Origin of the sequence: Arcticibacter pallidicorallinus (assembly GCF_003002875.1) — a bacterium.
Classification (GTDB): Bacteria; Bacteroidota; Bacteroidia; order Sphingobacteriales; family Sphingobacteriaceae; genus Arcticibacter; species Arcticibacter pallidicorallinus.
On record NZ_PVTH01000007.1, the window covers coordinates 115,344 to 212,331 of the forward strand.

The window sequence follows — 96,988 nt, forward strand, 5'->3', positions numbered from 1 at the left end:
ATACTATTATTGGCTAAATCTTTCGACCTTTGAAATCAGTGTTCAATGATATTCGAATAAAAAATCTATTTTAGGTCCATAGTTTTCTATATGCCAGGAGATAGACCTCAAGAAAGTAAGTTTCATCATTTAAAAACCTGGCTCTTTAGTAGTTGGCCGGGAGTTATTGCTATCATTCTCACAGTACTTGGTTCAGTGTTTGGTGCTGGATTTTGGGCTGGATCTTATATTACGAAAGCTGAAGACAACAACACCATCATGAATTTGAGGCTAGATCATCAAACTGAGCTTTTTGAGCAGAAAGAAAAGGCCAAAAACGAAGCTTTGGACGAGCTACGAAAGGAGCAAGAAAAGATGGAAATTATGTACAAGATGATTGAAAAAAGCAGCGGGAAATGAAAAATAAAATAATTGACGTTGTATCATTTATCCTTGTTGCAGCTCTAGTAGCTTTTGCAGCCTATACCTATCATGAAAAAGAACAACTGACTTTAATAATATCAAAGCAGAACGACCTCATTAAAAAGACTACTGGAAAAGACTCCGAGTTTATAGACAAAGCGAATGACCTAAAAGACTCTATTAAGACTTACACCGAGAAGATCACCTTTATTACGGGGGGCAAAGAAATTTCATCCTCACAATTCATCGACTTGTATAATAAGTTGGAATCTAAAAATGATAGCCTCGACGATAAGTTATGGAGACTAGAAGAAAGGTATAGATTCGCTGAACGTCATTACAAATTTAAAGTAAAAGACGAACTAAAGGGAACGACCCTTTATTTAACTACTGAACCATCAACCGCCGATTCGGCAAGAGCGGCACTTCTCTTGGTTAGGGACCGGCTTAAAATAAATAAGAAAGATGAGTGGTATCTTCAAACTCCAAAACCAGACCCTAAGGTCGTGGCTCTTGGGAAGCGGGCAAAAGAAATCATTGATTCCGCAAAATTAAAAGACACTAACAAAGTCAAGTAAAGAAGATATTATTTACATCTCCTCTACTTAAAACCTTCGTCCTTTATTAAATTCAGTGTTCTGCACGTTTATACCTAGGTCTCGCATATAGATCATTGTTGTTGCCAAATCCTTATGCCTAAATAGCTTCATTATTTTGTAAAGGTCTTCCCCGTCTTCGCCCAGATGGACGGCTCGGGTGTGCTTGTAATTATATATCCCATCACGTTCTGACAGATTAAGCATCTCCTTATATTTTCGAAAATGACGGGCAAAATAATCTTGACCAACTGGAAGAGGACCACCGATCACAAACTTCTGCCTGCTCTCTTTGCCAAAGATGTAGTAATCCCCAGGGATTTCAGGAACTTTCAACTCCAGCAGCAGCTCCATGAAATCCGGATAAATCGGAATATATTCCGTTTTCCTGTTTTTAGCGGTTCCGGAATTGATCTTAAGTGTTTTTGCAGTAAAGTTGAAATCACCCGCTTTGAGATAGTTCCCCTCAGCTTCGTTCCTAAGTGCTGCGTAGTAAATAAAGCTGCAAAAAGTATAGAGCATCTGGTCGTTATTGTCGAGCATCAGATCCTTTAGCTTCTTAAATTGCCAGTCATTAAACGCCGTGTTGCCTGGTCTCTCAATTGGAGCTCGCTTCAAACTCAATGTAGGCACCTTCTCAATATAATCATCGTAATTGTGGTGAAAATAGTTGAAGAAGGTTGTGATATCATTCAAGTAATGATTGTACGTCTTACCTTTCCACTTCCTAGCATTCTTCTGTACATTAAGGAAATTAAGTACGGTGGCTTTCTTTACTTCATCTAACTCAAGGTTATACAGCCTGTTCGATATCAGGTAGTTTTTAAAAGAATTCAGCTCGATCTTATACTTCTTGTAGGTGCTGGATCTGATATTTCCCTTCACCTCCTCCAAGTACTGGTCTATCAGGCTTACAACATTTTTATTAGTGTGAACGGCAAAAACATCATATTCATTATAGGGAGACCATCCTTCAGCAAGAAGATCTTCTAGAACAATCTTCAGAGCTTTGCCATGTTCGCGGCGCTCCTGCTTCGTATTATACTGCTTGAAACCTACATTGTAGCGGAATCGCTCAAGTTTTCCAGTTACTGGGTGCTGGTATTTTATCCATACTAACCAATCTTTATCTAGGTCTCCGTTTGGTGGCTCATAAATAAAGGGTCCTTCCCACTTGGTTTTCACTAATTCTTTTCGGTTTTGGTCAGCTGGGTTGTCAGCCAGTTTTCGTAACCGACTGACAAACAGCTGTGTTTGGTGTGGAGCCGGAGGGATTCGAACCCTCGTCCAAACATGGAACAAATTATGCTTTCTACATGCTTATCTGCCATTTAATTGTAGGGAAAGGGAAGGTTGGCCGATTACCTATACCGTATTCCTTAGATGCTTTATCTCGCCTGATCATCACACCTCTAATCAAGCCAGTTCTGTTGATCGATGCCCCGTGTACTGGTTAAACAGAACAGAATACCAGCGGGACAAAAGCTGAGCTAATTCTAAATTAGGCAGCTAAGGCGTAGTTATTTTCGCCAATTGTGGTTTGAGAGTTCAGATTTAAGCGCTAGTCTCACAACGCGCTGCATGCTTACATACCTGCCGCCATCCTGTCAATTCCGGTCGGCCCCAATATGTACTTGTTAATGGATGCTCACTATTTCCGAGGGAGCACCTTTTAGTTTTCTGCCGGGATAAGCGAGTAAACCTTTTTCCAGACAGATCATGGCTTTCGCCAAGTCTTCTCTATTCAAAACGTATGCCAATCTTATTTCGTCTACGCCGTCGCCTAAAGTGCTGTAAAAACCGGCTGCAGGTGCCATCATGACTGTCTGATTGTCATAATCAAACTCTTCAAGCATCCATTGGCAGAACTTTTCGGCATCATCCACAGGGAATCGGGCCACTACGTAGAAAGCGCCTTTAGGGTTCGGACAAAACACTCCCTCCATCCTATTTAAGGATGAAACAAGCTGATCGCGCCTGGAGGTATATTCCTTGTTGATGATCTCGAAATAGGAATCAGGTGTTTCAACCCCTGCTTCTGCAGCGATCTGATCAACCATTCCGGGACTTAAACGAGATTGCGCAAATTTTAGTGCTGTAGCCAGTACCTTTTTATTTTTAGTTACGAAGCAGCCGATACGAGCGCCACATGCACTATACCTTTTGGAGATGCTGTCGAACACGATGACGTTCTCTTCGATGCCCTCCAAATGCATAGGGGAGTGGAACTTATTGCCATCATAGCAGAACTCGCGGTACGCCTCATCGACAAAAAAGTACAGATCGTATTTCAGACAAAGCTTTTTCAGCTCTTCCAGTTCCTCATAAGAATACAGATATCCGGTCGGATTATTGGGATTGCAAATGAAAAGTGCTTTGGTCTTATCGGTAATTAACTTTTCAAACTCGGATACGGGAGGCAATGCGAAAGCATTTTCTATGAGTGATAATACCGGTTTGATGACGGCGTTGCTCATCCATGCAAAAGCATTGTAGTTTGCGTAGAATGGCTCAGGAATGATAATTTCATCTCCAGGATCTAAGCACGTTTGCATGGCAATCGTAATCGCTTCGGACGCGCCGCTGGTGACCAGGATATCTTCTGCGGTGATATTATATCCCGCACGGTTATAGTATTCTGCTAATTTTGCCCGGTATGATGGTGTTCCTTCAGATTGGGTATACGCCAACACTTTAAAATCGGCCCTGCGGATAGCGTTCATCATCACTTCCGGGGTTTCAATATCTGGTTGGCCAATATTCAGATGGTAAACTGTCTTTCCCTGCTGTTTTGCCTGCTCTGCAAATGGTGTCAGTTTGCGTATAGGTGAAGCTGGCATTTCCTTCCCCTTATTTGAAATAGTTGGCATAATACACAAACATAAAAAAAACCTCTCTGCTAACAGAGAGGTTTTTCTAAAATCTTTTACCTTATATTACTGGGCAGCAACGCTTCCCTTAATGTAAATGTATTTTACAGGAGTTTTTGCGTTTGACTTAATGGTCAAAGCTTTATTAAAAGCGCCTGGAGCAGCTGCGTTAAATGTAACGGTAATGGTACCTGTTTCGCCCTTTTTTATTGGTGTGCTGGTGTATTTCGGTACAGTACATCCGCAAGTGGACTCCACATTGCTGATGATTAACGGCTGTTCGCCGACGTTAGTGAATTTAAAATCATAGCTAACTGGTTTGCCCTGAGGGATCTTCCCAAAGTCGTTTGTCTCTTTTTCAAACTTGAAATCAGGTTGAGGATCAGCCTTCATGGCTATCACGGTAACAAAACCCAGTAATACGATACAAAATGTAAGAATCTTTTTCATGTACGTTCAGGTATTAATTAAGTAAAGATAGTTCAAGTAATTAAGTATTCAAAAACTATACCAGTAGGTAACAAAAAATTTAAGGTTCGGTATGCTGTACATTTTTATGTTATTTTTGAAGAATTGACCCTCGTACATATGTCAGAAAATCAAATTCAATCAAGTGGTCAGCTGAGCTCGTCTGAACTGACCTTTGAAGACTTTAAGAACATAGTGATTAATGATTACCGCATCTGCTTCGAAAGCCGTCAGGCTAGTTTGATCGGCAGGCGGGAAGTGTTAACCGGAAAAGCCAAGTTTGGTATTTTTGGCGATGGAAAGGAGGTTGCACAGATTGCCATGGCCAAGGCCTTTAGAAAAGGCGACTGGAGATCCGGCTATTACCGTGACCAGACTTTTATGTTTGCCACGGGAATGGCGACTATAACGGAGTTCTTTTCGCAGCTCTACGCCAATACGGATGTAGAGGCTGAGCCATTCTCTGGTGGCAGGCAAATGAATTGCCATTTCTCAACCCGCGTTTTAAACGAAGATGGCAGCTGGAAGAATCAGCTTTTGATGAAGAACACTTCCGCCGATATTTCTACAACGGGAGGTCAGATGGCCAGGTTGGTAGGTTTGGCTCAGGCATCTAAACTGTATAGAAATAATCCTGATCTTAGTTACCTGACTCATTTTTCTGCAGGAGGAAACGAAGTTGCCTTTGGGACGATCGGAAACGGGTCGACATCTGAAGGAGTCTTCTTTGAGAGTATAAATGCCGCGGGAGTCTTGCAGATTCCGATGGCCGTTTCAATCTGGGATGATGGATTTGCTATTTCTGTTCCTTCGGAACTGCAGACTACCAAACAGGATATTTCAGAGGTACTAAAGGGTTTTCAGCGGGACGAGAAGGGGGAGGGCTTTGAGATTTTCAAAGTGAAGGGCTGGGATTATCCGGGCTTGTGTGAAACCTACGAGAAGGCAATTGCGATATGTCGTGAAAAGCATATTCCGGTAATGATTCATGTTTATGAGCTTACTCAACCCCAGGGGCATTCTTCCTCAGGGTCGCATGAACGCTATAAGTCAAAGGAGCGTTTGGAATGGGAGATGCAGTTCGATTGTCTGTTGAAGATGAGGAACTGGATGCTGGATTCTGCCATCGTAACAGAAGAAGAGTTGGCTGAACTTGAAACGAAGGCAAAGGAGTTTGTCAGGGTTTGCCGTAAAAATGCATGGGATGCTGTTCAAAAGGTATTGCGACAGGAGGCTGCAGAAGCAGAATCATTGTTGAAGGCGTTTGGCATTCCGGCGTTTGATGAGATGTCCAGATCGATCCACGCTTCAGTCGAAGTTTCAAGGAGAGAAATCCTGGAGCATGTACGTAAGGCGTTACGCATGCTTGCCGGGAAGGATTCCCAAGAAAAACACAGCTTGCTTGCCTGGTTTAATACGCAAATGGTGGCTAATAGCGAAAGATATAATTCCAGATTATTCACCGATTCTTTCGATTCGCATACACATATACCGGTTGTTCCGGCAGAATACGACGAAGATTCCAAATGGATAGATGGGCGGGAGATTCTGAACAGCTGTTTTGACGAGAATTTTACACGTGATTCGCGAATTATAGCTTTTGGTGAGGATGTTGGCAGCATAGGTGATGTGAACCAGGGCTTTGCGGGTCTTCAGAATAAGTTTGGGACCTTGCGGGTAGCTGATACAGGTATCCGGGAGAGTACGATTATTGGACAAGGCATTGGTCTTGGTCTTCGCGGTTTGAAGCCTATCGCTGAAATACAATACCTGGATTACATATTGTACGCCATTAACGTAATTAGTGATGATCTTGCAAGCTTAAGCTACCGGACAAAAGGCGGGCAAAAAGCTCCCGTAATTATTCGGACCCGAGGGCATAGGCTTGAGGGAGTCTGGCACTCCGGTTCACCAATGGCGGCGCTTCTGGGAATTATGCGGGGCGTTCATATTTGTGTACCACGTGATATGACGCAGGCAGCTGGTATGTATAACACCTTGTTGCGCGCTGATGAACCAGCCTTAGTAATCGAGTGTCTTAATGGTTATCGTCTTAAAGAGCGTCTTCCACGTAATGTTGGCGATTTTACTGTCCCCTTGGGTAAGGCAGAGATTTTGCATGAGGGCACTGATATTACCATTGTCTCTTATGGCTCAACTTTGCGGGTTGTGCAGGAGTCGGCTAAGGAACTGCTCGAAATGGGTATTTCGATTGAGATCGTTGATGTTCAGACCTTGCATCCTTTCGATCTGGACGAGCTATGCGTAAAATCTCTGAGGAAGACAAATAAGCTGCTAGTTGCTGATGAGGACGTACCCGGCGGAGCGTCGGCATTTATCTTACAACAGATAGTAGAAAAGCAAAAGGGGTATTATTTTCTAGACAGTGCTCCGAAAACTATCTCGGCGAAGGAGCACAGGCCACCTTACGGAACAGATGGGGATTACTTCAGTAAACCATCTGTTGATGATATCATAGAGGTTGTTTATGAAATGATGAGTGAGGGTAATCCGGCAAAATATCCGCCTATATTTTAATGTGGTATTGAATAATAAAGGGGGTTATCCACACGCGTTGTAGATAACCCCCTTTATTATTCAATTTCGTCAAGGCATCGCTTAATGCTGATAAGCAGCTTGTCTCAAATAATGATCTGCTATAACCAACGCAGCCATCGCCTCAACAATGGCCACAGCTCTTGGAACCACGCAGGGGTCATGTCTACCCTTACCTTTAATCTCAGCAGCATTCCCTTCTTTATCAATCGTTTGCTGGTTATGCATGATGGTGGCCACAGGTTTGAACGCTACGCGGAATGTGATGTCCATACCATTGGATATTCCTCCCTGGATTCCCCCGGAGAAATTGGTGCTCGTACTGACTCCTGATCCTGCTTCTGATGGACGAAAGATATCGTTATGTTCTGATCCACGCATTTCGGAGCCGGAAAAACCTGAGCCATATTCGAAGCCGTGAACAGCATTGATGCTAAGCATGGCCTTGCCCAGATCGGCGTGCAGTTTGTCAAATACAGGCTCACCCAAGCCTACAGGGCAGTTTCTGATGATGCAGGAAACTTTACCACCGATGGTGTCACCGTCTTTACGTACGCTATCGATAAGCTCAATCATTTCATTGGCTGTAGCCGGATCCGCACATCGCACAATATTGCTCTCGCGTATCTCCAGTAACTTCGATAAGTCTTCAGAAGGAAGATTAGGAGCATCTACCTTTCCCGCTGATGAAACGTGAGCAAAGATCTCTATTCCTTTTTGTTTCAGGAAAAGCTTAGCTACAGCTCCTGCAGCCACGCGCGCTGCGGTCTCTCTTGCCGATGAACGTCCGCCACCCCGGTAGTCACGTATGCCGTATTTCTCCTGATACGTATAGTCCGCATGTGAGGGGCGGAAGATATCTTTATTGTGGTCGTAGTCTTTAGATCGCTGATCCTCATTTGGGATAAGGAGCGCCAGAGAGGTTCCGGTGCTTTTTCCTTCAAATACCCCCGACAGGACACTTGCCGTATCGCTTTCTTTCCTCTGGGTGGTGATCTTAGACTGTCCCGGGCGTCGTTTATCAAGCTCAGCCTGGATAAATTCCAGATCAATATCAACGTTTGAAGGGCAGCCGTCTATGATTACGCCGATGGCTTTTCCGTGAGATTCCCCAAAGGTGCTTATACGGAAAAGGTGTCCGAATGTATTTCCTGCCATAATTTAAGAATTGATTGTAAAGCCAGCTTTTTGAAGGTCATCCCAGAAAGTTGGATATGATTTAACCACTACGGCAGGCTCTTCGATTTCGAGTTGTTGAATTTTTAAAGCCAGCGGCGCAAATGCCATAGCCATCCGGTGATCCTCATAGGTTTCTATGATAACATGCTCCGGAAAGTGAAGGTCAGAACACTCAAGGTGGTACTGTTCGCCATCTTCCCTTAGCACAACTCCGAGCTTTGCTAATTCATTTTGAAGCGCTTTTATACGGTCTGTTTCTTTGATTTTTAAAGTCTCCAATCCCGTAAAAGTCGCATTGTGTCCCAGAGCTGCACTGACGACGATGACTGTTTGTGCCAGATCCGGACAATCCTTCAAGTCGAAGAAGGCGCCCCTGGGAGCATCGCCGGTTTTAACTATTTCTAAGCCTTCATCTGTAAATGATGATTGAACACCGAAATGCTCCATGATTTGTGTTATGCGGCTGTCGCCCTGCAAGCTTTTGGCTTTAAGATAGGGAAGAATGATTTTGGAATCCTTGGAGAGAGCTGCGATAGCATACCAGTATGAAGCAGCGCTCCAGTCTGGTTCTATCGTAATCTGCGAATCTTTGAAATCCTGGTTGTCAATCGAAATGACTGAACCCTGCCAGTTGTAACAGATACCCGCTTCTTCCATCATCGCTAAAGTCATTTCCACATAGGGTCTTGAAGTTAGTTCGCCTTCAATATGAAGCTCTAGGCCTTTCTCGAGGAATGGAGCCACCAACAGTAGGGCAGTGATGTATTGAGAACTTACATTCCCGCGAATGTTGACCTTATTCGTGACTTGCTTAAACTCCTTGCTGAATCTCAGGGGAGGAAAGCCCTCCTGTCCCGCATACTGAATTTTTGCTCCTAGCTGGCCCAGGGCATCAGTCAGTATTCCTATAGGTCGCTGCTTCATTCTTTCTGTGCCGGTAAGCACAGCAGCCGTTCCGGTTACAGAAAGGTACGCTGTTAGAAAACGCATCGCAGTGCCCGCAGGACCGATATTGGCGGTAAGCTCGCCGTCTGACTGCGTAAGACTTCCGCTTCCAAAAGTGGCGTCATCTTTTCCTGCTTCCAGATTACGAAGCACACCGTTCAGAATAACCGTATCATCAGCTGAAGAAAGGTTGTTTACTACAACCTTCCCCTTGCTAAGTGCATTCAATATCAGCGCTCTGTTGCTTTCGCTCTTTGATCCGGTAAGCTGGATCGTACAAAAGGTGTCGGCGTTTGACTTTGAAAGAATTAAAGAATTGTCAGACATTTTATTCTACTACTTTTGTCACGTTCATGATTTCTGTCTGCTTCTTGATAGACTCAGCATGGATCAATTCCAACAGTTTAGTAGTGAACTCCGCATCCAGCTTCAATGCTTTAGCAAAATCAGCGCGTTTATTAATAATCTCATCCCAGCGATTCAGCTGAAGGATCGTCATATCGTTATCCCTCTTATGCTCACCAATTTTTTCGACGATGCTCATTCTTTCAGCAATCTTCTGAATAACAAGGTCATCGATCTTGTCGATCTGCTTACGTAGCTCTGCTAGTTTATCAGATACACCTTGGTCTTTAGGCTCAGGCTGACGAACAGTAAGGTTATCGATCAGATCAGACAAGGCTGCCGGTGTAAGCTGTTGCTTAGCGTCAGTCCATGCTACAGAAGGGTCGATATGCGACTCGATCATCACACCATTCATTTCCAGGTCAAGTGCTTTCTGAGAAATGTAAGGAATAAGCTCACGGTTTCCGCAGATATGACTTGGATCGCAAATGATAGGCAATTCCGGACAAAGCGTTTTCAGTTGAATAGAAAGCTCCCACATAGGTTCGTTACGGAAAGCAGACTTTTCGTAAGAAGAAAAACCACGAGAAATTGCAGCCAGCTTGGTAATACCTGCCTGGTTGATACGCTCAAGTGCTCCGATCCATAAAGAAAGATCAGGGTTAACCGGATTTTTGATCATTACAGGAATGTCTACTCCTCGTAGTGCATCAGCAATTTCCTGAACAGTAAAAGGATTAGCAGTAGAACGCGCGCCGATCCATAAAATATCAACTCCTGCAGCAAGTGCTTCTTCAACGTGCTTTGCGTTTGCAACTTCTACTGTAATCGGTAAACCGGTTTCTCTTTTAGCGCGATTTAACCACTCCAGACCTATGCTTCCGATACCTTCAAACTCACCCGGACGAGTACGAGGCTTCCAGATACCCGCACGAAGTGCAGTGATTTTCCCTGTTTTAGCCAGCAAATGAGCTGTAGCAACAAGTTGATCTTCAGTTTCAGCGCTGCAGGGACCTGCAATCACAAGCGGCTGGTGTTTGACGGGTAACCAGTTTTCTAACGGTTCTATGTTAAAGTTAAGTTTCATCGGATTGTTATTTGATATGTTGTTGATTTAAATATTAAACGTGGTCATTTTTAAGATATTCGCCCAACAGTGTAAAGTTGATGGTGTATCTCAGCGCTTTGCTAATGGCTTCGGTGTATTGGGCGTGGTTATCCCATTCAATATCGACGTAGAAATTATACTCATGGCGTTTGCCCAGAACCGGCATTGATTGAATCTTGCTCATGTTCACGTTATGCTCAGCGAAGATGTTTAGTACTTTAGCCAGCGAGCCAACCTCGTCGTTCGTTTCAAAAGATAATGAAGCCTTATTTGCGTTCGGCACATCTCCTTCTTTATGCTCAGTCAGAATCAGAAAGCGGGTATAGTTCTTCTTGTTGGATTCTATTCTGCGTTCCAGGATTTCTAATCCGTATAGTTTGGCAGCAAGTTGATTGGCAATCGCTACGGTATCCGTCAATTGCTCATCGCGTATCCGCTTGGCGCAGGCTGCAGTATCCGAACTCTCCTTCACGTTCAGGTGCGGATATTCGTCAATAAAATCAATGCACTGACGAATAGCGATCGGATGGGATTCCACATTTTTAACCTGCTCAAATTTAACGCCCGGCAAAGCCAGCAGATGCAGCTGGATGGGAAGATACACTTCGCCAATGATGCAAAGATGATAGTCGCGCAGAAGGGTGTAATTCGGAAGCAGACTCCCTGCAATAGAATTCTCAATGGCCATCACCACGTAGTCAGCCTCTTTGTTTTTTAGCGCTTCACAGGTCTTCTTGAATGAGCTGCATTCCACTGTTTCTATATCTTCTCCGAAGAATTTAAAAGCGGCCTCTTCGTGAAATGAAGCTTTTATACCCTGTATCGCTACTCTTTTCTTTTTCATTAAAACATAATTTCTTAATGTCAATGAAGCTATCCTGAACATGGCTACTGCTGTGTTTGAGCAGCATGCTTATGATGGTTTCATGTCAAAAAAAAAGTCCCGGCGTTCGGCCGGGACTTTATATAGTTCTTTATTTCAAAACATATTCGTCCCGTCTCTTACTGATAATAGTAAAAGTAACCGAACAGATATGTGTTGTTGTTTTGCATTTTTGCTTTGTTATTTCAAATATACAGTTATAATTCAAAAGGTCAAGAGCTAAATGAAAAAATTAGCGACCCAATTCTGCATAATAATTCAGACTCTCAATTATTTGCTCCTTTGTGAGATAGATATTGAAGTCACATTTCCCAATTTCGGATGGTAGAGCAAAACCAATCTGGCCATTAACATTCTTCTTGTCGTTTTGCATAAACTCCAGGATGTCGCTATATGAATCTGGTTTTAGATGATAGTCTGGGAACACAGAACGAATATATTCAGTGATCTCGACCAATTCTTCAGAGGAAAGACCGTTATGACGCGAAGCAAGAAAAGCTTCACATATCATTCCAACGGCAATGGCTTCACCATGCAGCAATGCCCGATTGTCATTCTTGAGCGAATAGGTCTCGACAGCATGTCCAATAGTATGGCCAAAGTTCAATGTCTTGCGTATGCTTTTCTCAAAAGGATCGGTCGTAACGACGAAATTCTTAATCTCTACGGAATGATAGATGGTCTCCTTATCTGTTTTTAAAGGGTCGATATCTTTCAGCTTGTTGAAATAGTCTCTGTCAGCAATTATTCCATGTTTCACGATTTCCGCAAAGCCGGATATAATCTGTCGGTGCTCAAGTGTTTCCAGAAATTTAGACGATATAAAGACGGCCTTTGGTTGAGTGAACGTACCAATAATGTTTTTGATATTACCCAGATCGATACCCGTCTTTCCACCAACGGAAGCGTCTACCTGTGCCAAAAGCGTAGTGGGCACTTGCACGAAATCTATACCCCGTTTAAATGTCGAAGCTGCAAATCCTCCCATGTCAGTAATAACACCTCCGCCCAGGTTGATAAGTAAGCTGTTGCGGTCGGCACCAAAATCAAGAAGCATTTGCCAAACACCTATGCAGTAATCAATATTTTTATTCTCTTCGCCCGGGTCAACCTCAATAATATCATAGTGATCAAGGGAAGGGAACAGTTGGCTGATCAAAGGCATGCAATGCTCAGATGTATTCAGATCGGTGAGGAAGAAAACTTTAGAATAATCAGAGTTGTCGAGGAAATCTTTCAGGTCTTTCAGCTCATCATCAAAGAAAACCTCGTACCCGTTACTTTGTATAGGAGTCATATTTATTTCACTAAAATAGTATTGCCGTTAAATTCTACAGTATCACCCCGCTTTACTTTTAAGCGCTTTCTGTAGTCTACAACACCGTTATATTTCACTAGTCCATCTAAGACAACTATTTGTGCCTCTCCACCTGTCTGGACTACATTGGTTGCTTTGAGTAATTGAATGAGGGGTATAAACTCACCCTCAAGTTCGAATTCTATCATATAACAAAGTTAAAAAGATTCTTTTCCCAGTTCCGTTAATAAGCATTAATTTTGATGCCATGATCACTCCGTCTGATAATTCTTTCAAGACAAACAACGAAATTCCCGACTTTAGCAATACCCAAATAGCTTTTCAAGGCAAATCAAACAACTTCCTGAACAAATCATACTGGTTGTTTAAAGCGATGAGCAGTCCGGCTTTAACGAAGGTGGGTATGCGCGTATTGACCTCATTATTGAGTGCGGGTTTGCCGATAATTCCCCTGATCAGGAAGACCATATTCGCGCAGTTTTGCGGGGGCGAAACCGTCGCAGAATGCGAAGCAACCATCAATAGCCTTGCAAAAAACGGAGTGGGTACTATACTCGATTACTCCGTTGAGGGAGAGCAGCAGGAGAGAAGTTTCATCGAAACGACCGAGGAAATTCTTAGTGTAATCCGCAAGTCAAAAGACGACAAAAGAATTCCTCTGGCAGTTTTCAAGCCCACGGGCCTTGGAAGATTCGATCTGTATGCAAAGGTGACGGCAAGGCAGACGCTGACTGTTGCTGAACAGGCCGAGTACTTCAAAGTGAAAGCCCGGTTTAATCAAATCTGTAAGCTCGCTCATGACATGGAGATGCCGGTCATGATTGATGCAGAAGAATCCTGGATTCAGGGGGCGATCGACGATATAGCGCTCGATATGATGCGCATGTATAACCGCGATAAAACCGTTATATACAATACCTACCAGCTTTACCGTTCAGATAAGCTGGCCTCACTGAAGGCCGATATATATCTGGCAGCAACGGATGAGTTCAACCTGGGTGCTAAGCTGGTGAGAGGTGCATATATGGAGAAAGAGCGTGAAAGGGCAATCGCCAAAGGTTATCCGTCACCAATCCATAAAGACAAAGCCTCAACCGATGCAGATTTCGATGAAGCTATCCACTTCTGTATGGAGCACGTTACTAACGTATCGTTTGTTTTAGGAACCCACAATGAACAAAGTTGTGCTTTGCTATGCAGCTTGATGCAAAGTTCGAATATGCAAAGAAATACATCTTCTGTGTATTTCGCGCAACTTCTTGGTATGAGTGACCATCTGAGCAACAACCTCGCTCATGGCGGATATAACGTCACCAAATACGTTCCTTATGGTCCTGTAAAAGCAGTTCTGCCCTACCTGTTTCGCAGGGCAGAAGAGAATACCTCAATAGCTGGTCAGACAGGACGGGAGCTCAGCCTGATCAGGGCAGAAAAAAAGCGCCGCAAAGTGTCTTAACCGGGCGTGTTTAATTTCTTTAACAGCTCCTCCGAAAGGTCATCCGAGTAAACGCCATAGCCGTTTACAAACACGCCCTTCACATGGTATTTTTCAGATTCAATTCCATAAACGATGGAATTGTCAGCCGGGTCAGTAGGGCCTTCAAAGCGATGGAATTCAGAAATGCTGAAATCATCGGGACTTAAAGTTATATTATGTTCGCTATTGTGGAGCACGCCGTTTGCAAGGTTAAAGTCCAGGGTGAAACCTCGTTTTTTCAAGTCGTTGAGCGCATCGACCATAGTTTGATAGTTTTCCATAGTCGTTTAACATTCACGAATTGCGTTTTGTTTAAGGTTTTAAGAGCCCTGACCGGTAAAGGAATTTCTCCAGTGAATCGTCGGCTGTCATCAGGTGGGTGTTAAGACCTAGTTCTTTGGCTGTCCTGAGGTGCTGCGGACTATCATCAATGAATAGCGTCTCCTCAATTTTAAGGTCGTTTTCATCTAAAACCAGCTGAAAGATCTCTTTATTAGGTTTTCTGATTTTAACGAGGTGAGAGTAGTAGATCTTCTCAAAAAACTGATCGTTAGAGTCTAACTGATACTCCTTATTCAAATATTTATGAATAAAGTCCAGATGAATTTCATTGATATTGCTTAGCAGGAAAGTACGATATTGACTTTTCGCTTTTAAAAGAAGCTCATGGTTAACAGGGGGGACGCCGATTAGCAGGCTGGTCCAGGCCTTGTCGATTTGCTCATCCGAAAGATTCGGTTGACCGGTGATATCTCTGATCCCATTTCTGAATTCGGCTGCTGAAATACTGCCGGTTTCGAACTGGTCAAATAACGAATGATGCCCTGCATGCGCGAAGAATGTCTCCACATTATGGATACCCAATTCAGTAAATGAGTTTTGTGTTTTCAGGAAGTCAATGAGAAAGATGACGTTACCATAATCGAAGATAATATTTTTGATGTTTTGCATGTCTATACTTGAGATTTTAAATGCAAAAATGTACATTTGCCATCGCAAACAGAAAAGTTTGTTAACCGCGCCTATAGCTCAGTCGGTTAGAGTAGAAGACTCATAATCTTTTGGTCCCTGGTTCGAGCCCAGGTGGGCGCACAGCTTAAAAGCTTCCTTTTCTGGAAGCTTTTTTTGCTTCTATCCCTTAACGAACTTCTCATGATCGATCATCGTCTCCAGGTGCAGAGCTTTGTATTGTTCGATAAGGTCATTGATGTCCATGATAGTCCGAAGGATTAGCATTATTCGGTGCAACTAAACTCAGCCCTTCCACAGCGTTTACAGGTCATTTTGCGAGTTGTCTCCGATATGGTGACCAATATTATCTATAGGCAGACCTACAGTTGTCTGACCTATATGGTGTGTTGAACGAAGAAAAAATAACCACCTGCCAGCCGCGAATCAGCAGCGTACCGGGTTCGGCTTTTTGTCGTGTTTTATCGAAGCAGGTACGACGTTGGTACGTATTTGGTTCGACTCTGACAGGGAGCAGAATAGACTTGGTAAAACCTGATAAGTACTTTGGGGTACAGGTTGCTGCTCTATCCCAATCAATAGCCTCCTGCCGTCATCCTACTTAAATAAAGAAATCATTTTTTAAGTATATTGTACTACCAATCCATAATAGTAGGTCGTTCAATGGAATTAATTATCAATTAAGCACATGAACAACCTAGAACATTAGGTTGGTTAATGTTTTGGTATCAAGCCTCCTAAAATGAGTGGTAATTCAACCTATAACGCAGATTTACTTAGAAACACTATTGACAGCTCTTTAGACATGATTCAAGTGTTTGAAGCTGTGCGAAATGAACAGGATGAAATCATTGACTTCATATGGATCCTCAATAATAAAGCTTCTGAGAAAGTATATGGCGACGTCATTGGTAAAAGCCTTTTAACCTTAAACCCGGGCGTAGTAGAGGAAGGCATTTTCGATACGTTTAAAAACGTAGTTGAGACTGGGGAGCCTGATCAGAGCATCAGGCATTATGTTCATGAACAATTTGACGGATGGTTCCAGCAATCTGCGGTGAAGCTGGAAGATGGCGTGGCAACCACGACGAGGAACATCACTGAACAGAAAATGGCAGAACAGAGGATCAGCGAACAGGCCCATTTTGTCCGGTCCTTGACAGACACTGTGCCAGCCGTTGTGATGCTTACCGAACATCCTTCCAACGAGATTGCTTTCGCCACCCGCAATATAAGGGAAGTGCTGGATTTTGATGCAGACGATGGGATGGAAATGGGGCACTCAGGAAGATTGAAATTGGTTCACCCGGACGATACCGCGAAAGTAAACGCTTATTACAGTCGGTTTGATCAGATCTCTGATCTGGAAGAAAACCGAGGGAGCTTCAGGATAAAAAAGAAGCATGGAGATTGGGTCTGGGTCGATGTTCGCGGACGGGTTTTCAAACGGGATGAAGACGGGAAAGTGATTCAAACTCTTCACGTGGTCTTCGACGATTCCGAAAATCAAAAGGCTGCCGAAGAATTAGAGCAAAGCAAAGAACTTTTACAGCGTGTAATCGACGCTCCCAATATTGGTGTCGCCGTTTGCAAGGCAGTTCGCGACGAAGAGGGACGTATTTATGATTTTGTCCACGAGTTTATCAATCGGATTACAAGGGAGACTTCGGGTGAGGATTTTACCGGAGAGTTACTGAGCCGTCGTGGAGAGGCCGGAATGTCGCAAATAGGGAAATTCATCGAAACCATTGAATCCGGACAGCAGAACGACTACGTTATTCATGGTGAGTTTAACGGCAAGCTGAACTGGGTTTCCTTCTCCAATACTTCATTGGGCGACGACCGACTGGTGCATACCTGGCAAGATATTACGCAGCTCAAGCAGGCCGAACAGGAAAGCATTGAAAGCAGAAGCTTGCTTCAGACTGTGTTCGACGTAACGCTTAATCCTATTGCCTATCACAAAGCCGTTCGTGATGAACAGGGGAAGATAATTGACTTTACTTTCCAATTGGAGAATCGAGAAGCGCGGAAGTACGCTATGGAAGACCGGGCCGGCCAGCTGTATTCCGAAGCACACCCTGGCATCAAAGAAACGCATGTTTTTAAATTGTACTGCGAGGTAGCCGATTCAGGAGAGCCACTCAATACGGAGGTTCAATTGAGTTTACAAGGTAGCGAGCGCTGGTTTCATATCATGGCCGCTAAATTGGAAGATGGACTTGTAGCTACCGCTGTTGACATTACTGAACGCAAAAAGTCAGAGCAGGAAATTATTCGGTTGAATGCCGAAATCGCCAAAAAGGCGACAGAGGAATACCGGCTGTTTCGCGATGCTACTAGTGAACGACAAAGCTTTTTGCTCGGCTTAAGTGACGCACTACGTCCGCTGTCTGATCCTGTACATATTGAAAGTGAAGCCACACGCCTACTACGCGAGAAATTAAATGCAGGGTGGTGCTACTATAACCAATTTGGAGATGACCAAGTCACATCAACCGGTTTGCGCGATGCTACAAGAGAGGGTCTTCCCCCCTTGACGGGTGTTCATGATCTTAGCGACGTTCCGCTGTTCCTTAATCACATGAAGGAAGGAAGGGTGATGAATGAGCCTGATCTTAATCAATGCAACTTGTTAAATCCTTGTTTTGTTGAGGCCTGCTTTAAACTGGGGATGCTGTCGGCATTGGCAGTGCCCATCGTAAACGCCGGGCGACTGTTTGGCGTATTCCTTGTCGCAGATACGCATAAACGCTATTGGACGGATGAAGAGGTTACACTGGTGAAAGAAGTGGCCGAACGTACCAGGGTGGCAGTCGAAAGGGCGAAGGCAGAAGATGCGTTGCGGAGAAGTGAAGAGAAATTCCGCAAGATCTTTGAGAATATTGATCAGGGCTTCTCCATACATGAGCTTGTTATCGATGAAAGCGGCAATGTTACTGATGTGATTTTACAGGAAGTAAATGAGGCGTTTGCACAATATACCGGAATACAGGATGCGCAGGGTAAAAAGGTAAGTGAAATTGTCCCTAATCTTGAACCTGTTTGGCTGAATGCGATGACCCGTGCTTATAAATATGGCGAAACGCAATTTTTTGAAGGATACAATTCCGATACAGATCGCTGGCTTACTTCGCAATATTCCCGTATTGGAGGAGATGGAAGCCGGCTTTTATCTACTGTTTTTAGCGACATCACTGAGCGCAAAAAAGGGAACAACAACAGGAGTTCCTGCTGAAATTGAGTGAGGTACTGCGAATGGAACTCACCGATACCGCGGCTCTCCAAACATCGGCGTTGAGATTATTGGCCGAACACTTTAAAGTGATGCGGGCTATATACTACGAGGCAGATTCGGACAACGATACGTTTACACTTACCGCACAGTTCGAAACGGAAACAACGGCGATTCCCCTTCAATATCGTTTATCCGACTTTTCACCCACTGTAGCAGAGGAATATCGAACAGGTCGCACACAGATGGTTACAGACACTGAAAACGAACCATACGCTGAGAATTATCGCAAATTAGGTATTCGGTCCTGGCTTGCTACGCCTTTTGTGGATAGCGGCAACGTTGTTACCGTGATAGGATTGCATTGCCGGACCCCTCGCTATTGGTGTTCCGAGGATGTTCGATTACTTGAGTATTTTGCCGAACGTCTTTATGCCGCCGTCAAACGGACCCGGGCTGAAGAAGCGTTGCGCGAAAGCGAATCGCGCCTTGCACAAGATCTTGCCGATGCGAAACTGTTGCAACAGTTCAGCAATGACGTCATTCATCTGGATGAGCTGGATGAAATTTACGAACTGCTTCTTCATACGGCAGCGGATCTGATGCAAAGTGATTTTGCCAGCGTTCAGCTGTATTCAGAACCAACAGAAACACTTAGCCTCGTTGCACACAAAAACTTTCATCCGGAATCAGTAACATTTTGGACGTTTGTTTCCGTAGCATCAGGTTCTGTTTGCGGTGAAGCCTTACGACGCCAGTTCCGCATCCTGGTGGAAGATGTAGAAACAGAAGAATTTGCTACAAATGAGCTGAAGATATTTCGCTTATCCGGCATAAGGGCGGTGCAGTCAACACCGATAATGTCAAGCAGAGGAAAGCTTATTGGTATGCTGAATACACAATGGAAACAGCCGAAGAGTTTTTCAGAGGATCAATTTCGATTCTTTGACGTTCTTGTACGGCAGGCCGCAGAAGTCATCGATAGAAAACATGCCGAATGCCTCTTGCGACAATCGGAAGAAAAATATCGGGACTTATTCGATTCGATGGATGAAGGCTACTGCATTATCCAAATCTTATTTAATGAAGAAAACGAACCCTACGACTGGATATTTTTAGAAGTAAATCCAGCCTTCGAGAAAAATAACGGCCTGACAAACGCTGTTGGCAAGACCATTCTCGAATTGACGCCCAACATTGAACCGAAGTGGTTTGAGATTTACGGCCGCGTAGTAACCACCGGCGAACCTAATCGTTTCGAGGAGGATTCTCCCGCCTTCAACCGCTGGTTTAGTTTATTTGCGTTCCGGGTAGGTTCACCTGGAGAACACACAGTAGCTGTACTTTTTAACGATATTACCCGGCGCAAAAAAGCCGAAGCAGATTTAAGAAAATCAGAAGAACAGTTTCGGCAGGCCATTCAGGATGCGCCGATTCCAATAATTATGCATGCGGAAGACGGCGAAGTGCTGCAACTGAGCCGCACCTGGACCGAACTTACCGGCTTTACTTTGGCCGATATCAGTAATTTTGACTTATGGCTTTCGACCGCCTACGGACAAGGCGCGGATGAAGTAAGGAGCCATATGAGAAGCTTATTCGATGGGACACAGCGTACCATCACTGTCGATTTTCCGATGAGCACCTTAAGCGGCGAGATACGGCATTGGAGTTTCAGCGCTTCATCACCCGGCACACTTAAAGATGGTCGTCGTTTTATAGTAGGTATGGCGGTTGATATTACCGACCGTAAAAATCATGAGGAGCACCTCGAGAATTTTAGCCTGTTATTGGAACAGCAGATCAAAGAACGTACGCTGGAGCTACAAGAAAGCCGTGACAGGCTTCAATCTATTTTCGACACGACTTTAGTGGGCATGTCTCTGTTTGCGCCGGTACGCGATGCAAGCGGCGAAATCACTGATTTCAGGATCGTAAGCGTGAACAAAAAAATTGAAGATGGATCAGGCCGTACTGATTTAGTCGGAAAATTATATGGCGAGTTGTTTCCCGGTATCAAACAGATGGGCTTATTCGACCTTATGGTTAAAACTCTGGAGACTGGGAATCCGGGCAAGATGGACTATTACTATCCGTACGAAGGCATTGAGCGATGGTACTCCACTATGTTTGTTAAAGGGGATGATATCCTGGTTAGCACGAATATGGATATCACCGAGCGCATACAGGCAGAGGAAAAGATCAAGAAGATGGAACGGGATCTGCAACTGGAAATTTTCAGGACATCCCTCAGCACCCTCGAGGAGGAGCGATACCGCATTTCCGAAAGTCTGCATAACGGGATTGCTCAGATCCTCTATGGCATTAAGATCAATATGAGCGGCCTGACTTTTGATATGCCCCAACAAGAATTTGATGAAGCTAAAGCGTATTCCAGCAAACTGTTAACCGAGGCGATAAACGAAAATCGGCGCATCTCCCACGAATTGATGCCCTTAACTCTGGAACAGTTTGGGCTGAAAAGTGCGATTGACGATGCTTGTCGGCAATTAACCGGTGCCACAAAATTTCACTGCCGTGTTAACGGTCTGTATCAGCGGATGGAAAAGTACCTGGAACTGGCCGTGTACCGAACGGCACAGGAACTGATGACCAACGTGGTCAAGCATGCGAACGCCAGCGATTGTTATGTTACCATCGTCATCCGCCCGAAAGAGATCAGCATAATTGTCAGCGATAATGGTCAGGGTATGGTTGCTGTGAAAAAACGTAAGCCGGGTATCGGCCTGGCTTCCATACGAAGCAAAATCAAATTACTTAACGGAGATGTACGCATCGATACCGGGCCGGGAAAGGGAACTACGGTTAAGGTGCTTATTCCAAAACCTGAACAAGATAATGCAGATTGAATACGATGACCGCGTTAATGAAGTCGAAAGCTATGAAATTGCGAGACGGGGTCTGGTAATATATACTGCAAAGTCCTTAAAAACAAAGCGGCTGGCTGTGAGGATATCGCTTCCTCGCAGCCAGCCGCTTCAAATATATTTCCTAATAGATCTTTTTCCCGTTAACAACCACATTCTTCAACTTGAAGTTTTCGATAATCGAAGTATCAATCTCCAGATGCTTTTTTGCCGTTACCCTGATGTTTTCAAACTTAAAGTTAGACAGTTTAGCTTTATAGCCCTGGCCATCACCCTTGTCCGTAGATACCCCAACATTGAAAAAGTTCTCACAGTCTATGTTTATGTTGCGCATAGTGATGTTTCTTCCATAAGAAACACCTGATACTTCCTGCCCTTTCATGTCAAAGAACTGAGTCCAGGGACGGATAAATATAAAGTTGCCAATATTGCTGCCCTCAATATCTTCTACCAGAACATGTTCATAATTTTGAGGGGTGTCAGGACGCATCTTCAACCAAAGCAAACGCTCTGCATGATTGACCTTTACCCTTCGTAGAATGATGTTACGGTCATGTACCGACTCACTGCCAAAGGTCAATGCACCATGGCAATATCCATAAGTACAATCCTCGATGATGATATTATGATTGGCTCCGTTATCCGGATCTTTGTCGGCATTCGGGCCTTTACCACCTTTTAGCGCTACAGCGTCGTCATTTACAGACATATAGCAGTTTTTGATTAGCACGTTCTTGCAGGCGTCAATATCCACCGCGTCGCTGCTTGGAGCCTTCACCGGCTTTTCCGGAGAATAAATATAAAGGTCTAAAAGCTTAACATTTTCGCATTTATACAGGTGAGTTGTCCAAAAAGGCGAGTTGATGAGTCTGACGCCCGAAAGCTGCACATTCTTGCTGTTTGATATATACACCAATCGTGGTCTCATCTCGTCCATGTTGGTACACTTCGGATTAAACTGACGCCTTAGCCAAAACGCCTTCCAGTACCGCAGGCCGTTACCATCAATGGTTCCTTTTCCGGAGATCGTGAATCCGTCGAGCCCATCAGCGTTTACCAGGGCGGCAAAATACTTAAGCGATTGTCCCTCCATACGGGTCATCACCAGGGGAAAGTTGCTGATGTCATCACTTCCTTTCAGCCTTCCTCCTTCTTCCAGATGAAGGTGCGTACCCTTCTTAAAAAATAGGGAGCCGCTTAGGAAAGTTCCTTTTGGAATGATCACCACACCGCCACCGTTTTCATGGGCTTTGTCGATCACGTCCTGAATGAGCTTTGTCTGAATTACCGTACTATCCTGGATGAGGTTGTAATCGGTAATGCGATAATGTTTTCCCAGTTTGTTTATATCGGTGGGTTTGTTCTGCCTGAACCATTCCGGTATAGGTGTTCCGTCGGGAAATACCTCTTTAGTAGCTGCAGTAGCGAGATTCAATGTTAAAGTAAGCGTGAACAGAAAAACAAGACGGAGCTTTTGTGTAATCATGGAGTACATTTTTGGTTAAATTGGTCCTGCTCACCCGAAGGCTGCAAGGGATTTATAATTTGTGATGCAAATCTACAAAATACTGCCACTTTAAACCCTCGTGGATGACTTCCTTGTTTACCAATTTTGTTACTTAATGTTATCGAAAATACTTCAGATTATCCATATTTTCATCTTTACTAACATTTGAAGACCAAAATATGCCGGAAATCTTGTTGCTCGTAAACAGCGCAGCAAACGACCACTTATAATCATAACCTGAAATACTCTGAAATGACTTCAAGACGCGAATTTATCAGGCAGGCGGCGGTGGCTGCTGCTGGCAGCTATTTAAGTACTTTACCATTTACCGCAAAGAGCTACAGCCGGATCATTGGGGCAAACGACCGCGTAAGAGTAGGAGTAGTGGGATTTTCTGACCGGTTCCTGAACTCCCTGTTCCCGGCATTTACGGGCCATCATAAAAAACTCAACTTTGATATCGTGGGCGTGTCTGATATCTGGAAGCTACGCCGTGAGGAAGGTCAAGCCTTTCTTGAGCAAAAACTCGGACATAAAGTAAAGGCATGCGTCAACAACGAGGAGCTTTACCGGATGAAGGACCTTGATGCCGTTATCATCAGTACGGCCGATTTTCAGCATGCTCTTCATACTATCGAAGCTGTTCAGGCAGGTTGCGACGCCTACGTAGAGAAGCCTTTTGCAGAGACCATGGAAGACAACAGAGCAGCGCTTAAAGCTGTCAGGGCGACCAACAAAATTGTTCAGATTGGTTCTCAGAGGCGAAGCGGAGCTAATTACCATGCTGCCGAAAATTTTATCAAACAGGGGAAGTTCGGAGACATTACCATGGTGGAACTAACCTGGAATGTGAATCAGCCTGGACGCTGGCGAAGACCTGCTTTGCTGGCTAAACTCAAAGAAGAAGATACAGATTGGAAGCGCTTCCTGATGAATCGCCCTTTTGAGCCCTGGGATCCCCGTATATATCTGGAGTATCGATTGTTCTGGCCCTATTCTTCGGGGATGCCGGGACAGTGGATGAGTCATCAGATCGATACGGTCCACTGGTTTACGGGTCTCAAACATCCGCGGAGTGTGGTAGCAAACGGGGGTATCTATATGTGGAAAGATGGAAGACGAAACTGGGATACGACCACTGCCGTATTTGACTATGGCGAAGGAAATACAGGAAACGGATTTCAGGTAACATTCAGTTCGAGAATGCATAATGGCACAGAAAGACCTGCGGAGATATACTATTCTAATGGCGGTGAGCTCAATTTGAACACTAATCAGATTTCTCCAAACGGGGGGCTTGAGCAAAGGCACGCGGTGGCAATGGGAATGAAAGCAAATTTGCTTCCCAACATGAATCTGACCGATACCTACAGTCAGGTTGTTGCCAGTGCGAATACGGGAGGGGATCAGCTGACAACCAATCATATGTTAAACTGGATGGAGTGCATCAGAAGCCGGAAGGAGCCGAACGCTCCGGTAGAGGCCGGCTATTATCACTCCATCGCCAATGTCATGACGACTGCGGCTGCTCATTCGGGTGCGAAAGCAACCTTCGATGAGCAGAAACAGGAAGTAATGGTTGGCGATAAGATCTTTACCTACTAGATGAAGTCGGTCCTCAGAACGATATTTGTAATCACCGCTTTTTTTTGTGTGACACAGTCTTCAGCTGTTATCAAAAAGCCATTGCAAAACTTCAAAATAAGCGGTTATGCGCAGGGAACAACATACCACGTAAGCTATTTCGCGCAGGATAGTCTGGTCTCTGCCCAAGATTTAGACCTTGTTCTTGCAGGTATAGATAGTTCCCTTTCCCTTTATAAGCCCTATTCCATTATCAACAAATTCAACAATTCTCAGGCAGGTACGGAGATTGACGGCCATTTCAGAAAAGTATATATCAAATCCGAAGAAGTTACCAGACGTACAGATGGCTTGTTTGATATCACCGTACAGCCATTGGTTCAGGCATGGGGATTTGGGGCTGAGAAGGCTTCGTCATTACCCGACTCCGCCACCGTGAGATCTATACTAAAATGCGTAGGTGCAGAGAAAGTAAAGCTCAGCAATAACGCGCTTCTTAAAACGCTGCCTTGTGTAAAAGTTGATATGGATGGCATCGCTCAAGGCTATTCTGTTGATATACTGGCAGATTTCCTCAAGTCACGTAAAATCAGGAACTTTATGGTGGAGTTGGGAGGTGAAATACGGGTGGAAGGTCGGAAGCCCTCAGGCGCTTTTTTCAGCATTGGTATAGAGACGCCAGGCAGCGATGAAACTCCGGGCCAGCCACTTCAAAAGATTTTAAATGTACAGGGTGGAGCAATCACAACTTCCGGAAATTATAGAAATTATCATACATCAGGCGCAAGACGCATTTCTCATATCATCAATCCTAGAACCGGGTTTCCTGAAGAAAGCGAATTGATCAGCGTAACGGTGCATGCGCAGGATGCCATCACCGCAGATGCTTACGACAATGCGTTGATGTTAATGGGTCTGAAGAAAGCACTTGCATTTGTGGAAAACACGGATGACCTGGCGGCCTACTTCATTTATCGCAGGCAGGATGGTAGTGTAGCGGATACGGCTTGCAGAAAATTTAAGAAAATACTAAATCAGAAATAAACGATAGAAGATGTTAAGGCGCGACTTTTTAATGCAAGCAGGTTTACTCACAGGTTCAATGTTATTACATAATGAGATGGCACAGGCGTTTTCCCATGTAGGGGGTAAACGTATTAACGTGGGCGTGATAGGCACAGGAGATCGGGGGAAGGGCCTGATCGATACTATGAAGGAGTTGCCCAACTCGTTTAAAGTCACCGCAATATGCGATGTGATGGATTTTCGTCTACGTGAGGCACAGGAGATCTCAGGCTTGAGCAATCTGAAGCAGCTTACAGATTACCGCAAACTCCTGAAGGATAAATCTATCGATGCTGTTTTTATCGCCACCCCCTTGCATCTTCACTACCCCATTACAGTTGCGGCACTGGAAGCCGGCAAGCATGTATATCTGGAGAAAACAATGACCTACAACATCGATGAAGCTAAAAGCTTGGTTAGCCTGTCGAAAAAATATCCGAAACTTACACTTCAGGTGGGCCACCAGTATCGCTATACTCCACTTTATTACCGGGTCAAGGATATGATCCAGAAGGGATATCTGGGGAAAGTGACGCAGATAGAAAGTAGGTGGGACCGGAACTGGAATTGGAGAAGACCTGTTCCAGATCCATCACTCGAGCGACAGATCAACTGGCGCATGTACCAGGAGTATTCGGGTGGGCTAATTGCCGAACTTCTATCTCACCAGATGGATTTTGTTAACTGGGCCTTCGATACGCATCCTGATGAAATTTTCGGAACGGGTGGGGTAGATATTTATAAAGACGGCCGGGAAACTTTGGACAATGTACAAGTGATGCTTCGATATGCCAAAGACAACATGATCGGCAATTTTGGGGCTACATGTGGCAATGCGAAGGATGGTTATCTCTTCAGGCTGAAGGGTACCAAGGGAACCATTTCGCTGCTCATGGACGACGCGATTTTTTACCCGGAGAAGCAAACGGCAGCAGAGTTGGAAACAGTGGATGGGGTTACCGGTGCGACAAAAATAGCCTGGAATTCGGACGGCGGAATCCCGATACTTAAGGAAAAGCTTAAAGACGGCACCTGGTATGCCCTAGAAGATTTTCACAAGTCAGTCAATACCGGACAGCTTCCCGCATCAAACGTTGCTACTGGCGCAACGACGGCTGTTTGTGTACATCTGGCAAATCAGTCAATAGTCCAACACGAAATAAAATCATGGAAACCAGAATACAACTTTTAATATTATGACTATGCTAAAACGAACGTATCTGCTCGTCCTAGGAGTTTTGCTCCAGGCGGGTGTATCTTCCGCCTCAAATAACGATGGGGGTTGGACGAATCTGTTTGATGGAAAAACGCTGCGTGGCTGGAAAGTTCTGGGCGGTCAGGCAGACTATAAAATAGAGGATGGGGTTATCGTTGGTACAACCGCTCTGAACACTCCAAATAGCTTTCTCGTAACCGAAAAGGAGTATGGCGATTTCGTGCTGGAGGTCGACATCAAACTGGGTGCTGCGATCAACTCGGGTGTCCAGACCCGTAGCCATTTCAATCCGAAATTGAACAATGGAAGAGGTGCGGTATATGGCAGACAGGTTGAGATTGACCCCAGCGACCGCAGATGGAGCGGCGGTATTTATGATGAGAGCAGACGCCAATGGATTTATCCGCTTTCATTAAATGAAGATGCACAAAGCCTGTATAAAGCCGGTGAGTACAACCGCATAAAAGTGGAGTGTATCGGTAATGAAACCAAAACCTGGCTTAACGGGAAGCCCGTGGCTTATGTAATTGACACGCTTGATCAAAGCGGTTTTATAGGTCTGCAGGTTCATAGTGTCAGTAAACCAAGTGATGCCGGCCAGAAGATCTACTTTAAGAATGTTCGCATCAAGACAGGCAATTTGCGTCCAGAGCCTTTTCCATCGAATATCTTCGTCGTGAATATGCAGCCAAACTATCTGAGTGATCACGAAAAGCAGGGCGGATGGAAGCTCCTGTTTGACGGGAAAACCACTGATGGATGGGTAGGTGCATATAAGAATAAATTTCCCGAAAAGGGCTGGGTGGTGAAAGACGGAACGTTAACGGTACTGTCTTCAGACGGCGGTGAATCTACTAACGGTGGCGATATCGTCAGCCGTGACACTTATGGAGCCTTTGACCTTACTTTTGATTTTAAGCTTAGTCCGGGTGCCAATAGCGGGGTTAAATATTTTGTTACCCAAAAAGAGAATAACCAGGGTTCGGCAATAGGCCTGGAATATCAGATTGTTGATGATAAACTGCATCCGGATGCGAAATTGGGACGTGAGGGGAATCGTAGCCTGGCTTCCTTGTATGATCTGATCACAGCAAATAAACCGTCTCGCTTTCTTCATCCTACCGGAGAATGGAATAGCGGTAGGGTAGTGGTCTATCCGGATAACCGTGTCGAGCATTACCTGAATGGGGCGAAGGTTCTGGAGTATGTTCGTGGTTCAAAAGACTTTAAAGATCTTGTCGCTATCAGTAAATATAAACAATGGCCGAACTTTGGCGAGGCACCTCAGGGGCACATCTTATTACAGGATCATGGCAACGAAGTGAGCTTCCGAAGTGTAAAGATTAAAAAGCTCCGTTAACGGAGACCTGGCCTGAAAGATCGGCCTATATTTTATCCTAATCTAAAAGGCTAATAGAACGCATTGGAGTATGCATACGTTCTATTAGCCTTTTTCCGTCAAAAGTTCACCCGTCACCAGCGACCGCACTCCTTCAGCAACACGATAGCCATTCCTCTCATGAGGCAGGTTCCTAGCGCGGTTCTTTGCCCGTGTAGTGTTCAAACTCTTTCTTGGTCAGACGAGCCAGAATAATTAGACAAAAAGGTGACCGAGGTCATTTTTTTTCGCAGAGATAAATCTCTCTTTTGCATAGAAGATAAATTTGTCTTCTATTGAATCATTAACGAAAACATTCTTACATACTGCTTATGAAACGGAACAAAAATCTGGTAGAACTATCCAAAGACCACCATCATGGTTTATTGCTTGGATGGAAAATAAAACAAGGCTTAAAGCTGGGAGTAAGCTTAGAGGAAATGATCAATTACATCAGGCACTTTGCAGCAGAAGCACTCTTTCCTCATTTTGATGAAGAGGAGAACCAGTTGCTCCCATTTATTGACGCAGAAGATCCTTTTCGTACACGGACCCTTGAGGAGCATCAGCAATTGAAAGAACTCATTGCGTCACTGTCTGATTCAAGCACCGAAGAAACGTTGCTCGACCTTGCTGCACAGCTTGAGGCGCACATCCGTTTTGAGGAACGTGAACTGTTTCCCTACATGGAAACGCTGCTCAGCGAAGAACAGCTGGAGGAAATAGGAAAGTTAATCACTGACATTCACCAGCCATATATAGAAAATTATCCCAACGAGTTCTGGAAACGCTAGTGCGTCCCATTTTTCAAACAAGATGAACGTGATCAACAGCATAAATTTTGAACGCTGGACTGTCGTTAGTTTTATTATCCTGGCGTTATTTGGAGCTATTTTGAGGTACATGTTGTGCTTTCCACTGCCGGGAATTAGCTATATGAACATCCTTCATGCCCATTCCCATTATGCGTTTGGTGGTTGGGTATTTCTTGCATTGGTGATCCTCATTGGCAAACATCTTTCGCTGCCATCCTCTCCAGGATTTAAGTGGCTGATGCTTATAGCACTGTTGAGCTCTATAGGGATGTTAGTCAGTTTCTCTATTCAGGGTTACAAGGCAATTCCGATTGCGTTTTCCACTTTGTTCCTGCTCGTGACCTATTGGTTTGCCGTGCTGGTCTATCCAAAGCTAAATCTTATAGAAGATACCAACTCCCGTCTCTTCGTTAAAGCCGGAATTTGGTGCCTGGTGCTTTCCTCCATCGGACCGCTGGCTCTTGGGGCGCTGAAAGCCACGGGAAATACCGGGGCGATTTATCAAAATGCCATTTACTTCTACCTGCACTTCCAGATGAACGGTTGGATGCTGTTAACCGCCCTGGGGCTCATATTTAAGAATTACGTCCGGTTCTATAAATCTGCCAGTATATCTATCCAGCCATGGATATATGGATTTATCATCTCATCTTTTCCGCTGTTTTTCATCTTCACACTTTGGTCTAAACCATCATCCTGGATAGGCGAAATCGCTTTTCTTGCAGCATTGATTAATGCGGTCAGTTGGTTCGGCATCGTACAGAAAACCTTTTGCATTATAAAGAAAGCGCCCCTGATGATTCAGGTTGCCCTGTTTGCGGTATCGCTTAAGGTGTTGTTTCAGATTCTGGTGTGCGTACCACAGGTCGGAGAGTGGACTTTTTCCAACCGCAACCTGATTATCGGTTATGTACATCTTCTCACCCTGGGCTGTGTCACGCCGGTACTTCTGCATCTGTTTACCCGTCATTTGAATTTAAGATACATAGAACGATCCTATATTGCGCTGGTCGTCGTGTACCTCACTCTTCTTTTTGTTCAGCCTGTCTTAAGCCTTTATCGCATCGCAATTCCTAATTACCAGCACTTACTGCTTTGCATCTCGCTTTTGTTTTGCTTATCCGGCCTTTGCTATTACCAAAAACTTTTCCCTCTTACTAAACGGAAAAATACATCTAAAAATCAAGTTCAAATAACCTTAACCCGACTATTTTAATCATGAAAGCTACAACCAGATTGTGGATCGCCTTTGGGCTCGTCGTGGGTTTATCCTTTGCGGTACTCCTCTATTATGGATTCGAAATCTATCAAAAAGCGCCGCCAATACCGGCTAAAGTATTGACGACCGATAATCAGGAGCTGTTTACCGGTCAGGATATTAAAGACGGACAGAACGTTTGGCAAAGCATGGGTGGGCAAGAAGTAGGGTCAATTTGGGGCCATGGCGCGTACGTAGCTCCCGACTGGACTGCAGACTGGCTCCACCGGGAAGCCCTCTTTATTCTGAACCACTGGTCAAAGCAGGACCTTGGAAAGAACTACGACCAGATCACACAGGAGCAGCAGGCCGGACTGCAGATCCGCCTTCAGAAGGAGGTGCGCACCAATACTTACAATCCCGAAACAAATGTTTTAACAGTATCACCTGTCAGAGCTCTGGCCTTCGAGCACCTGCGTCAATACTACTCGGCGCTGTTTACAGACGATCCGGCATTCGACCAGTTAAGGGATGATTATGCGATCGCGAAAAATTCTATCAAAGACCCGGGAAGACTCAGACAAATGAATACGTTCTTCTTTTGGGCAAGTTGGGCCTGTGTGACTAACCGTCCGGGCGAATCGGTATCCTATACTCATAACTGGCCGCCTGATAAGCTGATCGGCAATGTAGCTACCGGCGACCTCATTATGTGGACGGGTTTCAGCGTGATCATGCTCCTGCTCGGCATTGGTATTCTTGCATTCTATAACGCAAAGACTAACGAAGCTGAACACGAGGAAGAGGTTCCGGAAACCGACCCGATGATGAACAGTACATCTACGCCTTCCATGCGCGCTACGTTGAAATATTTCTGGATCGTATCGGCGCTGATGCTGGTCCAGGTGCTATTGGGAGTTGTAACAGCACACTTCGGTGTGGAGGGAGGAGGCTTTTATGGCATTCCTCTCGACGAGATTATGCCTTATTCCCTTAGCCGTACATGGCATGTGCAGCTGGGCATCCTCTGGATCGCAACTTCCTGGCTGGCTACCGGTCTGTACATTGCGCCGGCAGTATCCGATTATGAACCTAAGTTTCAGAAACTCGGTGTAGACGTGCTCTTTTTTGCCCTGATCTTCATTGTAGTAGGTTCGATGGTAGGTCAGTGGTACGGCGTTATGCAGCGCCTCGGACTGGCAGAGAACTTCTGGCTGGGTCACCAGGGATATGAATATGTAGACCTTGGTCGCCTGTGGCAGATCCTCCTGCTTATAGGACTCTTCTTATGGTTGTTTTTAATGGTGCGTGCCTTGCTGCCTGCGCTTCGCAGGAAAACCGGAAGTCGGCATCTTCTAATCATGTTTGTCATTGCCTCTGCCGCTATTGCGCTCTTCTACGGAGCAGGTTTAATGTGGGGCCGCCAAACGAATCTGGCAATTGCAGAGTATTGGCGCTGGTGGGTTGTCCACCTGTGGGTTGAAGGATTCTTCGAAGTATTCGCCACTGTTGTCGCCGCCTTCTTATTCGTTCGCATGAAGTTGCTCAACGAGAAATCGGCTACCTTGAATGTGCTTTTCGCAACCATTATCTTCCTTTCGGGGGGTATCCTTGGGACTTTTCACCACCTCTATTTTACCGGAACTCCAAAAGCGATTATGGCATTGGGATCTAGCTTCAGTGCGCTGGAAGTAGTGCCATTGGTGCTCATTGGCTACGAAGCATATCATAACTATCGCCTGAGCGGTAAAAAAGGATGGGTGAGTGGCTACAAATGGCCAATATATTGCCTGATAGCCGTAGCATTCTGGAACTTCCTCGGTGCGGGTATATTCGGTTTTATTATTAATCCGCCTATCGCACTGTATTACATGCAGGGCCTTAACACTACGCCTTTGCACGGACATACCGCTCTGTTCGGTGTATACGGAATTCTAGGAATTGGCCTGATGCTGTTTGTACTAAAGGGATTGTATCGCCAGAATGTCTGGAAAGATGGTCTTATCGGCTTCGCCTTCTGGTCAATCAATATCGGACTGATGCTGATGGCGCTTTTAAGTCTGCTTCCAATGGGAATGCTTCAGACCATAGCCAGTGTGAACGAAGGAATGTGGTATGCACGTTCAGCTGAATTCATGCAACAACCGGTTATGGAGACATTGCGCTGGTTAAGGGCGATCGGAGATACCATTTTCGCCATAGGAACGGTAGCACTCGCACTATTTGTCGTGGGACTGAAGTTCGGCTGGAGCTACAAGAAAGGTGAGTTTGATATAAAAAAGGGAGGTGTAAAAACCAAAGAATAGTACAAGTATCGTCGCTGCTCTTACCGGAGTAACGAATATGCCCCACCTTATTCTGAAGATTATCAGCTGAGTCAGCGAAAAAGGGGTGCTGCAGTCAAATTAATGACCGCAGCATCCCTTTTTACTTTTGATATCCGCATTTAATAGCCGGGATTCTGATCTGCTTCTGACAAAGCATCATTTCTGTCGATCGCCGACTGAGGAATAGGACGGTAACGCTTGGCCACATCTCCTGGGAGAACAGCCTCCACCCCACCATTGTCAACCCGAATGTCATAGTTGTATTTTCCAACAAATTCCTTCAGCTTCTTCGTTCTTCGGAGTTCTGGCCAACGCAGAAATTCGCCAGCAAACTCTTTAGCACTCTCGATCAAATAGCTATCGAGAGCTACGCTTTGATTAGCTGCATTTGCGATATTCGCGACTGGCACAAGAGGATTGCCGTCTTTTGAATTTCCAGGGCGGCGTGTAACTCTCTCCAGATAGGTTTGAGCTTCCGCAAACTGATTCAAACCGATACATGCCTCAGCATATAAGAAATAAGTTTCCGCACGGCGGGCAAGAACGATATCTCTTGCACTTGCACGGGTTGACCATGTCGCTTTAGTTATCGGACTGTCGAACTTCTTGATGACCGGACCGTAGAAATCTTGCGACCACGCCCATCTGTAAGCAGTTTCACTGGATTTGAAAGGACGAAGTTTGAACAGAAGTGCTCCTGCAGCAGTCTTCTTCAGGCGACTTGCATTCTTTGTTACAAACGCAATAGAGTCAGCAGAATTGAAATCACGACCTTCAGCACGAGGATAATAAGCGTAAATCGCTTTGGTCGCTGTGTCCGCCGGAGTATAGTAGTCGTAATAGTTATTGTAAATGGTCGTCATGAAAGTTCCCTCATATCGCTTATCATTATAAGGATAAAAATTCTGTAAATTCCATGAAGGATAGACAGTCGTTGTCTGGTACTTTCCTAAGCCTGTTTCAGTTCCTCCAAGGTATGACCCAAACAAGCTTTGCTGAGAGTTACCCTGAGTAACCGATGGCAACGATGTTACATCATATTGAATAGAAAACAAGAACTCTGAGTTATTTTCGTTGGAAGGACTCCACAAAGTCTCGAAAGGAATAGTGATGGTTTTACCATTGATTGCCTTTGTCGCATTTTCTTTCGCTTTGTTAAAAGAGGTCTGATCGTTAAGATCCCAACCTCTCGTCAGATACATCTTCGACAGGAAGTGGAAGCCTGCTTCTTTTCCAAGACGTTTATTGTTATCTGTAAGGTTGTTAACCTGAGATTCCATTTCAGATATCACAAAGTCATAAGATTCCTGGAGTGAACTGCGCGGGATGTTAATCACTGCAGATTGCGTAGCTTCCTTATTGATTACAATACCCCCAAACTGTTCGATTAACCAGAAATGGAGGATAGCGCGGAAGCAAGTTAATTCAGCCTTGTATTGAGCTTTAGCCGCTGCGCTGATATCCGCTCCCTCTACGTACTTCAGACCCATATTGACATTCTGAATATTTGCATACACCGCGGTATAGTAATTCGTTACCCTGGCATCCGTGGGGAACAACCCATTGTACGTCAGGATTCCTCGATCAGCATTTGAATTCCTGGTCGCTTCAAAGATGTCCGTTCCCGCAAAGTAGACATAAGGCGCATTATCGCCGTCACGGCCGAAAATGTCCCTTAATCCACTGTAAGACGCTGTCATCAAAGACTCGAATCCTGCCGCCGTTTTGTAAAACGCGTCGTTGGTAATTCCGGCTTTGTTATCTTCTTCAAGAAAGTCAGAACATCCCGAAAGGATGAAACAACTTAATATAATTGCACTAAATAGCTTTTTCATCGTAGTTAAAATTTAACGTTCACACCCATCTGATATATGATATTACTAGGACCGTTTCCGTTTACCAAGCTTGTCGTAGCATACTCAGGATCCCATCCTTTGTACTTGGTAAATGTGAAAGGGTTCAAGACGTTTGCATAGATGCGAAGGTCGCCCAGCTTTATCTTATCCATTACTTTCTTGCCGAATGTATAGCCCAGGGTAATGTTACGTATTTTAATAAAATCTGCCTGTGTATAACGGCCATTACTTCCCCAGAAATTACCAGCGTTACGGAATACGGGAAGTGCAGCATGTTCATTTCCTGCTCCAGTATTGCCCCATGTTACAGCTGGAAATCCGCCTGATGTGTCAAAATTGTTCCAGTCGATAGTAGGCACATTTGCGGGAACGAAGTAATCTACAGCAATTTTTGGCCTTCCACGGTCATTGTTGGCTGCAGTGCTGTATTCGGCAAGGAAATTATCACTAACGAAAGTTCCCCATCTGCCATAGAGGTTTATACCCAGATCCCAATTTTTGTAAGCCAGAGAAGAGGTAAAGCTGCCAGTCCATTTCGGGTCAACCTGACCAAGAACGGTACGGTCATCAGCATTGAACTTCCCATCTCCGTTTACATCAACCGGAATAGCCTGTCCTGGTTGCTGACCGCGTGCTTTTGCTTCTTCAGCCTGATCGGTTCTCCAAATTCCGGCGATGCGGTAATCGTAGATGACGTTTATAGGCTGACCCACAAACCATGCGTTACTTACATCAGACGTTGATCCGGATGATAAAGATTCAATCCTGTTCTCGTTGTAGGCGAAGTTCACAGAGGTTGTCCAATTCCAGTTCGTTGAACGCACATTCACAGTCGTGAAGGATGCTTCAATACCCTTATTGGATACCGAACCGATATTGTCGGTCATGGAAGTTACTCCTGATTCAATCGCCAGGTTTCTTGACATTAGCAAGCCATCAGAAACTTTGTTGTACAGGTCAACTGAACCAAATATTCGCTGATTGAACAATCCAAAGTCTAAACCATAATTCAACTCTTTAGTCTTCTCCCAGGTGATGAATGGATTTACAGGAACTCCCGTAACTGCACCTGTTACTAACTTGCCGTCTCCATAATCATAAAAGTTCTGGCTGGTAAGGTTTGGAGTCTGCATGGATCCAAAAGGTGAAATACCGCTGTTACTTCCTGAATAACCGAAGCTAAATCTTGCTTTCAGGTCAGATAACCAGTCTTTTTTCAAGAAATCCTCCTCATTAGCTCTCCATGCGAATGCTACTGAAGGGAACGAAGTCCATTTGTCACTTAGCTTAGAACTACCATCGAAACGAATCGTACCAGTTAACAGGTATTTGTTTTTGTAATCATAATTAATACGACCCGCATAAGATGTTAGACCCGATTCGGTGTAATATGATCCGGTTCCGGATTGAACTATCTGCCCCATACCCAGATTGTACCACTGTGAATCGTACGGCAAATTGTTAGCGGTAATTCTTGCTCTCTCGTAGCGGGTGCTGTAAAAACTATTGATGAGTGTTGCGTTTATGCTGTGATCAGTTCCTATACGCTTATTGTACGTGATCTGATTATCCCAGGTCCACTCGAAATTATCATCGTTATTCTGATAACCTACGCTTTGGGTACGGTCTGGAGTAACACCGTAATAGTATCCATCACGTGTACGATTCTGACGAGGCATAAAGGTAGACTTGATTTCCAGTCCCTCAATAGGAGTAACTGCAACGAATGCACTACCCAGGATATCGAACCGGCGTTCTTCACGATTTCCGCTTTCAATCTCTATTAACGGGTTTCCAGAACTGGTGAAGTTAGCGGAGCCTTCGATTGCAGCCGCAACACCGGGTTGCGGGATAAGGTTACCCTCGCTATCGTAGGGGCTTAATATAGGTGCGGCTCTGAAGAGGTCCTGATAGCCATTCTGACTTCCGTTATTACGGATGTTTTGCGATAGATTGACCGAAGCTCCTAACGTAACGATTTTGGATGGCTTACTGTTAACCGCTAATTTTAGCGTGTATTTTTCAAGATTTTCATTCGTGAAGTTTCCTACTTCTCCCTGATATCCCAATCCCACGTTGTAAGTAGTCGTACCGGTAATACCGTTCACGTTGACAAAATGATTCTGCTGCGATCCTTGTTTAGTTCCTAATTCCAGCCAATCGGTATAATTCTGATCGTACAAGCGTTGTTGTACCAACTTGCTCGACTGGAGGATGGAATTTTGGTTCGCAGGTGTCAGTTCATACAGGCCTTTTCCTGCATTGAATGTATAAAAGTTTGATGTTCTAAAATCCGTCCAGTCTCTTCCATCCAGAAATTCAGGAATACGCGCGAGATCCCTCACTCCATAAAATCCGTCGTAGCTGACGCTGGTCTTATTGATGCTGGCTACGGCATTTCCTTTGGTGGTAACAAGGACTACACCGCTTGATCCTCGGGAACCGTAGATTGCTGTCGAAGACGCGTCTTTTAACACATCAATTTTACTGATATCCGAGGGGTTGAGCCAGTCGATATTGTCCATCACTATTCCGTCAACCACATATAATGGTCTAGAGCCACTTGCATTTAGCGAGTTTTGACCACGGATCTGTATATTGAAAGAAGCGCCTGGCCTGCCTGATGCGGTGCTGATGTTTACGCCTGCAACAGAGCCCTGCAACGCACCCATTACGGATGTGGTTCCCCTCGCTGTAATGGTTTCTGAGCTGACAGAACCGACAGATCCGGTGAGATCCCGTTTCTTCACGGTACCGTAACCCACTACGACAACTTCTTCTAATGCACTCGAAGATGGTTGCAAAACGATTTTTAATTGAGTTTGGCCTTTGATAGGCAATTCCAGTGTTTCGTAACCTATATAGGTGAAAACGAGAGTCGTATTTTCATTGGCAGATAATCGGAAGTTGCCGTTTACATCTGTGGAAACACCCTGATTGGTACCCTTAATTTTTACTGATACACCAATGAGTGCTTCCCCCGTTCCGTCCTGGACTTTCCCCGTTACCACAATATCAGCAGCAACTCGAGTGTCAATGCTGACATTTAGAGATGATGGACTTGCTAATGACGTTAATGTTCCAGTAAGTAGACAGGACATTAATAAGGCTGTCTTACTGGTCTGAATTAGTTTTTTGACAGTTCGATTCTTTACTATCTGATAAAAACATTTCATAAATTATTTGGCTAATTTTTAATATTTAGAGAGCGTTAACCCCCTGGCTGAATTCGTTACCTGAGGTAACAATACTATTGCAAATCCTATCCTGGAAAAGATCTGCCAAGTCTTTCTTGCGTTTTTCTTGATTTCCCATACCCCTGTTGGAAATCTTGTCGGTTAGTTTAAAAGGTCAATTAGTTTGTTAAAGGTAAATAGTAATGGATTCTGTTCTCTTTTAGTTGATTATTAAGATGGATATTTAGGAATATTTGCTTGCACAATTTTACACCTAAAACCAACGAGTTCCAAGGAGACTACCCTATAAGTTATGCAATCGTTCCCGGGGTTGCATCTCATTAACATTTGTATGGTCTTTTCTTCTCGAAACAGTCTCCTGTGCCTGTTCGGTAGTCAACCGAAGCCATGCATCTCGGGTAGATCGCAGCGGAACGCAAAATAAAAAGCGGACAGAGGCTGATAAACCTCTGTCCGCTTTCTAACTTACCTGGTTCGCCGACATTAAATATTTTCGTAATCAATGCTGGTGCCGTCTCTTTGCTTATTCCATGCCTCCATGCCGCCCTCCAGGTAATGGATGTTGTCAAACCCGTGTCTCTCATTCAGCAAGGTCGCCAGTTTTTGGGCTTCTTCTCCGTTTTCGGATATCAGCACAACGATGATATCCTGATGGATTCGTTCCAGGTCAGATAGCAATGTCTCTTCCGGTATGTGCAGGTAGTTCCATGACTCATCTACAGGTTCCGGAGGATTTTGTCTGAGGTCAATAAGCTGTAAAGGTTCTTTGTATTTGATTTTGATATCCAGTAGTTTGGGACTGATTGAACGAATTCTCGATGGTTTAGAGAGATTATCCGTTGGCGTCGGGGCATAGTCAGACAGTAAAGTCGTCAGAGCCTGGTTGGCAGAAACAGGTTCCAGTCTGATCGATGTCAGCTGATTGCTAAAGACATTAAAGCTGAGTAGCTTGTTGCTCGCAATATTACCGATTTCGCTGACAATTTTTATCGCTTCGTTAGCCATCATACAGCTTATCAGGGCAGGAAGCGTAGCAAGACCGACCTTTTGCGGCTGCCGTATCAGGATGCCTGCGTCCTGGTTTTGTAGTAAACATCTCAGTGTAGCACCCCCCTTATAATTCAGTACGCTAAAATGTCCCGAAGGAAAGTCCAGAGAACCGTATATCATCGGCTTACCGGATATAACGCAGGCATCATTGATCAGAAGAGACATCCCCGGAATGTTCGTGGTGTCGATAACCAGGTCATAGCCAGCGATCAAGCTTAGGACATTATCACGGTTTAAGCCCTGTTCATGCAGGTTGACTTTTACTTCAGGGTTGGTCTCTCTGAGGCGTGATGCGAGTATCTGGCTTTTTAGCTTTCCTTCCTGACCACTGCCGAAGACAGGCTGTGAGGGCAGGTCGCTCTTTCGTATCTTCTCGTCTGACACGATACCGAGTGATCCCACCCCCATCGATGTCAGGTAAGACAACATGGGCGAGGCAAGAGCACCGGCTCCAATGACAAGCATCCTGGATCTCGTCAGCGCTTCCTGACCGGGAACGCCGAAGCCTGTAGTTTGTACATGATCCTCGTACTGGTTAAGGAATGTTTCAGTGTCTTTCATAGTTATAAGATAGGTCGTGATGGATCTGCCGGATCTCACCGACAGGATTTTTAAAAAACAAAACCATATAGGTCTTGTTTAAAAAATGTTATAAGCGATAGGACCTAAGACCAAAACAGGGAACCTGAGAAAGATTTAAACCAATCAGTTCATTAATACTATGACGGTATGTTTTCATTAAATAAACAAGCTTTTATAAATGCAACCGTAGTCTCCATTATTACAATAGCACTCGTTTTCTATGGTTCCCGGGAGCTACAAAACTTTGACCCCGCGCTGATCGCCTACCTGTTCGGAACAGTGTTTGCCTTCTTCGGAGTCGTCTACCGCTACTCCGTTTGGTTACAAAGACCCCCTACACGTATGTATTACAAACGCACATGGGAGCTGATCTGGAACCGCCAGTTCTTCTCGCATCTTTGGTTTTTTATCAAAGAGTTTGTTCAAAATATAGGATTTCAGAAATTCATCTATCCGCGAGGACGAAGCCGGTGGATAGGGCATTTCCTGATGGCTGCCGGCTGTACTCTCGCCTTTGCAATCACTTTCCCGTTAACATTCGGCTGGATCCACTTTACGTTGAATCCGGAGTCGGGCCTGGATCCCGGTACGGTCAAGCTCTACGAAGCCCATTTTTTTGGCTTCAAGATGATGGAGTTTGAAGTGGGATCTTTTATGGCTTTTATGATCTTCCACGCCCTTAACTGGTCGTCGTGGATGGTGATCATAGGTGTCCTGATCTTCATGCGTCGGCGTCTTACACAGCCGGGACTTATTTCTACCCAGTCATTCGAAGGAGACTTGCTGCCGCTGGTATTGTTGCTGGCTATATCCGTAACTGGTCTGGGACTTACGTATAGCTACCAGTTCATGAAGGGCTTCGCCTATGATTTCATGGCTGTTACGCATGCTATAACCGTCATCATGTTCCTGATCTGGATCCCCTTCGGGAAGTTCTTCCACATCATTCAACGTCCCGCTCAGCTCGGTGCGCATATTTATAAACGCGAAGGTATGCGCCGCGGAATGGCGGTTTGTCTGCATACCGGAAAAGAGTTTGCTACTCAGATGCACATCGATGATCTGAAGGACGTAACAAAAGAATTAGGCTTCGATTTTACCCTCGAAGATGGCACTTCCCACCTCGATCTGAGCCCTGAAGGTAAGCGTTCACGTCTGGCTATGGCGCATTTGAAAGCACGCCAGGAGAACGGCGGAAAGTTATTTGGTTAACCTGTTATTAAACTACAATTATGGCGAGACTGCCTGTTTCAGCAGAAAAACTTATTGAAGAATTTGGTCCTCACTTGAATTATCCTCCAAAGGAAGGTTATGCCGGAAGGGATGAACCCGATAAAGAAGTAAAAACGCATTGCTGCTTCTGTGGTATGCAGTGCGGGATGAAGCTCCTGGTGAAGGACAATAAAGTGGTAGGCTTCGAACCCTGGATGGAATTTCCCTATAATCAGGGGCGCCTATGTCCTAAAGGCGTTGAACGCTATCTACAGAATAATCATCCCGACAGGCTTATTCACCCGCTCCAAAGGGAAGAAGGCAAGGGTTTTAAAAATGTCTCCTGGAATTCTGCGATGGAAAAGACGGTATCCGAAATCAAACGCATACAGCAACAGTATGGCAATGATGCCTTCGCGATGCTTTCGGGCGTTTCACTGAGTAATGAGAAGAGCTATCTGGTAGGGAAGTTCGCCAGGGTGGCGCTTAAAACCGCCAATCTTGATTACAACGGCCGCCTCTGCATGGTCAGTGCAGGGGCAGGAAATAAGAAGGCCTTTGGTCTCGACCGGATCTCCAATAGTTTTGAAGATCTCGAGCGAGCAGAAGTCATCATCGTTACGGGAGCCAACGTGAGCGAAACGTTTCCCACGCTGACGCACTGGATCTGGAGAGCCCGTGATTACGGTGCCAAGCTGATCGTTGTCGATCCGCGTATGATTCCGCTGGCGCGTACAGCGGATCTTCATCTTCCGGTAAGGCCAGGAACGGATTCTGCCTTGTATGGAGCCATGCTCAAGTATCTGGCCGATCATGATATGCTCGATCATGACTTTATCGATAATCATACAAGCGGTTTTCAGGAAGCGCTAGACGCCGTACAAGGCTATACGCTCGAATGGGCTGAGCAAGTTACCGGTATTGAAAAAGCGAAGATCGAGCTTGCTGCACAGTGGTGGGGGAAAGCGAGCACCAGCTTCCTGCTGCACGCCAGAGGTATTGAACATCATACCAAGGGCGTAGATAATGTTTTGGGCTGTATCAACCTGGTACTGGCTACGGGAAGAATAGGCAAACCTTATTGCGGATATGGTACGATAACCGGACAAGGTAACGGTCAGGGTGGCCGCGAGCACGGACATAAATGTGATCAGCTACCAGGAAACCGGGACATTACGAATCCGGAGCATCGCAAAATAGTGTCAGACATCTGGGGAATAAATGAGAAGGATCTGCCGGGCAAGGGTCTAACCGCTTATGAGCTCATTGAAGCGATCCACAGGGGGGAAGTAAAGGGTCTCATATCGATTTGCTTTAACCCAATCGTTTCCCTGCCCAATAACAACTTCGTGCGGGAAGCGTTCGAGAAACTCGAATTTTACGCCTGCATTGACTTCTTCATGAATGAGACGTCCAGACACGCCGATATCATCTTCCCGGGTTCTCTTCAGGAAGAGGAAGAAGGCACCGTGACCTCTGCCGAAGGCCGCGTTATCCGCGTGAGAAAGGTTGTCGACTGTCCGGGAGAAGCCAGACCCGACACGTCCATTATCCTCGAGTTAGCCGACAGGCTTGGCGCAGGCGATAAGTTTAAGTTTGAAACCAGCGAGGATATCTTCAATGAGCTGCGCGTGGCTTCAAGAGGAAGTACAGCCGACTATTACGGTATCACCTATAAGAAGATAGAAGATAACATGGGCATTTTCTGGCCCTGTCCAACACTTGATCACCCCGGAACCAAGAGGTTATGGGAAGATAAGAAGTTTTGCACACCCGATCAAAAGGCACATTTCAACCCGGTTAAATACCGTGAGCCCGGAGAAGTAACAGATGAAGAGTATCCGGTGGTTATGACTACGGGTCGCGTCGTTTCACAATATCTCAGTGGTACGCAGACGCGCCGGATTGGCAAATTAGTAGACAATTTTCCTGAGCCAAAAGTGGAGATACATCCTCAGCTGGCCAAGAAATACAACATCCGGCAAGACGAAATAATACGGGTTGTAACCCGCCGCGGATCGGCTGAATTCCCAGCGAATATTGTTGAAACGATACGTACCGATACGATCTTTCTTCCATATCACTGGCCTGGAAGGAAGTCAGCTAACCAGTTTACTACCGGAAATCTGGACCCTATATCTAAAATACCCGAATTCAAGGTATGTGCATGTCGCGTAGAAGGCACCGGAGTTTTTGCAGGTCCGTCAACCGACTCCAAGGCTTACGCCAGTACCTAAAAGCTATTAAACATCACCAAAAATGGAACACATATGCCTGTAACGAATTATAGTACCAACCAGGAGTTTTTTGTAGATATGCAGCGCTGTATCGGCTGTAAAGCCTGCGAAATGGCTTGCGCCGAATGCGAGACAAACGGGCATGAGTCCATGATCCACGTAAATTATGTCGACAGGGCAGTCACCATTCAAACGACCGTGCAGGTTTGTATGCATTGTGATGATCCTGCCTGCGCAAATGTATGTCCTGCCGACGCCATCTCCAAAGACGAGTTTGGTGTGGTCCACACAGCCAATACATCGAGATGTATCGGTTGTTCAAACTGTGTTATGGCATGTCCTTTCGGAGTTCCGAAGAAAAACGAAGCCTATGACCTGATGATGAAGTGCAATATGTGTTATGATCGCACCAGCGCCGGTAAAAAACCCATGTGTGCCACAGTTTGCCCTACCCAGGCACTATTTTACGGTACGCGGGCTGAAATGGCGATGATGAGACCCAACAGCACACCGGTAAATAACTTCATCTTTGGAAATGAGAACGTAAGTACCAAGGTTAATATCATGATGCCTAAAGGCTCAACAGTTTTACGTGTAGATTAAATAGTATGGCAACAGATAATAAGGATAATCACTGGAAGGAAGATTTTCCGATACAGCAACTCGAAGCACGACAGGTAACGAGAAGGGATTTTGCCAAATTCTTATGTCTGGTATCGGGTGGATTGGCAACCGGCAGCGGCTATGTCGCTGCCAAGGCGCATCTTTTCCCTGGCGAAGAGGTGCAGGGTGAACATTTCGTCTGCAAACTCGATGAGCTGCCTGTGGGCGGCACCAAATCATTTGTCATCCCGGGAAGCATGATCCCTTACGTGCTTATTCATGTAGAGGACGGCGAGTTGCGGGCTTATGAACAGAAATGCACCCATTTGTCATGTGCAGTTTTTTATAAGCCGGGAACAGGGAAAATCGAATGCCCCTGTCATAACGGATGGTTTGACGCTTACACAGGAGAGGTGCTTGCCGGACCGCCGCCACGAGCCCTTCCCCGTCTGGATGTTGTCCTGAAAGGAGATGACATCTTCGTCACCGCTTATGACGGAACCAGTGAACAAGTTCAATCTTAATCCAGAATATTATGAGTACTTTCAGAGAAGGGCAGAATCAGGCGCACCCTAATAAAAGCAATACCCTTATACTTGCGCTGATTCTTATACTAATAATGAATGTCAGCATCCAGATCTGGCTGTTGTATACCGCGCTGAATAATGCGCTCGCACAGAATAAAGATATTGCCATTCCGGCATTTCTTGCGTCCCTATTCCTATTTCTTATCGGCTTTTTCTGGTTATATTACCTTCCAACCGGAGCTAAGAAAAGAAAGGTGAAGCAAAACGTTAATTTTTCAGATACCTATCACTAAGCCCCTACTTGTCGGGCAGGTGTTCAAACTTATCCTGAAGGTCAGGTGATCGCCTGGCCATCATTTTTGTTATTACCAGGTGCATCCAGACGATACAGACCATAGAGAGGATCCATACAAACATCCATGAGCTGGTCCACAAACCTGTTCCGGTGAGCAGGTAGCCAAACAGGATAGGTCCTACGAAACCACCCAGGCCACCCATCAGGCCGACCATTCCTCCCACAAGACCAATCTGCGTAGGGAAATACTCGGGAATATGCTTAAATACCGCTGCTGTACCGATTCCCCACGTAACGCCCACTAGCATAACCAGCACGATAAACACCCACATGTTCGCCTGAAAGTAAATTCGTGTGGTACCCTGAGCGATCAGTTGCTTTTTGGTAATTTGATCTCCTGGCTTAACGAGAACTTCATGCCAGGTCTCCTTGTTCGGAAAAATCATCACGGTGTTTCGGGTATGTTCAAAAACGCGATTCTTAGGATGGATGGCATAAGCCTTGCCGTCAACAGAAATGGAATTTGCAGTTACCGCTGTGACGGTACCTGCTTTTGTCGCCATGATACCCGCCCCGGGCGAAGCAATCTCCATTCTGGGTATGATCAATAAGAAGCTCAGTACCACAGAGGCGCCTAATACTCCATACATTACCTTCCGGGCACCGTATTTATCAGACAAAAATCCCCCCACCGCGCGGAAGAGTCCTGCCGGAAGGCTGAAACATGAAGCGAACAGTCCCGCCAAAACGAGGTTAGTTTGATAAACATTTACAAAATAAGGAACCAGCCATTGTGAAAAAGCAACAAAACAGCCGAACACAAGGAAGTAATACAACCCGAATCGCCATACACGAACCTCACTGAGAGGCGATAGCAGTTTCATCAGGGTCTTACCGCTGGCTACAGGTTTTCTGTTTTCCGCAAAGAAAAAGAACAGTAAGCCAACTACGAGCAAACAGGAAGCATAAATGACGGGCATTTGTCTCCAACCTTCGGGATTGGCCCCGTTATCGGTAAGCATATTCAGGAGAGAGGGTCCAACCAGAGTTGTCACCGAAGCACCGGCCGCGCCTGTGCCGAATATACCGATGGCCCGTCCCTGCCAGTTCTGCGGATACCATACGGAAGTATACCCTACGCCTACGGCAAAACTCGTTCCTGAGATTCCGAAAAAGAAGCTCAATATCAAAAAAGAGGTGTAGCTGTTCGCAAACGAAAGCAGGAAAAGCGGGATTGCGCAAAATACCAACAGCGTGCCAAATACCCATTTGCCACCGAATTTATCTGTAAGAATTCCGACTGGAAGTCGCAGAAGGGAGCCTGTAAGCACGGGCACTCCCAAAAGCCATCCTATTTCCACCATGGTCCATTCAAAGATTCCATTATCGGTAAGGTAAGTAACCAATACGCCGTTTATCATCCATGCAGCAAAGCTGACAAGAAAACCGAGCGTGTTAAGGAATAATATTTTATGTGATTTAAGTCCAACTTGAATCTCTGTTGTCATGGTTGATTTTTTAGAGGTCCTATAGAATACAGTAAAGCCGGCTGGAATGTTTGATAAAAGGGGATATATGCTCCCTGTACAGCTTAAGAAATAATCTACTGAAAGGGTTGTTAGAGTGATCTAACTTCGTAACTTTGACTACCAAAACTAATAAATTAGGTTATATGAAATTATTCACTGTGTTTCTATCTGCTGCTTCGATCCTGGGTTCTCTTGTTGCGAGTGCTCAATCAGGTACTATAATGGGAAAAGTAACAGATTCCTACGGACATCCTGTTGAATTAGCCGCTATTTCCTTACCTCAATTGAAGATGGGAATGTCCGCAGATAGTCTCGGATATTACCGCATCACTGGAGTGCCAAACGGACATTGGAAAATCCAGTCGACTTCTATGGGATACAAGTCCTGGTTGGGTCATGTGGACGTTTCAGACTCAGTGGTGGTGATACACGATATTGTTCTGGAAGCGTCAAAGGCGTCTCTCAACGAAGTAGTAGTATCGGGAACGATGAAAGAGGTATCCAAACTGGACAGTCCCGTTCCTGTGGAAGTTTACACATCTAAATTCTTCAGAGCCAATCCGACGCCTTCTGTTTTCGATGCCCTGCAAAATATTAATGGGGTTCGGCCTCAGTTAAACTGTAATGTATGCAGTACGGGGGACATCCATATTAACGGACTTGAAGGTCCTTATACCATGATTTTGATCGATGGGATGCCGATCGTTAGCGGATTGTCTACAGTCTACGGACTCAGCGGTATACCGCAGTCGCTCATTGAAAGGGTAGAGATCGTGAAAGGTCCGGCCTCAACGCTTTACGGCAGTGAGGCTGTAGGCGGATTGATCAATATCATTACCAAGAATCCTTCGACCGCACCGGTTCTTTCAGCCGACGTTTTTAGTACGAGCTGGGCTGAAGTGAACGCCGACCTTGCAGCTAAATTCAAGGTTGGTGAAAAAGCACATTCTCTCGTCGGTGTTAATTACTTCAACTATCAGAATCCGGTAGATAATGATAACGATGGGTTTACCGATATCACCCTTCAAAACAGAATCTCCGTATTTAATAAGTGGAGTTTCCAACGCAAGGAAAACCGGGTGCTGTCTATGGCAGCCAGGTACGTTTACGAAGATCGTTGGGGTGGACAAATGAACTGGAATAGGAGTTACAGGGGAGGAGATGAAGTATACGGTGAAAGTATTTATACCAAGAGGTGGGAATATTTTGGCACGTATCAGCTCCCGTTTAAAGAGAATATCACGTTCATGTTCAGTGCGAACGGGCACGATCAGAACAGCGTTTATGGCACTACTTTGTACAATGCCAATCAATACGTCGGCTTTGGTCAGCTTTCCTGGAATAAGCAGATCAAGCGCCACGATCTTCTGGCTGGTCTAGCTTATCGTTACACTTATTATGATGACAATACTCCGGCGACGCGATCCTTCGAAGAACCGGGGAGGAACAAGGTATCGCATACCAATCTGCCGGGTGTGTTTGTGCAGGATGAAATCACTCTCAACGAGAACAACAAAGTTCTGTTGGGCTTGAGGTATGACTATAATTCGCTTCATGGTAGCATTCTCACACCGAGGATAAACTATAAGTGGAACTCCCCGGATAAGAACAATGTTTTGCGTCTGAGCATTGGTAATGGGTACCGGGTTGCGAACGTATTTACAGAGGATCATGCGGCCCTAACGGGATCGAGGGATGTGGTATTCGTTACTGAGCTTAAGCCGGAAACATCCTGGAACGGGAACGTTAACTTTGTGAAGAAAATTTTTATGTCCAATGGTGGGATGGTCGGCCTGGATGCGACCGGATTCTATACGTATTTTGATAATAAAATCATTGCCGATTACGATACTGACGCGAATAAGATCATATATGATAATTTGTCCGGCCATGCTGTTTCTAAAGGTATTTCGCTGAATGTTGACATTGCTTTGCCTAATGGACTGAAGTTCTTGCTAGGCGGTACGGCAATGGATGTTTACAGTAAACAGGGGGGCACGAAGATCAGACAGCTTTTTACTGAACAATTTACAGGAGTATGGAATGTGGGCTATGCATTCAGAAGTTTGGGCCTGACCGTCGATTATACCGGGAATCTTTACGGCCCAATGCGTCTTCCCCTTTTAAGTGATGCGGACCCACGTCGTGAGAATTCGCCATGGTGGAGCATCCAGAATATTCAGCTTACGAAGTCAGCAGGCAAGGGTCTTGAAATCTTCGGCGGAGTGAAGAATCTTTTGAACTGGACGCCTAATAAGGGCAATCCGTTTATTATTGCCCGGGCGCATGATCCGTTTGATAAAAACGTTGTTTTTGACAATAACGGACAGGCAGTTGTTACAGCAGAGAACCCTTACGGACTGACATTTGATCCATCTTACGTCTTTGGTCCGAACCAGGGCATAAGAGGTTTCCTGGGAATACGTTATAACCTGTATAAGTAACAGATGATGGGCGTAAGGGCGAATTTAACCAGGTTGTACATACCAATGTATATCTTTTTCGGATGGGTACTGATCAGCTCGTCCGGCGTAAAAGCACAGACCCGCCCGCTTGATTTTAAGAACTTACAGGATAGCATGACTGTCCAGCCTAAGCCCGTTTTACTGCTGCTCTCGACAGATTGGTGTGTCTATTGCAAGATGCAAAAGTTTCAAATTCGCCGGAATAAGAAGTTTCAGAAAAATAGCGCTCATTTCTATTATGCAGAGATAAATGCAGAGGCAAAGGAGCCGCTCAAGTTTAAAGGGAGGACCTACCGTTTTCTGCCGAACGGCAAATCTTCTGGTGTTCATGAACTCGCTGTAGCGCTTGGGAAGCACAACGGCACTTTGGCTTACCCCACATGGGTGATTATGGATAAGGATCTTAATATTCTTTACCGCCATAGCGGGGTGCTGGCTAAGCAGGATTTACAGCTGCTGACAGAGTCGCTAATGAAATTGAATAAATAAAGATGTGGGTGCCTTTGGTGACCGAAGTCACCGTTCTGTTTTAATAAATATCTGATCTTTGTGAAATAATACTTTCAATCGGCAAACATAAAGATGTTCATATATGATAGAATTACTTAAACAACCCTGGCCCTGGTATCTATCAGGTGCTGCCATCGCCCTTATTATGACGCTGTTGATCTATTTCGGTAAGTTCTTTGGCGTGTCATCAAACTTGAGAACGATATGTACTATAGCAGGCGCTGGTAGAAAAGTAAAATTCTTCGACTTTGACTGGAGAGCACAAAAGTGGAATCTGCTGTTCATTTTTGGTGCAGTGATAGGTGGTTTCATTTCCTCTACCTTGCTGAATAATGATCAACCCATTCAGCTTTCCAGTGCCACAATTGCTGATCTTGAAAGTATGGGAATTGCGTTTGATGGAAATTTAAATCCTTCGCAATTATTCGGACTGGATGCTGTCTTTTCTTTCAAAGGCTTTTTAATTCTATTGGTGGGAGGTTTACTTGTCGGATTTGGTACAAGGTATGCAGGGGGCTGTACTTCCGGACACGCTATATCCGGACTGACGAATATGCAGATGCCCTCTTTAATAGCCGTCATCGGGTTCTTTATCGGTGGGCTCGCAATGACGTATTTGATCTTGCCATACCTGTTTTAACTTAACTACGAAAAATGAAATCTTTAAAATATATACTAGCAGGCGTATTATTCGGTATCATCATGAGTAAGTCGGAAGCGATATCCTGGTATCGGATACAGGAAATGTTTCGCTTTCAATCCTTTCACATGTATGGGATTATCGGAACCGCCGTGCTTTTAGGCTCGGTAATCGTTTTTCTGATTAAGACATTTAAAGTCAGAGACTACTCTGGTAAGCCAATCCTCTTTCGGGACAAAGAAAAAAGTTATCCCCGCTACATCATTGGAGGGACAATTTTCGGCCTGGGTTGGGCATTAACCGGTGCCTGTCCCGGTCCGATGTTCGTGAATGTTGGCTATGGATACCTGGCGATGTTGATCGTTATATTTGGAGCTTTGGTTGGCACCTATGTCTATGGACTGATAAAACATAAGCTGCCGCATTAATAATTGTGAATGGTGTTGTTTGAGAATCAGCAAAATCAGTGGCTTCTCGAACTTTTAAGATAAATGTAGATATGAAAATTGAGCAATTTGAGGATACGAACCTTTCCCATTATAGTTATGCGATATTGAGCGATAACCGGGAAATTGTATTGATTGATCCTGCCCGCGACCCTAAGAGCTATTATGATTATGCTTTGGCAAATGAAGCGAAGATCATCGGGGTTATAGAAACGCATCCACACGCAGATTTTATTAGCAGTCACCTTCAAATTCATCAGGAAACGGGAGCAAAGATTTATGTAAGTACCTTGTTGAGCGCCGGGTATCCTTTTGTTGCTTTTGATGAAGGGGCGGCCCTGGAATTTGGAGATGTCAAACTTAAATCGTTGAATACGCCCGGCCATTCTCCGGATAGTATTTCGGTTGTATTGGAGCATAAGTCCAAAGACATCGCCGTGTTTACGGGTGATACCCTGTTTATCGGCGATTGTGGCAGGCCGGATTTGAGAGAGAAAGGGGAGGATCTGAATTTGAAACGTGAGGAACTTGCCAAGAAAATGTACAGTTCACTCAGAAATAAGCTGATGTTGCTGGACGACGATGTAGCGGTTTATCCTGCTCACGGAGCTGGAACCCTTTGCGGAAAGGCTCTGAGCAAAGCAAATAGCAGTACGATAGCTGCCGAGAAGTTGACTAACTGGTCTTTGCGGGAAATGTCAGAATCTGAATTTGTTACAGCCCTGACGGCTGATCAGCCTTTTATACCCAAATATTTCCCTTACGATGTTGATCTAAATAAGAAGGGTGCACCTTCATTTGATGAAAGCGTGCAGAAAGTTGTTTCAGGCAGGATAGTCGACAACCGGGAACAAGCAGCTCTACTGGATCCCGAAGTGCTTATTGTCGACACGCGGGATGCTGACATTTATAAGAAACAGCATTTGACGAATTCCATCAATATCATGGATGGGGAGAAATTTGAGACCTGGCTAGGCACTCTGGTAGCTCCCGGCGACTTGTTTTATTTGGCAGGTAGGAGTAATGAAACATTAACCGCCTTGATAGAGCGTATAGCAAAGATCGGTTACGAACCCTTTATTAGAGAAGCCTTCGTGCTGGATGCTGGGGATGAGAAATCAGATATATTGAATCTTAATACGTTTAAGGAAGATCCCGCCGCCTTTACCATCGTCGATATAAGGAACAGCAGTGAAGCAAGGGAAAAGCCGGTTTTCGAAGATGCCATTAACATTCCGCTACCGGAACTTGCCGAGCGTTCTGAAGAAATTCCTACGAACAAACCAATTGTGGTTCATTGTGCGGGCGGGTATCGGAGTGCGGCCGGCAGCAGCTTGTTGGAGAGCAGACTGGATGCTAAGGTGTATGATTTGAGTGAGGACATTAAGAAATTCTATTAAAAAGGATAGTGTGATGGTTCTCTTTTGTAGCGTGGCTATTCTATGCTTTCCACTGTAGGGAAGTACTTGCTATTCACCTTTATGGGGTTGTTAGGAAACTTTTTCCGGAAAGTAGAACTGGAAATTAATAAGCTGGTAAAACGGATTCGTTCGCCATCTTTGAAGGTGATTATGAAGAGTTCGCATTCTCGCCAGGGACTTCTATATGCTGATGTAACATAGGTGTCAATGCTCGCAATGTCTTGCTTGTTGTATCGCTTTTTATTGTCCCTGGTACCGTAAATGAACTCTTCGTGTCCCTTTGAGATTTGTAGGTAAGAATTCCTGTCGGACGAGAAGTAATTGAAGTAGAAATAAATCAAGGGACAGGAATAAATCAGGAAGAACGAAAGCACGATCGTGGTAACGGTAAGGATGGCTGGTATATTCGGGTTTCCGATGAATCTGATCCAGAATAGTACTAGAGCCATCAACAGTATGTTTCTCGTACCCCTGAAAAAGTTCATTGTAGCTTTCCTGTTCACTAAGTACTCAAACCGATTAGTTTTGAAATGAGATAGCGGGTTCAGGGTGAAACTGTACTTCTTAAAGCCAGTCAATTTTCCCTCATTTTCGAAGTATACTTTTACCCATTGGGATACCTCTTCCATGGTGTCCACATTTTGGAAATATACCTTCTTATTTGGTGCCAGATAGTATAATGAGTACTTCTCGCCGAAATAGGGGCCAATTTTTAAGTAGGTGCCGCCCGGATGTTCGAGGGTAACAGAAGGACAAGTAAGTTCAACGGATGCCAGACTACGCTCTGTTTTCCAGGGGAAGTTACTGATGAAAGATTTAGTTTCTTCAACAGTTCGATGGGCGATATGATGAAACTCGCCCTTTTCGCTCCTTTTGTATTGAGCTTTTGAAATCAATTGCTTCACGCCAAGGCCAAATGAGTGTTTAATAGAGTCCAGATTGTGAATTTAAATATTTCTTAAGCTGAGAAAGAGAATTATAGCGGATTTTCGAAAAAAAGTTCTACTTTACACTTAAATAAACCACACTTAAATGAAATTAAACCTATCACTCCTGGTGCTGGCACTCGCCTGCATGTCAGTGGCGCGCGCGCAAACCGAAAAAGGAACGAAAACACTTGGCTTCTCGGTCAACTATTCGAAAGAGAAAAATGAAAGGGATGGCATACCCGAGCGAAAGATTACTTCCTTTGGTTTTGGACCATCTTTCAGTTACTTCGTGAAGGACAAGCTTGAAATAGGCGCCTCTCTAAATTATTTTAATAGCGACTATGAATTTTTGCAGCAAAATAATTACATGAATGGTCTCAAAGACCAGCAGTTTGGCGCTACGATATTCCTTCAAAAACACTTCATGTTTTCTGAGCAGTTCGGAATCCGAACCGGTCCATTTGCATCATTTATCAAAGGTAATTCCGAATCGGATTACCCTGATCAACCGAAACAAGAAACGACCAGTAAAGGCTTCCGCACAGGCCTCAATCTAGGAATTGAGTACTTCCCTGTAAAAAGCATTGGTATAGCCGCGAACCTGGCGACTCTTTCCTACAACCATATAAAACAGGAGGTCAAGGGAACAACAGAAACGAACAGTAAGATCAATTCTTTTGAATTAGATGTTACTAACGGACTTAATTTATCCGTCTTTTTTGTGTTTGGGGCTAAATAGAGGATATCATTATATGAAAAATATATTATTCTGCTTACTGTTGATATTCGCAGTAAGAGAAGCCAGTCTTGCTCAGACAGAAAAAGGAACCCAATATCTTGGCATAGGACTCTCTGCAGGTATATCGACCGATAGGTCAACCGGTTTTGACGATCAAACCATCCGTGATCTGGGTTTTAGTATTTCACCAGCTTATAGTTATTTTATAGCGGATGGATGGGAGCTAAGAGGAGGATTTGGCGTGGGAATATCGAATAGGCGGAGTGAGAGTAATGACGATGTAAGGAAAAGCAAATCACATTCATTAGTTCCGCAAATTGGTCTCAGGCGGCACCTTATGGTTTCGGATAAGCTGGGATTCGCTACAGGGCCCTATGTTTTTTACGCCTTCGGTAAAAGTAAACATCCGGATTACGATGACTCGACTACCGAACAATTCGACACAGGGATAGATTTGCAGATTGAATACTTCCCAACCAGAAATATTGGTGTCTCGGCCGGCTTGTTTGCAGTCGGCTACAGCAAGATGACGTATAAGGAAGCCGATCGAGAGAGCTTTAAAGCGAGTAAGTTTTCTGCTGGATTGACGAATCAGTTAAATTTAAGAGTGTTCTATGTATTTGGCAAAGGATCAAAAGCTGATTGAGCTTATAAGACTTGCAGAGTTAATTTGGTTCAGGCATTGATTTCTCAAACGCCGAAAATTTGTTACCTTGACCGGGCTTAAACTAACCAAATTATAATGCTCTTAATTGATCCAAAGGATAAGCTTCCTAAAGTTACTCAAATCGTGCAGGGGATTGTGCGTGATATCGAAAAGGGTTTGTTAAAAAAAAATGACCGCCTGCTATCTATTACAGATTTTAGTAAGAAGCATAAGATTGCCCGCGACACGGTTGAGAGAGCTTACAAAAGACTGAAAGAAGAGGGCTACATCATTTCCGTGCCGGGGAAGGGCAATTATATTGACGAGGTAGAGCGCTCAAGTATAAAGATCCTGATGATTTTAAATAAGCTTAGTTCTTATAAAAAGGATGTTTATGAGTCTTTCATTAAGACCCTCGGTCGTAAGGCCAAGGTGGAGTTACAGGTTCATCACTATGACCCGAAGATGTTAAAAGAGATCCTGGATGGGGCAAGAGGCAAGTATCACTACTATGTTATCATGCCCCATTTTTTTCAGCATGTTGACAAGAAAGAACTATCTGACATTTTAAAAGGGGTTCCAGCTCATGAGCTTGTTCTCCTGGACAAGAATGTTTCACTGGACTTCGATGGATATATAGCGGTTTACCAGGACTTCAGAAAGGACATCTATAATGCACTGCGGTCTGCCTCCGATCTGCTGCATAAATACAATAGCATCACCATCATATTTCCTGAGCACAGGAATCACCCTACGGAAATAACGGATGGCATACGGCAGTTTTGCCTTGAATATGATAAGCAGTTTTCCATCGTCTCAGACGCTAATCACACCGCATTGATGAAGAAACACGTCTATATCACGCTTACCGATTCGGACCTGGCATCTTTGATAAAAAGCGTGAGGCTCAAGGGTCTTTCCATAGGCGAGGATATTGGTATCATCTCTTTCAATGAAACTGCTTTGAAGGAGTTGCTTGATATCACGGTGATCACCACAGATTTTGAGGCAATGGGAGAGACTACAGCCCGTCTGATCTTGAATAAAGAGTTTGCTCAGGTTCATAATCCTTTCAAAATTATCAAAAGGAAATCTTTGTAGTTTCGATAATTTGTCAGCCAGGCGGATAAATCCTATAAATAACAAAGCAGATAAAAAATTGAACAACTCATGATATTGCATTAGTTTTGTTCTGATGAAGACCAGCTTAGATACAATTCAGGAGGCGATAACCGATATTCAGAACGGTAAGATCGTCATTATCGTGGATGATGACGACAGAGAGAATGAAGGCGACTTTATGGTTGCTGCGAGATTCGCTACTCCGGAGGCTATTAATTTCATGGCTACTCAGGGGAGGGGACTGATTTGTGTTCCTTTGACAGAGAAGCGCTGTGATGAGCTTCATCTCGAGCTGATGGTTGGTACCAATACGGCCACTCATGAAACGAACTTTACTGTATCTGTTGACCTGATTGGTAAAGGTTGCACGACTGGTATTTCGGCCTCTGATCGTTCCAAGACGGTATTGGCCCTGATAGATCCATCTACCAGGCCTTCGGATCTTGGGCGGCCGGGACATATCTTTCCATTGCGTGCCAAGGACGGCGGTGTTCTGAGACGAGCGGGACATACAGAAGCGGCGGTAGATCTTTCGAGCCTGGCGGGTCTGGAACCTGCTGGAGTGATCGTTGAGATCATGAATGAAGATGGCGAAATGGCGCGGCTTCCGGATCTTCTTAAGCTATCTGAACAGCTTAATATGAAGGTGATATCGATTAAGGACCTGATTGCTTACCGACTAAGCTCTGAAACTTCGATACGGAAAGAGGTGGCCATTACACTACCTACGGAGTGGGGCAACTTCAATATGGTTGCTTATACTCAACTTGATTCAGGTGATCATCACCTGGCGCTGGTTAAGGGCGAGTGGGCGCCGGAAGAGCCGGTCCTGGTGCGTGTGCATCGTTCCTGTATAACCGGGGATATCTTCGGGTCTTGTCTGTGTGATTGTAATAATGTCCTCCACAAGGCTATGCAAATGGTCGAGAACGAAGGAAAGGGCGTTATCATTTATATGAACCAGGAGAGCTTTGGTACAACACTGCTTGATAAGCTCTATAAATATAACGGCATGGAGGCCGGCAAGCGTGCTCCGTCTGCACCCACGGCTGTGACTGCGGATCAGCGGGATTATGGCATTGGTGCGCAGATCCTCCGGAGCTTGGGAATCTCTAAAATGAGGTTGCTTTCAAATAACCCGAAGAAGCGTGCCGGCTTGAAGGGTTACGGTATTGAGGTTGTCGATATTGTGCCGATTTCTTAAATGAGGATCCTTTTTAGATACTATTCAATTTGAGGGAGCGTTTTTAGGAGAGATGTATAGATACTTTAGATTCTTATTCTTTTTTGTTCTTCTGCTCTCTGTTTCTGCAGCCTATTCTCAGGACTATGTTCTCACTTCTGAGGGAGATACACTTCGTGGGAAGATCACGGCGCTAACCTCCTCGTCGCTGAAGATCAAGACAGATAACAAAAAGACTGTTAAACTCAGTCCCGACAAGGTGCTTCAGTTGTATGATAATGGTGCGAACTATCTGAGCCGGCAGGTTTATCATAAGCAGGGCAACGCATGGCGCTTCCTCCGTGTAGTAGACAGCGGTGCGGTAAATCTGTTGACCCTTGATGATGGTTATTCACCATCAGTGTCTGTTTCATCGGGAGTTTTTGGAGGTGGCATGATGGGTGGCTTAGGTGTTTCATTAGGGTCGGGCAGAGGAAAGTCTCCGGCTTACTACGTAGAGAAGGGTGGCGAAAATACAGTTCTTAAGGATGTAGTGACACGGCTCATGGCTGGTGATAGCCGCAAACAGGAGGTTAAAGAGATTCTGCTTAGCACAATGGGCGATATACCGGAAATAGCTGATAAGATTAACAACGCCTCTCGTTTTACCGAGAAGACGTTGCGGGATCTTGTTTACGATTATAACGATATAGCGGGCCTGTAGATCTTATAGCAGCGAGTCAAAATGGATAGGGAACTGGTTAATTCGCTTTCCGGTGGCATGAAATACGGCATTGGCGATCGCTGGTGGAATGGCTACTAATCCAATTTCTCCTACTCCCTTTGTTCCGAGTTCGTTGACGATATCGTCCTTTTCTTCTACGAATACGACCTCAAGTTCGTGCAGGTCGGCATGTACGGGAATGTGGTATTCTGCCAGGTTCTGATTCATGTATTTGCCCATTTCATGATCAGTAATAGTTTCTTCCCTCAGGGCTTTGCTGATTCCCCAGATCATTCCCCCTAATATCTGACTGCGGGCTGTCTTGGGATTGATAATCCTTCCGGCTGCTACTGTAGTAAGCGCCCGTGTGACGTTAATTACTCCGAGCTCTTCATCAACCTCTACTTCAACGAATGCGGCGCTGTGAGCGGCCCGGGTGTATTTCTTTAGTTTGAACGATTTGGGAAGCGAAAGGTTGGTGGTTTTAATCATCCTGCCCTTGTTAGCTGCAATGATCTCCCTGAAAGAAATGGTATCGGACAGATTCTTTTTCAGGCTGACGCAGCCCCCGTTGAAGACTACATCTTCGATTTTTAGGTTCTTCCAGGCGCTTCCCTTGATTGCCTGCGCTTTCTTATAAATTTTATGGCGTAACGCAGATCCTGCGGCTTTGATGGCCGAGCCTACGGTGGATACCGTAAAAGAGCCGCCCTGAATGGGTGCGAAGGGCATTTTGCTGTCTCCATAAGAGAAAGATACGTCTTCCATGGAGAGGCCAAGCTCATCAGCAGCAATCTGCGTCATTACCGTAAGTGTGCCGGTGCCGATGTCGGTTATTGCACTCAGGACGTGTAGTTTTCCATCCTTTGTGAGTTGAGCCTCGGCACGGGCAGGCAATTGCATAGTTTCCCAGATTCCGGTAGCCATACCGTATCCGACCAGCTTGTTTCCACGCTTCATGCTTCTGGTCTGCGGACTCCGCTTCGACCAGCCAAACTTTTCTGCGCCTTGCAGGTAACATTGGCGGAGCTCCTTGCTGGAAAAGGGGCGGCCGGTGCTCTCGTCGATCTCCGAATAATTTATGAGCCGCAGTTCTAAGGGATCGATGTTTAATGCGTATGATAGCTCGTCCATCGTGCTTTCAATAGCATGACTTCCTGTGCTCCCTCCCGGCGCCCGCATATCGAGCGGGCTGAAGACGTCCAGAGGTACAATTTTGTACTCCATCAATGTGTTTTTTGAAGGGTACAGGACATTGCTCCAATTAACAACCACTTCGGTATAATCTTCAAACCGCGAGGTCTCCGCATATGCGGCATGATGTAAGGCCTGTATTTTTCCGGTGGTGTCTGCTCCGAAATGTGTACGCTGTAAGGTGGGAGGGCGATGTCCAAAGGTAAACATCTGATGTCTGTCGAGGGTGACGCGCACCGGTCGCTTTAGCTCAAGGGCCGCCATCACAGAGAAGAAAAGCTGGAACTGCGGGCGCAGGCCTGAACCGAAAGCACCTCCAACATAAGGAGATATGACTTGTACGTTTTTATATTTTAAACCGAACACATTAGCGACGTAGATCTGGCAGTTTACGGTGCCCTGTGTCTTATCATATATCGTCAGCTTGCCGTCTTTTTCGTAGATGGTTGTTGTAGCGAATAGTTCGAGCGGGTTGTGGTGCTCTGTGCCGTGGTAGAATTCTCCGGAGGCCTTTGCATAAGATTCTTCGTAGGCTTTTTGGTAGTTGCCAACTGGCTTCGTTGGTGGCGGCTTCAGGAACGTTGCCAGGCCCAGTTTGGGTGAGCGGGCTTTGTCCAGGTTGTCAATCAGGTTTGTCTCGAATGTATCTTCCTCATATTCGACGTTGATTAAGGTCGCAGCGTAGCGTGCCAGTTCAAAAGTCTCTGCGACAACTAGCGCTATCGGCTGTCCATTATACTTGATCTCTGCATCTGCAAGCGGCTTGAACGCCGCACCTGGAGGAGCGTCCATGTCGGCATACTGGAAGTCAAACCATGCCAGGGAGGGCCGGTTCTTATGGGTGAAAACTTCGATCACACCCTTGAGAGACAGGGCAGTTTTGGTGTTTATGCTTTTGATCTTTCCTTTCGTGATCGTGCTGTTGGCGATATAGCCATAAACAAGGTTCTCGCCCGGATACTCTCCCGCATATCTGGCTGCTCCCGTAACTTTCAAATGTCCTTCCAGACGGTTCAGTGATTTTCCTATTGATGGTTGAACTGACATGCTTTATGTTTTAAACTGAAGGCTGCGCGCCGGGTAATTGAGACGATGGATCGAGAGCCATCATACCATTGCGAATGATTGCTCTTTTGGCCATCTCGATCTTGAAACTGTTGTATTTGTAAGGTACAGCACCTTGCAGCACTATATCTGCGCATGCGGCGAAGCTTTCTCTAACTGCAGGCTTGCCTGTTAAAAACTGTTCGGCTTCAGGGATTCTCCAGGGTTTGTGGGCTACTCCTCCCAGGGCTATGCGGGCATCCTTGATGATGTCTCCATCAAGTTCCAGTCCTGTAGCAACAGAAATAAGGGCAAAGGCATAAGAGTTTCTGTCGCGTAGCTTGAGATAAGAGTAATTCTCTGCGAATCCTTTTTGCGGGAGATCAATGCCTGTGATGAGCTCGCCATGCTGCAGGTTATTGTCCAGATGAGGAGTTTCTCCCGGCAGGCGATGGAACTCAGAGAAAGGAATGCTACGATCTCCCTGAGGACCTCTTACATTTACAACGGCACCGAGGGCTGCTAAACCGACACTCATGTCTGAAGGATACACCGCGATACAATGTTCGCTGGTTCCAAGAATAGCCATAATCCGGTTATAGCCGGGAATGGCGGAGCATCCGCTGCCGGGTTCTCTTTTGTTGCAGGGGCTGCTTGCATCATAAAAATAGTAGCAGCGTGTCCTCTGCAGAAGGTTTCCTCCGTTCGTTGCCATATTACGAATCTGTGCAGATGCGCCGGCCAGGATAGATTGGGCGAGTAGAGGATAGCGACTCTCGACAAGGGGATGATAGGCTGTTTCTGCGTTTGTGGCCAGAGCGCCGAGATGCAGACCTCCAGACTCTGTTTCTCTGATGTCATGGTGATTGCCGGTATGATTGATATCGATAAGCCTGTCGGCGGATGTGAGAAAGTACTTCAGTAGGTCAAGGATGTTCGTGCCACCGGCAACGACTTTGGTGTCGTTCTTCGCGGTAATCTGGCGGATGGCCTCGTCGAAGGAGCCCGCACGCTGGTAGTCGAAGTTATTCATTTGAACCTCCTTCCATTACTTCCATGATGGCGTCAATTATTCCTATGTTGGCACCGCAACGACAGAGGTTCCCGCTCATAAGCTCTTTCACTTCAGCCCTTGTCTTCGCTTTCCCTTCCTGAATCATTCCTATGGCACTGCATATTTGTCCGGGCGTACAGTAACCACACTGGAAGGCGTCATGTTCGATAAACGCTTTCTGCAGGGGGTGCAGTTGTTCGCCATCGGCTATGCCTTCGATGGTTGTGATGCTGGCGCCGTCTTTCATGACAGCGAGTGTCAGACAGCTGACGATTCTTTTCCCGTCGCACAGAATCGTGCATGCCCCACACTGTCCATGGTCGCAACCTTTCTTGGTGCCGGTAAGCTGAAGGTGGTCGCGCAAGGCATCCAGTAGTGAAACCCAAGGTAGCACCTGAAGAACATGTTGTTCCTTGTTGATGTTGAGATTGATGGAGCGAAGCTCGGGTGCTGCCATACTTCAAAATTAAAGGTGAATGATTGTAAGTTAGGGTTAGAACAGGCGGTTTGATGAAAAGGTTTTATCCCTTTTTGGCTGCCTGACTGAGATACCTTTTATAATCTTCGGGGGTGTCGAGGTCTATGTGGCCATTGGGAAAGGGCACATGAAGCGTTTTGAAAGCCGGGCTGTTCAATAGTTTTTTTGCACCTTGCTGTCCATTGAGTGTCATCAAGTGCTGGAAATAATCACTGTCGAAGAGCACTGGCACACCCGCAACATCTCGGTAAAGGGATGCAATGATGCGTCCCGGATTCTTTTTATGTGCGGCTATAAGTCCTGCATATATTTCCCTTGTAAGGAAGGGTTGATCGCAAACACTGATCAGGCAGCCCTTGATCACCGCATTGTGAGCCAGGGCTGACGTTAATCCAGTTTTAATGGAAGATGCCATCCCTTCGTGCCATAAGGCGTTATAGCAGATATGAATATTGGGGTCGTGGCTTAATTCGGAGTTAACGACATCTGCATTTGCACCAACGACGACAAAAACGGAGGAGGGTAGCAGGATTTTAGCCTCATCGATCGTGTGCCTCAGTAACGTTTTTCCCTGTATTCTCAGAAGCTGTTTAGGCTGTCCCATTCTCCTTGAACTCCCGGCGGCGAGGATGATGATTGCGTAGTCTTCCATACTTGTTCATTAAGCAGGGAGTTTTTTGCTCCCTGCGTGTATGGCTTGCTCTTTGTCGCGAAGGAATATTGGCTTGCGGCAGGCGAAAGCGGCTTTTATTTCAGCAACTACAGATAAGGCGATCTCTTCTGGGGTTTCAGCTCCCAGGTCCAGGCCGACAGGACTATAGATATTATCACGAACAGTCTCAGGCAGCTCCAGGCCATTGTCTGCGAGATCATCAATCATACGGAGGAACTTCTTTTTTGGCCCGAGGATACCGATGTAGGCACAATTGACTGTTGCAAGTTGTTTAAGTACCTCAAGGTCGTAATTGTAGTTATGAGTCATCAGTACAAAAGCTGTCCTGCTGTCAGTCACGACTTCATCAAGTACCGATTCAGGCTTTAGAACGAAGATCTTACTAACGTTGGGAAATCGTGTCCTGTTAGCATGTGTATGTCTACCGTCTATAAGAGTTGTACTCCAGCCCAGAATCTGCGACATCTGGGTTAACGGAATGACGTCATTGCCTGCACCAACTATTACCAGGGCTATCTGAGGTTCGATAACCTCCACAAAGCCGATGAGGTCAGGACTGTAATCCTTAACCAGGCTGAGCTTTGTAGTCAGCGCTGTTTGTGCATCATCGCTCAGGCCTGGAGGCAGGTTTTTATACTGCGTACTGTTGTTAATAATCAGTTCGTTATCATTCAGCAGACAGCTCGTTCCCGGTTGATTTTGCTTGTTGAGGAGGGAAAAAAGTGTTACAATAACTGAGTGTCGGCGTTCTGTTATCGCTTTTTTCAACAGCGTAATGGGGTTATGCTTCGCCTGCGGGTTGATAGGCTCAAAGAGGATATGAATAACGCCGTTGCATCCGAGCTGCACGCCGAAACGTGCGTCATCTTCATTATTGGTGTCATAAGTTACCAGCTTGTTTCGTGACTCATGTATCGCCAGAAGAGCTTTACGAAGGGCGTCGCCCTCCAGACAGCCACCGCTGATCGCGCCCGTTAATTCTCCCGTTTCAGTGACGAGCATTCGCGCGCCCGGCCTGCGGTAGGAAGAACCTTCCATATGAACAACCGTTGCCAGTGCGGTTTTCGTCCTTTGTGCGGAGGCTGTTTCATATGCTTTGATAATGTCGTTTATTTCTTTCATTCACTATATTCGGAGTGGTTTAAGGGTCGGTTTTATGAAACATCTAAACGGCTGGTATGTTTCACTTAACTTTGTGAGCGATTTGGTATGATACATCAAAACCTGCTTCTGATTCTGACATTGTTTTTTGCCATGGCGATGCTGTACCTGCTGAGCCAAAAGCTAAAGATTTCTTACCCCATTTTCCTGGTGGTCGGCGGACTGGGTATTTCCTTACTGCCAGGAATGCCGGTGATCAGCATTGATCCCGATCTGGTGTTTTTGATATTTCTTCCTCCTTTACTGTTTGAAGCGGCCTGGAATACTTCATGGCAAAGTTTCTGGCGATGGAGAAGATCTATTCTCTCTCTGGGTTTTGGACTGGTTTTCTTCACATCGCTGGCGATAGCCTACTTTTCTGCCAATATCATACCCGGTTTCACGCTTGCCTTGGGGTTTCTTTTAGGAGGAATTATCTCACCGCCAGATGCGGTAGCTGCAACCTCTGTTTTAAAGGGTTTGAATATGCCTAAACGGGGCCTGGCCATACTGGAAGGGGAAAGCCTGGTAAATGACGCGGCCTCGCTAACGGTGTTCCGCTTTGCTACTGCAGCCGTGCTAACGGGTCAATTTATCCTGCAGGAGGCAGCCGTAAGCTTCGCGGAGCTTGCGGTGATGGGCGTATTTGTAGGATTAGTCATCGCACATATTCTTTATTTTATCCTCAGATTTTGGGCGCGTTCATCCAGTATTACGACTCCTATCACGCTTATTGCTCCTTACCTGATGTACATTACTGCGGAAGAGCTTGAATGGTCAGGGGTACTTGCTGTAGTCAGCGGCGGACTTTTCCTCTCATTCCGCTCCAGAGAATTTCTTAATTACCATACCCGCATACAGACAAAAGAAGTTTGGGAGACTGTGGGGTTTCTGTTAAACGGCTTCGTGTTTATTCTGATCGGGCTGGAGCTTCCGCTTATTGTAGAGGGGCTAGGCGACTATTCCAGGGAGCAGGCGGTCACCTATGCGTTGATGATCAGCGCGATTGTCATTGTTATTCGGATAGTACTCGTCTACCTGTCTACCTTCCTGCCACGTATCCTTAGCCGAAGGGTTCGTCGGGATGAGAACCATCCGGGGTATAAACTTCCTTTTATCATAGGGTGGGCAGGCATGAGAGGAGTAGTATCACTCGCATCCGCACTGGCGATTCCGCTTACGCTCAGCAACGGAGAAGCCTTTCCACACCGCAACCTGATTTTGTTTATCACTTTTATCGTGATCCTCGTAACGCTGGTATTTCAGGGGCTTACGTTGCCGCTCTTTCTGAGGTGGCTGAAGGTTGAAGAGGTTGATGACTATACGCCGGCTGAGGAGCAGTTTGAAGTTATCAGGTTGCAGCTCGCCAGGCAATCTGTTGCTTACCTCGAAAACTACTATACAAAAGAGATGTCGGAAGTTGATGCGATAAGGAGAATACGGGAACAGCTTGAGCGGACGATTAGAGTGTCTGAAATGGCTGAAAGTGGCGATCTGAATATTGATCTGGCTTCAGTAAAGAAGCTATATAAAAGGGTTATGCTTGAGCTCATCAACCTGCGCCGGAATGCTTTGCACCTCCTTGCCGAGGAGAAGCGATACGATGAGGAGGTGCTCCGGGATATGGAGCATAATCTGGACCTCGAAGAAGCTCGTCTGAATAAGAAATAGATTATTCACTTTCACGCAGTTAATCATCTAAAGTACTATATTTAGACGCCTAAACTTATCACGAATGAAAGGATCTTTACTTGGTGTTTTGCTGTCTCTAGCACCCTTACTAACCGTTTTTGCCCAAGATTTCCAGTTTGGAGTACACAATCTTGAAGAGCTCGACCAGAAACAATACGCTGCTGATGCCACGGCGAATGCCGTTGTCTTGCGCGAGTTCGGAACCGCGAGAATCAGTAGCGGCTCGCGTACTCCCTTAATCTTCGATTATCACGTCAGGATAAAAATCTTTAACAGCAAGGGATTCGATCAGGGAGATGTTATTATTCCTATTTACAAGACAGATAATGATCGTTTTGAATCGGTCTCTCAAATTAAAGCGGTGACTATTTCGCAGGACGAGAACGGGAATATAAGCAGGACGCCACTTGACGAGAAGAAAGTGTATAAAGAGAATAAGAATAAGCACTGGGACCATGTAAAATTTGCCATGCCTAACATGAGGGATGGATGTATTATCGAATACAGTTATCAGCTGGAATCTCCCTACGTTTTCAATTTCAGAAGCTGGATTTTTCAGTGGGATATTCCCAAGGTGTATAGCGAATATATTGCCAGTATACCTGCGGTATATAATTATAACGTGGCGTTAAAAGGAGGTCAACCGCTGACAACTAATAAGGCAGAGCTTGAGAAGGACTGCTTTAATCCTGGGGGTGGTGTTAAGGCGGATTGTTCGAAACTCTTATTCGCTATGAAAAATATACCGGCACTGGTTGAAGAGGATTATATGACGGCCGCGAGCAATTTCCGCTCGGCCATCACTTTTGAGTTGTCAGATTATGTAGAGTATAACGGATACAAGCGTAAAGTAACCCAGGAATGGAAAGATATTGATCTGGAGCTTAAAAAAGAAACGTTGTTCGGGGCACAAATCAAGAAAACTGATCTATTCAAGGGACGGCTGGAGCCGGTGCTGCAGGGAACAACTGATGAACTCAGTAAGGCGAAAGCGGTATATGCTTACATTCAAAAATCGTTTAAGTGGAATAAGTCCAGGCATTTCTACAGCGAAGATGGGATAAAGAAGGCGCTTGAGAATCATACGGGCAATGTGGCCGATATAAACCTGTCCCTGCTGGCTGCATTGGGAGCGGCAGGAGTGGATGCAGATGCCGTATTATTATCTACGCGTGACAACGGCATTATTAATAAGTTGTATCCGGTTTTAAGCGACTTTAACTACGTAGTGGCCAAGGTAAATATCGGCGATAATAGCTATCTACTTGATGCGACCGACCCCCTTTTGCCGTTTGGCTTGCTTCCAATTCGCTGCATAAACGACCAGGGGCGGGTCGTTAGCCTTACCAAGCCTTCGTACTGGACTGATCTTAAGGCATCCCAAAAGGAGAGCAAGATATATTCTTTGAAGCTTGAACTAGCGGAAACCGGCAAAATAAAAGGTACGATTACCGGATATTCGAAGGGGTATGAAGCTTACAACAAGCGGAGTGCGATCAAGGACTTCAATTCGGTAGAGGAATATGTGGAGAATCTGGACGAGAAGATGCCGCGAATAAAGATCCTGAATTTTGATATTAAAAATTTAGATAGCCTGGAAAACTCGGTGGTGGAAACCTATGAGGTCGAAATTGACGCTTACGATAACCTCAATAGGGAGCAGATTTCATTTAACCCTTATTTTATGGACCCTATACAGGAGAATCCTTTTAAGCTGGACAAGCGGTCCTATCCGGTGGATTGGGGAGCGCCTTCAGACACGAGAGTGAACGTCGTGCTTGTCTATCCGGATACCTTTGAATTAGCGAATAAGCCAGGAAATGTCGGGCTTGCACTCCCAGAAGGCGGCGGCAGATATATGGCGAGTATGGAGCAGGAAGGTAACCAACTAACCGTGTCTCAAATGACACAATTAAATAAATCTATTTACCTGGCGCATGAATATCCGGCGTTAAAGGAGTTATTTAACAAGATGGTGCAGACACAAAAGGTAGAGGTGATTTTCAAGAAAAAATAATGCGGGTCTTTGTAATCATTTTCTTCTGCTTTTGGCACAGCCTGGGAGCGAGGGGGCAGCAGAGCTATGCTGTCAGTGATATTTCTTCGGAGCTGAAGGTTCGTGCCGGGGCGGTAGTGCGAAATGAGGAACTTACTATTGAAGTAAAGTCGTTCAATCAGGTAGATTACCGCTATAAGAGAGCGGTCACCATCCTGAACAGCAGTGCAGACGCTGAGGCGAAAATTGCGGTCTGGTATAATAAAACCAGGAATATCAAATCCATAAAGGCGACGATCTATAATGAGTTCGGTTTACCTGTAGGTAAAATCTCGGCAAAGGATTTCAGGGATGAGAGTGCGGCTAGTAACTATTCCTTATTTGAAGATGCCCGTGTGAAGCGCTTCAATCCGGCCATGATTACCTACCCGTTTACACTTGAATATGAATACGAGATCCGTTCCCGGCAAAGTTTGCTGTTTCCGGAGTGGTCTGCTATTCAGGGGGAAGGTGTTTCTCTTGAACTTTCGCGATTTACTTTTCTATGCGGTGCCGATTTCGGCATCAGGTTTAAAGAGCTTAACTATCCCGGGAAGGTAGTAGTGAATACTGATGCTAAGGGGCAAAAAAGCTATGTGTGGGAGGTGAAAAATGTGAAGGCGCTGAAAGCCGAGCCTTACAGTCAGGATCCTTCATTGGTAATGCCTTCTGTGAAGGTGGCACCGGTAAAATTCACATTTCAGGATGTATCAGGATCTTTTACCGATTGGAAAGAGTATGGTTTGTGGATGAATGAAGCGCTGTTGAAAGGTAAAGATAATCTTCCGGAAGAGACACTCGCCACGGTGAGTGCACTGGTAACAGAGCTGAAAGACCCGCGGGAAAAGGCTAGGAAGATTTACGAGTTCATACAGCAAAAGACGAGATATGTAAGTGTGCAAATAGGAATCGGCGGATATGAACCTATTCCGGCTGCTGAGGTGGACCGCCTGGGATATGGAGATTGTAAGGCCCTGGTGAATTACGCGAAAGCCTTGCTGGCAGGAGCGGGTATACGATCCTACTACACGCTTGTGGAAGCAGGGGACTATAAGACCGATGCAATACCAGACTTCGCCAGCATGAACCAGTTCAATCATGCTATTTTGTGCATTCCCTTTGAGAAGGATACTGCATGGGTCGACTGCACCAGTAAGACGCTTCCGTTTGATTATCTGGGCGATTTCACGGATGACCGTCTGGTTTTAGTTTGTTCTGAGGACGGTGGAAAGCTATTAAGAACTCCGAAGATGCGCACAGAGGAGAATTTGCAAGTGAGGAAAGGGTCCTTTGTGTTAAGTGCCGAAGGGGAACTTAAAGGAAAGATGACGACGACTTTCGCTGGTTGGCAATATGATAACAGGGAGGCGTTGATTGGAGAACCTTTGAAGGAACAAGTGAAGATGCTGAGGGAAATTTACCCGCTAAACAATCTGGAAATACGATCGTTTGATCTTCAGCAGAACAAGGGAAATAGTCCGAACGCCACTGAAAGTCTCGAATTCCATGCGCGGGATTATGCGTTGATCAATGGCGGGCGCTATACCTTATCTCTTAATGTAATTAACAGGGGCAGGGGCCTCAGGGAGGTAGTTAATCGGCAAAAACCCGTGTATATCAGTCGTGGTTATATTGATTCTGACGAGCTTGTTTATTCATTGCCTGCGGGTTATCGCTTGGAATCCAGACCGTCGGACCAGAGGCTGAAAACTGATTTTGGTGAATTTAGTGCTGAAATTAGTCTGACAGATAATACACTGGTATACAAAAGGAGGCTTCGCTTGAACGAAGGCGTATATCCTGCAGAAACATACGCCAAACTCGTTGACTTTTACCAAAGGGTTTATGAGTCAGACCGCACCAACCTGATCTTGATCCGAAACAAATAGGCCACTTATCGATGTGGAGGATTCTGTCGGGATATTGTGCGGTAATGATTTTGTGAATATCCTTATATTAGCTTATGGGAAAATATGAGGAAGAAGCCGGTTTAATGCTGCAGTTCTGGCAGTATAAGATGAGAAGGAAGCCATCCTTAGGTAACCGGCTCTCCAAACATATTCAGAATAAAATTAACGGACTCATTCCTGAAAAGGCCCATAATGCGATCACAGTGACTATTGAAAAAATGGTCAAGGGTGTTCTTTTTGGCTCTAAACATACAACATTCACCAAAATAGATGAAAGCTCCTCTCTATTTCTACGAGAGTCATACGTCAAACAAAAAATTGCATTTTATCAGAAGACAGCTACTGTAGAAGGGGCAGTGACCGGTGCGGGCGGCATACTGTTAGGTTTGGCTGACTTTCCTATTCTCTTAGGCATAAAGTTGAAAATGTTATTTGAGATAGCAGCGTTGTACGGCTTTGATGTGAGAGACTATAAAGAAAGGTTATATCTCCTTTACATTTTTCAGTTGGCTTTCTCGAGTCAGCAGCGAAGGAATGAAGTGTACGAAATCATTGAACGCTGGCAAGGCTATAGCAGTTCATTGCCCAATGATGTTGAGGAGTTTAACTGGCGGACATTTCAACAGGAATATCGAGATTATATCGACCTGGCGAAGATGGCACAACTGGTTCCTGTGATCGGAGCAGCCGTGGGTGCCGTGGCTAACTATAAGCTTGTCGCCCAGTTGGGGGATACTGCAATGAACTGCTACCGTATGCGAAAAATATCTCCATTGACCATTATAAAACAAACCTGATGAAAACAAACCTATTTACAAAGGGCCTCGCTGCAGGTCTACTGTTAATCATTGCTTTCGCTTTCCATTCCTGTAATGGAGAACGATTGGTAGCCAACAATAATATTATTTCTGAGACGAGAGACATCTCAGGATTTGAACGGATAGAAGCCGGTGGTGCGAATACGGTTCATGTTGTTTACGGCGATAATTTTAAAATTGAACTAAAAGGCTCTTCCAACTTAATCCAAGCGTATGAAACGAAGATTGAGGGGGAAAGCCTTACGCTGAGATATAAAGACGATGTTAATGTAGACGACGATGATGTGGAGGTGTTTGTAACACTACCTGTTTTAAATGGTTTGACGCTAAGCGGTAGCGGGGATATGGATGTTAAAGGGCGGTTTCCCGAGGCTAAGCAGTTTATCGTGACTATTAATGGCTCAGGGGACATCAATATTAGTGAAAACTTTAGCTGCGTATCACTTGAGGTGGACATCTCGGGCTCTGGAAAGGCTGAACTATCGAACCTTCAATCTGTGCGTTCTGAGGTTACCATTTCGGGTAGCGGCGATACCTACGTCCATGCTGAGGAGGAACTGGACGTAAGGATCAACGGTAGTGGAACTGTTTATTACAAAGGTTCTCCAAGAGTGAAAAGCGACATTAATGGATCCGGACAAGTAAAAAGGTTATAGAAGAAACAGGTGAGTGCTCACCTGTTTCTTAATTGAAGATTATGGAGAGACTTTGAAGTAGTCAAAATCAGCATATCCTTTTGAGGGTAGCAAATGAGGATTGAGACTTGCAATTCCTACTTTGGCCCCGATCCATGTACCTTTGTCCGTCCGGTATTCTGATCCTATATTTGTGAAGTTTTTTCCGTCTACGCTATAGCTGTAACGGCACATTTCCTTGTCGCTCATGCTTACCTGCAGCCATACTCTGTTCGATTTAAAGGGTATACTCACCAGGACTTTAGGTGCAAGGAATTTTCTGTTCTCTCTTACAGCCTCATATATCACCAGCGCATTCCCGCTCCCGGTTTTTTCAATACAGAGAAACGTATAGTAATTTCCGGTTATAGTTATTCCGGCTCGGTCACCCGTGTTTTCAGGATGAAACTCCAGCTTAGTTGTAGCGGTAAAGGCTGGTGCGCTGACTTTCTGAAGTAAGAGATTGGGAGCATAAAACAAGCTTGCACTATCCGTAGGGTTAGAAACCGTATACAGACGTATGTTGCCTTTTGATACGCTGAGATCGAACCATTCTTTTTTCGGTGCAGCCTGCCATTGCCATTGCAGTCCAAGTTTCGGAGAGTTAAATTCGTCGGATGTTTGAGGGACAGCCGGAGGAAATGTCTTTCCGACGTTTGGCTTCTTATAGCTCATTACGGGCTCGCCAATGCCATCACCATCAGGATCGTTGCCCATAACGGGCCATCCGTCTTTCCAGGTAACCGGCTGCAGATGTGCAATGCGTCCGTACACGCCCTTATCCTGGAAATGAATGAACCACCATTCGCCCGTCTGTGTTTCTACCAATCCTCCCTGGTGAGGACCATTTACGGAGGTATTGCCCTGTTGAAGGACAATCTTATCTTCGTAAGGGCCATAGATATTTTTGGAGCGAAAGACAGATTGCCACCCGGTGGCGACTCCACCAGCAGGTGCAGCAAAATAATAATACCCATCGCGTTTTTCCATGAACTTGAAGCCTTCCAGAACAGGTTGTTTTTTTAGATCCTCATAAATCAATCTTCCATTGTCAAGCAGCTTTTTTCCGTCGGCCGACATCTTATGAAGTATGGCAGGGCCAGCACCTACTTTGCCTCGGAGCAGGTAAGCCTGTCCGTCCTCATCCCAAAAAGGACAGGGGTCCTCCCAGTTCGCTACATCCTGAACATGGGTTAACGACCATTTATCTCTCGGATTTGTTGCAGTGGCAACAAATAATCCGTCTTCGGGTGTACAGAAGTATACATAGAAGAGACCGTTGTGATGTCTTATTGCAGGTGCCCATGATCCCTGACCAGGTTGCATTTTTTCATATCTCTGGAGGGGCAGGCGGTCATATACATGATTGATGATGGTCCAGTTGACCAGGTCTTTGGAATGCAGAACCGGGATTCCCGGCTGGGTGTTGAAGCTCGAAGCAACCATGTAATAGTCGTCACCGACACGGATAACGTCGGGATCTGAGTAATCTGCGTGGATGATCGGGTTTTTATATGTTCCGTTTCCATTGTCGGGTATCCAGACCTGAGCATTCATGCAGATGGAGAACCAGCAAAAGAGAGCAGTTATGAAAAAACGTTTGTACATGTTATAATGGTTAGCAGGTTTAAAACGGTTGACGGAATTGGTCGGCTTTCGAGTATAAAAAAACGAACAATATTTTCAGGAAGCAAGTGTGCTGTTGAGTAATTCGATAAGATGTTTACATAAAGAAGATCAGCTTACAAGAAGCGATCGCCAAAACGGCGGTCAACAGATAGCGTATAGTAACTTGAGGAAGTCGCTGACTTCCGATATACGACCCCAGAAATCCCCCGGCTGCAGCACTTGAAAACCATACTGCCGCTGAGGGGCTTATGCTTATCGGATCTGAGCTGCCGAGCAGGCCGCCAAGAGAGTTGAGAACAATGAAAAGAGCCGATGCTGCCGCTGCCTCTTTAGCATTCGCCCACGACAGAAGGATGAGAACCGGACTCAGAAAGATTCCTCCACCGATATTTAACATCCCCGACAATAAACCAAGCACCGCGCCCCAGATAAGCGGCGCTACAACAGGTATCACTCTTTTATGCTCTGAGTCGGATGGTATTACCCCCAATAGTTTTATAATAGGAACAACCAAGGCGAGGCCCAGAAGCAGGTTGTAGAGTTCACCCTGTAAAGGAAACCGCGACCCGATAAATGCAGCCGGAACCGATGTGAAAAGGAAAGGGCGGCATATTTCCCATTTAAAAAATCCCGCTTTCCTGAATTGGTAAAACGCCACTCCGGCCACTACTATATTCAAGATTAGAATCATTGGTTTATAAGTGTCCACGGGAACTGCAAATAAGGACAAGACTGCTATATATCCGCTCGCGCCGCCATGTCCTACAGATGAATACAGGAAGCCGATGAGGAGCAATGATAGTGCGATGACGATGTCTAGACTCATTTGTTTTGCTGAAGTTTGCGGTTTAAGCCGGAGATGCAATGCAGATTACGTTTCCAGACAACGGCCGAATTATCATTCTGTTTTATTCACCTGCATGGATATACAGGATGCTACGGGTTGCAGAAATGGTAATAAGGTTGTAAGATAGCATAAGATTAGTTCATTTGCCTCTGGCTATAGACTAATTTTTGAACCAGTTATTTTTAACTTACTTATTATAAACACAATAGACATAGGTGCTGTGCATAAGATCGGATCAGCGATTACTGTTTTTAATCGCCTGTTCTTCTTCAATAGGTTTGGAGCACTGAAGCAGCTAACGAGTTTTTGAAAAAAAACTGTTACAATCAGTTCTTCATTCTGATGACCACAGGCCTTGAATACATATTGATAACCAAAAAGGATAGACATTGAAAAGGAAATCATTTTACAACACCTGCCTGTTTTTAACGATAGCTGTTTTTTCCTCATTTGTTATGATGAGGCCCTCTGATAAACCAACATTGTTTCTGATCGGCGACTCTACCGTAAAAAACGGCCAGGGGAATGGTGGCGGAAACCAGTGGGGCTGGGGTAGTTTTATAAGCGATTACTTTGATTCAACGCGTATTAACGTGGAAAACCATGCTCTGGGTGGTACCAGCAGCCGCACCTTCAGAACGAGGGGATTGTGGACTAAGGTCCTCGACAAGATAAAACCTGGTGATTACGTGATCATGCAGTTCGGCCACAACGACGGTAGTCCGCTTGACGATACAGCGCGTGCCCGGGGAACTATCAAATCTACCGGTGATGAGGTCAGAGAAATTTACAACCCCATTACGAAGCAACAGGAAGTTGTCCATACTTATGGCTGGTATATGTCCAGGTTCATAATCGAAGCCCGGGAGAAAGGCGCGATACCTATTGTTTGTTCGCCCGTTCCAAGAAGTAACTGGACCGATGGAAAGGTGAAGCGTGGGGGAGAAGGTTACAGCAAATTAGCTGAGGAAACGGCCAGAACAGCTGGCGCACACTATATCGATCTCAATCTGCTTATTTCTGAAAAGTACGATGCCTTGGGGGAAGACCGGGTAAGAAAGATGTTCCCGGCAGATCACACACATACCAATATGGAAGGCGCAAAAGTAAACGCTGCGGCAGTTGTAGATGGTCTAAGAGGCACACCTGGATTTTCACTAAACCACTATTTAAATAAATCGAAAAATTAAATTATTGAATCAATATGAATAAGCCTATTTCGGGGAAATTTCTTATCCTTCCCATACTCTTTGTTTGCTTTATCCTTCAGTCATCCGCACAGACGCTTCCTAAAAAGAAGCAAATTTTGAAGCAGATGCGATTAACCAATCAATACTTCATGGATAAATGGCCCGACGCCGGAAAAATTATAGTAACCAATAAGGCCCGGCCTAGTAATATCTGGACAAGAGGGGTTTACTATGAAGGACTTATGGCGCTTCATGCTATCGACAAAAAGAAAGCTTATTATGATTATGCAGTTCAATGGGGCGAAAAGCATAACTGGGGACTTGCGGGAACCGTTAAGACCCGTCATGCCGACAACCACACAGCCGGTCAAACTTATATTGATCTGTACCTGATGGATAAGCAACCTGAACGTATCAAGGATATCAAAGAAAGCATAGACCTGATGGTTAAAAGCGAGAAGAATGACGACTGGTGGTGGATCGACGCTTTCCAGATGGCCATGCCTGTTTTCACCCGTCTTGGAGTGTTATATAACGATAATACCTATTTCGATAAGATGTACGACCTGTACAGCTACACGAAGCACAAACATGGTGGCAACGGACTGTACAATCAGGCTGATAAATTATGGTGGAGAGACAAGGATTTCGTAGCTCCTTACAAGGAACCGAACGGAGAAGATTGCTACTGGTCGAGAGGAAACGGATGGGTTGTAGCCGCTCTTGCGCGTACTTTGGAAATGCTACCAAAGTCAGATCCTCATTACAACGAGTATTTACAGGACTATAAAGATCTGATGGCAGCGGTACTTCCGGTGCAGCGTTCAGATGGTTTCTGGAATGTTAGCTTACATGATCCGAACCACTTCGGAGGCAAGGAAACCACAGGTACTGCATTGTTTGTGTATGGTATGGCCTGGGGTATAAACCACGGGATTCTTGACAAAGCGACATACCTGCAGCCGTTGACCAGAGGCTGGAATGCAATGGCTAAAGAATCCGTTCATCCGAATGGATTCCTGGGTTATGTGCAAGGAACGGGTAAGGAGCCAAAAGACGGTCAGCCGGTTACTTATACCAGCAAGCCAGATTTCGAAGATTACGGTCTCGGTTGTTTCCTGCTGGCAGGTACAGAAGTTTATAAGCTGAAAAAATAGCTTAGGCGTTAGAAAAAATTATAAACCTGCACGTTAAACGCTCATGAACGGAAGAAAAGGATTTTTAACAGCTGCCATATTTGGAACGATGTTTCTGGCAGGCTCCGGACTTAAGGCTCAAACCGCCGGTTGGCCAGTCGTCAAAAAAGAGATGAAGCCATGGACCCGCTGGTGGTGGATGGGGAATGCGGTAAGCGAGGCCGATATAAAGACCTCGTTAACATCTTTCCAACAAGCTGGTCTGGGCGGTGTAGAGATTGCACCTATTTACGGAGTGAAAGGAATGGAAGAAAAGTATATTTCCTACCTGACGCCCCAATGGATGAAGATGCTCAATACGACTGTAGGCACAGCGGAGTCGTTGGGTATGGGTGTAGATCTTACAAACGGAACCGGTTGGCCGTTTGGGGGACCTCAGATCAGTCTCGATGAAGCAGCGTCCAAGTTAATCGTGCAATCATACGAGTTAAAGGGAGGTGCGAAGCTTGCGGAAAAAGTAAAAGTAAAAGAACCCCGGCAGGAATCCGCACCCTTGCAGTTCCTTACTGCATATGGCGATAAGGGCGAGGTACTACAAATCGCCGATAAGGTCAGCGCAGACGGCACCCTCAACTGGTCTCCTAAATCAGGTAGCTGGGAGCTATATGCAGTATTCAATGGCAAAACAAGGCAAATGGTCAAGCGCTCCTCTCCCGGAGGCGAAGGATATACCTTGAACCATTTTTCGCATAACGCTCTGAATACCTATCTTAAGCGGTTTGACGACGCCTTTGAAGGTTCGTCACCGAATGTCAGGGCATTTTATAACGATAGTTATGAAGTTTATGGAGCAGACTGGTCTGAAGAATTTCTAGCATTGTTCCAAAAGAACAGAGGCTACGATTTCAGGCCGTTTATCAGAGAGTTTATTAGTAAGGAAGCCACGACCCATCAGGCCAGACTGAAATCTGACTATAGGGAAACGATGTCTGAAATGCTCCTGGCTAACTTCACGGAGCCCTGGACGAGCTGGGCACGCAAGCACAAAGGCATTACCAGAAATCAGGCGCATGGCTCACCGGGCAATCTGCTGGACCTGTATGCTGCCGTAGACATCCCTGAATGTGAGACCTTCGGTTCCAGCTATTTCCCGATTCCGGGTCTGAGGAGAGATAGTGCAGATATCCGCAACGTTGACCCCGATCCTGTCATGCTGAAGTTTGCTTCTTCAGCAGCTCATGTCGCAGGTCATAACCTGGTATCCTGCGAAACCTTTACCTGGCTGACAGAGCATTTCAAGACATCCCTGTCTCAGTGTAAGCCGGAAGTGGAGCAGGTATTCTTATCAGGTATTAATCACGTGTTCTTTCACGGTACGACCTATTCTCCGCCGAAGGCCGCATGGCCAGGATGGTTGTTCTACGCTTCGGTTGATTTTACACCGGCGAACAGCTTCTGGCAGCATATGCCGGGACTTACTTCCTATATTACAAGGGTTCAGTCCGTCTTGCAGTCAGGGAAATCTGATAACGAGATCCTGATGTACTGGCCGGTTTTTGATGCCTGGAATAATGCCAAAGGAAAGGATATGCCTTTTAAGGTTCATGATATCGACGAGTGGTTGCATCCAACGCCGTTTTATAAAAATGTAAAAGCTCTGCAGACTGCGGGTTATTCACTTGATTTTGTTTCAGATCTGTTGCTGAAGAAGGCGTCTGCCATCGGGGGTATGATCCGTACCGCTGAAAATGCCTCGCCTTACAGGGTGCTCGTGGTACCACAGTCTGAAATGATGCCAGTTGAAACTTTACAGCAAATGTTGTCGTTGGCCAAAGATGGCGCGACCGTAATATTTCAGAAGTTGCCAGCCGATGTACCAGGACTTGGAGAGCTGGATAAAAGAAAGGCCTTGTTAAAAGATATCTTATCAAGCTTGTCTTTCGCAGACTCAGGAAATGGCGTCAGGAAAATGATCCTGGGAAAAGGTAAAGTTATAGTGTCAGAGGATTTTCAAAAGGCCTTGGTCATGGAGGGAATACAAAGAGAAGCAGTAACTGATTCAGGCTTAGGTTTTATTCGCAGACAAGACGGAACAAGCAAATACTATTATCTGGTAAATCATACAGCTAAGGTGGTGAATCAGGATCTGCCATTGAATGTCGGAGCGAAATCTGTAGTCCTCATGGACCCGCAAAGCGGTTATACAGGATCTGCGTCATTCACATCTGAAGGCAGTGGCATAAAGGTCAAAGTGCAGATGCAGCCCGGCGAAGCGATGATTATTAGAGCTTCTTCAGAGGTGCTGACTGATATCAAGCCTTGGGTGTATCTTGACAGTGCACTGCCTTCGATTCCAGTAGAAGGGAAATGGCGGTTGCATTTTTCTAACGGAGGTCCGGTACTTCCCGCGGATAAAAGCTTGGATAAGCCGGCAGACTGGACGACGTTTGGCGATACCGATATGGACAATTTCTCTGGGGCTGGGGAGTACAGTGTTACCTTCAAGTTGCCCAAAAGAAAGGCATCCGAATATATTCTGGATCTGGGTAAGGTAAATGAGAGTGCAAGAGTATGGGTAAACGGACAGGACGCAGGAATTTTATGGAGTATTCCTTACCAAGCGAGGATCGGAAAATATCTGCGTCCTGGTAAGAATACCATTCGTGTGGAAGTAACAAACCTCATGGCGAACCGAATTCGCTACATGGATCAAAAAGGAATTGAGTGGAAGAAGTTCCATGATATCAATATTGTAGATATCAACTACAAGCCGCTTGATGCTTCGAACTGGAAGATCCAGCCTTCGGGTCTTGCAGGACCGGTTGTTATCACACCGTATTAGCTACAAACAAACAAGCCGGCTGAGCCGCATACCTGGTGAAGAACTGGTTGCCATGGCGTTTAAAATAAAAAAGAGCAGAGATCCTGCTCTTTTTTATTTTAAATCAGTGTGTTGCGAATTGAATAGGCACTTTTATCCAACAATGTTGCTGTCTGGATAGTTAGATAGTATCAACTAATCATCCGGCGTATGGCATCCAATTCACTTATAAAGCAAGTTAAGATCCTGCGGATTATATCCGAGACGAAGGTTGCAAAAACGTTCGTTCTGGAACCTTTGGAGGGTTGGCAGCCAACATACAAAGAAGGTCAGTTTCTTACCCTGGTTTTTTATACCAGGCATGGCGAGAAGCGGCGGTCTTACTCCATTTCCTCGTCTCCTTCGTTAAACGAACCTCTTTCCATTACCGTTAAGAAAGTGGACAATGGTGAGTTCTCCCGACTGCTACTGATGAATGCTAAAATCGGAGATATGCTCTATACCTCGGGAATAAACGGTCTCTTCGTATTGCCTGGTAATTTTAACGCTTCCAATCAGTTCTTTTTTCTTGCGGCTGGAAGCGGTATTACTCCCTGCTTCTCCCTTCTGAAGCGAGTACTTAAGCAGCATAGTAGTAAAGTCGTCCTTATTTATAGTAATAAAAGTGAAGCAGATGCCTTATTCCTCGACCAACTGGAAAATTTGCAGAGGGAATTCGCCGATCGTTTCAAGATCCACTTCTTATTTAGCTACAAGTTGGACCTTTATCATAGCAGACTCAGTAGCTGGCTTCTTCAGCAACTCCTCGAACGGTATCTTAAGGTAGATAACAAAGATGCATTTTTTTATTTGTGTGGTCCTCTGGACTACATGAGAATGGTGAATATAGCGTTACTCGGAAATATTCCTCCAGGTAATATATTTAAAGAGAGCTTCAGCAGCGAGCCCAGACAGGTAGTCCCTATCCCTGAAGACACCTCGCCTCATCAAGTCACTATTCTTTTTCGGGGGCAAAAGCGCGTTATCTCTGTGCAGTTTCCGCATACCATATTAAGCGCAGCAAAGTCACGGAATATTAATTTGCCCTACAGTTGTGAGACCGGAAGATGCGGCAGTTGTCTTGCGTTATGTAAATCGGGACAGGTTTGGATGGCCTATAATGAGGTGCTCACAGACGAAGAGGTTGCCTTGGGGCAGATCCTGCTTTGTCAAAGCTATCCAATTAAGGGCGACGTAGAAGTAGTCATTTAGGAATCTTTCTATCGAATTTCACATAAGCCTCGGAAAAAATCAATAGAATCTTTCTGAATTCACGAGTTTGTAGGCTTATCGGAGGATTTGTTGCATGAAATTTTGGTTTTAAATCTTATTTCAATACTATATCGCTTTAATATTGCACTGTTTCAAAATAATAGTCTGTATTATTCTGTTTTATTGAAAAATAAGTGGATAAAATCGTTCTAAATTGAAGAAAATTTAAATAAATAGTTATTTGTATACGAATAATTCAATATATTTAGGTAATAAGTAATTGATCAGATAGAAATAGCTTCACTTTACGGAGTGTTCTCGTAAGAAAAGGTATATGTATTAAAATAGAAGGAGAAAATCAGCAAATGGGCGTTAAGCTGGTGAAAGTGCTATCAACTGAAAAACATGTAAGCGCTCATTAGAACGTATAACAAATTAATAAGGAAAAAGGTATGGATTAAAAAGAAGAGACCTTCTGGCCAGGTAAACCAGACCAGAAGGGAAAGCAAATGTAAAGCATCAGATCTGTAAGATGCCGGGCCTCGGAACCTGATGGCGTTCTTACACGAAAATTACTTTAACACCTAACGCAACAAAATTATGAAAAAATCTCTATTTCATAGAGTTAAATACTACAGGTATGTTCTCGCGTCAACGGGTAAGCTGTCATCCTTAGCAGTCTGTCTTCTAATCACTGCCCAGCCCGTCTTATCTTCAGCTGCTAAACCTTTTTCTGTACACATATCAAGCCCTGCAATTCTTCCAAGCCGTCCGCCTTTGAAGATTACGGGCGTTGTGACAGACGAAAAAGGTGAGACGCTACCCGGAGTATCAATCAAAGTGAAAGGAACTACCAGCGGCACCATTACTGACCTAAACGGCAAGTTCTCTATCTCTGTTGACGATCCTAAAGCCACACTAATATTTGCCTACATCGGGTATGTTTCCCAGGAGGTCTCTGTGGGAAACAAGGGCGCTCTTAAAGTTGCACTGAAGCCTGATTCGAAAATGCTTAACGACGTAGTGGTTGTAGGTTATGGTACGCAGACTAAGGAAGAGTTCACAGGTTCTGCGGCCAGGGTATCTGGTGAAGCACTAAAAGATGTGCCCGTTCAAAGTTTTGACCAGGGATTGGCGGGCAAGGCGACAGGCGTAAGTATTGCCCAGCCAAACGGAGTCTTGAATAATGCACCGGTAATTAGAATTCGCGGTATTAACTCGATCTCTCTGAGTTCCTACCCACTCATTGTTGTAGACGGGGTTCCTATTAATACAGGAAACAGTTCTGGTAACTCACAAGTAGCTAACAATCCCCTGGGTGATATAAACCCTGCAGATATTGAGTCGATAAACGTCCTTAAAGATGCTGCCTCGACTGCAATATACGGATCACGTGCCGCGGCCGGCGTGATTCTGGTTACAACGAAAAGCGGAAAGTCCGGTAAGCCAAAAGTGAACTATGAAGGTTGGGCAGGTATGACAAACGCCACGCGTTTACCTGATCTGCTGGATGCCGGGCAATTCATGGAAATCAAGAATGAAGCTGTGCTGAACTCAAAGATGCTATCGAATAATCAAAATAACGCATCGGTTCCTTCCGCTTCCTTCTTTCCCACTTATAATGAAGATGGATCGTTGGTAAATACAGACTGGTTTGACGAGGTGTATCAGACAGGCGTCTCTCAAAATCATAGTTTGAACGTCTCTGGTGGTTCAGAATCAACAAAGTATTATTTCTCAACTAATTACAGTAATCAGAAGGGTATCCTCAAAACCAATGAGTTTACAAGAAAGTCTGCACGCTTTAATGTCGATCACAAGTTATTGTCGTGGGTGAAACTGAGTGCTAATATCAATTACAATAACAGTCTGAATGCTTCGCCTCAAACGGGATCGCTGGAAGGAAACGCATTTCAGCTGACAGCGATAGCTCGGTTAGCAACCTTGTCAGCTCCTAACGTGTATGCACAGAATCCGGACGGTTCCTATAACATGAGCGCCACCAACACACTGGGTATGGGTAATAATACCGTATCGAGCAACTTTTTTAACCCCGCAGCTCTTCTGGAATACAATAACTATTCGTCGGAGAACGACAGGATTATCGGAAACTTCTCGGTCGATGTCAACCTGGCAAAGAATCTTGTGTACAAGCTTAGCTATGGCATCGACCGTTTTAAAATCGAGAATAAAGCTTTCGATAGTGCAACTCACGGGCCAGGTTTTGCTGCAGGGGGACAAGCGAACAACAACAGTATCTTAATCGACAATTGGAACCTTACACAAACATTGTCTTATCAAAAGAGCTTTGCAGAGCTTCATAACCTTTCTTTTCTGGCCGGTTATGATGTTCAAAAATTCAATAACTCCTCATGGGGAGCACAGCGAACCGGACTAGCAGATACTTTCTTTGATAGTTATCAGGGTTCATATCTCAATATTATTCCGGGAACGGGTAATAATTCCCTAAGTGAAAAAGCATTTGCTTCGGTGTTCGGAAGGTTAAGCTATGACTTTGATAAAAAGTACTTCATCACGCTCAACTACCGCCGCGATGGTAACTCAGCTCTGGGTGCCGGTAAGAAGTACGGCGATTTCGGAGGTGTTTCAGGAGGATGGTCCTTGTCTCAGGAGGAGTTCTATAAGTCATCAGGACTTTCAGATATTATGAACAATGTAAGGTTTAGAGCAAGCTGGGGTAAGGTGGGTAATGGGAACCTGACAAATAACTACGGATCACTATCTCTTTATGAATCGGGTCTTTACGGGTCTGTTCCGACATTCGCCTTTACTCAGGGAGGAAATGAGGAGTTAGGTTGGGAAACCAGTAAACAGACCAATATCGGTGCCGACCTGGGTTTTCTGAATGACAGGATTACTGTGGATTTGACCTATTACAATAACAACGTAGACGGCTTGATATTGAATGTGCCACAGGCGCCTTCCAAAGGCATTCCCGGCAATGCCATTCTTCAGAACGTTGGTGCTATGTACAACAAAGGTATAGAGGTCGGTATATCTGCCATGGTAATTAAAAAGGGCGATTTTACCTGGAATACCAACTTTAATTATACGCATAACAAAAATCAGGTAACCGAACTTTTCGGTGAAGGTGCCGAAATAGTGGGCACAACAGCTACCGCCTCCGAAACTACTAACATTACCCGCGTAGGTTATTCGGTAGGTAGTCTGTATGGAGCGGTGACAGATGGTGTCAACCCTGAAAACGGACAGCGTATTTTTATCAATAAGGCAGGCGAAAGGATCCAGTACAGTCATTCTGTGCCATCCGGTCAGAGTCGCTGGACGTATCTTGACGGAACAACTGCTGCGGCGATAAGTGTTAATGATTACGCCCTGCTTGGAAACGCACTTCCGACCTTTTACGGAGGCTTTAACAATACATTCAAATACAAAAACTTCGATCTGGGCATCAGCTTTACCTATTCAGGTGGTAACTACATCCAGAATGGAACCAAAGGAACCTGGAGGGATCAGCGCTTCTGGAACAATACAACGGAGGTTTTGGAACGTTGGACTACGCCAGGTCAGAATACCGACATCCCGCGCGTGGTCATCGGGGATCTTCTGTCGAACGGTTCTTCTTTCCCGATATCCGAGAACGTAGAAAAGGCCGATTTTATCAGACTGCAAACCGCGTCTCTAGGGTATCGCATACCAGCAAAGGTACTCGGCAAGTCGGGAATAAGTTCTGTAAGGCTATATACGCAGGTGTTCAATGCATTTCTGATTACCAAATACAGCGGTCAGGACCCGGATATCTCAGTGAACGGAAATACGAACACCACTCCCGGAGTTGACAAGAATTCAGTGCCTCAGGGAAGAACATTCACTTTCGGAGTCAACATCGGTTTTTAGATCCCATTAAATCATTTCACATGAAAACTACACATAAAGGTCTATTCAAAACATACATCTTCAGGTTAAGCTGCATGGCAGTTGGATTGGGCTCCACGCTTACAGCCTGTGATGAAAAAGAACTGCTGAATCCTCTGCCTGAGACGTCCGTTCAGGCAGACCTGGTGTTCTCAACACCATCCCGCGTACTTGGGCAGGTTAACGGCTTATACAAGTCGCTGAAACACGGGAATTTCCTAGGCGGCCGCTACCCGATGCTGAGCGATATCCGCGGGGAAGAGTTTCTTAATCGTCTGAATAATATCTTTACAGGTTACGATGCATGGAACCATACTATTAACTCAGGTTCCAATGATGCATTAACAACTTGGAGCTCGGCCTACGCAGCAATCAATCTATCCAATCTTCTGATTGACGGACTTGCAGCGAACCCCGATGTCGTATCCGCAGAGATAAAGGCACAATATATTGCAGAGGCAAAATTTGTACGGGCACTATCTTACTATAGCCTGATTACGTTCTACGGTCAGCCTTATGTGAAGGATGGAGGCGCCTCATCTGGCATTCCTCTGCGTCTGTCCGGACAGATGACTTCTGCTAACAATAGTTTGCCGAGCAGTACTGTAGCAGAGATATACACTCAAATCCTGAAGGATCTCGATGAAGCTGAAGCGAGTCTGCCACTTACATATAGCTCAGCGCTGCTCAATACAACGAGGGCGCACAAAAATACCGCCATTGCGCTTAAGACAAGGGTTTACCTCACCATGGGAATGAACGACAGGGTTATTCAGGAAGCACAGAAAATCGTTCCGGAAGCAGCACCTTTCAGGTCAGCAACCGGAGTTGCTCATCAGCTTCAGCCGAGCATTCTGACCGTCTTCCGGTCAGACTATACGACTACAGAATCAATCCTTTCTATGCCCATGACCGCTCTTGACTATGTATCCGGTCAAAGTTCGTTAGGTTACGAGTTCAATACCAATCAGGAATATAGCATGAACCCCATGGGAATCTTTGGAGACCCAACCTGGAGAAGTACAGATGCGAGAAAAACCATGTTCAGGACTAACACCAGTGGTACTTATTTGACCAAGTACATGCATCCAACATTTCTGGACTATGTGCCGGTATTAAGATATTCAGAAGTTCTCCTCAATTATGCAGAGGCAGCTGCTAAATCCGGCAATCTTGCCAAAGGAGCAGAGTTGCTTACGGCTGTGAGACAACGATCAGACGCAGGGTATAGCTTTCCCGCTTCCGCGATTTCCAGCGGGGAAGCACTGGTTAATACCATCCTTATAGAGCGCAGAATTGAGTTCCTCGGTGAAGGCTTACGATCTAATGATTTGTTAAGAAATTTGCTTCCAATTCCGTCCAAAGGTACAGCACCGTCAATTTCTCCTGGCCAGCCTGAGTATATTTTCCCGATCCCGAACGCAGAGATCTCAGCAAATAACGACTTATAGCAACAAATTATCCATTCATCTTCTATATCATGACTGCTAATGAAACTATATTCTAAAATTTTTCTGGGCCTGATGGCCTTGACGGCCACATCCTATTCGACAGCTTTTGCTCAGACGAAGCCTGTCGAAAGTACGCAGGGACCAAATGTTCGGAGTATGCAGAAATTCGAAGGCTATTTTGATTTCTATTACGATGACAAAAGCGGTAAGGTCTATCTTGAAGTAGATAAGCTGGATACCGAGTTCTTATATTTCAGATCGCTTAGCAGCGGTGTCGGTAATGGAGGGCCTGAAAGGGGACAAGCGTCATCTGCAATAGTCAAGTTTGTCAAGGCAGGCCCGAAAATTCTCTTAGTACAGCCAGTGTACAATTACCGGGCTATCACAACTAATAAAGATCAGATCAAGGCCGTAGATAACAACTTCGCAAAGTCTGTAGTCTTCGGCTTCACGCCAGTCTCCACTGTCGGTGGCAAATACATCCTTGATCTGACTCCCTTTATCATTCGGGATAGTCAGGGTATCACCTCCAGATTGGGCGTTGCCCGTGTAAGCGGACCTGTCTCGGCAAGAAGTGCAGCCCCTTCAGGCTCCTACAAACTTGACGAATCACGCTCAGCGGTCTTCATGGAAAATACGAAGAACTTTCCGAAGAACACCGAGTTTGAATCCCTGCTTACTTTTACCGGAGGCAATCCAAATGCTAATCCCTGGGGCGGAGGCATAGACATTGCTCCTGATCCAACAGCAATCACCATCCAGATGCACCAGTCGTTCGTGGAGCTTCCAGAAGCTGGATATACACCTCGGGAGTTCGATCCACGCTCTGCCTTTGGTCAGTTCGCTTATATGGATTTCTCAGCACCTATGACTGAGCCGATAGTTAAGCGTTTCATAAGACGTCATCGCTTACAGAAAAAAAAACCCGGGTCTGCAGTTAGCGAGGCTGTAAAGCCGATCGTGTACTATGTTGACCGTGGCGCGCCGGAGCCAATAAAAAAGGCTTTAATTGACGGTGGCGCATGGTGGAATCAGGCTTTTGAGGCCGCCGGATATAAAAATGCTTTCCAGATAATGGAGTTACCTGAGGGCGCTGATCCCATGGATATCCGCTATAATGTAGTGAACTGGATTAACCGCTCAGGCAATCCAAACAGAGGATTTTCTTCAGGTGCCTCGTTCCTTGATCCACGAACAGGTGAAATCATCAAGGGCGTGGTAACTCTCGGTTCAGACAGGCACCGCCAGGATTACCTGATCGCTGAAGGTTTGCTTCTCCCTTATGAAACGGGTAAGCCCGTTACTGATGCCATGGAAAAGATGGCCCTCTCAAGAATCAGGCAGCTATCTGCTCATGAAATTGGCCACACCCTGGGCTTCAATCATAACTTCGCTGCCAGTCCAAAAGGCCGTGCCTCCGTAATGGACTATCCCTATCCTCGCTTCTCTTTGAAACCGGACGGAACCGTCGATATTTCGGACGCCTACGGCGAAGGCATAGGAGAGTGGGATAAGCGTGCAGTAATGTGGGGTTACAGTGAGTTCGACAAGGGGACAGATGAACATGCCGGACTCGAGAAGATCATGCAAGAGACGCTGGCTAAGGGGTTTATTTATATCCCGGATATCGGCGGACATGTCCATCCTACCTCTCACCAGTGGGATGATGGAGCAAATCCTATTGATCAGCTCAGCAATATCATGAAGGTGCGTAGAAATATCCTCGATAAATTCTCCGAAAAAGCGATACCGGATGGTCAGCCGATGGCTACTATCGAAAAAGTACTGGTTCCTGCCTATCTCCTGCATCGCTATCAGATCGAAGCAGTTGCCAAATCCATCGGAGGCTTATACTTTACCCACGCCGTTAAGAACGACGGTCAGGTGGTAACCCGGATGGTCGAACCAAAAGAACAGTGGCGCGCCTTTGAGTCACTGATGACTACAATCAGTCCCGATGCCCTTAGTCTGCCCGAAAAGCTCATTCAAATGATTCCCCCAAGGCCTTCCGGCTACCCGGCATCCGTAGAGACCTTCAAGGGGTATACAGGTCCAACATTCGATCCAATTGCCGCGGCGGAAACAGCAACAAGCAGCACCCTCTCATATTTACTAAATGCGGAGCGCGCAAGTCGCCTTGTAGAATACAATGCAAGGGACAGCAAATATCCGGGCTTTATAGAAATTGCCGACAAGCTCATAGAACGAACCTGGAAAACCCCGTTGTCCACGGGCTACAAAGGTGAGCTTCAAACCATGGTCAATAACCAGGTCTTGAAATATCTCATCATGCTGGCTGCCGATACAAAAACTTCAGAAATCGTCAGAGGTCAGGCTCTTTATGAGCTGGGAGAGCTTCAGCAATGGATGAAAGCAAAACTCAGCGGCTCTGCACCGCGACAAAAAGCAAACCTCCTTTTCGCCCTTGCGCAGATGGATGAGTTTAAGGCAAACCCCAACAAATTCGAAACACCTGCTTCAGCGGATATGCCTCCGGGAGCACCTATCGGTATGCCGGGAATGGATTTCCTGAATACAGATGCTTGTGCCCATCCATGTTCTTTCAACGAAAGGTAATTCCAAAATATTCAGTATGACAACCATGAAGAAAATAGCAAACATAAGAACCCTCGGCAGGCATCTTTTCACTCTGATCGCTGTATTTGTGCTTAGTCCGGATACTTCATTCGGCCAGGAAATGAGTCCCGCTAAGCTGGATGCATTGAAAACTGAGTTGATCAAGGAGATCGACAGCAAGCAAAAGATGACTCAGGAAATGGTCGACATGGTGTTCAGCTTCGGTGAACTGGGTTTCCAGGAGGTAGAAACCTCCAAATACCTGACTGATATTCTCAAGAAAAACGGCTTCAGCATCGAGCATGGCATCTCAGGCATCTCCACTGCCTGGACGGCGAAGTGGGGTTCAGGTAAACCCGTCATTGCAATCGGAAGTGATATCGATTGTATCCCAAAAGCATCTCAAAAGCCAGGTGTTGCCTATCACGACCCTATAATTGACGGAGCTCCCGGACATGGTGAAGGCCATAACTCCGGTGTACCGTTAAACATCACAGCCATGCTTGCGCTTAAAAAGATCATGGAGAAAGAGAAGCTGTCGGGCACACTTGTATTGTGGCCAGGCGTTGCGGAGGAGCAGCTGGGCACAAAAGCGTACTATGTTCGGGACGGTTACTTCAAAGATGTTGATGCCTGCATCTTTACCCACGTAAGCAGTAACCTCGGTACAGGGTATGGACCGATCGGAACGAGCGGGATGATATCCGTAAAGTTCAATTTCGAAGGTGAAGCCGCTCATGCTGCAGGTGCTCCCTGGAAGGGCAGAAGCGCACTAGATGCAGTGGAGATCATGAATACTGCCTGGAATATGCACCGCGAACATATGCTGCCTGGTCAGCGCTCTCACTATGTCATCACAGACGGAGGAGACCAGCCGAATGTTGTCCCCTCTAAAGCTTCTGTATGGTACTATTTCAGGGAGCAGGACTATCCCAAGGTGATGCAGATGTACAAGGATGGCATCAAAATCGCTGAAGCGGCGGCTTCCATGACCGATACCAAAATGACTTACGAAGTCCTGGGTAGTGCATGGCCAGGTCACATGAATCAGCCTATCGCCGAGGCGATGTACGAGAACATCAAGCAGGTTGGTCTTCCTTCCTGGAGCGACGCAGATCAGCAACTGGCTATCGCTACTCAGAAAGAGCTCAATCCAGATAACGCTGATTTGCATAAGGGACTTCCAACAACGCTGAGCCCTATCATGAAAATCGTTCCCGGGGCTTCTTTCAGTGGTGGTGGATCGGATGATATTGGAGATATTTCATGGAATGTGCCGACGATAGTTCTAGGTTATCCGTCCAATATTTCCGGTCTGAAAGGTCACGACTGGGCAAGCGCGATCTCCATGGCTACACCTATTGCACACAAAGGAGTCACCGCAGGAGCCAAGGCCGAGGCATTGACGGTTTTAGATATGCTGGTTAAGCCTGAAATCATTAAGGAAGCCTGGACCTATTTCAAAGATGTTCAGACCAAGGACACCAAGTATACGCCGATGATCTCCAAGACCGATAAACCCGCTATTACTTTAAATAAGAAAATAATGAATGAGTACCGGGAGGAGATGAAGAAGTACTACTATAACCCGGCCAGGTACAAGACCTATCTGGAGCAGCTGGGTATCAAATACCCTACCGTCCGCAGCCAAAGCGTAAATACTCAAATCAGCAACTAATCAAGGATCCCGACATGGTAACAAAAATGACAATTTCAAAGGGGTTAAGCGCTTTCGCGAAGGCCTGCCTGATAGCCGCAGCTGCACTCGTGTCCTACAAGGCCTCTGCACAAACCATTTCTCCCGCGAAGCTGGATGCATTGAAAACTGAACTGATGAAAGAGATCGACAAACAGCAGAAATTCACACAGGAGATGGTCGATATGGTATTCAGTTTCGGCGAACTGGGCTTTCAGGAAGTGGAAACATCGAAATATCTTACAGGCATCCTGCAAAAGAATGGTTTTAAAATAGAACAAGGTATCGCCGGTATCCCCACCGCCTGGACAGCGAAATGGGGATCTGGTAAGCCATTTATCGCGATAGGAAGTGACATCGACTGCATTCCAAAGGCGTCTCAGAAGCCAGGTGTAGCTTACCACGATCCCATCATTGAAGGTGCCCCGGGACATGGGGAAGGTCATAATGCCGGCCAGCCCCTAAACATCACTGCCATCCTGGCTTTAAAGAAAATCATGGAGCGCGAAAAGATCCCTGGAACAATCATGCTCTGGCCCGGAGTAGCCGAAGAACAGCTCGGGTCGAAAGCCTATTACGTCCGCGAAGGCTACTTCAAAGATGTAGATGCATGTATCTTCACACATGTTGGCAATAACATGAGCACCAGCTATGGTGACGGCGGAGGAAATGGTATGGTCTCCGTCAAGTTCAATTTCGAAGGTGAGGCTGCACATGCTGCCGGTGCTCCCTGGAAAGGTCGAAGCGGTCTGGATGCCGTAGAGTTGATGAATCTGGGCTGGAACTATCACCGGGAGCACATGGAAACCACTCAACGTTCTCACTATGTAATTCCCGATGGGGGAGACCAGCCCAATGTGGTGCCGTCTAAAGCATCGGTATGGTACTACTTCCGCGAAAGATCTTACCCAAAGATCATGAAGATGTACAAAGACGGGATTAAGATCGCCGAGGCAGCAGCGAAGATGACGGATACTAAAATGACCTATGAAGTACTGGGCAGCGCATGGCCCGGTCATTTTAATCAGCCCATCGCTGAAGCGATGTATGAAAATATTAAGGCTGTAGGTCTGCCTGAATGGTCAGACGATGATCAGACCCTGGCAAAAGCTTTACAAAAAGAGCTGGGGTCGCCGGTAGAAGGCCTTCCGGGAACGCTGAGCGGTCTTGCAAACCAGCGATATCGCTCTCCGCCGGCGGCGGTGGTTCGGATGATATTGCCGATATCTCCTGGAACGTACCTACAATAGTACTCAGATTTCCTTCTAATATTCCAGGCTTACCTGGCCACCATTGGGCCAATGCCATTGCCATGGCGACTCCAATCGCCCACAAAGGTGTAACGGCAGGAGCAAAGGCTGAAGCGATGACACTCCTGGACATGTTCACCGATCCGGAAATCCTGAAAAGCGCAAAAGCTTATTTTGCCGACGTTCAAACGAAAGAAGTAAAATATACCCCGCTTATATCGGAAACTGATAAGCCGGCCATATTACTCAACAGGAAGATTATGGAGGAATTCAGACCGGAAATGAAGAAATACTACTATAACCCCGCGAAGTATAAGACCTACCTGGAGCAGCTTGGCATTAAGTATCCTACTGTTAAAAAGGATTAGGTTGTGTAGTGAGCCAGCAGCCGCACCGCTGCTGGCTTTGATACAAATAGAAAATCATGAAATTGAAGCTAATCGTCATACTTGCCCTGCTCACATGCCGTGCTGTAATTGCAAAAGGACAGGCTCCTACCCACGTTCCTTTGATGGATGATACCTGGAGGCTGATTGCACAGAAAAAATATGTCAAGAATGCCCAGTATAAGATGGTACCCGCCTTTCCGCAAAGGCTTCAGGACATGGAGAACCAGGTCATCGAACTTAGCGGATACATCATCCCTCTTAAGGCAGAAATGGAATACACCAATTTTATGCTGGCTGTAGTGCCGTATGACCAATGTGCGTACTGTGGACAGGGTGATATTCCTTCCATGATCGAAGTGTACGCAAAGCGTGCAGTTGGTGCCTCAGACCGGCCTGTAAGGATGAGGGGTAAGCTGGTGCTTAATAGAACAGGTGATAAACGCTCAGAAATTTTCCTTTTGGAAGCTGAGATAAAAAAATAACGATATGAATTTTCCGACAGAACTTAGATATACCGCTGACCATGAACGGGTACAGCTGAAAGATGGCCTCGCTAGGATAGCCGTCACTGAAATTACTCAGCAATTCGAAAAGTTGCTTACATTGAGTAAGTCAAGTAGTTATTGGCCAATAAGTCCTGTCTCCAGACATAAATCTTACTCGCATATTTTATGAAATTTAGGAAACCACTTGGCGTTTTAATGAAAGAAGCCGAAGAAACCGGTGAAGGAACGTTAAAACGGACCTTGGGAGCCGGAAGTCTTGTAGCATTAGGAATTGGCGCCATCATAGGGGCTGGCTTGTTTGTTCGAACTGCCGCAGCCGCCGCCGATCATGCAGGACCTTCAGTAACGCTGTCCTTTATTCTCGCAGCTGTAGGCTGCGGCCTGGCAGGGCTGTGCTACGCGGAATTTGCTTCCATGATACCCATCGCCGGATCCGCCTATACGTACTCATACGCCACCATGGGAGAAGTGGTCGCATGGGTAATCGGTTGGGACCTCGTGCTAGAATACGCCGTAGGTGCTGCAACGGTATCCATCGCCTGGTCTGAATATTTGAACAAGCTTTTGGAGACCTTCGGTGTATCCATACCCTATGAGCTCTGTCATTCTCCGTTTCAGGTTTCGCCGGAAGGAGTCAACGGCATTATCAACCTCCCTGCATTGTTTATCGTGATACTCCTGTCTCTTGTACTCATCAGAGGCACCAAAGAATCGGCCAATATAAATGGTATCATCGTAATCCTGAAAGTGGCGATCGTTATCGCTTTCATTCTCCTGGGCTGGTCGTATATCAATCCGGTTAACCATACTCCGTACATTCCTGTAAATGTGGGTGAGCAGGAATGGGTAGCCGGAAACAAGGGATTTCTTGACTATTTTGAAAATGATTTCGGAAAGTTCGGAATGAGCGGGATCATTAGTGGTGCGGGGGTCGTCTTCTTCGCCTTTATAGGTTTCGATGCGGTATCTACGGCTGCTCAAGAGGCTAAAAACCCCAAAAAAGATATGCCTATCGGTATTCTGGTATCGCTGGTGATCTGTACGGTGCTGTATGTCTTGTTCAGTCATGTGCTGACTGGTGTAGCCAACTACAGTGAGTTCGCCACCGCCGGAAAAGAGGCCTCAGTAGCTTTTGCTATCGAACGCTATATGCCCGGGTATGAATGGCTGTCGATATTGATCACCGTAGCTATCCTTGCAGGTTTCTCTTCGGTAATACTGGTAATGCTATTAGGACAATCCCGTGTATTCTTCTCCATGTCAAGGGATGGCCTGGTGCCGAAAATATTTTCAGAGGTTCACCCTAAATATCAGACTCCGTATAAGTCGAACCTTATTTTCCTGGTGTTTGTAGGGTTATTTGCCGCATTCGTGCCCGGAGATGTGGTGGGCGATATGACTAGCATAGGAACTCTTTTCGCGTTCGTGCTGGTCTGTATTGGTGTTATTGTGATGCGGCGTACGGACCCTCATACTCCGAGGGCCTTCAAAACGCCGGGAATGCCTTATTTACCAATAATTGGTGCCCTCGCTTGTCTTCTGATGATGATTGGTTTAGGTAAGCATAACTGGGAGCGACTGATCATATGGATGGCTCTGGGCTTCGTAATCTACTTCGCGTATAGCGTAAAGCATTCAGTCGTAAGAAAGCAGAGTCGTAAAGATCTCAACTAAAAAAAGAGTTTAAATACAAACAGGCCCTCATATATAGCGGGCCTGTTTTGTTATGGATTTGTATTTTCCTGATCGCCGGGAGAAAGATCGGCTCCTTCTTCAGCAACCACAGTTTCCGTATCTGCGGTACTTTCTTCCACTTTTACTACAGGAGGCCTGGGGGTTCTTTTCCTAACCGGTCTAACGGGTACCGCTTCAGCTTCCGCCGTGGTCTGGCTCGAAGCTTTCCTTCCCCTTCTGGACGGAGAGGCAGGTTTCGCCTCCGCTTTTATTGTGGCTGCGCCTGTAGGTTTTCTTATACGTCCGGGCTTAGCCAGGGGCGGGTCTTGAATAACAGGAAGCTCCGGTGCAGGTATAGGAGGTACGTCAAAAGACTTAACACTTTTCCTAATCAAAGGGATCTCCGGAGCGTCCTTCTTCTCCTCGGGCTGTGATAAAGACTCTTTCTGTGCTAGTGTTTTAGCGATCAGGGAGACCGATTTTTTTATCTCTTTTGCCGCCTTCTTCGGATTTCTTCCCTGGCCAATGATGGCTTTTTTAATTTCTTCGGTAAGCAGTTCTTCCAGAGAAAGGCGTATTTGCTTTCTGGCTTTTTTCGTCAGTTCCTTTTCTTTTTTCTTCATTACTTTTAGTTTCTTCAGTTAAATCTGATAAGGATTACCCCAACTTCTCTTGCTGATTACTGCCTGTCAGATTTCCCTCTTTAAGCAATAGCAGCACAACTCAACGACAATATAACCAATTTATCTCAATGATATACAGAACGCCTGCAAAGTCGTTGGGGTATTTATATCTAACAAAAGTTAGTACCTTTGCAGCCCTTAAAACGAGGGGATGGTATATGAGTTCTGAAGCGACTAAAACAATTAAATTAGCATTGCCAATCATTATTGGCGAATTGGCTCAAATGGCGCTCCATCTTATTGATGCGGCGATGGTTGGAGCAATTAGTTATAAGCAACTTGCCGCTGCGGCATTGGTTCTTAACGCGCTGAATATCCCGTTTGTCTTTGGTATCGGTATCACCATTTCCGTTTCTCAGATGGTGTCTATGGCTCATGGCAGGAGGGACGGGAACCTGGTGTCTCACTATTTCTTTAATGGTTTTGTACTCTGCGCTATTGCCGCCGTCGCCATATCCTGTCTGCTCGTCTTTGGGCGCAATGTGTTGTACCATCTTGGTCAGGACCCCGAAGTGGTCGAACTGGCTCTGCCCTTTATGAAGCTGATGGGAATGTCGCTTGTGCCCATGTTGCTGTTTATGACGCTTAAGCAGTTTACCGATGGATTAGAATATACGCGCACAGCCATGTTACTTTCATTAATCGGGATGCCGATTAATATTTTCCTGAACTGGCTGCTTATCTACGGTAACCTGGGTTTCCCCAGACTGGAGCTGGTAGGCGCAGGATGGGCTACGCTCATCACGCGTACGTTCATTTTCCTGCTGCTTGCATTTGTGGTATTGAAGCACAGTACCTTCAAAAGATACATCCTGGTAAGTAGAAGTCAGTGGAAACTGAAGGCGAAAACAATGAAGGAACTGCTACACATCGGTATTCCAAGCAGTTTGCAGATGGGCATGGAGGCCGGGGCATTCGCTGTTTCGGGTATTATTATCGGAACGTTGGGAGCGGTTTCTCAAGCTTCTCATCAGATTGCGCTAAGCTGCGCTTCTTTCACATTCATGGTTTCCATGGGGCTTGCCCAGGCGGGATCAATCCGGGTGAGCAATGCTTATGGGGGACATAATTTTTCGCTTATCTCCAGAATTGGTCGCAGCACGCTCATCACGGCGCTTTGTTACGGCATTTTCTGCGCAGTCATATTCGCTGTATTTCGATTCCAGTTGCCTCAGCTGTTTAATGATAACACTGAAGTAGTAGGTCTGGCTTCAGGCTTGCTGCTTTTTGCGGCGGTGTTCCAAATCTCCGATAGTACGCAGGCTATTGGTGCCGGCTTGCTCAGAGGAATCAAGGATGTTAAGATCCCCACTATACTGGTGGCCATTTCCTATTGGGTGGTGGGTTTGCCGGTCGGCTATCTGCTCGCGTTTCATTTTAAAATGGGAGCAACCGGCATGTGGCTGGGACTGATAACCGGACTTACGTTAGCGTCTGTCTTCCTTATTCTAAGGTTTCTGAGGATATCAAAACGCAATGAGCGCATGTCGCTCGCCGGCTAATCCGGGCACAAAAAAAAGCATCTGTCGTCGACAGATGCTTGTAAAGCTTAATGATATATGTATTAATTAAATAACTTCTACATTCACCGCGTTAAGGCCTTTTTTGCCTTTTTCAACTTCAAACTTTACGCGATCATTCTCACGAATCTCGTCGATAAGTCCTGTTGAATGAACAAAGATATCCGGTTCACCATTAGCTGGTACGATAAATCCGAAACCTTTAGTTTCATTGAAAAATTTTACTGTTCCTTCGTTTTGCATTGTATTAATATTAATAAAGCGCGCAAGGTAGGAATTTTTATCCAAAAAGACGCTACTAAATTCAGCTGTCTGGCCAAGTAACCGATGTTACTATAGCTCTTTTCTGAGCCGTGCGACGGGAATATTCATAGCTTCCCTGTATTTGGCTACGGTACGACGGGCAATATTATAGCCTTTTTCTTTAAGTATTTCGGCCAGCTTCTCATCTGCCAAGGGGTGGCGCTTATCCTCATTTCCGATACATTCCTCCAAAATCTTTTTAACCTCTTTGTTCGAAACCTCTTCCCCGCTTTCCGTCTGGATCGCTTCCGAAAAGAATGACTTTAGTAAGAAGGTGCCGAACTCTGTCTGCACGTATTTGGAATTCGCTACTCTGGAAACGGTGGAAATGTCCATACCTATCCGATCAGCGATATCCTTCAGGATCATTGGTTTCAGATTTCTGTCATCACCCGTCAGGAAATAGTCATACTGATAATGCATAATCGCATTCATCGTCTTTAACAAGGTCTGTTGGCGCTGTTTTATCGCATCGATAAACCACTTCGCCGAGTCCAGCTTCTGCTTGACAAACTGAACGGCCTCTTTAAGTTTTTTATCCTTTTGTGAGGTTTTGTCATAATGCTGGAACATCTCCTGATAGGAGCGGCTTACTTTAAGCTCTGGCGCGTTCTGCGAATTGAGCGTCAGAACCAGTGTCCCTTCTTTATTGCTGATATGAAAATCCGGGATGATCTGCAGTTGCTTCGTAGTAACCGCACCCGAATCCCCCGGTTTAGGGTTCAGTCGCAGGATTTCTGCAATGATCTCCTTCAGTTCTTCCGATGAAATATTAAGAGACTTCTCGAGCTTGTCATAGTGCTTCCTTGTAAATTCATCAAGATAATCTTCTACAACGCGTATCGCTTTCTGAATAAGGGGGTTGCTGTGATCCTTTTTCCGGAGCTGGATAAGGAGGCATTCCTGCAAATCGCGGGCACCAATACCTGCCGGTTCAAAATTCTGGATAACTTTCAGCATCTCCTCGACTTCTTCTTCTTCAGCAAATACATTCTGCGAGAATGCAAGATCATCAATTAAAGAAGCAACAGAGCGTCTGAGGTAACCGTCATCGTCGAGGCTCCCTATCAATTGCTGCCCAATCTGAAAGTCTTTATCAGAAAGCGGAATCAAATCAAGCTGTTCCTGCAGGTTCTCATAAAAAGAACTTTGCACAGCAATAGGCATCTCCTTTTTGTCTTCCTCATCATCGCCGTTTTGATCGTACTTGGAGCCGTAATCGTTGATATTGTCTTCCTGGAGATAGTCATCAATATTAAACTCGTCAAAATCATCCGTCTTTTCTTCTGAATCAAAAGTATCATCAGGGTCTTTGTCCGGATATTCTTCAACAGGGTCGTTAAGATTAGATAAACTGAGATCTTCAAGAGCAGGGTTCTCCTCAAGCTCCTCCTTTATGCGGGCGTCCAGTGAGACTGTAGGCACCTGCAATAATTTGATGAACTGAATTTGCTGAGGCGAGAGCTTCTGAAGTAACTTCTGTTGTAGGTTTTGTCTTAACATAAATATTGATTGCCAAAATTACATATTAAAATTAATACGATGCGGCGGATGTTTAAATATACGAAGACAACTAACAGTTTGTGTGCATTTAGGTTTTGTTTACCTTCGTGTCATGTTTACAGGCATTATTGAGACTTTGGGCAAGGTCGTTGACTTACAAAAGGATAAAGGAAATCTTCATATAAAAATATCTTCGGCATTTTCATCTGAATTAAAGATTGACCAGTCGGTTGCCCACAATGGAGTCTGTCTGACGGTTGTAGCCATCCAGGACGATTGCCATACCGTTACGGCGGTGGAGGAGACTCTTGCTAAAACAAATTTGAGCAGATTGAAAGCCGGTAGCCTTGTAAATCTCGAACGGTGCATGCAAATGAATGGAAGGCTGGACGGACATATTGTTCAGGGTCATGTCGATCAGGTTGCCACCTGCACCCATGTTTCTGAGCTTGAAGGAAGCTGGGTTTATACTTTCAGATATGATGCAAAACTCGGAAATGTGACCGTTGAAAAGGGGTCGATCTGCGTTAATGGGGTAAGCCTCACAGTAGTGAACTCCCAGGAAGGTAGCTTCTCTGTAGCCATCATTCCTTACACACACGAGCATACAAACTTTTGTGCTTTGAAAGCCGGCGATCTGGTAAATCTTGAGTTTGACATCATCGGAAAGTATGTTGCTCGATTGTTAAAAGTGTAGGGTTTTTCCTCCGGAACTGATTTTTTAGCAATGGATGTTAATTTTTGTTAAATAATTTGCAATTCTAAAATATTTTCTGATATTTGTATCAAGCAAACGGGAAACGTTGCTTAATACTGTAAGGTGGTGAAACAGGCAGACACACCTCCTTGTCTCGGTGGCGGAGAAAGCGGGAAACCAGCAATGGCTAACCACTCCTTGAAGGTTCGATTCCTTCCCTTACAGCTCCTTTCAATAATTTAGGTTTATAATTGGTTAGTTTGAGCTCTCGCCCATCGAGAGCTTATTTTTTGCTTATACATTTCGTATTATTCTAGCTGCTCACTTATCTTATTGACAATTAATATTATTTTTTTTTAAAATATTTGCAATTTACAGTTAACTGTTGTTATATTTGTTTCAACAACTTCTGAACGAAGTCATACTGTAGGGTGGTGAAACTGGCAGACACACCTCCTTGTCTCGGTGGCGGAGATCATGGGAAATCCGGAAACGGCCTAACCACTCCTTGAAGGTTCGATTCCTTCCCCTACAGCCCTTTCATATAATTTAGGTTTATAATTGGTTAGTTTGAGCTCTCGCCCATCGAGAGCTTTATTTTTTCCAGACTTTTTAGCTCAGCTGTATCTCAGCGATGCCGCTGATCCTGGACCGCTTATATGCAGCCCATAATGGGCACTCATTCTCCCCTGATAAGTCCGACCTGAGTAGCTTAAAGTCGGACGTATTACTGCCTTTCAGCTGCACATATAGCTCTTCATATAAAGAAGGTCGAAGCTCAGCCTAAGCAGGACTTGACTGCTTTTGAGGTGCCTTATTTTAAAAAATCCATAAAATTTTGTCGATTTTGACTAAAAAATCGTCGCGCCTTCTCTGCCGCACTACCTTGCCCTCCAAAACAAACAAGGTTATGGCAAAAGTAGACAAGAAAGGAATTGTGCGCGGAACAGCAGGTTCCGTTGTATATCGCGGCTACCGCGAAATGAACATCATCCAGGGGAAACCCCGCAAATTCGAACAGACCAGCGCAAGCAT

General features: G+C 45.4%; 74 protein-coding genes, 3 tRNA genes and 1 other RNA gene. 50 read left to right on the plus strand and 28 right to left on the minus strand.

The genetic code is table 11. The annotated features are described in order from the left end of the window. Positions 1–90: 90 nt before the first annotated feature. Complete coding sequence (locus tag B0I27_RS12585; protein ID WP_106293870.1) at positions 91–399, plus strand: hypothetical protein; 309 nt, start codon at positions 91–93, stop codon at positions 397–399. Then, entirely contained in the window at positions 396–980 is a 585-nt protein-coding gene (locus tag B0I27_RS12590; protein ID WP_106293872.1) for a hypothetical protein, read from the plus strand. The genes B0I27_RS12585 and B0I27_RS12590 overlap by 4 nt, the downstream gene beginning before the upstream one ends. Positions 981–1,007: 27 nt before the next feature. Here the strand turns inward: B0I27_RS12590 and B0I27_RS17400 are convergent, their stop codons facing one another. From B0I27_RS17400 to B0I27_RS12610, 4 genes are all read right to left on the minus strand, one after another. After that, the gene (locus B0I27_RS17400; protein ID WP_146133128.1) at positions 1,008–2,183 is read right to left on the minus strand and encodes a tyrosine-type recombinase/integrase; all 1,176 of its coding nucleotides are present in this window, start codon (positions 2,181–2,183) and stop codon (positions 1,008–1,010) included. A 72-nt stretch (positions 2,184–2,255) separates the two neighbouring features. Beyond that, positions 2,256–2,623: a transfer-messenger RNA gene (gene ssrA / locus B0I27_RS12600) on the minus strand. 12 nt (positions 2,624–2,635) lie between these two features. Then, positions 2,636–3,868, minus strand: a complete 1,233-nt coding sequence (locus B0I27_RS12605) for a pyridoxal phosphate-dependent aminotransferase (protein ID WP_106293874.1) — start codon at positions 3,866–3,868, stop codon at positions 2,636–2,638. A gap of 66 nt (positions 3,869–3,934) precedes the next feature. Continuing rightward, positions 3,935–4,318, minus strand: a complete 384-nt coding sequence (locus B0I27_RS12610; RefSeq protein ID WP_106293876.1) for a DUF1573 domain-containing protein — start codon at positions 4,316–4,318, stop codon at positions 3,935–3,937. Positions 4,319–4,456: 138 nt separating this feature from the next. Here B0I27_RS12610 and B0I27_RS12615 point away from each other — a divergent pair, with 138 nt between their 5' ends. Next, a complete protein-coding gene (locus tag B0I27_RS12615) occupies positions 4,457–6,874 on the plus strand; it encodes an alpha-ketoacid dehydrogenase subunit alpha/beta (RefSeq protein ID WP_106293878.1) in 2,418 nt (805 codons plus the stop codon). 81 nt (positions 6,875–6,955) lie between these two features. Here the strand turns inward: B0I27_RS12615 and aroC are convergent, their stop codons facing one another. From aroC to B0I27_RS12645, 6 genes are all read right to left on the minus strand, one after another. After that, positions 6,956–8,050, minus strand: coding sequence for a chorismate synthase (gene aroC / locus B0I27_RS12620; RefSeq protein ID WP_106293880.1), 1,095 nt, complete (start codon positions 8,048–8,050; stop codon positions 6,956–6,958). Positions 8,051–8,053: 3 nt separating this feature from the next. Then, the gene (gene aroA, locus B0I27_RS12625; protein WP_106293882.1) at positions 8,054–9,343 is read right to left on the minus strand and encodes a 3-phosphoshikimate 1-carboxyvinyltransferase; all 1,290 of its coding nucleotides are present in this window, start codon (positions 9,341–9,343) and stop codon (positions 8,054–8,056) included. A 1-nt stretch (position 9,344) separates the two neighbouring features. Further along, complete coding sequence (locus B0I27_RS12630) at positions 9,345–10,448, minus strand: chorismate mutase (RefSeq protein ID WP_106293884.1); 1,104 nt, start codon at positions 10,446–10,448, stop codon at positions 9,345–9,347. Between the two features lie 34 nt (positions 10,449–10,482). Then, the gene (locus B0I27_RS12635; protein WP_106293886.1) at positions 10,483–11,313 is read right to left on the minus strand and encodes a prephenate dehydratase; all 831 of its coding nucleotides are present in this window, start codon (positions 11,311–11,313) and stop codon (positions 10,483–10,485) included. A gap of 271 nt (positions 11,314–11,584) precedes the next feature. After that, positions 11,585–12,649 carry a 3-dehydroquinate synthase gene (gene aroB, locus B0I27_RS12640; protein ID WP_106293888.1) on the minus strand — a complete coding sequence of 355 codons (1,065 nt, stop codon included), beginning with the start codon at positions 12,647–12,649 and terminating at the stop codon, positions 11,585–11,587. Between the two features lie 2 nt (positions 12,650–12,651). Continuing rightward, positions 12,652–12,858, minus strand: a complete 207-nt coding sequence (locus tag B0I27_RS12645) for an RNA-binding S4 domain-containing protein (protein ID WP_106293890.1) — start codon at positions 12,856–12,858, stop codon at positions 12,652–12,654. A 59-nt stretch (positions 12,859–12,917) separates the two neighbouring features. Here B0I27_RS12645 and B0I27_RS12650 point away from each other — a divergent pair, with 59 nt between their 5' ends. Next, positions 12,918–14,126 (plus strand): proline dehydrogenase family protein, encoded by a 1,209-nt coding sequence (locus B0I27_RS12650; protein ID WP_106293892.1) that lies wholly within the window; start codon positions 12,918–12,920, stop codon positions 14,124–14,126. Here the strand turns inward: B0I27_RS12650 and B0I27_RS12655 are convergent. Both B0I27_RS12655 and B0I27_RS12660 read right to left on the minus strand, forming a co-directional pair. Beyond that, the gene (locus B0I27_RS12655; RefSeq protein ID WP_106293894.1) at positions 14,123–14,428 is read right to left on the minus strand and encodes a phosphoribosylpyrophosphate synthetase; all 306 of its coding nucleotides are present in this window, start codon (positions 14,426–14,428) and stop codon (positions 14,123–14,125) included. The genes B0I27_RS12650 and B0I27_RS12655 overlap by 4 nt on opposite strands. A gap of 31 nt (positions 14,429–14,459) precedes the next feature. Further along, entirely contained in the window at positions 14,460–15,098 is a 639-nt protein-coding gene (locus B0I27_RS12660) for an HAD family hydrolase (protein WP_106294027.1), read from the minus strand. Positions 15,099–15,165: 67 nt separating this feature from the next. Between B0I27_RS12660 and B0I27_RS12665 the strand changes: the two genes are divergently transcribed. The 3 genes from B0I27_RS12665 (at position 15,166) to B0I27_RS12675 (ending at position 21,221) form a co-directional block, all read left to right on the plus strand. Beyond that, a tRNA-Ile gene (locus B0I27_RS12665) sits at positions 15,166–15,239 on the plus strand. A 619-nt stretch (positions 15,240–15,858) separates the two neighbouring features. Continuing rightward, positions 15,859–18,354, plus strand: a complete 2,496-nt coding sequence (locus B0I27_RS12670) for a PAS domain S-box protein (RefSeq protein WP_146133129.1) — start codon at positions 15,859–15,861, stop codon at positions 18,352–18,354. A 20-nt stretch (positions 18,355–18,374) separates the two neighbouring features. Further along, positions 18,375–21,221, plus strand: a complete 2,847-nt coding sequence (locus B0I27_RS12675; protein WP_106293899.1) for a GAF domain-containing protein — start codon at positions 18,375–18,377, stop codon at positions 21,219–21,221. Positions 21,222–21,363: 142 nt separating this feature from the next. Here B0I27_RS12675 and B0I27_RS12680 read toward each other — a convergent pair whose 3' ends face one another. Continuing rightward, the gene (locus tag B0I27_RS12680; RefSeq protein WP_106293901.1) at positions 21,364–22,725 is read right to left on the minus strand and encodes a rhamnogalacturonidase; all 1,362 of its coding nucleotides are present in this window, start codon (positions 22,723–22,725) and stop codon (positions 21,364–21,366) included. A gap of 273 nt (positions 22,726–22,998) precedes the next feature. Here B0I27_RS12680 and B0I27_RS12685 point away from each other — a divergent pair, with 273 nt between their 5' ends. From B0I27_RS12685 to B0I27_RS12715, 7 genes are all read left to right on the plus strand, one after another. Then, positions 22,999–24,351, plus strand: a complete 1,353-nt coding sequence (locus B0I27_RS12685) for a Gfo/Idh/MocA family protein (protein ID WP_106293903.1) — start codon at positions 22,999–23,001, stop codon at positions 24,349–24,351. After that, entirely contained in the window at positions 24,352–25,374 is a 1,023-nt protein-coding gene (locus tag B0I27_RS12690) for an FAD:protein FMN transferase (RefSeq protein ID WP_106293905.1), read from the plus strand. 58 nt (positions 25,375–25,432) lie between these two features. Continuing rightward, on the plus strand, positions 25,433–26,587 hold the full coding sequence (locus B0I27_RS12695) for a Gfo/Idh/MocA family protein (RefSeq protein WP_245925506.1): 1,155 nt from the start codon (positions 25,433–25,435) through the stop codon (positions 26,585–26,587). Positions 26,588–26,597: 10 nt separating this feature from the next. Continuing rightward, positions 26,598–27,971, plus strand: coding sequence for a 3-keto-disaccharide hydrolase (locus B0I27_RS12700; protein ID WP_245925507.1), 1,374 nt, complete (start codon positions 26,598–26,600; stop codon positions 27,969–27,971). 350 nt (positions 27,972–28,321) lie between these two features. Further along, positions 28,322–28,783 (plus strand): hemerythrin domain-containing protein, encoded by a 462-nt coding sequence (locus B0I27_RS12705; RefSeq protein WP_106293911.1) that lies wholly within the window; start codon positions 28,322–28,324, stop codon positions 28,781–28,783. 22 nt (positions 28,784–28,805) lie between these two features. After that, positions 28,806–30,020, plus strand: a complete 1,215-nt coding sequence (locus B0I27_RS12710) for a hypothetical protein (protein ID WP_106293913.1) — start codon at positions 28,806–28,808, stop codon at positions 30,018–30,020. Between the two features lie 2 nt (positions 30,021–30,022). Beyond that, entirely contained in the window at positions 30,023–32,308 is a 2,286-nt protein-coding gene (locus tag B0I27_RS12715; RefSeq protein WP_106293915.1) for a nitric-oxide reductase large subunit, read from the plus strand. A gap of 140 nt (positions 32,309–32,448) precedes the next feature. On the opposite strand, the gene B0I27_RS12720 is transcribed toward B0I27_RS12715, so the two are convergent. From B0I27_RS12720 to B0I27_RS12730, 3 genes are all read right to left on the minus strand, one after another. Continuing rightward, entirely contained in the window at positions 32,449–34,164 is a 1,716-nt protein-coding gene (locus B0I27_RS12720; RefSeq protein WP_106293917.1) for a RagB/SusD family nutrient uptake outer membrane protein, read from the minus strand. Between the two features lie 5 nt (positions 34,165–34,169). Further along, complete coding sequence (locus tag B0I27_RS12725; protein WP_181276773.1) at positions 34,170–37,286, minus strand: SusC/RagA family TonB-linked outer membrane protein; 3,117 nt, start codon at positions 37,284–37,286, stop codon at positions 34,170–34,172. 579 nt (positions 37,287–37,865) lie between these two features. Then, positions 37,866–38,993 carry a HesA/MoeB/ThiF family protein gene (locus tag B0I27_RS12730; RefSeq protein ID WP_146133131.1) on the minus strand — a complete coding sequence of 376 codons (1,128 nt, stop codon included), beginning with the start codon at positions 38,991–38,993 and terminating at the stop codon, positions 37,866–37,868. A gap of 168 nt (positions 38,994–39,161) precedes the next feature. On the opposite strand from B0I27_RS12730, the gene B0I27_RS12735 reads away from it, so the two are divergent. The 5 genes from B0I27_RS12735 to B0I27_RS12755 are packed head-to-tail and all read left to right on the plus strand — an operon-like array spanning position 39,162 to position 43,886. Further along, the gene (locus tag B0I27_RS12735) at positions 39,162–40,226 is read left to right on the plus strand and encodes an MFS transporter (protein ID WP_106293923.1); all 1,065 of its coding nucleotides are present in this window, start codon (positions 39,162–39,164) and stop codon (positions 40,224–40,226) included. Positions 40,227–40,246: 20 nt separating this feature from the next. Continuing rightward, positions 40,247–42,463 carry a molybdopterin oxidoreductase family protein gene (locus B0I27_RS12740; RefSeq protein WP_106293925.1) on the plus strand — a complete coding sequence of 739 codons (2,217 nt, stop codon included), beginning with the start codon at positions 40,247–40,249 and terminating at the stop codon, positions 42,461–42,463. 33 nt (positions 42,464–42,496) lie between these two features. Beyond that, a complete protein-coding gene (locus B0I27_RS12745; RefSeq protein WP_106293927.1) occupies positions 42,497–43,066 on the plus strand; it encodes a 4Fe-4S dicluster domain-containing protein in 570 nt (189 codons plus the stop codon). A gap of 5 nt (positions 43,067–43,071) precedes the next feature. Beyond that, positions 43,072–43,590, plus strand: coding sequence for a Rieske (2Fe-2S) protein (locus B0I27_RS12750; RefSeq protein WP_106293929.1), 519 nt, complete (start codon positions 43,072–43,074; stop codon positions 43,588–43,590). 11 nt (positions 43,591–43,601) lie between these two features. Continuing rightward, positions 43,602–43,886, plus strand: coding sequence for a DUF6755 family protein (locus B0I27_RS12755; protein WP_106293931.1), 285 nt, complete (start codon positions 43,602–43,604; stop codon positions 43,884–43,886). Positions 43,887–43,890: 4 nt separating this feature from the next. Here the strand turns inward: B0I27_RS12755 and B0I27_RS12760 are convergent, their stop codons facing one another. After that, on the minus strand, positions 43,891–45,396 hold the full coding sequence (locus B0I27_RS12760; protein ID WP_106293933.1) for an MFS transporter: 1,506 nt from the start codon (positions 45,394–45,396) through the stop codon (positions 43,891–43,893). A 164-nt stretch (positions 45,397–45,560) separates the two neighbouring features. Here B0I27_RS12760 and B0I27_RS12765 point away from each other — a divergent pair, with 164 nt between their 5' ends. The 5 genes from B0I27_RS12765 (at position 45,561) to B0I27_RS12785 (ending at position 50,878) form a co-directional block, all read left to right on the plus strand. Next, positions 45,561–47,861 (plus strand): TonB-dependent receptor, encoded by a 2,301-nt coding sequence (locus B0I27_RS12765; RefSeq protein ID WP_106293935.1) that lies wholly within the window; start codon positions 45,561–45,563, stop codon positions 47,859–47,861. Between the two features lie 45 nt (positions 47,862–47,906). Then, complete coding sequence (locus B0I27_RS12770) at positions 47,907–48,371, plus strand: thioredoxin family protein (RefSeq protein WP_181276774.1); 465 nt, start codon at positions 47,907–47,909, stop codon at positions 48,369–48,371. A 103-nt stretch (positions 48,372–48,474) separates the two neighbouring features. Next, positions 48,475–49,032, plus strand: coding sequence for a YeeE/YedE family protein (locus B0I27_RS12775; RefSeq protein WP_106293939.1), 558 nt, complete (start codon positions 48,475–48,477; stop codon positions 49,030–49,032). Positions 49,033–49,046: 14 nt separating this feature from the next. Further along, complete coding sequence (locus tag B0I27_RS12780) at positions 49,047–49,460, plus strand: DUF6691 family protein (RefSeq protein ID WP_106293941.1); 414 nt, start codon at positions 49,047–49,049, stop codon at positions 49,458–49,460. 71 nt (positions 49,461–49,531) lie between these two features. Next, positions 49,532–50,878 carry a rhodanese-like domain-containing protein gene (locus tag B0I27_RS12785; protein WP_106293943.1) on the plus strand — a complete coding sequence of 449 codons (1,347 nt, stop codon included), beginning with the start codon at positions 49,532–49,534 and terminating at the stop codon, positions 50,876–50,878. Between the two features lie 35 nt (positions 50,879–50,913). On the opposite strand, the gene B0I27_RS12790 is transcribed toward B0I27_RS12785, so the two are convergent. Continuing rightward, entirely contained in the window at positions 50,914–51,804 is an 891-nt protein-coding gene (locus B0I27_RS12790; RefSeq protein WP_106293945.1) for a PH domain-containing protein, read from the minus strand. Positions 51,805–51,931: 127 nt separating this feature from the next. On the opposite strand from B0I27_RS12790, the gene B0I27_RS12795 reads away from it, so the two are divergent. The 5 genes from B0I27_RS12795 (at position 51,932) to B0I27_RS12815 (ending at position 56,221) form a co-directional block, all read left to right on the plus strand. Next, positions 51,932–52,567, plus strand: a complete 636-nt coding sequence (locus B0I27_RS12795) for an outer membrane beta-barrel protein (protein WP_106293947.1) — start codon at positions 51,932–51,934, stop codon at positions 52,565–52,567. Between the two features lie 13 nt (positions 52,568–52,580). Further along, the gene (locus tag B0I27_RS12800; protein ID WP_181276775.1) at positions 52,581–53,213 is read left to right on the plus strand and encodes an outer membrane beta-barrel protein; all 633 of its coding nucleotides are present in this window, start codon (positions 52,581–52,583) and stop codon (positions 53,211–53,213) included. A 96-nt stretch (positions 53,214–53,309) separates the two neighbouring features. Continuing rightward, complete coding sequence (locus B0I27_RS12805) at positions 53,310–54,314, plus strand: GntR family transcriptional regulator (protein WP_106293951.1); 1,005 nt, start codon at positions 53,310–53,312, stop codon at positions 54,312–54,314. A 94-nt stretch (positions 54,315–54,408) separates the two neighbouring features. Next, the gene (gene ribB / locus B0I27_RS12810) at positions 54,409–55,539 is read left to right on the plus strand and encodes a 3,4-dihydroxy-2-butanone-4-phosphate synthase (protein ID WP_106293953.1); all 1,131 of its coding nucleotides are present in this window, start codon (positions 54,409–54,411) and stop codon (positions 55,537–55,539) included. Between the two features lie 52 nt (positions 55,540–55,591). Continuing rightward, complete coding sequence (locus tag B0I27_RS12815) at positions 55,592–56,221, plus strand: hypothetical protein (protein ID WP_106293955.1); 630 nt, start codon at positions 55,592–55,594, stop codon at positions 56,219–56,221. Positions 56,222–56,224: 3 nt separating this feature from the next. On the opposite strand, the gene B0I27_RS12820 is transcribed toward B0I27_RS12815, so the two are convergent. The 5 genes from B0I27_RS12820 to B0I27_RS12840 form a co-directional block, all read right to left on the minus strand. Next, positions 56,225–58,462 (minus strand): xanthine dehydrogenase family protein molybdopterin-binding subunit, encoded by a 2,238-nt coding sequence (locus tag B0I27_RS12820; protein WP_106293957.1) that lies wholly within the window; start codon positions 58,460–58,462, stop codon positions 56,225–56,227. A gap of 10 nt (positions 58,463–58,472) precedes the next feature. Further along, the gene (locus B0I27_RS12825; protein WP_106293959.1) at positions 58,473–59,492 is read right to left on the minus strand and encodes an FAD binding domain-containing protein; all 1,020 of its coding nucleotides are present in this window, start codon (positions 59,490–59,492) and stop codon (positions 58,473–58,475) included. Then, complete coding sequence (locus tag B0I27_RS12830) at positions 59,485–59,970, minus strand: (2Fe-2S)-binding protein (protein WP_106293961.1); 486 nt, start codon at positions 59,968–59,970, stop codon at positions 59,485–59,487. Before B0I27_RS12830 ends, B0I27_RS12825 begins: the two co-directional genes overlap by 8 nt. Positions 59,971–60,034: 64 nt before the next feature. Continuing rightward, entirely contained in the window at positions 60,035–60,643 is a 609-nt protein-coding gene (locus B0I27_RS12835) for a nucleotidyltransferase family protein (RefSeq protein WP_106293963.1), read from the minus strand. A 9-nt stretch (positions 60,644–60,652) separates the two neighbouring features. Further along, entirely contained in the window at positions 60,653–61,786 is a 1,134-nt protein-coding gene (locus B0I27_RS12840) for an XdhC family protein (protein WP_106293965.1), read from the minus strand. 87 nt (positions 61,787–61,873) lie between these two features. Between B0I27_RS12840 and B0I27_RS12845 the strand changes: the two genes are divergently transcribed. The 5 genes from B0I27_RS12845 (at position 61,874) to B0I27_RS12865 (ending at position 68,915) form a co-directional block, all read left to right on the plus strand. Further along, positions 61,874–63,475, plus strand: coding sequence for a Na+/H+ antiporter (locus tag B0I27_RS12845; RefSeq protein WP_106293967.1), 1,602 nt, complete (start codon positions 61,874–61,876; stop codon positions 63,473–63,475). A gap of 64 nt (positions 63,476–63,539) precedes the next feature. Then, entirely contained in the window at positions 63,540–65,513 is a 1,974-nt protein-coding gene (locus tag B0I27_RS12850) for a DUF3857 domain-containing protein (protein ID WP_106293969.1), read from the plus strand. Further along, entirely contained in the window at positions 65,513–67,420 is a 1,908-nt protein-coding gene (locus B0I27_RS12855; protein ID WP_106293971.1) for a DUF3857 domain-containing protein, read from the plus strand. Before B0I27_RS12850 ends, B0I27_RS12855 begins: the two co-directional genes overlap by 1 nt. 74 nt (positions 67,421–67,494) lie before the next feature. Continuing rightward, positions 67,495–68,238: an EcsC family protein gene (locus B0I27_RS12860; protein WP_106293973.1), complete on the plus strand. Its 744-nt coding sequence runs from the start codon at positions 67,495–67,497 to the stop codon at positions 68,236–68,238. Next, complete coding sequence (locus B0I27_RS12865) at positions 68,238–68,915, plus strand: head GIN domain-containing protein (RefSeq protein WP_106293975.1); 678 nt, start codon at positions 68,238–68,240, stop codon at positions 68,913–68,915. The genes B0I27_RS12860 and B0I27_RS12865 overlap by 1 nt, the downstream gene beginning before the upstream one ends. 39 nt (positions 68,916–68,954) lie before the next feature. On the opposite strand, the gene B0I27_RS12870 is transcribed toward B0I27_RS12865, so the two are convergent. Beyond that, on the minus strand, positions 68,955–70,541 hold the full coding sequence (locus B0I27_RS12870; protein ID WP_219905021.1) for a glycoside hydrolase family 43 protein: 1,587 nt from the start codon (positions 70,539–70,541) through the stop codon (positions 68,955–68,957). 115 nt (positions 70,542–70,656) lie between these two features. Beyond that, positions 70,657–71,388, minus strand: coding sequence for a sulfite exporter TauE/SafE family protein (locus B0I27_RS12875; RefSeq protein WP_106293979.1), 732 nt, complete (start codon positions 71,386–71,388; stop codon positions 70,657–70,659). Between the two features lie 476 nt (positions 71,389–71,864). Between B0I27_RS12875 and B0I27_RS12885 the strand changes: the two genes are divergently transcribed. The 12 genes from B0I27_RS12885 to B0I27_RS12935 all read left to right on the plus strand — a co-directional run bounded on the left by B0I27_RS12885 (position 71,865) and on the right by B0I27_RS12935 (position 91,247). Continuing rightward, positions 71,865–72,599 (plus strand): rhamnogalacturonan acetylesterase, encoded by a 735-nt coding sequence (locus B0I27_RS12885; RefSeq protein ID WP_106293983.1) that lies wholly within the window; start codon positions 71,865–71,867, stop codon positions 72,597–72,599. A 14-nt stretch (positions 72,600–72,613) separates the two neighbouring features. Next, positions 72,614–73,756: a glycoside hydrolase family 88/105 protein gene (locus B0I27_RS12890; protein ID WP_106293985.1), complete on the plus strand. Its 1,143-nt coding sequence runs from the start codon at positions 72,614–72,616 to the stop codon at positions 73,754–73,756. Positions 73,757–73,799: 43 nt separating this feature from the next. After that, entirely contained in the window at positions 73,800–76,577 is a 2,778-nt protein-coding gene (locus B0I27_RS12895; RefSeq protein WP_106293987.1) for a glycosyl hydrolase, read from the plus strand. Positions 76,578–76,766: 189 nt separating this feature from the next. Beyond that, entirely contained in the window at positions 76,767–77,807 is a 1,041-nt protein-coding gene (locus tag B0I27_RS12900; protein ID WP_106293989.1) for a flavin reductase family protein, read from the plus strand. Between the two features lie 600 nt (positions 77,808–78,407). After that, positions 78,408–81,686, plus strand: a complete 3,279-nt coding sequence (locus B0I27_RS12905) for a SusC/RagA family TonB-linked outer membrane protein (RefSeq protein ID WP_106293991.1) — start codon at positions 78,408–78,410, stop codon at positions 81,684–81,686. Positions 81,687–81,706: 20 nt separating this feature from the next. After that, positions 81,707–83,155, plus strand: a complete 1,449-nt coding sequence (locus B0I27_RS12910; protein ID WP_245925508.1) for a RagB/SusD family nutrient uptake outer membrane protein — start codon at positions 81,707–81,709, stop codon at positions 83,153–83,155. Between the two features lie 39 nt (positions 83,156–83,194). After that, entirely contained in the window at positions 83,195–85,732 is a 2,538-nt protein-coding gene (locus B0I27_RS12915; protein WP_106293993.1) for a zinc-dependent metalloprotease, read from the plus strand. Between the two features lie 25 nt (positions 85,733–85,757). Next, positions 85,758–87,410 (plus strand): amidohydrolase, encoded by a 1,653-nt coding sequence (locus B0I27_RS12920; protein WP_106294031.1) that lies wholly within the window; start codon positions 85,758–85,760, stop codon positions 87,408–87,410. Between the two features lie 26 nt (positions 87,411–87,436). Beyond that, entirely contained in the window at positions 87,437–88,678 is a 1,242-nt protein-coding gene (locus B0I27_RS12925) for a peptidase dimerization domain-containing protein (protein WP_245925509.1), read from the plus strand. Between the two features lie 62 nt (positions 88,679–88,740). Continuing rightward, positions 88,741–89,046 carry a hypothetical protein gene (locus B0I27_RS17745; protein WP_245925510.1) on the plus strand — a complete coding sequence of 102 codons (306 nt, stop codon included), beginning with the start codon at positions 88,741–88,743 and terminating at the stop codon, positions 89,044–89,046. Positions 89,047–89,102: 56 nt separating this feature from the next. After that, entirely contained in the window at positions 89,103–89,549 is a 447-nt protein-coding gene (locus B0I27_RS12930; RefSeq protein WP_106293995.1) for a hypothetical protein, read from the plus strand. A 189-nt stretch (positions 89,550–89,738) separates the two neighbouring features. Then, complete coding sequence (locus tag B0I27_RS12935) at positions 89,739–91,247, plus strand: amino acid permease (protein WP_106293997.1); 1,509 nt, start codon at positions 89,739–89,741, stop codon at positions 91,245–91,247. Positions 91,248–91,297: 50 nt separating this feature from the next. Here B0I27_RS12935 and B0I27_RS12940 read toward each other — a convergent pair whose 3' ends face one another. Continuing rightward, positions 91,298–91,870: a hypothetical protein gene (locus B0I27_RS12940; RefSeq protein ID WP_106293999.1), complete on the minus strand. Its 573-nt coding sequence runs from the start codon at positions 91,868–91,870 to the stop codon at positions 91,298–91,300. 128 nt (positions 91,871–91,998) lie between these two features. Here B0I27_RS12940 and B0I27_RS12945 point away from each other — a divergent pair, with 128 nt between their 5' ends. Then, the gene (locus B0I27_RS12945) at positions 91,999–93,432 is read left to right on the plus strand and encodes an MATE family efflux transporter (RefSeq protein ID WP_245925511.1); all 1,434 of its coding nucleotides are present in this window, start codon (positions 91,999–92,001) and stop codon (positions 93,430–93,432) included. 66 nt (positions 93,433–93,498) lie between these two features. On the opposite strand, the gene B0I27_RS12950 is transcribed toward B0I27_RS12945, so the two are convergent. Then, positions 93,499–93,693 carry a cold-shock protein gene (locus tag B0I27_RS12950; RefSeq protein ID WP_106294003.1) on the minus strand — a complete coding sequence of 65 codons (195 nt, stop codon included), beginning with the start codon at positions 93,691–93,693 and terminating at the stop codon, positions 93,499–93,501. A gap of 90 nt (positions 93,694–93,783) precedes the next feature. Continuing rightward, the gene (gene rpoN / locus B0I27_RS12955; protein WP_106294005.1) at positions 93,784–95,256 is read right to left on the minus strand and encodes an RNA polymerase factor sigma-54; all 1,473 of its coding nucleotides are present in this window, start codon (positions 95,254–95,256) and stop codon (positions 93,784–93,786) included. Between the two features lie 112 nt (positions 95,257–95,368). Here rpoN and B0I27_RS12960 point away from each other — a divergent pair, with 112 nt between their 5' ends. The 3 genes from B0I27_RS12960 (at position 95,369) to B0I27_RS17515 (ending at position 96,488) form a co-directional block, all read left to right on the plus strand. Next, positions 95,369–95,953, plus strand: coding sequence for a riboflavin synthase (locus B0I27_RS12960; RefSeq protein WP_106294007.1), 585 nt, complete (start codon positions 95,369–95,371; stop codon positions 95,951–95,953). Between the two features lie 117 nt (positions 95,954–96,070). Next, positions 96,071–96,178 (plus strand) — tRNA-Asp (locus B0I27_RS17510). A 200-nt stretch (positions 96,179–96,378) separates the two neighbouring features. Continuing rightward, positions 96,379–96,488 (plus strand) — tRNA-Asp (locus tag B0I27_RS17515). Positions 96,489–96,988 lie beyond the last annotated feature (500 nt).

What these genes read in the sequence shown, in the direction of transcription:
- B0I27_RS12585 (WP_106293870.1), top strand. Translation starts at nt 91, where the DNA reads ATGCCAGGAGATAGACCTCAAGAAAGTAAGTTTCATCATTTAAAAACC.
- B0I27_RS12590 (WP_106293872.1), top strand. Translation starts at nt 396, where the DNA reads ATGAAAAATAAAATAATTGACGTTGTATCATTTATCCTTGTTGCAGCT.
- B0I27_RS12605 (WP_106293874.1), bottom strand. Translation starts at nt 3,868, where the DNA reads ATGCCAACTATTTCAAATAAGGGGAAGGAAATGCCAGCTTCACCTATA.
- B0I27_RS12610 (WP_106293876.1), bottom strand. Translation starts at nt 4,318, where the DNA reads ATGAAAAAGATTCTTACATTTTGTATCGTATTACTGGGTTTTGTTACC.
- B0I27_RS12615 (WP_106293878.1), top strand. Translation starts at nt 4,457, where the DNA reads ATGTCAGAAAATCAAATTCAATCAAGTGGTCAGCTGAGCTCGTCTGAA.
- aroC (WP_106293880.1), bottom strand. Translation starts at nt 8,050, where the DNA reads ATGGCAGGAAATACATTCGGACACCTTTTCCGTATAAGCACCTTTGGG.
- aroA (WP_106293882.1), bottom strand. Translation starts at nt 9,343, where the DNA reads ATGTCTGACAATTCTTTAATTCTTTCAAAGTCAAACGCCGACACCTTT.
- B0I27_RS12630 (WP_106293884.1), bottom strand. Translation starts at nt 10,448, where the DNA reads ATGAAACTTAACTTTAACATAGAACCGTTAGAAAACTGGTTACCCGTC.
- B0I27_RS12635 (WP_106293886.1), bottom strand. Translation starts at nt 11,313, where the DNA reads ATGAAAAAGAAAAGAGTAGCGATACAGGGTATAAAAGCTTCATTTCAC.
- aroB (WP_106293888.1), bottom strand. Translation starts at nt 12,649, where the DNA reads ATGACTCCTATACAAAGTAACGGGTACGAGGTTTTCTTTGATGATGAG.
- B0I27_RS12645 (WP_106293890.1), bottom strand. Translation starts at nt 12,858, where the DNA reads ATGATAGAATTCGAACTTGAGGGTGAGTTTATACCCCTCATTCAATTA.
- B0I27_RS12650 (WP_106293892.1), top strand. Translation starts at nt 12,918, where the DNA reads ATGATCACTCCGTCTGATAATTCTTTCAAGACAAACAACGAAATTCCC.
- B0I27_RS12655 (WP_106293894.1), bottom strand. Translation starts at nt 14,428, where the DNA reads ATGGAAAACTATCAAACTATGGTCGATGCGCTCAACGACTTGAAAAAA.
- B0I27_RS12660 (WP_106294027.1), bottom strand. Translation starts at nt 15,098, where the DNA reads ATGCAAAACATCAAAAATATTATCTTCGATTATGGTAACGTCATCTTT.
- B0I27_RS12670 (WP_146133129.1), top strand. Translation starts at nt 15,859, where the DNA reads ATGAGTGGTAATTCAACCTATAACGCAGATTTACTTAGAAACACTATT.
- B0I27_RS12675 (WP_106293899.1), top strand. Translation starts at nt 18,375, where the DNA reads ATGGAACTCACCGATACCGCGGCTCTCCAAACATCGGCGTTGAGATTA.
- B0I27_RS12680 (WP_106293901.1), bottom strand. Translation starts at nt 22,725, where the DNA reads ATGATTACACAAAAGCTCCGTCTTGTTTTTCTGTTCACGCTTACTTTA.
- B0I27_RS12685 (WP_106293903.1), top strand. Translation starts at nt 22,999, where the DNA reads ATGACTTCAAGACGCGAATTTATCAGGCAGGCGGCGGTGGCTGCTGCT.
- B0I27_RS12690 (WP_106293905.1), top strand. Translation starts at nt 24,352, where the DNA reads ATGAAGTCGGTCCTCAGAACGATATTTGTAATCACCGCTTTTTTTTGT.
- B0I27_RS12695 (WP_245925506.1), top strand. Translation starts at nt 25,433, where the DNA reads ATGTTATTACATAATGAGATGGCACAGGCGTTTTCCCATGTAGGGGGT.
- B0I27_RS12700 (WP_245925507.1), top strand. Translation starts at nt 26,598, where the DNA reads ATGCTAAAACGAACGTATCTGCTCGTCCTAGGAGTTTTGCTCCAGGCG.
- B0I27_RS12705 (WP_106293911.1), top strand. Translation starts at nt 28,322, where the DNA reads ATGAAACGGAACAAAAATCTGGTAGAACTATCCAAAGACCACCATCAT.
- B0I27_RS12710 (WP_106293913.1), top strand. Translation starts at nt 28,806, where the DNA reads ATGAACGTGATCAACAGCATAAATTTTGAACGCTGGACTGTCGTTAGT.
- B0I27_RS12715 (WP_106293915.1), top strand. Translation starts at nt 30,023, where the DNA reads ATGAAAGCTACAACCAGATTGTGGATCGCCTTTGGGCTCGTCGTGGGT.
- B0I27_RS12720 (WP_106293917.1), bottom strand. Translation starts at nt 34,164, where the DNA reads ATGAAAAAGCTATTTAGTGCAATTATATTAAGTTGTTTCATCCTTTCG.
- B0I27_RS12725 (WP_181276773.1), bottom strand. Translation starts at nt 37,286, where the DNA reads ATGTCCTGTCTACTTACTGGAACATTAACGTCATTAGCAAGTCCATCA.
- B0I27_RS12730 (WP_146133131.1), bottom strand. Translation starts at nt 38,993, where the DNA reads ATGAAAGACACTGAAACATTCCTTAACCAGTACGAGGATCATGTACAA.
- B0I27_RS12735 (WP_106293923.1), top strand. Translation starts at nt 39,162, where the DNA reads ATGTTTTCATTAAATAAACAAGCTTTTATAAATGCAACCGTAGTCTCC.
- B0I27_RS12740 (WP_106293925.1), top strand. Translation starts at nt 40,247, where the DNA reads ATGGCGAGACTGCCTGTTTCAGCAGAAAAACTTATTGAAGAATTTGGT.
- B0I27_RS12745 (WP_106293927.1), top strand. Translation starts at nt 42,497, where the DNA reads ATGCCTGTAACGAATTATAGTACCAACCAGGAGTTTTTTGTAGATATG.
- B0I27_RS12750 (WP_106293929.1), top strand. Translation starts at nt 43,072, where the DNA reads ATGGCAACAGATAATAAGGATAATCACTGGAAGGAAGATTTTCCGATA.
- B0I27_RS12755 (WP_106293931.1), top strand. Translation starts at nt 43,602, where the DNA reads ATGAGTACTTTCAGAGAAGGGCAGAATCAGGCGCACCCTAATAAAAGC.
- B0I27_RS12760 (WP_106293933.1), bottom strand. Translation starts at nt 45,396, where the DNA reads ATGACAACAGAGATTCAAGTTGGACTTAAATCACATAAAATATTATTC.
- B0I27_RS12765 (WP_106293935.1), top strand. Translation starts at nt 45,561, where the DNA reads ATGAAATTATTCACTGTGTTTCTATCTGCTGCTTCGATCCTGGGTTCT.
- B0I27_RS12770 (WP_181276774.1), top strand. Translation starts at nt 47,907, where the DNA reads ATGTATATCTTTTTCGGATGGGTACTGATCAGCTCGTCCGGCGTAAAA.
- B0I27_RS12775 (WP_106293939.1), top strand. Translation starts at nt 48,475, where the DNA reads ATGATAGAATTACTTAAACAACCCTGGCCCTGGTATCTATCAGGTGCT.
- B0I27_RS12780 (WP_106293941.1), top strand. Translation starts at nt 49,047, where the DNA reads ATGAAATCTTTAAAATATATACTAGCAGGCGTATTATTCGGTATCATC.
- B0I27_RS12785 (WP_106293943.1), top strand. Translation starts at nt 49,532, where the DNA reads ATGAAAATTGAGCAATTTGAGGATACGAACCTTTCCCATTATAGTTAT.
- B0I27_RS12795 (WP_106293947.1), top strand. Translation starts at nt 51,932, where the DNA reads ATGAAATTAAACCTATCACTCCTGGTGCTGGCACTCGCCTGCATGTCA.
- B0I27_RS12800 (WP_181276775.1), top strand. Translation starts at nt 52,581, where the DNA reads ATGAAAAATATATTATTCTGCTTACTGTTGATATTCGCAGTAAGAGAA.
- B0I27_RS12805 (WP_106293951.1), top strand. Translation starts at nt 53,310, where the DNA reads ATGCTCTTAATTGATCCAAAGGATAAGCTTCCTAAAGTTACTCAAATC.
- ribB (WP_106293953.1), top strand. Translation starts at nt 54,409, where the DNA reads ATGAAGACCAGCTTAGATACAATTCAGGAGGCGATAACCGATATTCAG.
- B0I27_RS12815 (WP_106293955.1), top strand. Translation starts at nt 55,592, where the DNA reads ATGTATAGATACTTTAGATTCTTATTCTTTTTTGTTCTTCTGCTCTCT.
- B0I27_RS12820 (WP_106293957.1), bottom strand. Translation starts at nt 58,462, where the DNA reads ATGTCAGTTCAACCATCAATAGGAAAATCACTGAACCGTCTGGAAGGA.
- B0I27_RS12825 (WP_106293959.1), bottom strand. Translation starts at nt 59,492, where the DNA reads ATGAATAACTTCGACTACCAGCGTGCGGGCTCCTTCGACGAGGCCATC.
- B0I27_RS12830 (WP_106293961.1), bottom strand. Translation starts at nt 59,970, where the DNA reads ATGGCAGCACCCGAGCTTCGCTCCATCAATCTCAACATCAACAAGGAA.
- B0I27_RS12835 (WP_106293963.1), bottom strand. Translation starts at nt 60,643, where the DNA reads ATGGAAGACTACGCAATCATCATCCTCGCCGCCGGGAGTTCAAGGAGA.
- B0I27_RS12840 (WP_106293965.1), bottom strand. Translation starts at nt 61,786, where the DNA reads ATGAAAGAAATAAACGACATTATCAAAGCATATGAAACAGCCTCCGCA.
- B0I27_RS12845 (WP_106293967.1), top strand. Translation starts at nt 61,874, where the DNA reads ATGATACATCAAAACCTGCTTCTGATTCTGACATTGTTTTTTGCCATG.
- B0I27_RS12850 (WP_106293969.1), top strand. Translation starts at nt 63,540, where the DNA reads ATGAAAGGATCTTTACTTGGTGTTTTGCTGTCTCTAGCACCCTTACTA.
- B0I27_RS12855 (WP_106293971.1), top strand. Translation starts at nt 65,513, where the DNA reads ATGCGGGTCTTTGTAATCATTTTCTTCTGCTTTTGGCACAGCCTGGGA.
- B0I27_RS12860 (WP_106293973.1), top strand. Translation starts at nt 67,495, where the DNA reads ATGGGAAAATATGAGGAAGAAGCCGGTTTAATGCTGCAGTTCTGGCAG.
- B0I27_RS12865 (WP_106293975.1), top strand. Translation starts at nt 68,238, where the DNA reads ATGAAAACAAACCTATTTACAAAGGGCCTCGCTGCAGGTCTACTGTTA.
- B0I27_RS12870 (WP_219905021.1), bottom strand. Translation starts at nt 70,541, where the DNA reads ATGTACAAACGTTTTTTCATAACTGCTCTCTTTTGCTGGTTCTCCATC.
- B0I27_RS12875 (WP_106293979.1), bottom strand. Translation starts at nt 71,388, where the DNA reads ATGAGTCTAGACATCGTCATCGCACTATCATTGCTCCTCATCGGCTTC.
- B0I27_RS12885 (WP_106293983.1), top strand. Translation starts at nt 71,865, where the DNA reads ATGATGAGGCCCTCTGATAAACCAACATTGTTTCTGATCGGCGACTCT.
- B0I27_RS12890 (WP_106293985.1), top strand. Translation starts at nt 72,614, where the DNA reads ATGAATAAGCCTATTTCGGGGAAATTTCTTATCCTTCCCATACTCTTT.
- B0I27_RS12895 (WP_106293987.1), top strand. Translation starts at nt 73,800, where the DNA reads ATGAACGGAAGAAAAGGATTTTTAACAGCTGCCATATTTGGAACGATG.
- B0I27_RS12900 (WP_106293989.1), top strand. Translation starts at nt 76,767, where the DNA reads ATGGCATCCAATTCACTTATAAAGCAAGTTAAGATCCTGCGGATTATA.
- B0I27_RS12905 (WP_106293991.1), top strand. Translation starts at nt 78,408, where the DNA reads ATGAAAAAATCTCTATTTCATAGAGTTAAATACTACAGGTATGTTCTC.
- B0I27_RS12910 (WP_245925508.1), top strand. Translation starts at nt 81,707, where the DNA reads ATGAAAACTACACATAAAGGTCTATTCAAAACATACATCTTCAGGTTA.
- B0I27_RS12915 (WP_106293993.1), top strand. Translation starts at nt 83,195, where the DNA reads ATGAAACTATATTCTAAAATTTTTCTGGGCCTGATGGCCTTGACGGCC.
- B0I27_RS12920 (WP_106294031.1), top strand. Translation starts at nt 85,758, where the DNA reads ATGAAGAAAATAGCAAACATAAGAACCCTCGGCAGGCATCTTTTCACT.
- B0I27_RS12925 (WP_245925509.1), top strand. Translation starts at nt 87,437, where the DNA reads ATGACAATTTCAAAGGGGTTAAGCGCTTTCGCGAAGGCCTGCCTGATA.
- B0I27_RS17745 (WP_245925510.1), top strand. Translation starts at nt 88,741, where the DNA reads ATGGCGACTCCAATCGCCCACAAAGGTGTAACGGCAGGAGCAAAGGCT.
- B0I27_RS12930 (WP_106293995.1), top strand. Translation starts at nt 89,103, where the DNA reads ATGAAATTGAAGCTAATCGTCATACTTGCCCTGCTCACATGCCGTGCT.
- B0I27_RS12935 (WP_106293997.1), top strand. Translation starts at nt 89,739, where the DNA reads ATGAAATTTAGGAAACCACTTGGCGTTTTAATGAAAGAAGCCGAAGAA.
- B0I27_RS12940 (WP_106293999.1), bottom strand. Translation starts at nt 91,870, where the DNA reads ATGAAGAAAAAAGAAAAGGAACTGACGAAAAAAGCCAGAAAGCAAATA.
- B0I27_RS12945 (WP_245925511.1), top strand. Translation starts at nt 91,999, where the DNA reads ATGATATACAGAACGCCTGCAAAGTCGTTGGGGTATTTATATCTAACA.
- B0I27_RS12950 (WP_106294003.1), bottom strand. Translation starts at nt 93,693, where the DNA reads ATGCAAAACGAAGGAACAGTAAAATTTTTCAATGAAACTAAAGGTTTC.
- rpoN (WP_106294005.1), bottom strand. Translation starts at nt 95,256, where the DNA reads ATGTTAAGACAAAACCTACAACAGAAGTTACTTCAGAAGCTCTCGCCT.
- B0I27_RS12960 (WP_106294007.1), top strand. Translation starts at nt 95,369, where the DNA reads ATGTTTACAGGCATTATTGAGACTTTGGGCAAGGTCGTTGACTTACAA.